100 protein-coding genes (2 of these 100 only partly in view) are annotated in these 115,343 nt (G+C 49.3%); 53 read left to right on the top strand and 47 right to left on the bottom strand.

The features are described from left to right. Nucleotides 1-241 carry the beginning of an alpha/beta hydrolase gene (locus D0B88_RS17440; RefSeq protein WP_151058742.1) on the bottom strand. Its footprint begins 428 nt before the window's first position, so the window shows 241 of its 669 coding nt (coding positions 1-241); the start codon lies at nt 239-241; its stop codon lies off the left edge, out of view. Nucleotides 242-384: 143 nt separating this feature from the next. Between D0B88_RS17440 and D0B88_RS17445 the strand changes: the two genes are divergently transcribed. Together D0B88_RS17445 and D0B88_RS17450 are read left to right on the top strand one after the other, a co-directional pair. Further along, entirely contained in the window at nt 385-891 is a 507-nt protein-coding gene (locus D0B88_RS17445) for a YhcB family protein (protein WP_007643206.1), read from the top strand. Nucleotides 892-1,030: 139 nt separating this feature from the next. Further along, entirely contained in the window at nt 1,031-2,152 is a 1,122-nt protein-coding gene (locus D0B88_RS17450) for a trypsin-like peptidase domain-containing protein (RefSeq protein WP_151058744.1), read from the top strand. A 58-nt stretch (nt 2,153-2,210) separates the two neighbouring features. On the opposite strand, the gene hisD is transcribed toward D0B88_RS17450, so the two are convergent. From hisD to D0B88_RS17475, 5 genes are all read right to left on the bottom strand, one after another. Next, a complete protein-coding gene (gene hisD, locus D0B88_RS17455; RefSeq protein WP_151058746.1) occupies nt 2,211-3,518 on the bottom strand; it encodes a histidinol dehydrogenase in 1,308 nt (435 codons plus the stop codon). A gap of 114 nt (nt 3,519-3,632) precedes the next feature. Next, a complete protein-coding gene (gene hisG, locus D0B88_RS17460) occupies nt 3,633-4,268 on the bottom strand; it encodes an ATP phosphoribosyltransferase (protein WP_151058748.1) in 636 nt (211 codons plus the stop codon). Between the two features lie 13 nt (nt 4,269-4,281). Continuing rightward, a complete protein-coding gene (murA, locus tag D0B88_RS17465; protein ID WP_007643210.1) occupies nt 4,282-5,547 on the bottom strand; it encodes a UDP-N-acetylglucosamine 1-carboxyvinyltransferase in 1,266 nt (421 codons plus the stop codon). Nucleotides 5,548-5,650: 103 nt separating this feature from the next. After that, nucleotides 5,651-5,896, bottom strand: coding sequence for a BolA family protein (locus tag D0B88_RS17470; protein WP_151058750.1), 246 nt, complete (start codon nt 5,894-5,896; stop codon nt 5,651-5,653). Nucleotides 5,897-6,103: 207 nt separating this feature from the next. Continuing rightward, the gene (locus D0B88_RS17475; RefSeq protein WP_007643212.1) at nt 6,104-6,763 is read right to left on the bottom strand and encodes a phospholipid-binding protein MlaC; all 660 of its coding nucleotides are present in this window, start codon (nt 6,761-6,763) and stop codon (nt 6,104-6,106) included. A gap of 273 nt (nt 6,764-7,036) precedes the next feature. Here D0B88_RS17475 and D0B88_RS17480 point away from each other — a divergent pair, with 273 nt between their 5' ends. The 11 genes from D0B88_RS17480 (at nt 7,037) to yjgA (ending at nt 15,038) form a co-directional block, all read left to right on the top strand. After that, entirely contained in the window at nt 7,037-8,008 is a 972-nt protein-coding gene (locus tag D0B88_RS17480; RefSeq protein ID WP_007643215.1) for a KpsF/GutQ family sugar-phosphate isomerase, read from the top strand. 31 nt (nt 8,009-8,039) lie between these two features. Beyond that, the gene (locus D0B88_RS17485) at nt 8,040-8,579 is read left to right on the top strand and encodes an HAD family hydrolase (RefSeq protein WP_007643216.1); all 540 of its coding nucleotides are present in this window, start codon (nt 8,040-8,042) and stop codon (nt 8,577-8,579) included. A gap of 3 nt (nt 8,580-8,582) precedes the next feature. Beyond that, nucleotides 8,583-9,194 carry an LPS export ABC transporter periplasmic protein LptC gene (gene lptC / locus D0B88_RS17490; RefSeq protein WP_151058752.1) on the top strand — a complete coding sequence of 204 codons (612 nt, stop codon included), beginning with the start codon at nt 8,583-8,585 and terminating at the stop codon, nt 9,192-9,194. Then, nucleotides 9,181-9,738, top strand: a complete 558-nt coding sequence (lptA, locus tag D0B88_RS17495) for a lipopolysaccharide transport periplasmic protein LptA (protein ID WP_007643218.1) — start codon at nt 9,181-9,183, stop codon at nt 9,736-9,738. Before lptC ends, lptA begins: the two co-directional genes overlap by 14 nt. Nucleotides 9,739-9,743: 5 nt before the next feature. Further along, entirely contained in the window at nt 9,744-10,469 is a 726-nt protein-coding gene (gene lptB / locus D0B88_RS17500; protein WP_151058754.1) for an LPS export ABC transporter ATP-binding protein, read from the top strand. A gap of 167 nt (nt 10,470-10,636) precedes the next feature. Further along, nucleotides 10,637-12,289 (top strand): RNA polymerase factor sigma-54, encoded by a 1,653-nt coding sequence (locus D0B88_RS17505; RefSeq protein ID WP_151058756.1) that lies wholly within the window; start codon nt 10,637-10,639, stop codon nt 12,287-12,289. 104 nt (nt 12,290-12,393) lie between these two features. Further along, nucleotides 12,394-12,684, top strand: coding sequence for a ribosome hibernation-promoting factor, HPF/YfiA family (hpf, locus tag D0B88_RS17510; protein ID WP_007643222.1), 291 nt, complete (start codon nt 12,394-12,396; stop codon nt 12,682-12,684). Between the two features lie 76 nt (nt 12,685-12,760). Then, nucleotides 12,761-13,210: a PTS IIA-like nitrogen regulatory protein PtsN gene (ptsN, locus tag D0B88_RS17515; RefSeq protein WP_007643223.1), complete on the top strand. Its 450-nt coding sequence runs from the start codon at nt 12,761-12,763 to the stop codon at nt 13,208-13,210. 12 nt (nt 13,211-13,222) lie between these two features. Further along, the gene (rapZ, locus tag D0B88_RS17520) at nt 13,223-14,092 is read left to right on the top strand and encodes an RNase adapter RapZ (RefSeq protein ID WP_040392346.1); all 870 of its coding nucleotides are present in this window, start codon (nt 13,223-13,225) and stop codon (nt 14,090-14,092) included. 3 nt (nt 14,093-14,095) lie between these two features. Beyond that, on the top strand, nt 14,096-14,368 hold the full coding sequence (locus D0B88_RS17525) for an HPr family phosphocarrier protein (RefSeq protein ID WP_007643225.1): 273 nt from the start codon (nt 14,096-14,098) through the stop codon (nt 14,366-14,368). 151 nt (nt 14,369-14,519) lie between these two features. Beyond that, a complete protein-coding gene (gene yjgA / locus D0B88_RS17530; RefSeq protein WP_151058758.1) occupies nt 14,520-15,038 on the top strand; it encodes a ribosome biogenesis factor YjgA in 519 nt (172 codons plus the stop codon). Between the two features lie 65 nt (nt 15,039-15,103). Here the strand turns inward: yjgA and motB are convergent, their stop codons facing one another. Both motB and motA read right to left on the bottom strand, forming a co-directional pair. After that, nucleotides 15,104-16,075, bottom strand: a complete 972-nt coding sequence (gene motB / locus D0B88_RS17535; RefSeq protein WP_151058760.1) for a flagellar motor protein MotB — start codon at nt 16,073-16,075, stop codon at nt 15,104-15,106. A 12-nt stretch (nt 16,076-16,087) separates the two neighbouring features. Continuing rightward, a complete protein-coding gene (motA, locus tag D0B88_RS17540; protein WP_040392543.1) occupies nt 16,088-16,945 on the bottom strand; it encodes a flagellar motor stator protein MotA in 858 nt (285 codons plus the stop codon). Between the two features lie 239 nt (nt 16,946-17,184). Here motA and D0B88_RS17545 point away from each other — a divergent pair, with 239 nt between their 5' ends. Continuing rightward, the gene (locus D0B88_RS17545; RefSeq protein ID WP_007643234.1) at nt 17,185-17,499 is read left to right on the top strand and encodes a DUF1244 domain-containing protein; all 315 of its coding nucleotides are present in this window, start codon (nt 17,185-17,187) and stop codon (nt 17,497-17,499) included. 90 nt (nt 17,500-17,589) lie between these two features. On the opposite strand, the gene D0B88_RS17550 is transcribed toward D0B88_RS17545, so the two are convergent. After that, the gene (locus tag D0B88_RS17550; RefSeq protein ID WP_151058762.1) at nt 17,590-18,429 is read right to left on the bottom strand and encodes a GTP-binding protein; all 840 of its coding nucleotides are present in this window, start codon (nt 18,427-18,429) and stop codon (nt 17,590-17,592) included. Between the two features lie 256 nt (nt 18,430-18,685). Between D0B88_RS17550 and D0B88_RS17555 the strand changes: the two genes are divergently transcribed. Beyond that, nucleotides 18,686-19,738, top strand: coding sequence for a LacI family DNA-binding transcriptional regulator (locus D0B88_RS17555; protein WP_151058764.1), 1,053 nt, complete (start codon nt 18,686-18,688; stop codon nt 19,736-19,738). A 90-nt stretch (nt 19,739-19,828) separates the two neighbouring features. On the opposite strand, the gene nagB is transcribed toward D0B88_RS17555, so the two are convergent. The 9 genes from nagB to D0B88_RS17600 form a co-directional block, all read right to left on the bottom strand. Next, complete coding sequence (nagB, locus tag D0B88_RS17560; protein ID WP_151058766.1) at nt 19,829-20,632, bottom strand: glucosamine-6-phosphate deaminase; 804 nt, start codon at nt 20,630-20,632, stop codon at nt 19,829-19,831. 158 nt (nt 20,633-20,790) lie between these two features. Further along, nucleotides 20,791-21,948 carry an N-acetylglucosamine-6-phosphate deacetylase gene (gene nagA, locus D0B88_RS17565; protein WP_151058768.1) on the bottom strand — a complete coding sequence of 386 codons (1,158 nt, stop codon included), beginning with the start codon at nt 21,946-21,948 and terminating at the stop codon, nt 20,791-20,793. Between the two features lie 47 nt (nt 21,949-21,995). Next, a complete protein-coding gene (locus D0B88_RS17570; RefSeq protein WP_151058770.1) occupies nt 21,996-23,084 on the bottom strand; it encodes an acyltransferase family protein in 1,089 nt (362 codons plus the stop codon). A gap of 51 nt (nt 23,085-23,135) precedes the next feature. Next, a complete protein-coding gene (gene nagP / locus D0B88_RS17575) occupies nt 23,136-24,428 on the bottom strand; it encodes an N-acetylglucosamine MFS transporter NagP (protein WP_225318439.1) in 1,293 nt (430 codons plus the stop codon). A 126-nt stretch (nt 24,429-24,554) separates the two neighbouring features. Further along, complete coding sequence (nagK, locus tag D0B88_RS17580; RefSeq protein WP_151058772.1) at nt 24,555-25,463, bottom strand: N-acetylglucosamine kinase; 909 nt, start codon at nt 25,461-25,463, stop codon at nt 24,555-24,557. 460 nt (nt 25,464-25,923) lie between these two features. Then, nucleotides 25,924-26,613: a DUF6445 family protein gene (locus tag D0B88_RS17585; RefSeq protein WP_151058774.1), complete on the bottom strand. Its 690-nt coding sequence runs from the start codon at nt 26,611-26,613 to the stop codon at nt 25,924-25,926. Between the two features lie 91 nt (nt 26,614-26,704). Then, the gene (locus D0B88_RS17590; protein ID WP_151058776.1) at nt 26,705-28,234 is read right to left on the bottom strand and encodes a tryptophan halogenase family protein; all 1,530 of its coding nucleotides are present in this window, start codon (nt 28,232-28,234) and stop codon (nt 26,705-26,707) included. Between the two features lie 78 nt (nt 28,235-28,312). Next, entirely contained in the window at nt 28,313-31,018 is a 2,706-nt protein-coding gene (locus D0B88_RS17595; RefSeq protein WP_151058778.1) for a TonB-dependent receptor, read from the bottom strand. A gap of 363 nt (nt 31,019-31,381) precedes the next feature. Beyond that, on the bottom strand, nt 31,382-32,233 hold the full coding sequence (locus D0B88_RS17600) for a DUF3014 domain-containing protein (protein ID WP_225318441.1): 852 nt from the start codon (nt 32,231-32,233) through the stop codon (nt 31,382-31,384). Between the two features lie 181 nt (nt 32,234-32,414). On the opposite strand from D0B88_RS17600, the gene D0B88_RS17605 reads away from it, so the two are divergent. The 4 genes from D0B88_RS17605 to D0B88_RS17620 all read left to right on the top strand — a co-directional run bounded on the left by D0B88_RS17605 (nt 32,415) and on the right by D0B88_RS17620 (nt 37,258). Further along, a complete protein-coding gene (locus D0B88_RS17605; protein WP_151058782.1) occupies nt 32,415-34,748 on the top strand; it encodes a fatty acid cis/trans isomerase in 2,334 nt (777 codons plus the stop codon). A gap of 123 nt (nt 34,749-34,871) precedes the next feature. Continuing rightward, the gene (locus tag D0B88_RS17610) at nt 34,872-35,171 is read left to right on the top strand and encodes a FeoA family protein (RefSeq protein WP_007643273.1); all 300 of its coding nucleotides are present in this window, start codon (nt 34,872-34,874) and stop codon (nt 35,169-35,171) included. 23 nt (nt 35,172-35,194) lie between these two features. Next, on the top strand, nt 35,195-37,051 hold the full coding sequence (locus D0B88_RS17615; RefSeq protein WP_007643275.1) for a ferrous iron transporter B: 1,857 nt from the start codon (nt 35,195-35,197) through the stop codon (nt 37,049-37,051). A 21-nt stretch (nt 37,052-37,072) separates the two neighbouring features. After that, nucleotides 37,073-37,258, top strand: a complete 186-nt coding sequence (locus D0B88_RS17620; RefSeq protein ID WP_007643276.1) for a FeoB-associated Cys-rich membrane protein — start codon at nt 37,073-37,075, stop codon at nt 37,256-37,258. A gap of 103 nt (nt 37,259-37,361) precedes the next feature. Here the strand turns inward: D0B88_RS17620 and D0B88_RS17625 are convergent, their stop codons facing one another. After that, nucleotides 37,362-38,279, bottom strand: a complete 918-nt coding sequence (locus D0B88_RS17625; protein ID WP_225318442.1) for a hypothetical protein — start codon at nt 38,277-38,279, stop codon at nt 37,362-37,364. A gap of 105 nt (nt 38,280-38,384) precedes the next feature. Between D0B88_RS17625 and D0B88_RS17630 the strand changes: the two genes are divergently transcribed. From D0B88_RS17630 to eptB, 4 genes are all read left to right on the top strand, one after another. After that, on the top strand, nt 38,385-39,479 hold the full coding sequence (locus D0B88_RS17630) for an AI-2E family transporter (protein ID WP_007643278.1): 1,095 nt from the start codon (nt 38,385-38,387) through the stop codon (nt 39,477-39,479). Nucleotides 39,480-39,555: 76 nt separating this feature from the next. Next, on the top strand, nt 39,556-40,176 hold the full coding sequence (locus tag D0B88_RS17635; protein ID WP_151058784.1) for an FKBP-type peptidyl-prolyl cis-trans isomerase: 621 nt from the start codon (nt 39,556-39,558) through the stop codon (nt 40,174-40,176). A gap of 251 nt (nt 40,177-40,427) precedes the next feature. Continuing rightward, nucleotides 40,428-41,345, top strand: coding sequence for a recombination-associated protein RdgC (gene rdgC / locus D0B88_RS17640; RefSeq protein WP_151058786.1), 918 nt, complete (start codon nt 40,428-40,430; stop codon nt 41,343-41,345). A 114-nt stretch (nt 41,346-41,459) separates the two neighbouring features. Then, nucleotides 41,460-43,157: a kdo(2)-lipid A phosphoethanolamine 7''-transferase gene (gene eptB / locus D0B88_RS17645; protein WP_151058788.1), complete on the top strand. Its 1,698-nt coding sequence runs from the start codon at nt 41,460-41,462 to the stop codon at nt 43,155-43,157. Here the strand turns inward: eptB and dauA are convergent. After that, nucleotides 43,113-44,840: a C4-dicarboxylic acid transporter DauA gene (gene dauA, locus D0B88_RS17650; RefSeq protein WP_151058790.1), complete on the bottom strand. Its 1,728-nt coding sequence runs from the start codon at nt 44,838-44,840 to the stop codon at nt 43,113-43,115. The two genes, eptB and dauA, sit on opposite strands and share 45 nt — an antisense overlap. A 264-nt stretch (nt 44,841-45,104) precedes the next feature. On the opposite strand from dauA, the gene kdpF reads away from it, so the two are divergent. The 8 genes from kdpF (at nt 45,105) to D0B88_RS17690 (ending at nt 54,488) form a co-directional block, all read left to right on the top strand. Beyond that, a complete protein-coding gene (gene kdpF, locus D0B88_RS19300) occupies nt 45,105-45,197 on the top strand; it encodes a K(+)-transporting ATPase subunit F (protein ID WP_081489706.1) in 93 nt (30 codons plus the stop codon). 3 nt (nt 45,198-45,200) lie between these two features. Next, nucleotides 45,201-46,940, top strand: coding sequence for a potassium-transporting ATPase subunit KdpA (gene kdpA / locus D0B88_RS17660; RefSeq protein WP_151058793.1), 1,740 nt, complete (start codon nt 45,201-45,203; stop codon nt 46,938-46,940). After that, a complete protein-coding gene (gene kdpB, locus D0B88_RS17665; protein WP_151058795.1) occupies nt 46,937-49,021 on the top strand; it encodes a potassium-transporting ATPase subunit KdpB in 2,085 nt (694 codons plus the stop codon). The genes kdpA and kdpB overlap by 4 nt, the downstream gene beginning before the upstream one ends. 51 nt (nt 49,022-49,072) lie before the next feature. Next, the gene (gene kdpC / locus D0B88_RS17670; protein ID WP_151058797.1) at nt 49,073-49,660 is read left to right on the top strand and encodes a potassium-transporting ATPase subunit KdpC; all 588 of its coding nucleotides are present in this window, start codon (nt 49,073-49,075) and stop codon (nt 49,658-49,660) included. A 19-nt stretch (nt 49,661-49,679) separates the two neighbouring features. Continuing rightward, nucleotides 49,680-52,340, top strand: a complete 2,661-nt coding sequence (locus tag D0B88_RS17675) for a sensor histidine kinase KdpD (RefSeq protein ID WP_151058799.1) — start codon at nt 49,680-49,682, stop codon at nt 52,338-52,340. 30 nt (nt 52,341-52,370) lie between these two features. Next, nucleotides 52,371-53,057: a response regulator gene (locus D0B88_RS17680; RefSeq protein ID WP_151058801.1), complete on the top strand. Its 687-nt coding sequence runs from the start codon at nt 52,371-52,373 to the stop codon at nt 53,055-53,057. Between the two features lie 69 nt (nt 53,058-53,126). After that, nucleotides 53,127-54,161: an FAD:protein FMN transferase gene (locus D0B88_RS17685; protein WP_225318443.1), complete on the top strand. Its 1,035-nt coding sequence runs from the start codon at nt 53,127-53,129 to the stop codon at nt 54,159-54,161. A 21-nt stretch (nt 54,162-54,182) separates the two neighbouring features. Next, nucleotides 54,183-54,488, top strand: a complete 306-nt coding sequence (locus D0B88_RS17690) for a DUF2007 domain-containing protein (RefSeq protein ID WP_007643305.1) — start codon at nt 54,183-54,185, stop codon at nt 54,486-54,488. A gap of 18 nt (nt 54,489-54,506) precedes the next feature. On the opposite strand, the gene D0B88_RS17695 is transcribed toward D0B88_RS17690, so the two are convergent. Next, entirely contained in the window at nt 54,507-55,454 is a 948-nt protein-coding gene (locus tag D0B88_RS17695) for a LysR family transcriptional regulator (protein ID WP_151058805.1), read from the bottom strand. Nucleotides 55,455-55,578: 124 nt separating this feature from the next. Here D0B88_RS17695 and D0B88_RS17700 point away from each other — a divergent pair, with 124 nt between their 5' ends. From D0B88_RS17700 to D0B88_RS17720, 5 genes are all read left to right on the top strand, one after another. After that, a complete protein-coding gene (locus D0B88_RS17700; protein WP_007643310.1) occupies nt 55,579-56,514 on the top strand; it encodes a sodium-dependent bicarbonate transport family permease in 936 nt (311 codons plus the stop codon). Between the two features lie 249 nt (nt 56,515-56,763). After that, on the top strand, nt 56,764-57,255 hold the full coding sequence (gene purE / locus D0B88_RS17705) for a 5-(carboxyamino)imidazole ribonucleotide mutase (RefSeq protein ID WP_007643312.1): 492 nt from the start codon (nt 56,764-56,766) through the stop codon (nt 57,253-57,255). Between the two features lie 78 nt (nt 57,256-57,333). Further along, on the top strand, nt 57,334-58,410 hold the full coding sequence (gene purK, locus D0B88_RS17710) for a 5-(carboxyamino)imidazole ribonucleotide synthase (protein ID WP_007643315.1): 1,077 nt from the start codon (nt 57,334-57,336) through the stop codon (nt 58,408-58,410). A 265-nt stretch (nt 58,411-58,675) separates the two neighbouring features. Further along, the gene (locus D0B88_RS17715; protein ID WP_225318444.1) at nt 58,676-59,053 is read left to right on the top strand and encodes a hypothetical protein; all 378 of its coding nucleotides are present in this window, start codon (nt 58,676-58,678) and stop codon (nt 59,051-59,053) included. A gap of 129 nt (nt 59,054-59,182) precedes the next feature. Further along, the gene (locus tag D0B88_RS17720) at nt 59,183-60,688 is read left to right on the top strand and encodes a methyl-accepting chemotaxis protein (protein ID WP_151058807.1); all 1,506 of its coding nucleotides are present in this window, start codon (nt 59,183-59,185) and stop codon (nt 60,686-60,688) included. Nucleotides 60,689-60,745: 57 nt separating this feature from the next. Here the strand turns inward: D0B88_RS17720 and D0B88_RS17725 are convergent, their stop codons facing one another. The 13 genes from D0B88_RS17725 to ppc form a co-directional block, all read right to left on the bottom strand. Beyond that, a complete protein-coding gene (locus D0B88_RS17725; RefSeq protein WP_007643326.1) occupies nt 60,746-62,473 on the bottom strand; it encodes a phosphate ABC transporter substrate-binding/OmpA family protein in 1,728 nt (575 codons plus the stop codon). 149 nt (nt 62,474-62,622) lie between these two features. Beyond that, on the bottom strand, nt 62,623-63,846 hold the full coding sequence (locus D0B88_RS17730) for an EAL domain-containing protein (protein WP_151058809.1): 1,224 nt from the start codon (nt 63,844-63,846) through the stop codon (nt 62,623-62,625). Continuing rightward, on the bottom strand, nt 63,843-64,886 hold the full coding sequence (locus D0B88_RS17735; RefSeq protein ID WP_007643330.1) for a chemotaxis response regulator protein-glutamate methylesterase: 1,044 nt from the start codon (nt 64,884-64,886) through the stop codon (nt 63,843-63,845). The genes D0B88_RS17730 and D0B88_RS17735 overlap by 4 nt, the downstream gene beginning before the upstream one ends. A gap of 95 nt (nt 64,887-64,981) precedes the next feature. After that, the gene (locus D0B88_RS17740; RefSeq protein WP_151058811.1) at nt 64,982-65,482 is read right to left on the bottom strand and encodes a chemotaxis protein CheD; all 501 of its coding nucleotides are present in this window, start codon (nt 65,480-65,482) and stop codon (nt 64,982-64,984) included. Nucleotides 65,483-65,486: 4 nt separating this feature from the next. Next, nucleotides 65,487-66,308 (bottom strand): protein-glutamate O-methyltransferase CheR, encoded by an 822-nt coding sequence (locus D0B88_RS17745; protein ID WP_151058813.1) that lies wholly within the window; start codon nt 66,306-66,308, stop codon nt 65,487-65,489. Between the two features lie 18 nt (nt 66,309-66,326). Further along, on the bottom strand, nt 66,327-67,961 hold the full coding sequence (locus tag D0B88_RS17750) for a methyl-accepting chemotaxis protein (protein WP_255477817.1): 1,635 nt from the start codon (nt 67,959-67,961) through the stop codon (nt 66,327-66,329). A 90-nt stretch (nt 67,962-68,051) separates the two neighbouring features. Beyond that, a complete protein-coding gene (locus D0B88_RS17755) occupies nt 68,052-69,710 on the bottom strand; it encodes a methyl-accepting chemotaxis protein (RefSeq protein WP_007643338.1) in 1,659 nt (552 codons plus the stop codon). A gap of 26 nt (nt 69,711-69,736) precedes the next feature. Next, nucleotides 69,737-70,246 (bottom strand): chemotaxis protein CheW, encoded by a 510-nt coding sequence (locus tag D0B88_RS17760; RefSeq protein WP_007643340.1) that lies wholly within the window; start codon nt 70,244-70,246, stop codon nt 69,737-69,739. A 2-nt stretch (nt 70,247-70,248) separates the two neighbouring features. Then, nucleotides 70,249-72,450, bottom strand: coding sequence for a chemotaxis protein CheA (locus D0B88_RS17765; RefSeq protein WP_007643342.1), 2,202 nt, complete (start codon nt 72,448-72,450; stop codon nt 70,249-70,251). Between the two features lie 11 nt (nt 72,451-72,461). Further along, nucleotides 72,462-72,767, bottom strand: coding sequence for a lipid asymmetry maintenance protein MlaB (locus D0B88_RS17770; protein WP_151058817.1), 306 nt, complete (start codon nt 72,765-72,767; stop codon nt 72,462-72,464). Between the two features lie 182 nt (nt 72,768-72,949). Further along, entirely contained in the window at nt 72,950-73,312 is a 363-nt protein-coding gene (locus D0B88_RS17775; RefSeq protein ID WP_007643347.1) for a response regulator, read from the bottom strand. Between the two features lie 10 nt (nt 73,313-73,322). Further along, nucleotides 73,323-74,567, bottom strand: a complete 1,245-nt coding sequence (locus D0B88_RS19250; RefSeq protein WP_007643349.1) for a methyl-accepting chemotaxis protein — start codon at nt 74,565-74,567, stop codon at nt 73,323-73,325. Between the two features lie 346 nt (nt 74,568-74,913). Beyond that, nucleotides 74,914-77,529: a phosphoenolpyruvate carboxylase gene (gene ppc / locus D0B88_RS17785; protein WP_151058819.1), complete on the bottom strand. Its 2,616-nt coding sequence runs from the start codon at nt 77,527-77,529 to the stop codon at nt 74,914-74,916. A gap of 721 nt (nt 77,530-78,250) precedes the next feature. Here ppc and D0B88_RS17790 point away from each other — a divergent pair. From D0B88_RS17790 to D0B88_RS17805, 4 genes are read left to right on the top strand one after another with little or no spacing between them, the layout of a single operon-like run. Continuing rightward, the gene (locus D0B88_RS17790) at nt 78,251-80,224 is read left to right on the top strand and encodes a TonB-dependent siderophore receptor (RefSeq protein ID WP_151058821.1); all 1,974 of its coding nucleotides are present in this window, start codon (nt 78,251-78,253) and stop codon (nt 80,222-80,224) included. Continuing rightward, nucleotides 80,212-80,775: a YfiR family protein gene (locus tag D0B88_RS17795; RefSeq protein ID WP_007643357.1), complete on the top strand. Its 564-nt coding sequence runs from the start codon at nt 80,212-80,214 to the stop codon at nt 80,773-80,775. Before D0B88_RS17790 ends, D0B88_RS17795 begins: the two co-directional genes overlap by 13 nt. A gap of 7 nt (nt 80,776-80,782) precedes the next feature. Continuing rightward, nucleotides 80,783-82,714 carry an ATP-binding protein gene (locus D0B88_RS17800; RefSeq protein ID WP_151058823.1) on the top strand — a complete coding sequence of 644 codons (1,932 nt, stop codon included), beginning with the start codon at nt 80,783-80,785 and terminating at the stop codon, nt 82,712-82,714. After that, entirely contained in the window at nt 82,692-83,123 is a 432-nt protein-coding gene (locus D0B88_RS17805) for a response regulator (RefSeq protein WP_007643360.1), read from the top strand. The genes D0B88_RS17800 and D0B88_RS17805 overlap by 23 nt, the downstream gene beginning before the upstream one ends. 162 nt (nt 83,124-83,285) lie before the next feature. Here D0B88_RS17805 and D0B88_RS17810 read toward each other — a convergent pair whose 3' ends face one another. Then, a complete protein-coding gene (locus tag D0B88_RS17810) occupies nt 83,286-84,173 on the bottom strand; it encodes a LytTR family DNA-binding domain-containing protein (RefSeq protein WP_151058825.1) in 888 nt (295 codons plus the stop codon). 180 nt (nt 84,174-84,353) lie between these two features. Here D0B88_RS17810 and D0B88_RS17815 point away from each other — a divergent pair, with 180 nt between their 5' ends. Beyond that, nucleotides 84,354-85,559, top strand: coding sequence for an acyltransferase family protein (locus tag D0B88_RS17815; RefSeq protein ID WP_151058827.1), 1,206 nt, complete (start codon nt 84,354-84,356; stop codon nt 85,557-85,559). Between the two features lie 43 nt (nt 85,560-85,602). Here the strand turns inward: D0B88_RS17815 and soxR are convergent, their stop codons facing one another. After that, nucleotides 85,603-86,067, bottom strand: coding sequence for a redox-sensitive transcriptional activator SoxR (gene soxR / locus D0B88_RS17820; protein ID WP_151058829.1), 465 nt, complete (start codon nt 86,065-86,067; stop codon nt 85,603-85,605). A 109-nt stretch (nt 86,068-86,176) separates the two neighbouring features. Between soxR and D0B88_RS17825 the strand changes: the two genes are divergently transcribed. Beyond that, a complete protein-coding gene (locus D0B88_RS17825) occupies nt 86,177-86,656 on the top strand; it encodes an ester cyclase (protein WP_151058831.1) in 480 nt (159 codons plus the stop codon). On the opposite strand, the gene D0B88_RS17830 is transcribed toward D0B88_RS17825, so the two are convergent. Beyond that, entirely contained in the window at nt 86,614-87,708 is a 1,095-nt protein-coding gene (locus D0B88_RS17830; protein WP_151058833.1) for an ADP-ribosylglycohydrolase family protein, read from the bottom strand. The two genes, D0B88_RS17825 and D0B88_RS17830, sit on opposite strands and share 43 nt — an antisense overlap. Nucleotides 87,709-87,721: 13 nt before the next feature. Further along, the gene (locus tag D0B88_RS17835; protein WP_191966465.1) at nt 87,722-88,198 is read right to left on the bottom strand and encodes a DUF3429 domain-containing protein; all 477 of its coding nucleotides are present in this window, start codon (nt 88,196-88,198) and stop codon (nt 87,722-87,724) included. 380 nt (nt 88,199-88,578) lie between these two features. Between D0B88_RS17835 and D0B88_RS17840 the strand changes: the two genes are divergently transcribed. Next, entirely contained in the window at nt 88,579-88,983 is a 405-nt protein-coding gene (locus D0B88_RS17840; protein ID WP_151058837.1) for an NIPSNAP family protein, read from the top strand. Between the two features lie 31 nt (nt 88,984-89,014). Here the strand turns inward: D0B88_RS17840 and D0B88_RS17845 are convergent, their stop codons facing one another. The 5 genes from D0B88_RS17845 to D0B88_RS17865 all read right to left on the bottom strand — a co-directional run bounded on the left by D0B88_RS17845 (nt 89,015) and on the right by D0B88_RS17865 (nt 97,120). Next, entirely contained in the window at nt 89,015-89,617 is a 603-nt protein-coding gene (locus D0B88_RS17845) for a PEP-CTERM sorting domain-containing protein (RefSeq protein ID WP_151058839.1), read from the bottom strand. A gap of 109 nt (nt 89,618-89,726) precedes the next feature. Then, complete coding sequence (locus D0B88_RS19305) at nt 89,727-90,143, bottom strand: GFA family protein (protein ID WP_151058841.1); 417 nt, start codon at nt 90,141-90,143, stop codon at nt 89,727-89,729. A gap of 41 nt (nt 90,144-90,184) precedes the next feature. Further along, a complete protein-coding gene (locus D0B88_RS17855; protein ID WP_151058843.1) occupies nt 90,185-90,691 on the bottom strand; it encodes a DUF1905 domain-containing protein in 507 nt (168 codons plus the stop codon). A gap of 195 nt (nt 90,692-90,886) precedes the next feature. Then, on the bottom strand, nt 90,887-95,119 hold the full coding sequence (locus D0B88_RS17860) for a bifunctional nitrate reductase/sulfite reductase flavoprotein subunit alpha (protein ID WP_151058845.1): 4,233 nt from the start codon (nt 95,117-95,119) through the stop codon (nt 90,887-90,889). A 324-nt stretch (nt 95,120-95,443) separates the two neighbouring features. After that, on the bottom strand, nt 95,444-97,120 hold the full coding sequence (locus D0B88_RS17865) for a methyl-accepting chemotaxis protein (RefSeq protein ID WP_225318445.1): 1,677 nt from the start codon (nt 97,118-97,120) through the stop codon (nt 95,444-95,446). Between the two features lie 181 nt (nt 97,121-97,301). Here D0B88_RS17865 and D0B88_RS17870 point away from each other — a divergent pair, with 181 nt between their 5' ends. Together D0B88_RS17870 and D0B88_RS17875 are read left to right on the top strand one after the other, a co-directional pair. Next, on the top strand, nt 97,302-99,143 hold the full coding sequence (locus D0B88_RS17870; RefSeq protein WP_225318446.1) for a hypothetical protein: 1,842 nt from the start codon (nt 97,302-97,304) through the stop codon (nt 99,141-99,143). A 358-nt stretch (nt 99,144-99,501) separates the two neighbouring features. Continuing rightward, complete coding sequence (locus D0B88_RS17875) at nt 99,502-101,607, top strand: EAL domain-containing protein (RefSeq protein WP_151058849.1); 2,106 nt, start codon at nt 99,502-99,504, stop codon at nt 101,605-101,607. 102 nt (nt 101,608-101,709) lie between these two features. Here D0B88_RS17875 and serB read toward each other — a convergent pair whose 3' ends face one another. Then, complete coding sequence (serB, locus tag D0B88_RS17880) at nt 101,710-102,939, bottom strand: phosphoserine phosphatase SerB (protein ID WP_007643391.1); 1,230 nt, start codon at nt 102,937-102,939, stop codon at nt 101,710-101,712. Between the two features lie 286 nt (nt 102,940-103,225). Here serB and D0B88_RS17885 point away from each other — a divergent pair, with 286 nt between their 5' ends. Both D0B88_RS17885 and D0B88_RS17890 read left to right on the top strand, forming a co-directional pair. Further along, nucleotides 103,226-104,368 carry a hypothetical protein gene (locus D0B88_RS17885; RefSeq protein WP_151058851.1) on the top strand — a complete coding sequence of 381 codons (1,143 nt, stop codon included), beginning with the start codon at nt 103,226-103,228 and terminating at the stop codon, nt 104,366-104,368. Nucleotides 104,369-104,474: 106 nt separating this feature from the next. Further along, nucleotides 104,475-106,250, top strand: coding sequence for a lysophospholipid acyltransferase family protein (locus tag D0B88_RS17890; protein ID WP_151058853.1), 1,776 nt, complete (start codon nt 104,475-104,477; stop codon nt 106,248-106,250). Here the strand turns inward: D0B88_RS17890 and D0B88_RS17895 are convergent. The 3 genes from D0B88_RS17895 to D0B88_RS17905 all read right to left on the bottom strand — a co-directional run bounded on the left by D0B88_RS17895 (nt 106,202) and on the right by D0B88_RS17905 (nt 109,194). Then, the gene (locus D0B88_RS17895; protein ID WP_225318447.1) at nt 106,202-107,113 is read right to left on the bottom strand and encodes a hypothetical protein; all 912 of its coding nucleotides are present in this window, start codon (nt 107,111-107,113) and stop codon (nt 106,202-106,204) included. The genes D0B88_RS17890 and D0B88_RS17895 overlap by 49 nt on opposite strands. Nucleotides 107,114-107,240: 127 nt before the next feature. Beyond that, entirely contained in the window at nt 107,241-108,122 is an 882-nt protein-coding gene (locus tag D0B88_RS17900) for an amino acid ABC transporter substrate-binding protein (protein WP_151058855.1), read from the bottom strand. Between the two features lie 169 nt (nt 108,123-108,291). Then, on the bottom strand, nt 108,292-109,194 hold the full coding sequence (locus D0B88_RS17905; protein ID WP_151058858.1) for a transporter substrate-binding domain-containing protein: 903 nt from the start codon (nt 109,192-109,194) through the stop codon (nt 108,292-108,294). A 132-nt stretch (nt 109,195-109,326) separates the two neighbouring features. Between D0B88_RS17905 and mpl the strand changes: the two genes are divergently transcribed. From mpl to D0B88_RS17935, 6 genes are all read left to right on the top strand, one after another. Next, nucleotides 109,327-110,766: a UDP-N-acetylmuramate:L-alanyl-gamma-D-glutamyl-meso-diaminopimelate ligase gene (gene mpl / locus D0B88_RS17910; protein ID WP_007643407.1), complete on the top strand. Its 1,440-nt coding sequence runs from the start codon at nt 109,327-109,329 to the stop codon at nt 110,764-110,766. 156 nt (nt 110,767-110,922) lie between these two features. Next, entirely contained in the window at nt 110,923-111,507 is a 585-nt protein-coding gene (locus D0B88_RS17915; RefSeq protein WP_050977064.1) for a hypothetical protein, read from the top strand. Next, on the top strand, nt 111,507-112,013 hold the full coding sequence (locus D0B88_RS17920) for a DUF2269 family protein (RefSeq protein ID WP_007643411.1): 507 nt from the start codon (nt 111,507-111,509) through the stop codon (nt 112,011-112,013). The genes D0B88_RS17915 and D0B88_RS17920 overlap by 1 nt, the downstream gene beginning before the upstream one ends. 199 nt (nt 112,014-112,212) lie before the next feature. After that, nucleotides 112,213-112,851, top strand: coding sequence for an RpiB/LacA/LacB family sugar-phosphate isomerase (locus D0B88_RS17925; protein WP_151058860.1), 639 nt, complete (start codon nt 112,213-112,215; stop codon nt 112,849-112,851). A gap of 100 nt (nt 112,852-112,951) precedes the next feature. Then, nucleotides 112,952-113,572: a flavin prenyltransferase UbiX gene (locus D0B88_RS17930; protein WP_151058862.1), complete on the top strand. Its 621-nt coding sequence runs from the start codon at nt 112,952-112,954 to the stop codon at nt 113,570-113,572. Nucleotides 113,573-113,810: 238 nt separating this feature from the next. Continuing rightward, on the top strand, nt 113,811-115,343 hold the 5' portion of the coding sequence (locus D0B88_RS17935; protein WP_191966466.1) for a PAS domain-containing sensor histidine kinase. It continues 357 nt past the right edge of the window; the window shows 1,533 of its 1,890 coding nt (coding positions 1-1,533); the start codon lies at nt 113,811-113,813; the stop codon falls past the right edge of the window.

Consider the following 115,343-nt stretch of genomic DNA (forward strand, 5'->3'; position numbering starts at 1 on the left):
CCACACCGCGAAAGTTGAAGCGCACCGCATGAACCCCTAAATCGCGGTAGACACGCATTAGTGTTGTTACCACTTTATTATCCATAGTGCCGCCATGCAGTGGGTGTGGATGGCATATGATCGCCACTGCTTGGCGCGCCGCAAATACACCCCCGTCATCAGCAGCGTGGATCATCACCTCCAGATGACCACAAGGTCCGGGAATCAAAAGCGCCTGCTCTTTGGCAAAAGGAAAAGTCATGCAATACCTCTAAATTCAGTGCGAGTTCGCACATGGGCAATAATTTTTGCCCATTTTAATGAGAAAATGGACTTATAATAGATTTATTGGTGCTTCTGACAGCATATTGTCAGAGCGACGCCCTTGTTCAGTAGGAGATAGCTGTGTATTCACTTAGTACCCTTATCATCAGTGGCTTGGTTTGCCTGCTCGCCGGTGGTGGCCTTACCGCCCTAATTATGTATACGTTTCGCGCCCAGTTATTGGGGCACAATCTTGAGCAGCGCCTACATCACGCTGAAACCACACTACAAGCTTATCAACGCGACGTTGCCGAACACTTTGCACAAACATCGCAATTGGTAAACAACCTGACTCAATCCTATCGTGAAGTGCACGAACACCTTGCCAGCGGTGCGCTAAAGCTGGCAACACCCGCTATAAGTCGCCAGATACTGGATTCCGCCAATAGTGGGTTGGGCGGCAACACTAAATCCTACATCAGTGGGCAGCATATTGAACCGCCCCGCGACTGGGCTCCCAAAGCACCAGGCACCAAAGGCACACTTAGCGAAGACTACGATTTGCGCGATGACCCAGTAGATAGTTCTCGCTTGCCAACAGAGTCCGCAGATGATTACGACTTTGACGGCAAAGCGAATCGATACTAAAAATTAATATCTGCATCTAACGGATTATTTAATGCATAGCTCCCCATTGAGTTCACACACAGGATGTCGAACAAAAGTAAAACCCCGCATCTAGCGGGGTTTTTGTTGGCCTGACAAATACCGCTCGACGGAGACACCCTTGATTCTATTAAAGCGCTTGCTGCAGTTTATAAGCTGGCCGATTACCGCAGGCGTTATTATTGCGTTACTTGCTCTTCTCTTATTTCCCCAACTACGTGGCAACAACGCACCAAAACCTGATGAACAAAAACACACTCTAGGCGTAGTTTCCTATGCAGATGCAGTCAGTCGCGCCGCCCCTGCTGTAGTGAATGTTTATACCGAAAAGCGAGTTGTACAACGCTATCAAAATCTTTATAACAACCCGCTTTACCGCCAACTTTACGACAAATCCAATACCCCACAGCAAGAACGTATGCAAAACACCTTGGGGTCAGGCGTAATTGTCGATGCCCAGGGTCACATACTCACCAACAAACATGTGGTTAATGGTGCCGATAAAATTTTTGTATTGCTTTACGATGGGCGCGGCGCCTCTGCAGAACTAATTGGCACAGACCCACAAAATGACTTGGCCGTATTAAAAATAACCACAGAAAACCTAACCCCTATCACCATTGGTGATTCCAACAATACCCGCGTGGGCGATGTCGTACTCGCGATTGGCAATCCGTTCGGTGTTGGACAAAGTGTTAGTCAAGGTATAGTCAGCGCTACTGGCCGCTGGAATCTTGGCATCAACAGTGCTGAAAACTTCATTCAAACAGATGCAGCAATTAATCCAGGTAACTCCGGCGGCGCACTGATTGATGCTTACGGCAACTTAGTAGGCATAAACACGGCGATGTTGGATGAAACCGGCGCCTCCGTTGGAATAAGCTTTGCGGTTCCTGCCGAGAAAGCAATGAATTCACTGCGCCAAATTGTCGAGTATGGTGAGGTGCGTCGCGGCTGGCTGGGGTTAGCAATTAACTCATTAACCAACGACCAGATCAAAGAAATGGGCGTAAATGGTTTGGTTGTGACAGAAATCGAAAGCAAAAGCCCCGCTGAAGATGCAGGTTTTCAAAAAGGCGACATCATTACACATATTGATGGAGTAGCTTTGATAGATGCGCCGTCTCTCATCAATTCAATCCGCAATATTCAACCTAATGCTGAAATTACCTTCAGGGTAGTTCGCAATGGCGAATCACAAGAGTTAAAGGCGATTGCAGGATTTCCGCCCACCAAAACCTGATAAAAATAAAAATGGGCACTTAAGTGCCCATTTTTATTTCATCGCTATCAACAAATAATTAATCGACAATCCGGTATTCCGCCGAGCGCGCATGCGCTTCCAGATATTCACTGCGCGCCAGTACTGATGCTGTCTTCGATAACACTGATGCACCCGCTGCCGAACACATAATAATTGAGCTGCGCTTTTGGAAATCGTACACCCCCAGCGGCGATGAAAAACGCGCAGTACCCGACGTGGGCAATACGTGGTTGGGGCCAGCGCAATAATCACCGAGTGCTTCCGGAGTAAAACGCCCCATAAAAATGGCACCAGCGTGACGCACCTGCGGCAACAACGATTCTGGATCAGCAACCGACAACTCCAAATGTTCCGGTGCAATGCGATTACTCACCGCAATGGCTTGCTCCATATCGGCAACTTTAATTAATGCGCCGCGATTTTTTAATGACACACTCGCAATCGTTTCGCGCGCCAGCGTTGGCAATAAACGTTTGAGCGACGCCTCCACTTTATTTAAATAATCGGCATCCGGGCACAGCAAAATTGATTGCGCCTGCTCGTCATGTTCCGCCTGACTAAATAAATCCATCGCGATCCAATCCGGATCGGTCAGGCCGTCGCACACCACTAAAATTTCTGAAGGGCCGGCGATCATATCAATAGCCACCTGACCAAATACTGCTCGCTTGGCGGTAGCTACATAAATATTGCCGGGGCCGACAATTTTATCGACCTTGGCAATAGTTTCTGTGCCATAAGCCAGTGCCGCAACCGCTTGCGCGCCACCAATAGTAATGACGCGATCTACACCGGCGATTGCCGCCGCTGCCAATACCATCGGGCTTATGTCGCCATCGGGCGCAGGTACCACCATGGTTAATTCATCAACGCCAGCAACTTTCGCTGGAATAGCATTCATCAATACCGATGAGGGGTAAGACGCTTTGCCGCCGGGCACATATAAGCCCACACGCTCCATCGCTGAAATTTGTTGGCCGAGCACAGTGCCGTCGGCTTCAGTGTAGCGCCAGGAACTTTGCAACTGATGCTGGTGATAGTTGCGAATACGCTCAGCCGCAATTTCCAATGCGACGCGCTGCTCGGCACTGATTTGAGTCAGCGCATGCTGCAACTGCGCGGGAGTAACCACAAAATCATTAATGCTCTGCGCCGAGCGGCGATCAAACTTATTAGTGAATTCCACTACCGCTACATCACCACGGATTTTTACCTGCTGCAAAATATCATCGACCACTGCTGCAACACGGGTATCGCTTACCGATTCCCACGCGAGCAGCTGATCCAAACGCTGATTAAAATCGCTTTGGCTTGCATCCAAACGGGTGATGATAGATTCAGACATGGAATTCTCTTTTAAAAAAACCAATAACAATGTGAACTAAAAAAATAATAGGTTGATCATGCAGCCTATCCATTACAAATACCCATTGGCATTTGCAATGGACGGTATAGAAAACTAATCGACCGCTACGGCGGTAGCGATATGATCGATAATGGTTTGGATTTGTACGTGTTTCATTTTCATTGACGCTTTATTCACAATCAAACGTGAACTGATGTCTGCAATAAATTCACGCGGCTCCAAACCATTGGCGCGCAAGGTATTGCCGGTATCGACAATATCCACAATCTCATCAGCCAGATTCATAATCGGTGCCAATTCCATCGCACCGTAAAGCTTGATGATGTCCGTCTGGCGACCTTGTGAGGCGTAATATTGTTTGGCGATATTGACGTACTTGGTGGCAACACGGATCCGACCCGCAGGCAGTGATTCGCCCTTCACCCCGGCAGTCATCAATTTGCAGCGTGCGATATTTAAATCAAGCGGCTCATACAGGCCTTCAGCGCCGTTTTCCATCAAGGTATCTTTACCCGAGATACCCATATCCGCCGCGCCAAATTGCACATAGGTGGGCACATCGGCGCCGCGCAATAACAGCAACCGCACATTGGCCTGGGTGGTATCGAACACCAGTTTGCGGCTTTTTTCCATATCTTCGAGCGGCTCAATACCTGCTGCAGCGAGCAGCGGTAAAGTCTCTTCCAGAATGCGCCCTTTAGTGAGCGCAATAGTCAGGGTTTGGCTCATGGCATCCACCTTCTTACGAACCTTTAACACGGCGCACACTGGCGCCAATGTTTTGGAATTTTTGTTCAATCGCCTCGTAACCGCGATCGATATGGTAGATGCGGTCAATCAATGTTTCGCCATCAGCAACCAGACCGGCAATCACCAAACTCGCCGAGGCGCGCAGGTCCGATGCCATTACCGGCGCCGCTTTCAAACGCTCCACACCGGTCACAATGGCAGTGTTGTGTTCGAGCTCGATATGCGCGCCCATACGGTTCAATTCGGCCACCTGCACCAAACGGTTTTCAAAAATCGTTTCAGTGATATGGCTGACCCCTTCAGCGACCGCATTCATCGCCATAAATTGCGATTGCATATCGGTGGGAAACGCCGGGTAAGGGGCGGTTTTCAAACTGACGGCTTTAGGGCGCTTGCCGTGCATATCCAGTGTGATCCAATCCTCGCCTACGGCGATATCGGCCCCCGCTTCCTGTAATTTTAAAATCACCGCTTCGAGAATATCGGCGCGGGTATGGGTCAATTTGATGTTGCCGCGTGTTGCTGCAGCAGCCACCAAATAAGTGCCGGTTTCGATGCGGTCAGGCATGACACTGTATTCACAGCCATTCAATTTTTCGACGCCGTAAACGGTCAAGGTCGATGTGCCTATCCCTTCAATTTTTGCGCCCATGGCGACCAGCATATTAGCCAGGTCGACAATTTCCGGTTCGCGCGCGGCGTTTTCCAGTACGGTTTTGCCCTCAGCCAACACGGCGGCCATCAGCAGGTTTTCAGTGCCGCCCACGGTGACCATATCCATCAGGAAATGACAGCCCTTCAAACGGCCGTTGGAGCGAGCGCGAATATAACCACCGTCAATTTCGATGCTGGCCCCCATAGCCTCCAAGCCGCGCAAATGGATATCCACCGGGCGCGAACCAATTGCGCAGCCGCCAGGGAAGGACACATTAGCCTCGCCGTAGCGTGCAAGCAGCGGCCCGAGCACCAGAATCGAGGCACGCATGGTTTTTACCAGCTCGTAGGAGGCGGTATAGGAGTTGATAGTATTAGGATCGACAATTACCACATGCTCGCCCTGAATCTCGATAGTCAGGCCAAGGGTGCGCAGTAGCTGCACCATGGTGGTCATGTCTTTTAAGTGTGGAACATTGGTCAGGCGCACCTCGCCATCGGCCAATATAGATGCCGCCAAAAGCGGCAAACCGGCATTTTTAGAGCCTGAAATACGAATTTCACCAGAGAGCGGCCCGCCGCCCGAAATCAAAAACTTATCCATTGCCAACCTGAAATTAAAAGAAGATGCACCGAGGAAAAAAGCGGAATAGCCGACTAATAATCGCTATAGCCACCGAAATGAGCGAACAAGACTGCAGCCGGAATTACTGCTGGGCCTGCCACTGCTCGGGGGTAAATGCCTTGATATAGTCCACCGCATGGATACTGCGATCGGCAAACTGGGAACTGAGTGTAGACAATACCAACTGCTGTTTTTTAACAGGAGTCAGGCCAGCAAAAGCCGGGCTGACAATCACCAAACCTATATGATCGCCCTGCACCTCTACGGATTTCACATCACACTCAGGGATTTGGCTTTCAATCAGGGCTTTAATTTGTTCGGCTTGCATAATATTTTCCGATAATGGCTGGTTCGCACCCGGCAGTCACAGGCAGTGAACAGCCTTGGGCGAACATAATCTAGCGATAAGTAAATAAGGCGCGGAGTTTACCGGAATGTCGCCCATATCGCACTTAAAAATCCGCCCCCTGAAATGCAAAACCCCCAGCCGGGGCTGAGGGTTGAGGATAAAAAGATACTGAGGTCAGATCACAAATCACGCATCCACGAGCCAGTTGGCAATCACCTGATCAATATCACCACTATGCTTCTTCAGGCCGGCCTTAAACTGACCGCTAAATGACTGCCCAAGATTTACCCCATTGAGAACCACATTGATGAGCTTCCACTCGCCAGACTTGCCCTGCACCATAGTGTAATCAAGCTTGTGACTAGTGCCTTCAGCCATTACTTCTTGCTTTACTACAACGCGCTTGGCGTTTTTGGGATCGGTCACCACACCCGCGAGTGTAACCTTGCTATCTGCATAGCCGAGAATGCCTTTAGCCAGAGATTTCACCATGCCATCTTTAAACACTTTCAGGAACTGCGTCCGTTGCGCGGGAGTGGCCTTGCTGTAGGTGGACTTGCCCATCACTGAAGCAGCAATGAAAGGGAAGTTAACCACTTCATCAAGTACCTTTTCTACCTGCTTGAAATAGATATCGTCTGCGGTTTTAGCCGCATTTTTTTCCTTAACCAAACCGAAGAGTTCCTGTGCAACCGACTCAACAATAACTTTCGGTTCTTGATTCGCGTCAGCTGCTTGGGCAACTGTATGGACGCCGAATAATAAAAACGTGCTTAGAACAGCACCGGATATTTTGGTAAGCAGATATTTCATGGTAAAACCTTCCATTAAGTCAGATGAATTCATTCAAGTTGGCCCTGAGCCAGACTAAGGTGACCGAAACTCGGACAGCGCTAGTTCCTTATGGTGCCATTCTTTTTAAGGACATTGTGGGTGTGGCGATTTATTGAACCAAAGGGGAGGTTAACTTAACCTGAAGGCGCAGCGAGCAGGTTTGCGCGGCGGACTATAGCATTTTGATCTGCCGCTCGATAACCGCTAAAGCGGAAAAAACATCGCAGCCCCTCGCCTTGGCGAACATGACCGCTATAATGCCCTCCCGCTTTTTGGAATAGTCACATGGCCAGTTTTGATTATCTTAGCTCTGCACTACGCACTATCCGCCTTGAAGCAGAAGCCGTTAACGCATTAAGTGAGCGCATCGATGCCAACTTCACCCGTGCGTGCGCGTTGATAATGGCCTGTAGCGGCAGAGTTATAGTGACCGGAATGGGTAAATCCGGTCATATTGGCAAAAAAATCGCAGCCACACTGGCAAGCACAGGCACCCCTGCCTTTTTTGTTCATCCCGGCGAGGCAAGTCACGGTGATCTGGGCATGATCACCAAAAGCGACATAGTGCTGGCCATTTCCTATTCCGGCACATCCAGCGAAATTGTTACCCTGTTGCCACTATTAAAACGCGCGGGAATCAAAATTATCAGCATGACCGCCAATGCCCAATCCACATTGGGCGAAGTCGCTGAAGTGAACCTCGACATCAGTGTAGTTCACGAGGCCTGCCCACTCGATTTAGCCCCCACCTCCAGCACCACTGCCACATTGGTAATGGGCGATGCTCTCGCCATTGCACTGCTGGAAGCACGCGGTTTTACCGCGGAAGATTTTGCCTTCTCTCACCCCGGTGGCGCGCTGGGACGCAAACTACTGCTGCGCCTCTCAGATGTCATGCATACCGGCGGTGATATACCGCGCGTCTCCCCTGAAACACCGCTACTTGATGCATTAATGGTGATGTCAGAAAAAGGCTTTGGCATGACAACCGTCATGAATAGCGATAATGAACTACTTGGTATATTTACCGATGGCGATTTACGCCGCAGTATTGATCGCGGTGTAGATGTGCGCAGCGCTAAAACATACGAGTTAATGAACACCACCCCCAAAATTCTGCGCGAGAACATGCTCGCTGCTGAAGCATTAGCGGTAATGGAAGAAGCAAAAATAAACGTACTACTGGTCAGCAACGAACAAAAACAGCTTGTCGGTGTCGTAAAAATCAATGACTTGTTGCGCGCAGGCATCATCTAACCTGCAATTGCAGCACCATCAGGAACAGAGCATGAACTCAGAATTACGCGAGCGCGCCATACAGATCAAACTTTTATTGTTAGATGTGGATGGCGTACTTACCGACGGCCGCCTCTACTTCAGCAATAGCGGCGAAGAATTTAAATCATTCAGCACATTGGACGGACAAGGGATCAAAGCCCTGCAGAAAACCGGCGTTAAAGTAGGGATTATTACTGGACGAACCAGCAACCTGGTTGCCAAACGCGCCAACGATTTGGGAATCGAGATTTTAGTACAAGGCCGCGAAGACAAGTGGAATGCACTACAGGAAATACTCCAGCATCACAGCTTTGCCTTGCATGAAATTGCCTTTATGGGTGATGACTGGCCGGATCTTACCGTTATGACACGGGTCGGCCTTGCCTTCACTGTGGCCAATGCCCATTTCAGTGTTGCCCAACGCGCGCACTGGCAAAGCAGCGAACGCGGTGGTGAAGGTGCGGTGCGCGCAGCTTGTGATCTTATAATGCAAGCACAAAATACCTTTGATACCGCCTTAAATACCTACCTCACTGGAAGCACTCACTAAATTATGGCCCTATTACAGCGCATCCAGCGATTACACCAGCATATTCCGGGGCCCTGGCTAGTCGCCTTTGCCTTGGTGGTGGTGTTTTTTGCCTTTTCACTCAGGCACAAAGACGACATTCAACCTGGCCAATATGAGTCCAGCGGTTTTCCCCAGTACTACATGAAATCCGTGGAGACACGCGAATACAGTCCAGAGGGAACACTTCGCTATCAACTAACGACACCACAAGTAACCCATTATCAAATCAGCGCAGACGGCCCTTCGGAGCGCGATTACACATTCTTTGAACAACCCTCCATGGCTTTTTACGACAAAGACGCTACTGCGCCCTGGCTAGTTAATGCGCGCGAAGGCAAAAGCCAACTCAATGGTGAATTCATCAGGCTGCAGGATGATGTCGTGATTCAACAGCAAACCAACTCCAATGGTGTTGTACGTATCACCACCAGCCTACTGGACCTATTCCCAAAGACACAATTCGCGCGCACCGACAAAGCTGTTAAGATGCGCAGCGCAAAAGGCCAGATGTCGGCCCAAGGCATGGAAGCAGACTTCGCCAATAGTCAGCTTCAGTTAAAGTCCCAAGTTAAGGCCGCTTATGAACCGCGCTAAATCACTGCTTAAAATACTTCCCCTGCTCGCGGGCTTATGCTGTTCGGTGACAGCTTGGGCGTTACCAAGCGACAAAAATGAAACTATCCGCGGCTCCGCTGACAACCTGACCGTTGATCAAAAAAACGGGGTGGCAACTTACACAGGCTCGGTTGAGATCCGCCAAGGCTCACTCATTATCAATGCCGACTCAATCATCATCCACACCAACAATGAAGGTGGCGTGGAAAAAATGATCGCCACTGGCAGCCCTGCGAAATTCCAGCAACAGCCGGAAGCAGAACAAGGGGTAGTCACCGCATCCGCCAAACAAATTACCTACACCCCCAACAACGAGCATTTACTACTCATTGAAGATGCTTCCGTTGAGCAAAATGGTGCCGTCATGAGTGGCCCACATATCGATTACGATCTGGTCAAAGAAGTGATGAAGGCAGAAGGCAACAACACTGGCGAAGGACAACGAATAGAGATAGTCATTCCCCCTAAATCCGCGAAACCAGAAGACCTACAGGCCCCCTCATCCACAGCCAATAGCAACTGATTCCTATGCCTAGTTTGCACGCGCGACACCTCGCCAAGAGCTACAAAAAACGTAAAGTGGTTATCGATGTCTCTATCACAGTAGAGAGCGGCCATATTGTTGGGCTCCTGGGCCCTAATGGCGCCGGAAAAACCACCTGTTTTTATATGATCGCCGGTTTAGTACCGGCAGATAATGGCAGCGTATTAATTGATGATCGCGATATCACCCAACTGCCAATTCATGGACGCGCACGTGCCGGTATTGGTTATTTGCCACAAGAAGCATCCATTTTCCGCAAACTTACCGTCGCCGATAACATTATGGCGATCCTTGAGACTCGCAAAGACCTGGATCGGGAAGCACGCGCAGAAAAACTGGAAGCACTGCTGAACGAATTTCACATCACCCATATTCGCGACAGCCTTGGCATGGCACTCTCAGGTGGTGAGCGGCGCCGGGTAGAAATCGCCCGCGCACTGGCGACAGACCCTAAATTTATCCTGCTCGATGAACCCTTTGCGGGTGTTGACCCGATTTCGGTTAACGACATCAAAGAAATAGTCCGTCACCTCAAAGATCGCGGGATTGGCGTTCTTATTACCGACCACAATGTACGCGAGACCTTGGACATCTGCGAGACGGCCTATATCGTAAGCGAAGGGCACATTATTGCCGAAGGTGATGCCGATACAGTGTTGAGTAACAGCAAAGTCCGCGAAGTCTATCTGGGCGAACACTTTCGCCTGTGAGTTCAACAAACGCCTTAACCACCCGACAAACAACTTGACAAGTAATATTATTTGGCTACTAGGCATAAAGCTTGCTTAAGTATGTTGCTTGAAGCGCAAACCCTGACTAAACTCCACCTAACAGATGTTTTCCATCCCGCGTTAAATAAGGGTTTGTTGCTACAACAATGAAACAATCTCTCCAGCTTAAACTCGGCCAACAGCTGACAATGACTCCCCAACTGCAACAGGCGATACGTCTTTTGCAGCTCTCCACGCTGGATCTTCAACAGGAAATCCAGGAGGCACTCGAATCCAATCCCATGCTGGAAGTTGAGGAAGGTTTTGACTCAGCAACTACCAGCAGCGATTATGAAGGCAGTGCGGACGATAAGATTGATTACACCCGCCAACAGGAAATTGCTGCAGAATCCGGCACCGACAATAGCGCCGACTTCAGTGCCAGCGACAATTTCTCGTCATCAACCGCTGATAACTTCAACGAACCTGGCTACGGCGAATCTGAAAGTTTTGGCGAGGGCGAAAGCTTTAGCGATGGGGAATCCTTTGGTGATAGCGATGTCTATGGTGAAGGCGATAGTTTCAGCGCCGACAGCGGTGACTGGAGCGACTCGATTCCCAGCGATTTACCGGTAGATACCAGCTGGGACGATGTTTACCAAACCTCATCAACCGGCAGCTCCAGCAACTACGATAATGAAGACAATGATTTTGAAAGTCGTCGCGCTGTTACCGACTCACTCTATGATCATTTGATGTGGCAACTCAATTTAACGCCCATGTCAGATCGCGACCGGGTGTTAGCGATGGCAATTATCGACGCGGTTGAACCCAGCGGCATGCTGTCTATTACCATCGAAGAAATATTCGAAGGAATGCGTGGCGATTTTGAAGAGCTGGAACTGGATGAAGTTGTTGCAGTTCAACACCGGCTGCAGCAGTTTGATCCCTGCGGTGTGTGCAGCCAAAACTTATCTGAATGTTTATTGGTGCAGTTACAACAGTTTGACCCCAAAACACCCTTTTTGGATTCGGCAAAATTAATCGCCAAACTTTACTTGCCTATATTGGGTAGTCGCGACTACCGTCAGTTAATGCGCCGCACCAAACTGAAAGAGGCCGAGTTGAGCCAGGCCATCACCCTGATCCAAAGCCTAAACCCTCGCCCAGGCGATATTATTGCCAGTGGTGACACGGAATATGTAGTACCGGATGTGTTCGTTGAAAAGCGCGATGGCCGCTGGATTGTTGAATTAAACCCGGAAATTGCACCGCGCCTGCGTATCAATTCCAATTATGCCTCCATGGTAAAGCGCGCGGACTCGAGCAGCGACAACACATTTCTCAAGGATAATTTGCAAGAAGCCCGCTGGTTCCTGAAAAGTTTACAGAGCCGCAATGAGACTCTGCTTAAAGTAGCCAGTTGTATTGTGGAAAAACAACGCGGGTTTCTCGATTACGGCCCCGAAGCCATGAAGCCGCTGGTGCTGCACGATATCGCTGAAATTGTTGAGATGCATGAATCCACTATTTCGCGGGTAACCACCCAGAAATATATGCACACACCGCAGGGTATCTTCGAACTGAAATACTTTTTCTCCAGCCATGTTAGTACCGATAGCGGCGGCGAGTGCTCTTCAACAGCGATTCGCGCAATTATTAAAAAGTTGGTGAGTGCGGAAAACCCCAAAAAACCGTTGAGCGATAGCAAAATCACCGACCTGCTCGCGGAACAGGGAATTCAGGTAGCGCGTCGTACCATTGCAAAATATCGCGAGTCGCTGAATATTCCACCCTCTAATGAGCGGAAAACCATTTAATTATCATTAACCGGTTATAAATACGAAATTCGGAAGAAAATCACGGACGAGCTGTTAGGTTGTGCTGATCACAACCATTTTGTTTCTATCGAGAGGAAGTATCTATGCAAATAAATATCAGTGGTCATCATTTGGAAGTTACCGATTCGCTGAAAGACTATGTCAGCAGCAAAATTGAGCGCCTGAGCCACCACCACGATCGCATTACCAGTACTCACGTCATCCTCTCCGTCGATAAGTTGATTCAAAAAGCAGAAGCAACCATCCATGTCAGCGGCAAAGATTTGTTTGCGGATGCCACTCACGAAGATCTGTACGCAGCAATTGATTCATTGGCCGATAAGCTGGACCGCCAATTAATCAAGCACAAAGAAAAGATGCGTAGTCATCGCTAACCCACCCTGGAGGCAGCGAGATCATCTCCGCTCACTGCCTCAACAATTGAGAGATTCCTGGTAATCACCTCCTACCATGCAAATTCAAAATCTTATTAGCCCCGGCCGAACCTTGTGTGCCGTTGAAGGCGGCAGCAAAAAACGTGCTCTGGAACTACTGGCCAACGCCATCGCACAGGATGTTCCTGGCATTGATGCCGATGAGTTATTTCGCCGTTTGATTGGTCGCGAGCGACTTGGCTCAACCGGTATAGGACACGGCATTGCCATTCCGCATTGCAGGGTTGAAAACTGCAGCGGCACGATCGGTGCACTCCTGACATTGGCTGACCCGATTGACTTTGATGCCATAGATTCCCAGCCTGTGGACATTCTCTTCGCCATGTTAGTGCCCGAAGATGCTCATGATGAGCATCTACAAACACTGGCCGCTCTGGCTGGGGCGCTGAATAATGCTGACTATCGCCAGCGTTTGCGTGCTGCCGATAGCGATGCCGCACTTTATCAGGTCGCTATAGCGCCTTAGCAGGTCAATACCATGCACCTCGTGATTGTAAGCGGGCTTTCAGGCTCAGGAAAAAGTACCGCCCTGCATGTCCTTGAAGATGTAGGCTTTAACTGCATCGACAATCTACCAGTCAGCCTGCTACCCGCGCTGGTTGCACAAATACAAATTCATAAAGATGACCAACAGCGTTTTGCAATCGGCATTGATGTGCGCAACGCCTGGCAGGATCTGAATATATTCCCGCAGATGATAAGTACACTGAAAGAAGCGCACCTGCCATTTCAAACCCTGTTTCTGGATTCTCAACCTGCCGTACTTATCCAACGTTTTAGCGAAACCAGGCGCAAGCATCCGCTGTCGGATAAACACACCAGCCTTGAGGAATCCATCGCCGCAGAGCAGCAGCTGCTTGAACCTATTCGCGATTGTGCCGATCAGGTCATAGATACCAGTCATTTAAATTTGCACGAATTGCGCGACTTGGTAAAAGAACGTGTTGTAGGCCGCAGCGAATCGACGATGGCGATTTTGTTTGAATCCTTTGGCTTCAAACATGGTATTCCGGTAAACGCCGATCTGGTATTTGACGCACGTTGCCTTCCCAACCCCCACTGGAAACCTAACCTGCGCCCGCTTACTGGCAAAGATCAGGATGTAATCGAATTTTTGGAGGAACAGATTACCGTCAAAGAGATGTACGACGACATCGAGCACTATTTGGCACGCTGGCTGCCGCGCTATCAGGCGAACAATCGTAGTTACATCACCATTGCAGTGGGATGTACGGGTGGCCAGCATAGGTCTGTTTACCTGGCAGAAAAGCTACAACGCTATTTTGACCAGAGTTTTAGTGATGTTCAGGTTCGACATCGCGATATCAATAAACACAAAAAACATTAAATCATGGCAATTGAAACTCTCGACATCATTAATAAACGCGGACTGCATGCACGCGCTGCCGCGAAACTTGCCACCTTAGCCAACCAGTTTCAGGCTAATGTGCAAGCGCGGGTGAGTGACGGCGTATGGGCCGATGCCAAAAGTGTTATGTCATTAATGCTTCTTGCCGCCAGCTGTGGCAGCCGCCTGGAAGTGAGCACAGAAGGTGATGATGCCGAGGCGGCAATGACTGCCATCCGTGCACTCATTGCTGATCGCTTTGAAGAAGGCGAATAAATACTCTATTGTTAATCTAAAGCGGTTGTTACTACCGCTTGAGTGCACTAAGCTGCGCGACCTTTTACACCGTTTCCCTTGTTATCGGCAATCGATTGGCAGATAAATCTGCACACCAGCCGCTACTCACCCGATCAATACAGATATTTTTATGGTTTATAACTACGACGACATCAATCCCGATGACTACATCCTCAGCAAATCGCAAGTGAAACGCGATATGCATGCACTGCAAGCGCTGGGTGAAAGTCTCATTGATATGAACGAAAAGCAGCTCGCCAGTATTCCCCTGAGCGACACAATGCTGGATGCAATTTACATTGCGCGCAAACTCCCCCCTAAAGAAGCACGTCGTCGCCAGATTCAATACATTGGCCGTTTGATGCGCGAGGGCAATCACGAGGAGATCAAAGCAGCGGTTGATAAAATGCAAAACCGCAGCGATCAATACGTGCATCGCCAACACCAGATCGAACGCTACCGAGACTTGCTGATTGAAGGTGACAAACAGATATTCCAGACACTGGTAACATCCTGCCCAGGTCTTGATGTACAACATTTACGCCAACTGGTTCGCGCTGCGCAAAAGGAGCGAGAGGAGAACAAACCGCCAGCCAATGCACGCAAACTGTTCGGTTTCATTCGCGATCAACTCGCTGCACAAGACTGAGACTGCCCATAATGAAAAAGCCCGGACATGATCCGGGCTTTTTCATTATGGCAATTGGAATTACATCAGGGCGCATTGGCCGCATCAATCGCGTCATTCACCTCTGTTGGCGACAAAATCTTAGGGCCGGCTGGCGGTGGTGTTGTGAAGGTATCACTGCTGTTGATCAGCTTGCTGCTGTCTATACCTGCCCCGCTACCCAAAGCATCGGCCACCGCTTTTTTCAGCACAATAATGGCGATGCGGCGGTTAATGGGTTCATTCGGGCGATCCACCAGAAAGGGAGCGGCTGAGCCCATACCCTGAACGGTGGCTACTTTTTCTTCTGGATAAGATCCCTGCAACAACGCGCGGCGCGCGGCATTGGCGCGATCAGCAGATAACTCCCAATTAGTGTAGGTAGCTCCAACACCGTAAGGTGTTGAATCTGTATGGCCAGTGATGCTGATTTTGTTTTGCACTTTATTGAGGATAGGTGCAAGGGCGTTCAACACATCCACCGAATAAGGTTTGAGGTTGGCACTTCCCACATCGAACATCGGCCGCTGATCCTTATCGACGATCTGGATGCGTAAACCCAACGCGGTAAAATCGATGAGGATCTGATCCTTAATTTGTTGGAACACCGAATCGAGCGCGTTAATCTCCGTCTCCAGTTGTTTTTTTAGCTCTTCCAGCTGCTCATTTTCAATGCGCTCCATTTCCTTTTTAAGCTGCTCTTCATTCACATCCTGCGCGGGAGCCTCTTGGGCTTCAGTAGGGGTAGAAGGTTGCACGGGCTGGTCCAAGCTGATCAAACCAGGGTTAGCACCGCCCTCGCCCACCACATAGGGGCTACCCGGATCCACAAAATAACCAGAAATGGCCTTTTTTTCCTCTGGTGTAGTACTACCCAATAGCCACATCAACAAAAAAAACGCCATCATCGCCGTCATAAAGTCGGCGAGCGCAACCTTCCATGAACCACCATGATGACCATGGCCATGGCCCTTTTTCTTTTTGATGATGATGGGTTGCTGAGCTGAATTCTTTTCCATAAAAAATCGACCTTACTTCTTGCTGGCGCGATATTGCTCTTCCAGCTCTTTAAAGCTGGGGCGAACACTGTGGAAAAGAACCTTACGACCAAACTCGACCGCGACCTGCGGTGGTACTCCGTTCATGGAAGCAACCAGTACCGCTTTTACACATTCGTAGGAACGGCTCTCGTCGCGTACCTTGCCCTGTAAATAACTCGCAAATGGTGCGATGAAACCGTAGGCAAACAAAATACCGAGCAATGTCCCCACCAGAGCCGCCGCTACAGCAGCGCCAATTTCCGCTGGTGGCCCACCAATTTTACCCATAGTAATAATTACCCCGAGCACGGCCGCGACAATCCCAAAACCGGGCAAACCATCTGCCGCATTCTGAATGGCACCAGGCACTACAGAGGCTTCCTGATGATGACCATCAAGCTCCTGCTCCATGAGTGACTCCAGTTCATGGGGCGCCATATTGCCTGCCACCATAATGCGCAGGTAATCGCAGATGAATTCAACGATATGGTGATCTTTCAAAATAGAAGGGTAATTAGCAAAAATAGGACTGGAGTCGGGCTCTTCGATATCACCCTCAATGGCCATCAAACCTTCACGTCGAGTTTTGTTGAGGATGTCATAGAGCAGCGTCAGCAGCTCCAGGTAAAACACCTTGTTGAATTTGGAGGGCGTCATCAATGAGCCGCCGGATTTGATAACCCCCATAGTCACCGACAGCGGATTACCAATAATCATTGCCCCGAAAGATGCTCCGCAGATAATCAATACCTCGATGGGCGACATCAGCGCCATTGGGTTACCGCCATGGACAACAAAGCCACCGATAACACAACCGAGGACAACAATAATGCCCAAAATGATATTCACGCAAAAACCCCCAATCCAAAAACAGGTTTGCCCCGAAGAGATAAGCAACCCGTGAAATAACAAAACAATTCAGGCGACAAGCTTAACAGTACCGTTTGAGTATAGGCAGCTTGAATTGAGGATCAAGACAAGAACAGGATTTAATCCATAACAGACGACGGCAACACAGCAATTACCCCTGATTCAGATAAAGCATCGTAGAATATCGGCACCGTTTTAATTTACTCGAGTATCAACCTATGAAAATTGAAGATCTCAGCCCCGCCATGCGGGAAAAATTGGAAGCCGCCGCCTTTCGTCGCTTGGTTGCACACTTGGATAGTCGCAAAGATGCGCAAAATATCGACTTGATGAACCTCGCCGGGTTTTGCCGCAATTGCTTAAGCAAATGGTATGTAGCCGCCGGAGCAGAACAACAGCTTGAACTCGATTATGAAGATGCGCGCACACACATTTATGGTATGCCCTACAGTGAATGGAAAACACAATTTCAAACGGAAGCTTCGCCGGAACAACAGGCAAAATTTGCGCAGGAAATGAACAAAAAAGATTAGCCAACACAAATATCGAGACAATAAAAAGCCGTTGCAACTGCAACGGCTTTTAGCAGACCCCATAAGCAGTGGGGCGATTAATTGCAGGGATTATTTCAATTGATACGCTGTCACCGTATTTTTGAAAAAATTGGGCACAAACAGCTGCTGGGTATTGGGGTCGTAACCGATGTCCGCCGTATTGATTTTTTGTTCGCGTGAATCGATCAACAATTCAAGACGACCATCGCTGTGAACGTAATACACCAAGCCCACCCAGCAAGACACAATAAACTCACCGCGCTCAATCATTTCTATACCGTCAATTCCTGACTCAAACCCTTTGGCAATCACCGCACGATTTTTGTCTGCATCAACCAATATTAACTCTTGGCCAGCGCCTACCACCAGGGTAGAACCTAAGGCTTTCAGGCCATTGGCGCTGCTGACCTTATCCAAATAGAGTTCGATTTTACCATCCAGATAGCGGTGGACTTTATTCGTGCGCGTGTCAGATACAAACACCACACCGGAAGAATTTACCGTCACATCATTTAAAAAAACTGAATCGGCAACAGGAATTTTTTTGATAACTTTCTGTTTTTTGATATCAATAATGACCAGTTCGGTAATATCGGCCACATAGAGGTAATTCTCGTGCAGCGCCATACCTTTGGGCGCGTTGAGCCCGCTAATCCAGTTTTTATCGATTACTTTGCCATCGGTGGCTAATTTTGTGATGCCACCTTTGCCGTCAGCCACATTACCCTGCCCGTCAATCAATGCTACAAACAGGTAGGGCGCCTTTTTGTCGGCCACATAAAGCACTGACTCGGGCGTGGGTAAATCGATCGTTTGCCACAGTGATTCCAATTGTTTGGCAGCCTGAGCCTGAGCGCCAGCAAATAACAAACTAAATGATAAAACGATGAGCGTAGAGAATTTTTTCATGGATAAACCTCATTATGGTTATGGGTCAACACGAACACGCGCAGCAATAACACTTGTGCAACAGTCGGCGCATCCACATCTGTTTGCGCGTTCATGGTGCCACTGCTGATATACAGATCCAAAATGTTTTACATATCCTTGCGTGGCCTCACTGATTTACCGGGCTAATCAGTGGTGTCACAGCCAGTGAAATGATTGCGCTCTGCCAGCCTAAGCTCTAACCTAGCACTTTACTGATCAACTGAAACCTACCACTATGAAAACCAGTGTCGATAAACACGCACCCAAGTCCAAAGCCACGATTAAAGATGTCGCCAAACTGGCTGGCGTCTCGTTTAAAACCGTATCGCGCGTCATTAATAAAGAGGGTACGGTTGGGCAAGAGCTGCAGGAAAAAGTGATGCAGGCGGTCAAGGCGCTGAACTACCAACCGAATCTATCTGCGCGGTTACTGCGTGGGGCGGCCTCTTCCATCGGTTTTATTTACGACAACCCCAACAGCAACTACGTGATCGATATGCAAAAAGGCATATTGGGCGAATGTCGCCGTCAGGGTTATGAGTTGGTGATTCACCCCTGCGATTCCAAAGCCGACGACATTATCGATGAAGTGTTGAACATGGTAGATCGCAGTCAAGTAGGCGGCTTGGTACTCACACCACCCATGTCGGAAATGCCTGAGGTACTCTCTGCACTGGGCAAACGTAAAATCCCATTTGTGCGCATTCTGTCCGGCTCACAGCCGCCCGATAAAAAAGGCCCCTGTATTTTTATCGACGACCGCACAGCAGCTTACAAAATTACCCAATACCTGATCGACCTTGGTCACAAATCTATCGCCTTTTTAGGTGGTGAAGAAACCCATAAATCCAGTATTGAACGCTTGGAAGGCTACAAAGCCGCACTCAAAGCCAACAAAATTACACTCGATAAAAAATTAATTATCCCCGGTGAATATTCGTTTGAATCAGGGGTAAAACGCACTCGCCAACTATTGGCATCCAACTTAAAACCTACAGCTGTATTTGCCTGTAACGACGAAATAGCCGCGGGCACTTTATTTGCCGCGCGGATTCAAGGCGTGGAAGTTCCACAGCAACTTTCTATTGTCGGCTTTGAAGACAGCCCCTTCTCGCGTCAAGCCTGGCCCAACCTCACCACTGCACAGCAACCCAATACCACGATTGCTGAACGGGCGACCGGGCTGTTAATTGACACAATTCGCGCGCACCGCGATGTGGAGAGTGAAGGTTTTTATCCGCAGTTAATTGTGCGTGACTCCACCTGCCCAGCCCCGACTAAACGCTAGTTCAATAACTCAGATACCAATCAATAAAAAGGCCGACTTGTTGCAAGTCGGCCTTTTTAGTTTTTAGCGATACTCTAACGGAAGTGTGAATCAACGAAGTTTCAATTGCTCCAATCTTTCCAATAATTTTTGATTTTCTATTTCGATATGTTTGTAAAAATCCACATCCGACAGCTGCGAAGCAGCCGCTTCATCAATTACTAACACCACCTGTTGATGCAACTGTAAGGCCGATGCCGGGCAAGCGGCGGTTAATGGCCCTTCGACTGTTGCTTTAATTGCCTCAGCTTTATTTTCACCCGTGGCGAGTAGCACCACTTTTTTTGATTCGAGAATTGTACCTATACCCATGGTGATGGATAGATGGGGCTGGTATTCGTCTGCGCCAAAAAAACGGGCGTTGTCTTCGATAGTCGCGCGCGTTAAGGTTTTTACTCGCGTGCGAGACATAAGTGACGAAGATGGCTCATTAAAACCAATATGCCCGTTGCGACCAATGCCGAGTAATTGAATATCAATACCACCTTTGTGTTTAATGGCCGCTTCATAAATTTCGCAAGCGTTAAACGGATCTTGCGCATCACCCGGCGGAACATGAGTTTGCGCCTTGTCGATATCAACATGATCAAACAACTGTTGATTCATAAAATAGCGATAACTTTGCGGATGGCTTGATGGCAAGCCAAGGTATTCATCCAGATTAAAACTGCTCACACGTCTAAATGAAACCTGAGCATTTTTATAAGCAGCAATCAACTCTTTATAGAGTGCAACCGGCGTGGAACCCGTCGCCAAACCCAAAACTGAATCAGGTTTTTGATTAATTTGTTGGATAAAAATATCTGCACCATAACGCGCAACAGCGGCAGCATCTTTTAAAATTACAACTTTCATCGAACACTCCAGTGAGTGGCATTAACTAAAAATTTAGCACTAAGGTCAGGCAGCGGATTTTGTTGGCAGACTGTCGGAGACAGGGATGTCGACGACAAACCTACATGGATGTATTCACGGCGTGTCTGCCAACAAAATCTGCTGCCTGACCGGTCTAACTACAGGTGTACCTGCAGATCACCCGCTACCCAGGTATGGGTTACACGATAATCATCAGTAAAATGAACCAGATCCGCGCGATAACCGTTAGCGATACGCCCCAAATAATCATCCACCTGCATAAATTGCGCAGGGTAAAGCGAGGCCATGCGCAGGCTCTCCGCCAACTCCACACCAACCCAGGTAGTGTTCAGACGCACCGCATCTATCATCCCAATCGCACTACCCGCCAAACGCCCTTCCGCATTTACCAGGCAACCATCTTTTTCATAAATAGTTTCGCCATAAATTTGAAACGATTTTTCCGGCGAGCCGACAGTCGACATAGCGTCCGTCACTAAATACATTTTGCCTTTGGGTTTTGCAGAGTAAGCAATGCGCGCAGAAGCCGCATGCACGTGATAGGTATCAATAATAATTCCGCACCAACTGTTAGCGTCCTCAAGTGCAGCCCCCACGACTCCGGGTTCACGACCAGTAGTCGGGCGCATCGCGTTATACAAATGCGTAAATCCGGAAAGCCCCTCTTTAAGAGCACACACTACCGATTCGTAATGCGCATCCGTATGACCCGCACAGATAACTACACCGGCCGACGTTAATTGTTTAATTTGACCGGGCGCCGCATGCTCGGGCGCCAGCGTGAGCATCACTTTAAAATCGTGCTGACCTTTTACCGAGGCCACCAACCAATCAATATCCGCCTGCTCCATTGCGCGAATGTAGCGCTCGTTGTGCGCACCGCGACGTGCCATATCAAAAAACGGCCCTTCCACATGCACGCCAAGAACACCTTTCATACCAGCAGCAACCGCATCCGCCACCGCTTTTACACCGGCCTGATGCACCTCACGGGTATCGCTAATCAAGGTTGGCAGTAATGACGTAGTGCCTGTTGGGCGATGACCATCGAGAATGGTTTGAATGGCACTGACACTGGTATCGTTAGTAAAAAATGCCCCGCCGCCGCCATTCACTTGCAGGTCGATAAAACCGGGCGCCAGCACACCACCCGCCAGCAGTGTTTGCGGAATGGATGAATCCAGTTGCGCACGTGGTAGCAGCGCGTCAATTTTTTCGCCCGCGAGTACCAGCGCGTAGTCATCCAGAAATTCTTCGCCGGTAAAAATGCGTGCACCGACCAAAGCTTGTTTCATAAAAACACCTGTGAAACGGTTTAACGCCTAAAGTAAAAAGACGTTTTTTAGAGGCTAATAATAATATTGCGCTTATGCAGCACCCAAGCCACACACCACAGAATCAATACCATCAGCAGCGCAAACAATAATGAGGCCAAATAGGGATCAGCAAAAGTGCAGAAGACCGCATAAAGTGCCGCATAAGCCGATTCACCACCCACTGGAATTAAATACAAGGTTGTAGCCAACAAACCCGACAGCACATAAATAAATAAGGGGTTTTTGCCAATAATTTCAAAAAAATGATAAACCGGTTTAACCACGCTTGCCGCCGCAGATTGTTCAAGTTTAACCAGCAATAACAACAGCAGGATGGCAACCCCGCAGGTCAATACCACAAAAGAACTGGTCCAGAGTGATTTATTAATCGGGAACAACAAATTCCACACCAGCGCCAAACCAATCAATAACAGTGCTGCAACAAATAATTGGCTTAACGCTTTCGCTTTATCCTCGCTCGCCAGCAATACCCGCGTCGCTTCAAAGCCAATAATCACATTTACAATGGAGGGAAAAGTGCTGAGGATGCCTTCAGGATCAAAGGCTAGCCCCTTGCCTTGCCACAAATGATTTGCACCCAATACTGCCAAATCAAATTGACGCACCAGGTTATGTTCAAGGCTGTAAGGGTCAGCAGCGACATTTAGCAAACCCCAATAGCCAAGCAATAAGATCGCACTCATCACTACCCGACCGGTAAAACCAAAATACAAAATAATAAATGCCGCAAAACCGTAGGCAATCGCAATGCGCTGCAACACCCCCATCACCCGCCAATTTTCAATGTTGTTGGTAAACGGATAAGCCGAGAGCAAAACACCAATCACAAATAACAGCACCACACGGCGCAGAATTTTTTGTGCTTGTGCCGCAGGCGCCAGCTGACGTAAACCACGCATAGCGAAATACATGGAGGAGCCAACGATAAACATAAAGAAGGGAAAAACAAAATCGGTAGCTGTGGCGCCATGCCAATCAGCGTGCAATAAAGGGCCGTAAACAAAACTCCACGAACCCGGTGTGTTGACCAGAATCATCAACGCGAGGGTCAAACCACGCATTACATCCAAAGCCTGAAAACGTTGTTTGACCACCGGATACCTCGCAGATGATAAAAATAGTTCCAAAAAATAACTCGCGATGAATTATTTCCAGCTGCGCAGTTTGTATCCTTTTGCTGCGTAATAAAGAATGAATAAATAACAGGGTGTCATTACGATGTATGCAGTCTGACGATCCACAATAGTGGACGCCGCACCTAAAATAACCGGCACTACCGCACCACCGGCGATTGCCATAATTAATAGCGCCGAACCAGTTGCAGTGTATTTACCCAGACCGCTCAGCGCCAAAGGCCAAATAGCTGGCCATACAATGGCATTGGCAAGCCCCAGCAGCGCAATACACAAAATAGTATTGGGAATAGCGGGCATACCCAGGAATGAAAAAAGCGATGAAATAGAAGTGGATTCGTTGCTACCAAACACAATTGCCAAACTGATAAATACCCCCAACACAGCGGAGACCAACAGCATATTTTGTTGGGAAATTACCCGCGGAATTAACACTATGCCAAGAATGTAACCAAACACCATACAGGCCATAGTGATAGAGGTGAGGATAGAAAAATTGGTATAGCCAATACTGCGCCCATAGGAGCCAATGGTATCGCCTGCGATCACCTCCACGCCCACATACAAGAACAGCGCGACAACACCCAACACTAAATTCGGAAATTGAAACACTTCGCGCAGCGGCAGCTTTTCTTCTTTACTTTTTTCCAAATCCAATTCTGGCAGCGACGAAATTCTTACCAAAAAGGCAACAATACCAATCACTAACGCCATGTAGATATAGGGTAATACAAGGTTATTCGCGAGCTGTTCGATTTCTTCGGGGCTTGGTGTTTTTGATGCGGTGCCACTCATGCCACCAAGAATCAAAGCGGTAAATACCAAGGGCGCCACAATGCCTGCCGATTTATTCAAGATCCCCATAATACTGATACGGCGAGCAGCAGACTCCTCCGGCCCCATTTTTACGACATAGGGATTAACGGCAGTTTGCACTAACGTTTGGCCCGCCCCCATCATAAATTGCGCAACTAAAAACAACAGAAACCAATGGGATTTTGCAGCGGGAATGTATAACAGCGCGGCAGATGCCATCACCGCTAAACCAATGGCCATCCCATTTTTATAACCGACTTTGCGAATCACCCAGGATGAGGGCAAAGCAAAAACCGTTACTGCAATGTAAAACGAAAATAAAATAAATGATGCTTGAAAAGGCGTCAGGGTTAGTACCAACTCCAGGTACGGCATCAGAGAACCGTTGAGCCAGGTTACAAAGCCAAAAATAAAAAACAAACCGGCAATCATCGCCAAGGGAATTAAGTTGGATGACTGCTTGGGTACCGCCATAGTTTCGACTGACATAGTAAGTAACCTGCGCTAGTGGGTTTACATTGGGTTCTTATGTTTTTAGGTAAGGCTATTGGTACTGACCGAATTCATTGTTTCGTAGTTTTTATGAGCCCCCGTGTTTGCGGGCAAGACAAAAATCTATTTGCTAGAGATTTCCTGAACATTAAATTGCTGCTTGGCAAAATAGACAGCGCCGAATTCTGGTTGATACAACGCAGGCGAAAGGTTGTCCGCCATGTCTATGTCCATCCAGGGAATAAGGCGCGGCGCCAAACCACCAATAATCGACATACGACCAGGCTGGGTTGCCCATAGGCGACGAGCTACAGCGCTCATATAAGCAGCGCCTTCTTTTACAATACTCATTGCAACTTCATCGCCCGCATCTGCAGCATCCACCACAAAAATGGCAAATTTGGCGTAATCACCTTGTTTGGCACCAAACATTTTGTCCACGATCATCACACCCTCAGCCTGCAAAAAACTACTAATGCTGTGGCTCAAAATAGTGGCCGGGCCAAGGTTGTCGTAATCGAGCAGCACGGCTTTAATCGCTTCCAATCCCATCCAGGCACCGCTGCCTTTATCGCCGATTGGAAAACCGTGACCGCCTAAAAACAACGACGCATTATTAACGTAGGAATAACCACAAGAACCGGTGCCCGCAATCATCACCGCTCCTTCATCACTGTTGTGAGCACCAAGGCAGGCGATATGCAAATCGGTAGTGAGAAACATTTTTTTGAAGGGATGCTGCCAATCGCTCATCACTTCATAGAGACTGGGAACATTTACACCCGCAAGACCCGCGCCCGCAATCAACTGCCCCATCACAGCAGGTGGTAAACCGGCATCGATAAGAGCCAGTTCGGCGGCAGTGCGAATAGAATCTTTAGCTTGCTGTACACCATGGAAAGGGTTAGCCGGGCCGCCAACGCCAGTGCCTAGCACTTGTAAATCAGCGGTCATGATACTGGCACGACACTTGGTGCCGCCGCCGTCAATCCCGATGTACAAGGTCTGCTCGCCAAGCGGCATTTTCACCATGATCTACCTCTTTATTTTTAAATATAAACTTTGGCTCTTAAAGAGCCGCGCAACCATGCCAAACGCTATTAAAGTCTGACAGTGGAATGGTCGCATATTTCCATATCCGGCTGCGACAAAGGTGGTTATTTAAATCAAATCCGGATTCAAAAAAGGTTAGCGCCCTTTCGGGCACTAACCACAAGACCACTACTACAGCTCTAGAGAACTCATGCCCGCTGACACCACACAGGATATGGAGAGCTACCCTGCCCGGCTTTCATCATCGGACAGGATTAGATTACGCCTTTCAGACAACGTTGTCAAAGAATATTTATCGATTCATTATTAATCTGGAAAATATTTATTTGCACAGAGAAAATTCGCACCAAAAAGTGACGGAACCACAAGCGCACTACAACAAAAATACAAAGGCGCCCCCCCTAGTACATAGCCGAAAGTTATTTTGCGGCGCTATAAATTATTCATTAAAACTAAAAAAAACATTCGCTGTCAGGCGATTGTTGCGCGGATCAGTCCCCAAGCTGAGCTCCGACAGGATATTGGCCGAATGCAGTAAACAGCCGCGATAAATTACCAAGCGATTAAACCGTGCGGAGATAAAACCAATCTTGGTAAAGGTTTCATCTGTATCAGAAAAATAGCGCTTGGTACGGCGCCGGCTATTTAATTCATCATAACAAGTATCCAAATAATGATCGCAGCGCTCGGGCGTAATCGTTTCATAACCGGTGGCATTGTGGCGATAAAACCCGGTGCCGCCATGGAACTCATCGCACAGGTACAACAGAGTGGCAAAAAAATGGGGATTGCTCGCATCAAAATGTGGGATGGTTTGCAAGGGGCCAAGTGCCGCTTCGGGTACCGTCATCATGCACATAGCCTCTTGTAGCATGGTAATTTTTGCCGAGGCTGCAATCGCAAATTCTTCGCGTAGCACATTGCCAACCGTCGCCGTTAATACACGGCCATAATCCGCCGGTGCAGCGGTGCGCACACCTGGATAACCTTTGCGCTGGGCAGCGGCAGCATAGGGAGTAAAGGTAGATTGCACGGCGGCATCAACCATCTGCACAGGGTCAGGTAAAAAATCATCAACACAGATAACTTTATTCTGCTCATTACCTACCGTCAGTATTTGAATATTCAACTTGGCACCCCAACTCAAAGTAACAATTCAACGCAGTAATTCAACGTAAGAAATCAACACAATAACTCAATACCCAACTATTTTTTACTATTTAGCGCTGCTGCGACACCAGCGCTTTTTTTAATTCTGTCAACCATACCCGATGGGATAATAAACTCGTGGCGGAGTGCTTGGATTTTTTTTGCACTTCATTTATCAGCCCAGCCGATTTTTCCGCTTCCGCCACACCTAACCGCCCGGGGCGGGTGGGATAGCCCATGCCGTAGAGTACAAATAAATAGTTTTCCAAACCAAAAATATCAAACGCACTGAAAAAATCGCTGCGTTTGGGCGGCGCTAATTTCCATAGGGCCAGCCTCTCCTGTAACAGAGGAGAAAGACTAAGCTTTTCAGTATTCTCTATCCAAAAATCTGAATCGCGCCGATCAGAAATAAAATAGTGGAGCTGGACAAAATCCATTACCCGCTCCCACGTATAACTAACTACTTTATTGCAATAATCTGCGAGTAACGGAATGTCATCCTGATACTGTGGAAAACTGCGCGCCAATAACTGCGCGGCAAAATCCGTAACAAGAATAGAGGTAGCTTCCAATGGTTCAACAAAACCTTGCGCCAACCCGAGTGCAACACAATTTTTTTGCCAGAAAGATTCTCGGTAACCAATTTTCATAGGTACACGGCGCAGATTCGCCTGCTGCAAATCGCGCCCAACATAAGCAGAGAACTGTTGGACGGCTTCATCCTCGCTCATAAAGTTAGAACCATAGACAAAACCAATACCGCGCCGGTTGGTAAGTGGTATATCCCAAATCCAACCAGCTTTGTGCGCCGTGGCCAAGGTGTAGGGCAGAATCTCGTCCGTATCCGCTGTCGGCTCCTGCAGCGCCAAGGCGGTATCGGTCAGGATTTGAGAGGATTTATCCAAAAAGGAAACGCCAAGTGTTTCACCAATTAAGAGTGCAGCAAAACCACTGCAATCGATATAAAAATCAAATTCCTCAGTGGTGCCGGACTCATAAGTCAAGGCTCTAATACTGCCATCGTCATGCAGCAATACTTGCGCAATGGTTTCAATACAATGTTTTACAGCAAATTTTCCGCGGGCATTTTTTGCCAACAAATCCGAAAATTTTGCTGCATTAAAATGGTAGGCATAGTCCACTGCTCCCACGTAAGGAGGTGATGAAATTTGTTTGGGTGAGCGATTTTGCTCTGCTATGGTATAAATTTCTGATAAACGGGAAAAATCACAAATCGATTTATTGTGTAGCCAGTAGTTGGTGACATCGAACCCCAAAGGAAAAGGCGAACTGAAAGGGTGATAGTAAAAATTATTGGTACCGGATTTTTTGGCATCCATCCACTGCGCAAACTTAATGCCCTGCTTGAACGTGGCATCGCAACTGGTGAGCAGATCTATTTCGCTAATACCGAACTTTTTCAGTGTGGCTTTTATTTGCGGAACCGTACCCTCGCCCACACCAATCACGGGAATGTCTTTGGATTCTATTAATGTAATTTGAATTTCAGGATCGCGACTGAGCTCCACACCGAGATGATTTGCCGCCATCCAACCGGCAGTGCCACCACCCACAATTGCTATGCGTTTTATTTTCATCGCAAACCCACCTGTTTGACACGTTATAAACAAAAAAAGCCCAGCAAAATGCCGGGCTTTTTTTTCGTTACTCAGCTATTAGTATTTATAGCTTAAACCCAGCATGTAGGTAGCTTCACCTTCAAATGACCACGCAGGGAAACCTTCCAGCAATGGCGCCTTCATACCATATTCTGCAGTGTAGGCTTCGGCTGCACCGTACTGGATATCGTCTTCTTTCAGTACGTTGGTCGCTTCAAGAGACAAACTCAAACTATCGGTAATGTTCCAACCAAAACTCAAATCCAATGAACCGTAGTCATCATGCATGCGGTTACCGTAATAACCAGTTTCACGAATCATGTACTCGGAACGCCAGTTGTAGGCCGCACGCGCAGAGTAAACATCATTTTCCCAGTAACCCACCAGGTTCAAACTGTCGTTTGAAGATTCGGTAAACACACCGATACGGTCCGCATAACTTTCAGCCGGCGCATTGCCGTTGGTATAGGTGTAGTTCAGAACAACACCAAAACCGTTGTCGAATGCGTGGTTCAATTGCAACTCGATACCATCAATCTCGCCGCCACCGGAGTTTTTCAGGGTGTTGACTTCCCAATTATCCATACCAGTATCAGGGCTTACCAAACCGATTGATTGATTGATTTGAATTTCATTAGTAACAAAGTTGTTCACTGATTTCACAAAATAAGCAGCAGAGAACATGTTTCCATCGCCGTAGTAGTATTCGATACCTACGTCAGCTTGTGAGGCCTTCATGGGTTTCAGACCCACATTACCAATGGTTAAGCGCTCGTTACCTTGCACGGTATCCTGATAACCAGCTTGGGTAGCAGCGGTGAACATATCGTTGTAGTTCGCGCGGCTAATGGCTTGCGATGCAGTGGTACGCAATACCAAATCATCCGTCAAATCAAAAGATACGTTCAAGCTTGGCAATACATCATCATACTTTTCAGTCGTTGACGACAAACTGTTGCTGTAGAAAGCATTTTGCGCCAAGTCGCCCGCTGCTAACGGCGTGCCGTCAATTGCGTATGACTTGCCAGTCACTTCAGTGCTTACATAACGAAGACCAAAGTTACCTTTTACGCCATCCGCTTCAAAGGTGAACATACCGTAGAGCGCATCGTTTTGTTCATTCAGCGCAGCATAACCGGAGCGCTCTTGTTTCCAGCCAGTTACATCAGCCAGAGTTGCGTCGATCATTGCACTCAGCACGGGTTTTGGTGCTTTGAAACCATGAGAACCCACTTCGAAGGTGCCACTGTAGAATTGTGAAGTGGGGCGCTGAGTTTGAGTGCCAATTACCGCTTGATCAGACGACTTCTCTACATCGTGATCAGTAGTGCGGATACCGGTTTTGAATGATTTGATCGCGCCCAGATCCAGATCAAATTCAACATCGATCTGACCATAGACTTCTTCATCCGAGTTCGGACCTCTTTTTACCGCCCAGGATTCTGCAGCCGATTGCGCGCGGTAGTTGTCCAGCGTCATATTCAAATCAGACGTGGCGTTGATTTTAATTTGCTTGCCAGTGGCATCAACACTGCCCGCCCACAACGCCATGTTGTAATCACCCAAGCTGGCAAAGTGAGAGAAGTTGGTAGTAATGTTAGTACCACCTTCCGCTTTAGTGCCGCCTACGCGACCAGTTACTGTGTAATTATCACCTTCATATTTCACATCAAAGTCGTAGGTGTCAGATGACATCTCAGCAACACGACCCCAGGTTTGGTTGAAGGTTTCAGTGCCCAGTGCGCCACTCGCCCAACCCGCAGTCAAGTTACCGCGAATAGGTTGCTTGACAGTGCTTTTCACACACAGACCTGCAGCATTGGTTTGCTCACACACGTAGTTGGTATTGCCGGCTGATTTATCCAAGCCAGTAAACAAATAAGTACTGGTATTGGTGTTGTTGGCTTTCAAATCCAACGACAGAACATGTAAACCAAAACTCAAGTTGTCAGTGGGTGCCGCTTGCAAGGTCAAATCCAATGCGCTGCGCTCACGCTCCTGAATAAAGGTGGTTGGTGATACATCATCCCACCAGCGGTAATCTGACTCGGTGCCGCGACGAACGTAATCAAAATCTTCTGCGGCAGCAGCAACCAATACACCAAAGGTTTCGGAATCATTTTTCCAGCTGTACAAGCCAGACAATTCGGGAGAAACATCATCACTGATAGTACCGGTACGCGCTTTCGCACCTACGTGTACAGTGTTGGCTTCCATATCAAGTGGTTTGCGGGTTTTTACAATAACAGTACCGCCGATACCACCTTCATTTAAGTCAGCTTGTGAGGACTTATAAACTTCCATGCCGCCGATTAATTGTGAGGGCAACAAGGAGTAGTTGAAACTGCGATCAATCGCCTGTTGGTCATACCAGCCGGTTGATGCAACATTTTGACCATTCAATTGGGTCAATGTCATTTGGGGCGCGGCACCACGAATCGATACCGAAGCGCCTTGACCAAACGCGCGACCTACAGTCACACCGGGAACGCGGCCCAGAGATTCGCCTACGTCAGAATCGGGGAACTTACCCACATCTTCTGCCGATACTGCATCAACCACTGCAGTTGAGTTGCGCTTGATATCCACGGCATTTTTCAACGCGCCGCGAATACCGGTCACCATTACTTCTTCTACCTGATCAGCAGAGTCTTGTGCAAAAGCGACACTTGGAACCCCCATCATCGCAACGGCTGCAACAGAACCGAGCATGATTGCACTTTTGTTGGCTAGCTTGATCGCGTCACTTAACTTATTACGCATGGTTAATCTCCCGAGATTGGTACTTTTATGTGTATTGATAACGATTAAACCTTTTCGAAAATCGCCGCCCCAAGACAACGTTGTCGATGAATTAACACTATCCAGACCGGACAACGTTGTCAACAACTTTGTAAATACGCGTAAACGAAAGTAAATCAATGGCTGCTGTGGAGTTTTAGAAGAAATCTATTACAAATCAAATGATTAGATTATTTATGTGCCAAACACCGCAAAAAAATTATTTTTGTTGTTACCGAAAAAACATTACGAAAATACACACATGAATTTCCAGGCATAAAAAAAGCCGCAAAAAAGCGGCTTTTTTCAGGCTTTAACGCCCGCCTACTTACGCACAACAATAACTCACTGGGTGATAAGGCGTGCACGCAATTGGCGCAAACTTGCCTTCACGCTGCGCGCATTTTCGGGGCCCATGCGCAGCATTAATTTGTGGGTTTGTGGTAATTGTTCCAGTGCCGGGTCAGCGTATTGATAAAACACTTTTGGACGAACTAACAATAAGTCGCCTTGATGATCTGGCGCCGCCAAGATGTTATCAATCGCTGCAATCAGCACGCTGTGGAAATTCGGTTTTTTCAAACCTAATTCGCGAAAGGCTTCTTCGAGTAAAGGATAAAAACGACGGTACACGGCAATCGCTGCATCGCTATCAATTAACGCCAAGGTAGTGACATAGGTTTCATAACGCTGGTAATTGTTGGTGGATACGCGCTCCTGCTCAACCGCTTCGCCTTCAATCATCACGGTAAAACTATCCACAATAAATGGTGGCGGTGGTGATATGACCGGGCGGTATTCGTGAATGACTTTACCCTCGGAAAGATTGTTCACAGCCAATACAAATTTACGAATCAATTCCTGCGGCACCAGTAATTCAATGAGCCCTTCGCCACGCAATTGCATTAACGCCGCCAATACACTGCTGTCACTCTCGCCGAGTGCTGGTAGCGGCTCAACTTCAATTACTTGGGCCGGTGGTTGATATTCTTCGATGGGCGCCTGTTCCGCCGGAACGCTACTGGCAGTAACAGCCGTTGGGGTGGTAGCGCCAGGCGTTACCTGCGTAGGGGTAATTGCAGGGCCATCATCGCGCAGGAACATAAAGGCAAGGCCCAGCGCAATCAAGGCAATGACTACGGTAACAATCATGGCAGTAGACGAAGATTTGGGACGGGGCTGGTAATCATCACTCATGGCAAACCCTTTTGTTGGTGACTTGTTGGTAATGGTGGATAACACGAATTAATGGGCGATTATGGCGTAATACCTATAGGCCTGACAGCCTCCTTGATGCAGGGTTCCCAACTTTTACTGACAACCGCTAGACTGACGGCTATTTCTGGCCTGTTCAGCGTTGAAGATTTTAAGGATTTCTATGAGTCGCCTTGCTCTTTTTGCTCTTTTTTTAACCCTGTTAGGCTGTGTCAGTATCGGGGGTTCCCAGTGGGATCAACGCTACGGCAAAGCCGTTCCGCGTGAGCTTTCCTCCGACCCACAACTGGCGACTCACACTTATTATGGCGATACCAAAACCATCATCGAACAGCGCTGCGTGGTGTGCCACGGTTGTTACGACTCGCCCTGCCAACTCAAACTTGAATCCTATGAAGGACTATTGCGCGGCGCCAACCCCGCCAAAGTTTATGATGGTACTCGCCTGCTGGGCGCCAGCCTGACCCGCTTGTTTGAGGATGCCCAGTCCACGGCTGAGTGGCGCAGCAAAGGTTTTCACCCGGTAATCAACGAGCGCGGCAACAGCGCAAGCGCCAATATCGATGCAAGTGTGACGGCCCAGCTGCTGCAGTTAAAACAAGACAATCCACTGCCAGAAGATGCCCTGCTCTCGGATGCGTTCAATCTGGACATTAATAGCCCCCAGTACTGCGCCAGCATTGAAAACCTGTATAGCTATACCGCCAAGAACCCATTATTGGGTATGCCCTATGGCCTGCCGGGGCTGAATGAACAAGAGCATAAGGTCACCATGGAGTGGCTTAAACAGGGAGCGGCGATGGGCAAAGCACCAGTGCTCCCGGAAAAAATTTACACTGAAGTCGCACGCTGGGAAGCCTTTTTAAATGGCAACACACTCAAAGCACAGTTGATCAACCGCTACATTTATGAACACCTGTTTTTGGCGCAGATCGATTTTGCCGCCGCGCCCGGTGTGTATTTCCGCCTGGTGCGCTCCAGCACGCCACCGGGCGAACCTATAAGCCGTATCAGCACCGCACGCCCATTTGATGACCCGGGCGTGAGCCGGGTTTACTACCGCCTCTGGCAAGATCCCTCCAGTGTCGTCGCCAAAAACCATATGCCCTATCGCCTGGACGCGGCGCGAGCGCAGCAATGGCAAGAACTGTTTTATACCCCCGCCTATCCAGTCAGCCACCTGCCTGACTACAACAGTGCAACAGCCTCCAACCCATTCATCACCTTTGCACAACTGCCAATTAATGCGCGCTATCGTTTTATGCTCAATGAAGCGCAGTTCACTATTATGAATTTCATCAAAGGCCCGGTGTGCCGCGGGCAGGTGGCACTCAATGTGATTCAGGATCACTTCTGGGTATTTTTCTATTCACCCGAATCACAAGCCACCGATGAGGATGCACGTTTTCTGGCGGAAAATAGCAAACACCTGCAATTGCCAGCGGGTGCGGGTAATACCCTGTTGCCGCTCACTAACTGGATTAAGTATTCAGAGCTGCAAAAAGAGTATCTGGCGGCTAAAGCCAATTTTGTGAAAGAAAAAATCGCCGCTAATGGCGGGCTGGAAATGCACAGTATTTGGGATGGCGATAAAGGCAATAATAACAACGCCGCGCTCACCATTTTTCGCCACGCCGACAGCGCCAGTGTGCACAAAGGCATGATTGGCCAATCGCCCAAAACTGCCTGGGTGATTGGCTACCCGCTGCTGGAGCGGATTCACTATTTATTGGTGGCGGGTTTTGATGTGTACGGCAATGTCTCCCATCAACTGTTGAGCCGGCTCTACATGGATTTTTTGCGCATTGAAGGCGAGATGAATTTTGTTGAATTATTGCCTCGGGAGACGCAGCAAACCACTTTGCAGTATTGGTATCGCGATGCGGAAGCAAACCTGCAAACCTATATTGATCTCTACTTGAAGCAGGTAGATATCACCAATAAGATTCACTACCAGAGCGACGCCCATCAGGAAGAGCTCTACCTCAAGTTGAAACGACATCTGGGCAAAGCGGGCCAGTCGCCGCATAACCTCAACACCGCCAAATTGCCAGCGCACAAACTGGCGCTCTATCAGGAGTTGCAAAATACCAGCGGTAAGGCCATCAGTTTTTTGCCGCAAACCACACTCATCGAATTGCGCGGTGTGGGCTTATTTAGCCTGATTCACAACAGTGCTTACTCTAATTTATCGTCACTCTTTGGCGAGGACAAACGGCGTATTCCCGGCGAAGACAACCTCACCCTTGCACGCGGGGTAATCGGCGCCTACCCCAACAGTTTTATGCGCATAGAACCTCATGAATTGGACGAGTTTATCGCCCAGCTGCAGCAATTGGGCTCGGAGCAGGACTACCGCAACTTCAAGGCTCGTTTTGGAATCCGGCGCACTCACCCCGACTTCTGGGCATTTAGCGATAGGGTTCATCAACTCTATAAAATCGCTGCACCGGAAGAAGCCGCATTGCTGGACTACAATCGGCTGGAAAATCGTTAATAAAAGTTTCACAAAGAAATGTTAACGATTTGCGCAAAAACGGCACCGTAAATTGCGGCACAGGGGTAAATGAAGTATTCTTTCTAATAATCAATCTCATTTACATTCAAGACGACATTATCTATGAATACTGCTGTGCTTGCTGACTCCCTCTCCCCCGTGCTGCGCCTTGATCAATGTCGCAAAGGCGCGACCGTGCGGGTGACGACCCTGATTGAACAACCGCTGTTTGGTGCGCAAGACGAACGCGTCAGCCTGCGTTTGAAAGAACTGGGGTTTTTACCCGGCGCATTGCTCAAAGTGATCGGCTTTGGCTTGATGGGCTCAGACCCCATGGCAGTGCAAGTCAACGGTACCAAATTCGCGTTGCGTCGCGCTGAAGCCGCCAAAATCTGTGTGGAACCTGCATCCACTCACCCCTAATCAGGCCTCTATCAGGTAGCTCTATGTCCTCCCCTATTCGCTTTGCGCTGATTGGCAACCCCAATTGCGGCAAAACCTCGCTGTTTAATCGCTTGACCGGCGCCCGCGCCAAAGTGGCCAACTACCCCGGCGTTACCGTTGAGCGCCGCTCGGGCATAGTGACCGGTTTAACGAAACCCGCCGAATTGCTCGACTTACCCGGCACCTACAGCCTATTTGTGACATCGCCCGATGAGCAAGTAGCCCGCGATGTGATTCTGGGCAAACTGGCCGGTGAACGCCGCCCGGATTTACTTATCGCTGTCGTCGACGCCTGCAACCTGCGCCTGGGCTTACGGTTGGTGATGGAGCTGAAAACCCTCAATCGCCCGATGGTGCTGGCACTCAACCAAATGGATGAAGCCAAACGTCGCGGCATCAGTATTGATACAGCAGCGCTCTCGCACGCGATTGGTATGCCTATTATCGAAACCGTCGCGGTGAATAGCCAGGGTGTGAACGAGTTGCGCGCACTCTTGGATGGCTATGCACAACAGCCACCACTGGCCGCTGGCGAGCAGAGTTTGACCCTGAGCGACCGTCAGGAATCGGTAGAAGCGCTCTATGCCGAAATCGAGAGTTTGATACGCCAATACGTCATCGCCCCCGCGCACCTGCCGCGCTGGCAAGATCGTCTGGATGCCTTGGTAATGCACCCGCTGCTCGGTTTAGTGGTGCTATTCAGTATTTTGTTGGTGATCTTCCAAGCGGTATTTGCCTGGGCATCACCGGCGGTGGATTTAATTGATGCGGGTTTTAGTGGGCTTGGAGAGTTAGTCGGCACGCTATTGCCCGACGGCATTCTGAAAGACTTTATCGTAGAGGGATTGATTGCCGGCGTGGGCGGTGTGCTGGTATTCCTGCCGCAAATTATCATCCTGTTCTTTTTTATCCTGGTACTCGAAGACACTGGCTACCTCACCCGCGCCGCGTTCTTGCTGGATCGCCCCATGCGCGGGCTGGGCTTGTCCGGCCGCTCGTTTATCCCACTGCTGTCGAGCTTCGCCTGCGCTGTTCCCGGCATTATGGCGACACGCACTATCTCCGACCCACGCGAGCGGTTTATCACCATCATGGTCGCGCCACTCATGACTTGCTCGGCGCGCCTCCCGGTGTATGCGCTAATTATTGCGGCGTTTATTCCCGAACAAACCGTGTGGGGCTTTTTTAACCTGCAGGGTTTAACCCTCTTTGCCCTCTATTTCGCCGGTGTCGCCAGCGCCGCACTGATCGCCTGGATCATGCGCCGCCGCAGTGGCCGCGAAGAATTTCCACTGCTGCTCGAGTTGCCCACCTACCGCTGGCCCATGGCCTATCACCTGTTGATGGGTTTGCGTGAACGCGCGTGGATTTTTATCCGCCGTGTGGGCACCATTATTCTCGCCCTCTCGATTGTGCTCTGGTTTTTAGCGACATTCCCCGGCGCCCCGGAAAACGCCACTATGCCTGCTATCGACTACAGCTTCGCCGGTCAACTCGGCCACTTTATGCAGCCGCTGTTTGCCCCACTGGGTTTTAATTGGCAGATGTGTATTGCACTCATCCCCGCCATGGGCGCACGCGAAGTTGCCGTAAGTGCGTTAGCAACGGTTTATGCTGTAGGTGAAGAATCGATTGATGTTGCACTTGGCTCTGCACTCGCTGCAAGCTGGTCACTGCCGGTGGCCTACGCCTACCTCGCCTGGTTTGTGTATGCACCACAATGCATATCCACCATCGCCGTGGTAAAACGCGAAACCAACTCCGCCAAAGCGACGACTTTTTTCACCGTTTATTTATTTGCATTAGCTTACTTTGCCGCCTGGGCGACCTACCAAATCGCCAGCGCAATTGTGGGTTAATCAACGAAGGGGGGAATAACTATGTGGCAAGACATTCCGTGGCAAGAACTGATTGTTGGTATTTGTGTTCTGGCGGCGGTGATTTTTTTAGTGCGCCGCTGGCTGTTCCCCTCCGCCAAAAAATCCGCCGCCTGCGGTGGATGTGGCGGGTGCGATAAAACCAGCGACGCCAGCTGCAGCAATCCCACCGAAAAAACACAACATTGAACGTAGGGGCGCGATTTATCGCGCCCTTTGATGTGCCCTCCCCCATATCCCACCTCGATCCTGAATCAATCCAACGTGGGCGCAATCATTCAAAAGGTAAAATCTAATAACCTCCTCCCGTCTCCCCATACCAATACCGCGGCTGATTAATCGGCATGGATTTGGGCAGGGAGGGATTGCTGAGCAGCAGCGGTTTGCGATTCACCAGATAAGGCAGGCCATTTTTGATGCGAGGATGGGACTTGAAAAACTGCTCGAATTCGCCGTTATCGATTAAGCGTTCAAAACCGGATTCCATCCGTTTGGCTAATTCTTCGTTATCTTTATTCACAAAAAAATACATGGCCGCGGGGTAAGACAAATACCAATTCGGCGCAACCACCAGATCGTACCGCTGCAAAAAGGCAGTTTCATTAGCAATTTCGGTGACGCCGCGCGGAAAATAATCAAAGCGTTTAGCCGCCAGCATTTTGTACAACTGCTCCTTACCTACCCCTTCAGTAACCGGCAATCCATTCGCTTTTAGCACAGCCGTATCCGGCCAGTTTGCGCCCTGTCCTGCGACCAGTTGTTGTAGATCCTGCAGCGAGGTTATTTGTTTGAAGCGCGCTTCGTCCTGACGGCGAATCACCATCAACCGCGCGCCAATTAAGCCTTTGAATAATGGAATACGAATGGGACGTAGCAGGGTTTCCCGGTGATTGGAGGTGACTGTCCACAGCAGGTTATTGGTGCTTTCGGTATTGCTTAATTCAATAAGCCAGCGCCACTGGGTGAATTGGCGATCGGAAAATCGCAGTTCAATGAGCTCATTGGGGGCTTTGCTTGCGGCAAGAATCAGGCGCAGCAGGTTGACGTAGTAGTCATCCTCACGCTCCGGGGTGACAGCTTCCACATTCACCACATAAATGCTGGGGGTAGTTTCGGCAGGTGTAACAGCGACCTGTGCCCGGGCACAATTTGCGAGAACAAACACGGCCGTAAAGATGTGCCAGCGCAAGTGCCACATAGACTGATCCACAGAAGTCACCTTGCTTGAGATTAGCACAGGGAAAGGGATGACACCGCCGGAGTTGCTGCCGTATAGTCGCGCATCACCAGCAGGGCTACTTACGGAATTCGCACCATGCAACAAAAACTGGAAACTCGCACTTTTTTGCTCTTTCTGCTCATCGTCTCTGTGGGCTTCTTACTCGTTTTGAAACCTTTCTTTGGCACCATTTTTTGGGCTTGTGCGATTACGGTAATTTTTTATCCGATGCAGACGCGGCTGATCAAATATTTCAATGGCCGCCCCAATACCAGCGCATTACTCACATTATTTGCCTGCATTTTGGTTGTGGTATTGCCGGTCACCATCCTGATTAGCTCGGTGGTTGCCGAGGGTTCGGCTTACTACAAGAAGCTGGAATCGGGAGAGGTAGACCCGGCGCGCTATCTCGATCAGGTACGCACAGCCTTCCCCGCCGTGCAAGCAACCCTGGATCGCGTTGGAATCGATTTTGCCAAGGTCAAAGAAGGCGCGTTGAGCGTGACCATGAGCGGCGGCAAATGGTTGGCACAAAATGCGTTAAGCATCGGCCAAAACACTTTTAAGCTACTGCTGAATATCTGCCTGATGTTGTACCTGACGTTCTTCCTGCTGCGCGATGGTAATTACCTGTTGGAATTATTAATCCGCGCCTTGCCACTGGGCGATTCCCGCGAACGCTTGTTGTTTTCCAAGTTTGGTGAAGTCACTCGGGCAACCATCAAAGGCAATATGGTAATCGCGCTGATTCAAGGTTCACTCGGCGGCCTGATTTTCTGGGCGCTGGGTATTCCCGGCGCGCTCTTGTGGGGTGTGGTAATGGCGGTGCTGTCGCTGATTCCCGCGGTGGGGCCAGCGATTGTTTGGGTGCCGGTTTCAATCTATCTGTTTGCCAGCGGTGAGAATGTCAAAGCAATCATTTTGATTGCTTTTGGTGCGGGAGTAATCGGCTTGGTTGATAACATTCTGCGCCCGATTTTGGTGGGGCGCGATACCAAGCTGCCTGACTATATCGTGTTGCTCTCCACCCTCGGCGGCTTGGCGCTATTTGGCATTAACGGCTTCGTGATTGGGCCGGTGATAGCGGCCTTATTTATCGCCTTTTGGGGAATTTTTATGCGCGATGTAAACGTGCCCGATGCCCCACCGGTCGCACTGGAGAGTCAAAAGCCGGAGGAATCCGCTGAGTGATCTGCTAGACTGCGCGGCCTTTTTACCTTGACTCCACCTCAAGTGGAGCCATAAATCCCTAAGATGAGATTTGATTATGTCTAACCAATTCAAGAGCGTTGAAGAACTCGTGAGCTACGGCATTGGCCGTCAAATGGGCGATCAATTGGCCAGCAACCCGTTTGATGGTGTATCACCTGAAGCAGTAGCCCAAGGCGTTGTGGATGCATTGAAGGATGTTGCAATGCCTTACAGCAATGAAAAGATGCAAGCCGCCTTTGAAGAGATTAACAACCGTATGCAAGCCAAAGCGGCTGAACAGCACAAGGCGTTGGCAGGTGCTGGCGAAGCTTTCTTGGCAGAAAACGCCAAAAAGACGGGCATTACTGTGACTGCATCTGGTTTGCAATATGAAGTAATTACACAAGGCTCCGGTGCAGTTCCAACCGCGACTTCTAAAGTAAAAACCCATTACCACGGCACTTTGATCGACGGTACTGTGTTTGACAGCTCCGTGAATCGCGGTCAGCCAATCGATTTTCCGGTGAACGGTGTTATTGCCGGTTGGACCGAAGCATTGCAATTGATGCCAGTCGGCTCCAAATGGCGTTTGTATGTTCCGCATAACCTCGCCTACGGTGAGCGCGGTGCAGGTGCCAGTATTGCGCCTTTCTCAACGCTGATTTTTGATGTTGAGTTGATTGATATTGTTGGTTAATTAATTCGTACCAACGTCGAGCTCCAGCAGGAGTTGCGGAGGTGTTTCCGAGACACGCCGTAAATCCTTCCCTGGAGGCTCGCCGTCGACAGCCGCATTTGTTCCATACAAATTGCGGCACTTCCCACATCCGTGTGGGTCGTCCATGTCTCCGACGGTCTCAGAAACACCTCCGCAACTCCTGCTTCATCAGCTTCGATAAGCTTTACAAGCACCCCATTATTCACTGTTAATTTGTTAACGGATTTTCCATGTGGTTTAAAAATTTACGTTTGTATCGTCTCACCGAACAGTGGACTATTTCCGCTGAAGAATTAAATGAAAAGCTTGCCGAATTTTGTTTTAACCCCTGCGGCAACCTGGACCCAATGCGCTATGGTTTTGAACCACCGCTGGGGCGTCACGGCAGTGAGTTTGTACACGTGACTAACGGTTACGTGATGATTTGCGCTAAGAAGCAGGAAAAAATTCTGCCCGGTGGCGTGATCAAAGAACAGCTGGAGGAAAAGGTACAAGCGATTAAAGACGCCGAATCGCGCCCGGTTGGTCGCAAAGAGCGCGACACGTTAAAAGACGAAATTATTTTTTCGCTGCTACCGCGCGCCTTTACCCGTTCGTCGCTGGATTACGCCTATATCGCGCCGCAGGAAGGGCTGATTGTGGTGAATTCTTCATCTGCAAAACGCGCGGAAGATTTGCTTAGCAAATTGCGCGAAGCACTGGGCAGTTTGCGCTGTTTACCTATCGCACCCAAAAATATTCCCACCCAGGTCATGACCCATTGGTTGCGTGAGAGCGAAGCACCGCACCAGTTTGAATTGGGTGAAGAGGTTGAACTACAAGCCGCAAAAGATGGCCGCGTAGTCCGCTGTAAAAAACAGGATTTAACCGCAAGCGAAATCCGCAATCATTTGGAAAGCGGAATGCACGTAAGCAAAATCGCGCTGGTGTGGAAAGAATCCATCAGCTGCATTATCGATGATCAAGTCGCAGTGAAGCGCTTGAAGTTTGAAGATGTGATTAGCGACAAAGCCAACGAACGTAACCCGGAAAGCAAAGCGGAGCAATTTGATGCCGACTTCGCGATTATGGCGATGGAGTTAAAAAACTTTATCTCCGCGTTGCTGGCAGCCTTTGGTGGTGAAGCTGATTCAATGTTAGATAATTAGTACCTGACTGAATTAGTGAGCCCCCATTAATGGTTTGCAAAGTCATATAGCAATTAAACATCATTACAAGTCGAGGGGAAGATCAGGCACTTCCCTATTTACTGGATAATAATAATGACCTTTTTCCCCCATTTCAGTCAGCATCAGGTAACGATAGCACTGAGTGTTTACATTGGGCTAATACTCAATAGCCCGGTTCTTATTCGCAATTGTGCAGGAGGCTGGCTTCAGACAAGCTCTGCGCTTTTATCTGCCCTAGCATTATTTTCGCTGTGTTATTTACTTGTCCGTTTTTTCAGCTTATTCGGGCAGACTGGTTATAAATTTTTTTCAAGCTTTACCTTGCTTGTATCTGCTGCAGCAAGTTACTACATGACATTTTTCAATGTGGTGATTGGCTACGGTGCCATTGTTTCCACGCTAACATTCGATACTGACTTAAACAGTGAAGTGGTAGGTTACACATTTTTCCTGTGGCTTGTGCTCACGGGATTAGCTCCCTGTGTGTGGCTGTGGTTTACCAAATTAACCAATACCACCTACAGCAACATGGGAATTAAATCTATTGCCAAAAGTTGTTTACCCATACTAGGCGCACTAGTGGCATTTAATGTCAGCATCAAAACCATTATTGCCATCACAGAAGATCACGCACGTAAAAACAATCAATATACGGCCAGCACTGGCGGCATTATTGCTCACTCTTATTTACCGACCAACTGGATCGCCAGCCTCAGTATTTACCTACATCAACTCGGCAAAGAAAGCACCAGCAATCAAAAGTTGTATGACCCAAGCAAACACTTCACCTATCAAGCAACACCCGCACTTGATGATTTATTTGTGGTATTTGTGATTGGTGAAACCACGCGCTGGGATCATATGGGGCTATTTGGTTACGAGCGCAGCACAACTCCGCTGCTCGCACAAGAACCCAACCTGATTGCAATGCGTGGCACCTCATGCGACACAGCAACAAAACTTTCACTACGCTGCATGTTTGTACGCGAAAATGGTACTGAAGACGATGCCCAACGCACGCTCAAAGAGCGCAATGTATTTGCCGTGCTGCGTAAATTAGGGTTTACCTCAGAATTATTTGCCATGCAAAGCGAAGCCTGGTTTTATTCAAGCCTGGATGCTAATCGCTACGAAATCCGTGAAGTAGTTGCGGCGGAATATGCTTACAGCAAACATCCTATTGATGACATGTTATTAGTAGCTCAAATGGAGCGATCCATTAGCAAGCACCTACAGGGAAAACACCTAATCATATTGCACACAAAAGGATCTCATCACCTTTATAGCCAGCGTCATACGCGAGACTTTGCAAACTTCACACCGGAATGTATGGACATAGATGATAGTTGCACCAAACAGCAATTGATCAACTCATTTGATAACTCTGTGCTGTACGTTGATTACATGCTGAAAAATGTATTCGATAAATTGCGCAATAAAAATGCACTAGTGTTTTATGTTCCAGATCACGGCGAATCTATCGAGGAAAACCAACACTTCCACGCCACCCCCAAAGAGATGGCGCCCCCCGAACAATTTCGCGTTCCTTTTATTGTTTGGGCATCGGATAAGTTTATTGCACAACCGCAACATCAAGTGCTATTTTCCAATCTGAAAAAGCGTGAAGAAAATAATTTCAATCCACATCATGAACAAATTTTCGATAGCCTGCTCGGCTGCATGGGCTACTCGTCGCCCGACGGTGGTATCAACACGCAAAATAACTGGTGCGGCGACAACCCAAAATCAATGGCCTTCGACAACCACTCTTCTGGCCTCAGCCAGCGTTAAATAAAAACGCAGCACGCCTTTTATCGGTTTGATATTGGCGTGCGCCAGTGTACTCAGTGGCTGTTTGGGAATATCAGTCAGAATTAATTCGGTATTATTTTTTTCGCATTTGGCGATCAGTTTATTCAACGCCGACAAGCCACCCGCATCCAGTAGCGATACTTCTTTTAACGAGAGGATAATATGTTGCTGTTCGGTGCAGAGCGTTGAAAGCTCTCCAAAAACGCGATCAGCGGCGGCAAAAAATAATGGCCCGCTAATACTGAACGCCCGCCAGTTTTCCGGTAGTTGTTTACCATCAATTCGTCCATCACCTGTCACATCATCCACATGGGTCATGGCCGCAATTTCTTTCATAAACAGCAGCGCCGCTAACACAATACCGGCAGTAATCGCGATCACCATATCGAACAATACCGTTAACGCAAAACAGGTGATAAAAACCCAAACATCACCGCGCGGTGCGGTTTTAATTAAGTGCACCGCTTTATGCGCTTCACTCATTCCCCAAGCCACCATCACCAACAGCGCCGCCATGGCAGGCATTGGTAAATAAGCGAGCAGCGGCGCGAGCGCAACCAACCCCAGTAAGACCACTAACGCATGGATCATGCCCGCCACTGGCGATTCCGCGCCCGCCTTAATACTCGCTGCCGAACGCGCAAGTGCAGCAGTGGCGGTAATGCCACCGAAAAATGGTGTGATGATATTGGCAATACCCTGCCCCAATAATTCGCTATTGGCACTGTGGCGTTTGCCGCTCATGCCATCCAACACTACCGCACACAATAAGGATTCAATCGCGCCGAGCATGGCAATCGCAAAGGCAGCGGCGAGTAAATCCTGCACCACGCGCAAATTCCATTGAATCGATTCGCCATTTGCACCGGCCTGCAGCCAGGGCCATTCAAATTGCGGCAGCTGCGGTGGAATACCCAAACCGGTGCTACCGTCGGCCAGCGTATAAGAAAAACGCGAGCCAATTGTGTCCACATCAAAGCCGGATTGATTCAACACTACAGCGACCAGAGTGCCGACAATCAGCGCGGGCAAATGCGGTGGCACAGGCAACTTTAATAACGGCCACAACAGCATGATGGCGAGCGTCGCGGCAGCGACAACAAAACTCGGCCAATAAAAATCCGGCAAGCTTTGTATTAACAACCAGAGCTTTTCCAAATAGTGTTCGGGCATATCGGGCAATTGCAAACCAAAAAAATCTTTTATTTGCAAGGTCGCAATCACCACCGCAATACCGGCGGTAAAACCAAGCGTTACCGCTTCAGGAATATATTCAATCAAACGCCCCAAGCGCAGCAGTGCCATCACCACCAAAATTCCACCAGCCATCACACTGGCCACCAGCAAGCCACCCAAACCATATTTTTGCGCGATGGGATAAAGGATCACGACAAACGCCGCCGTAGGGCCAGAAATACTAAACCGCGAGCCGCCCAGCAGCGGAATTAAAAACCCGGCGATGATGGCGGTATACAAACCGTATTGCGGCGGCACACCGCTGGCGATGGCGAGTGCCATCGCCAGTGGAATCGCAATAATGCCAACGGTGATGCCCGCTAATAAATCGCGGGTGAAGCGCGGCGCACCATAATGTTCAGTGATGCACGCCTCGCGCAAGGCGTGGCCAAGTCGCAGGGAAAACAAATGGGCGCGATGGGGCATGGGAATCCTTTTTCAAAATCTTGATGCGGATTTTTGTCGTCGAATGGCAACCGTGGTTGGTGGCAAATTACTTTGCAAAACTAACGCCAGAATCCACGTTCGCTATTTTTAATTACTCATCCAGTATGGACACTCATCACTGTCAGCATAGCTGATGCAATGGATAAACCGACTTTACAACTTCTTTACGCCCCTCGCTTCTTCCCCACTCGATTCTTTACGCGCGTTTTCCCTAACCTGATCTCCTCGTTAACAGATGAGGTTATGCCCGTGAATACGTTGCTGTTGTTGATTGTTATAGCGCTCTCCATCTACTTGTGTGTGGCCATGGTCGCACCTGAAAAATTTCAGGAGTAAGCCATGCTGGAAATTACGCTGATTGTTGTTGCCAGCTTGATGCTGGCGTGGCCGCTGGGGATTTATATGGCGGGAATTTTCTCTGCGCAGCCTCACGCCAGCGACCGGTTTTTTTTACCTATCGAGAAAACGCTTTATCGCCTTTTAGGGATTAATGCGGCGCGCGGCATGAATTGGAAAACCTACGGCAGTGCGTTTCTGCTGAGCAATTTTTTGCTGTTTATCGCCGCTTTTTTGTTGTTTTTATTTCAGCATCGCCTGCCGTTAAATCCTGATGGTATAGGTCCACTAAGCTGGGATCTGGCGTTGCACACCGCCGTATCCTTTATCACCAATACCAATCAGCAACATTATTCAGGGCAAGCGCAGCTGAGTTATTTCTCGCAATCGGTGGCGATTGTGACCCTGCAATTTGTGACTCCGGCGATGGGTTTGGCAATTTGCCTTGCGGTATTGCGGGGGCTGCTTGGGGGAAACAATAAAGACACTGCCGCTGAAGGCGAAGAGCGGGATCTGGGCAATTATTATGTGGATGTGACCCGCGCCGTGGTGCGCGTATTAGTTCCCGCTGCCTCTATTCTCGCGCTCTTGCTGACGTGGCAAGGTGTGCCGAGTAGCTATGAGGGTGCGGCGACAATCACCACACTTGAATCAGGCACCACGCTCGAGTCAGCCAGTGTTGAACAGACAATCCCGCGCGGGCCAGTCGCAGCGATGGTGGCGATCAAACAACTCGGCACCAATGGCGGCGGCTGGTTCGGGCCTAACAGTACCAATCCACTGGAAAACCCCACGCCGCTAAGCAATGCGCTGGAAACCATGGCGCTGGTGCTTATCCCCATGGCGGTGGTGTTTATGGCGGGCTATCTGCTGCGCAGCCGTCGTTTTACTTTGATGTCTTTGGCGGCGATGGGAATACTCAGTATCGCCTGCATCAGCGCCAGCGTTTACAGCGAGCGCCAACCCAATGCGGCCTTTAGCGGACTCAGCGCAACTGATGTGAACATGGAAGGTAAAGAGGTTCGCTTTGGCGCCGATGCCTCCGCACTCTGGGCGACACTTACCACCCAAACCTCCAACGGTTCGGTGAATGCGATGCACGATTCACTCAACCCGATTGCAGGTTTAGTGACGCGCGCGGGCATGCTAATCAACGCCATCTGGGGCGGAATTGGCTGCGGCTTTGTGAATTTTATGGTGTATGTGTGGATCACTGTATTCCTAGCCGGTTTGATGATCGGGCGCACGCCGGAAATCTTCGGGCGCAAGCTGGAGACACCGGAAATTCGTCTGCTCGGCGTGCTGATTGTGTTGCCCAGTTTGTGCATTCTTGGGCTAACCGCCATCACGCTGGCAATCCCGTCTATCACCGGCACCAGCAACCCGGGTTTTCACGGTATCTCCCAAGTGATTTACGAATACGTCTCCGCCTTTGCCAATAACGGTTCGGGGTTTGAAGGGTTGAGCGATAACACACCCTGGTGGAATTTGAGCACCAGTTTGTGCCTGGCATTGGGTCGCTACTTGCCGCTGTTTATCCCGCTGATGATTGCCGGATATCTCGCGCGCAAACGTGTCGCGCCGGAATCCAGCGCCAGTTTGAATATCGGCAGCACCACCTTTTGCCTGACGCTGGTGACGGTGATTCTGCTACTCAACTTCCTCTCCTTCCTGCCCTCCATGGTGCTTGGCCCGATTGGCGAAGCACTGCAACTGGCTCAACATTCAGGGGCTGCCAAATGAAGAATTCGACTATCAAAAAATCCCAAAAAACAGCGCCTGCGCTCGACCAAAGCCAACTCGCCTCCGCTTGCTGGATCGCCGTAAAAAAACTCAATCCACGCAGCGCCAGTAAAAATCCGGTGATGTTTGTGGTGCTGATCGGCACCCTTTTAAGCGCCGGTATCACCTTGCAACGATTATTCGCCGGTGCCAGTTTTGGTTTTGAACTGACTTGCGCATTGATCCTGCTATTTACCATCTGGTTTGCCAATCTCGCCGAGGCGATTGCGGAAGCGCGCGGACGCGGGCAAGCCACCAGCCTGCGTTCAGCACGCCGCGATCTGATGGCCGAGCGGTTAGATAATCATGGGCGTATCACTAAAACCATTCCCGCCACCGAACTGCGCAAGGGCGATAAAGTACTGGTAAGCGCGGGTAACTATGTACCTGCCGATGGCGAGATTATCGAGGGCGTGGCCAGCATTAATGAATCAGCCGTGACCGGTGAATCGGCACCGGTATTGCGCGAAGCCGGTACCGATCACTCGGGCGTTATCGGCGGTACCAAAGTGTTGAGCGGCGAGATAGTCGTGGCCATCACCACCGAACCGGGCGAGAGTTTTCTTGACCGCATGATCGGTTTGGTGGAAGGCGCCAAACGCCAGAAAACCCCCAACGAATTGGCGCTCACCGTTTTGCTTGCGGCGCTGACGTTGGTGTTCTTAATCGCCGTGGCCAGCCTGCCCGCTATGGCCGGTTTTATGGGCGTGAATCTGGATAACACCATGCTCATCGCGTTGCTGGTTTGCCTGATTCCCACCACCATCGGCGGGCTTCTACCTGCAATTGGTATCGCCGGAATGAACCGGGCGCTGGCCGCCAATATAGTCGCCAAATCCGGTAAGGCCGTGGAAGTCGCGGGCGATATAGACACACTCATGCTCGACAAAACCGGCACCATCACCTTTGGCGATCGCCAAGCCACGCGCTTTTTGCCGGTGGCGGGAACCAGCGAACAAGACTTGCTGGAAGCCGCCGTTTACAGCTCGCTGCAAGACCCAACGCCCGAAGGCAAATCCATCCTCAAGCTGGCCGAAAATCGCGGGTTTCAGTTACCCAGCTTGCCAAGCGATGCGGTCTTTTCACCCTTCTCCGCCGAAACCCGCCTGTCGGGTTTAAGTCTGCCCGCAAGTGATGGCCAAACCGAAGGTGAGCAGGGCAAGAGTGCGCGCGAATTTGTCAAAGGCGCGGGCACAGCGGTAAGCCGCTGGGCAGAGGGTTACGATCTGTTTGTACCGGGCAGTTTGCAGGGTCTCATTAATCAGGTCGCGCAAACTGGCGGTACGCCGCTGGTGGTCGCGAGCAACACCGCCATCCTCGGTGTAGTGGCCTTGAGCGATGTGATCAAACCCGGTATCGCTGAACGTTTTGCCCGGTTGCGCGCACTGGGTGTACGCACAATTATGGTCACCGGCGATAACCCTATCACCGCGGGTGCAATAGCCGCCGAAGCCGGAGTAGATGACTTTATCGCTGAGGCAAAACCGGAAGACAAACTCGCGTTGATCCGCGCCGAGCAAGCCAAAGGCCGACTGGTCGCGATGGTAGGCGACGGCACTAACGACGCTCCTGCACTCGCGCAAGCGGATGTTGGCCTCGCGATGAACTCCGGTACTCAAGCCGCGCGTGAAGCGGGCAATATGGTGGATTTGGATTCTGACCCGGCCAAATTGCTCGCAGTGGTAGAAGTAGGCAAACAATTGCTGATGACGCGCGGCGCACTCACCACCTTTTCACTCGCCAACGATGTAGCAAAATATTTTGCGATAGTGCCCGCGATTTTTATCGCCGCGATTCCCAGTATCGGCGCACTGAATTTTATGCAGTTGCACAGCCCGCAAAGTGCCGTGCTCGCCGCGCTAATTTTTAACGCGCTGATTATTCCGGCACTCATTCCACTCGCGCTAAAAGGCGTCAACCTGCGGGCGATTAGCGCGGAAAAATTACTGCGCAACAATATGCTGGTGTACGGTTTAGGCGGTGTCGTCTTACCGTTTATTGCGATCAAATTATTGGATGTGATGCTGACGCCGTTAATGTAAGGCGCCGTTGATGTAATTGCACCACAGCCCTTTATGCCATTGAGGTTTACGATGAATTTTTCACTCAGTTTTTCCCAACAATTTTTTATCGGCTTGCGTTTTTGTTTGCTGATGTTAGCGCTGTGCGGAATCCTGTATTCCACCAGCATCACCACACTCGGCGAGCTGTTGTTTCCCTATCAAGCCAAGGGCAGCTTACTCGAACACAAGGGCGAGACACGCGGCTCAGTATTGATTGCCCAGAATTTTAGCGGCGCGGGTTATTTTCATGGCCGCCCCAGCGCTGCCAACAATGATCCAACAGCGACTGGCGGAAGCAATCTCGCACCGAGCAACCCGGTACTGCGCGAGCGCGCATTGGCCGATAGCAGCGCGATTCAAGCGCGCGAGCAGATTAGTGCTGCGCACATCCCGGTAGACTTAATCAGCGCCTCCGGCTCCGGGGTTGATCCACACATCTCCCCTGCTGCTGCAGAAATACAAATCGCGCGGGTTGCGCGAGCGCGAGGTATCAGCGAAGCAGAGGTTGCGCAATTAATCGCGAACAATACCGAACAAAAACAATGGGGAATTTTCGGACAAGCGCGTGTTAATGTGCTTTTATTAAATCTCGGGCTAGATCAACTTGCCCCGCGCTAATCAGTAGATAACATTTGCCATGAACGATGAACAAACACAGCGTCACCAACAAGCCGATGCGCTGCTCAAAACAGTGCAGCAGCAAGGCGGTGGGCAGTTAAAAATATTTTTAGGCGCGGCGCCCGGCGTAGGTAAAACCTGCGCCATGCTCAATGCAGCGAAAGAATTACAGCAGCAGGGCACAGCAGTGTGTGTGGGCTTGGTGGAGACGCACGGGCGCGCCGAAACCGAAGCCTTATTGCAAGGCTGTACCCTATTGCCGCGCAAAACCATTCACTACCAAAATCAACAACTCACGGAATTTGATGTGGATGCCGCGCTCGCGCTACGGCCAAAAATTATTCTGGTAGATGAACTCGCGCACACCAATGTGCCCGGCAGCCGCCACAAGCGTCGCTATCAAGATATTGCCGAATTACTTAAAGCGGGAATCAATGTTTACACCACACTCAATGTGCAGCACATCGAAAGCTTAAATGATCTAGTGCTGCAAATTACCGGCGTACGCGTGCAAGAAACGGTGCCCGATTCGTTTATTGATCAAGCTCATGAAATTGTCTTTATCGATTTACCTCCGCAAAACCTGATCGAGCGGTTGCAACAGGGAAAAGTCTATGTTGCAGAATACGCACGCTCCGCGCTGGAAGGTTTTTTTTCACCAGCCAATTTAACCGCACTGCGCGAATTGGCGATGAAAATTGTTATCGAGCACGTGGATGACTCGCTCAAAACCAGGCTCGATTCACGCGGTGAACAACAACATCTCGTTATTAACGACAAGTTGTTGGTATTAATTTCCAACCGCAGCGCGCATGAGTATTTAATTCGCATCGGGCGTCGCCTTGCAGAAAAACGCGGCATGAATTGGTTGGTGGTATGGGTGGACACTGGCCAGGTGCAACTACAGCAAGACAAAGCGCGCTTGCAATCGGCCATGACACTGGCGCAGGAACTCGGTGCACGCACAGAAATACTGCGCGGCCCCAGCACCTGGCAAACCATTATTCCGTTTATTCGTGAAGAGCGCATCAACACTGTTCTGGTAGGCTCAGGCACACGCAAATGGCGCTGGCGAAAACCACTTTATCAGCGTTTGATTAACAGTGGTTTGGGGCTGGAGGTGAGTGTCTACCGCGACCCGGATCAGCACAGCCGCGTTAATCATTTTATTCAACCTGCAGAAAAATTCTTGCCGAGTGCGCGCGGTTATTTACTCAGTATTCTTGGTGTCGCAGTCGCCACCCTAGTGGCAGTTTTAGCAAAAAGCTGGCTACACCCGGACAATCTGGTATTAATTTATGTAGTCGCCGTGATTATCAGCGGTCTGCGATTTGGCGCCGCTCCGGCAGTTGCATCGGCAGTTGTTTCTTTTTTAAGTTTTAATTTTTTCCTCACTGAACCCTTACACACACTGACAGTGCACAATCAAGACGATATCACGCGGTTAGTATTTTTAGTCGTGATTGGTTTGGTCTGTGGCCCCGCCGCCTCACGTATTCGCCGCCAATTTTTATTACTCGCCGAATCCAATCGCTACTCGGAGTCCCTGCAACGGCTCGCCGAACAATTTGCTGTTGCCGACGACCAAAGCGCGCTATGGCAAGCATTGACGAAAGAACTCAACAGTTCGCTGCTGGCAGAAACCTGCATCGTGCAATTTAATAAAGATAATACTTTCTATACGTTTCCAACGCGCAGCGAAAAATTCACCGAACTGGATATGGCCGCCATTGAATGGACACGCAAACAAGCAGCGGCCTCCGGGCGTTTTAGCGACACACTAAGTAAATCCAGCTGGAGCTGTTTTCCTATCGCTAAAAATAATAAAACTGTCGCCGCAATATTGGTACGTTTGCACAATGAAAAAACCAGTCTCTCCGCTTATGATCTGGATATCATCAACGCCATGACCCAACAGGCGGCCAACGCATGGCAACGCATCTACCTCACCAAAGATTTGGAGTCTGCGCGGGTAAAAGCAGAAATCGAACAGCTGCGTTCAGCACTGCTCTCGTCCGTTTCGCATGATTTGCGCTCACCGCTTTCAGCCATGATTGGCGCTGCCGACAGCTTGCGGTTATTAGATCAACAGCTCAGCATCGAAGACCGCAGTGAATTAATCGATACGATTTTGCAAGAGAGTCGCCGCCTTGACCGCTATATCCAAAACCTGTTGGATATGACTCGCCTCGGCCACGGCACCTTAAAAATTGAGCGCGACTGGGTTTCCGCCAGTGATATTATCGGCAGCGCCCTCACCCGCTTAAAACGTTACAGCCCGGAAGCCTTGATTGAATTTCGCGTGAATGGCACTGCACCGCTGCTCTATGCACATGCAGCCTTAATCGAACAAGCTGTGTTTAATATTCTGGAGAATGCCGCAAAATTTACTCCGCCCGGCGAAAAAATCACTGTCACACTCGAACAAATTAATGATATCTGTACCATTAACATTGAAGATAAGGGGCCTGGAATTCCTGAAGATCTGCGCGAGAAAATTTTTGATATGTTTTATGTAGTATCCGATGGTGACCACAAGAAAAATAATACCGGCATGGGCTTGGCTATTTGCAAAGGTATGATCGCCGCCCACGGTGGCAGCGTAACGGCACTGGAAGGTTCACAAAAAACCGGCACGCGCTTTTTGGTAGAAATTCCGCTACCATTGAACCAGAAATAAACTGCCTATGAAAAAGCACGAGCATTTGTGATGAGCGCAAAAATTCTGGTCATCGACGATGAAAATCAAATCCGGCGCATGTTGCGTATCGCACTAAAGAGCGAAGGTTACGACATTAGCGAGGCAGAAAATGGTGAACAGGGTCTCGCCTGTATTGTTCGCCAGCAACCGGATTTAGTCGTGCTAGATTTAGGCCTGCCCGATATGGACGGGCAAACACTGCTGCGCGAATTACGCAGCTGGTCGGCAGTGCCGGTAATTGTGCTCTCGGTGCGCAACAGTGACAAAGAAAAAGTGCAACTGCTCGACGCAGGCGCGCAAGACTATGTGACCAAACCTTTTAGCATTGAAGAGTTTCTCGCCCGTGTCCGCGCTAACCTACGCGACCATATTAAGCAGCAGAGCGCACAAATTCTAGACGACGGTTATTTGCATATCGATTTAGGCAAACGCCTCGTCAAAACTGACAACAACCCCGTCGACCTCACCCCCAAAGAATATGCAGTGCTCTCCAAACTCGCCAAAGTGCCCAATTGCGTAATTACTCAAACCCAGTTATTACAGGAAATTTGGGGGCCAACGCATCAGGAAGATTCCCATTATTTGCGTATAATAGTCAGCCACTTGCGGCAGAAACTGGGAGAAGACCCAGCCGAACCCAAGTACCTCAAAACTGAAGCTGGTGTTGGCTACCGTTTACTCTTTGCTCCGCGATAAATTGCACCGCGATAAATCGTACAGCGCAAAACCGAAACGTTAGTCACACCCACTACCGGATTTATGACTATGCGTTTTATCCCCCAGCTCGCACTGCTTGCGACCAGTTTTTTTATCATCAGCTGCAGCCCTAAACCCGAAATGAGCAAAATTGAAGGTTTTGCACAGGGCACAACCTACAACCTTACCTTTGAATTACCCACCGACAGCAATCTGCCGGTGGAGAAAATTGAAACTGCCATCAGCGAAGAACTGGCGCGCATGGATAAGGTATTGTCTAACTACCGCGATGATTCGGTGATTGAACAATTTAACGCGCAAAAAACTACCGAGGCCCAAACCGTGGATGCCGAATTGGTGGAGCTTGTTGAAATCGCACGCACTGTGCATCGCGCCAGCAATGGCTGTTACGATCTCACCATCAAACCGCTGTTTGATTTATGGGGTTTTAAAAATGATGTATTCACACCGCCGAGTGAAGATGCATTAGGTGTGGCGCTCGCCAGCATCGGTTTGGATAATTTGGAAACCGTCAACACTACACAGCTGCGCAAACAACTTCCCAATTTGCGTATCGATGTTTCTTCCATCGGTCAGGGTTATGCAGTTGAACGCATGGTAAAAATTCTGGAGCAATTTGGCGTACAAAATTATCTGGTGGAAATCGGTGGCGAATTAAAAATTCAAGGTAAAAAAACCGACGACGAAGCATGGCGTATTGCACTGGAAAAACCCCTGCCCAATGAGCGCAAAATGCATAAAATTGTGAGCTTCGATTCCGGCGAACCCATGTCACTGATCAGCTCGGGAACCTATCGTCACTTTTTTGATGACAATGGCAAACGCTACAGCCATATTCTGGATGCGCGCAGTGGCAAACCCGTTGAACACAACACGGTGTCTGTCACCATTCTCCACCCTGATGCCACACTGGGCGACGCCTGGTCTACTGCATTTTCCTGTCTGGGTAGCCGCGAAGGTTTAAAAGTGGCCAATGCACAAAATCTCGCGGTATTGTTTATCGATCAGGAAGGCGACCAGCTGATTGAAACCGAATCGGATGCTCTGAAAACAATGAGTGGAATTAGTTTTAAAAACCCTTAATAGCCAACAGGATTCTTCAGCATGAAACTCGTCTACACCCACGAAAACCGTTTTCTAGTTGGTAATGCGCAGAACATTCTCGAACAAGCCGGAATTCGTGTGGTGTGGAAAAATGAATTTTCCTCGGGCGCTATTGGCGAAATATCGCCCTTTGATACCTGGCCGGAACTGTGGGTGGTGGACGATACCAACTACGAACAAGCTATCGATATTCTGTCCAATGCGTTTAACACGCCCACTGCACCGGAATGGCAATGTGCACAATGCAATGAACAAAACGACGCTGCTTTTGAGACCTGTTGGAATTGCCAAACGGAGAAAATATAACAGCTGACCAAAGCATTATTACTCCCCAGAGGTTAACCCCACCATATCAGGGCCGATATATTTCTCCTCCACCCATTCACGCAAATGCGCACTCATAAATTCAATAAAATTATGGGCGGTAACTGGTAAGCGGCGATCGCCGTGTTGCACCAAATACCAGTGACTGTGCAGCGGAAAATTGTGCAGTTTAATTTGCGCCACGCGCGCTTGTGATTGCGCCAAGGTATGCTCGGACAATACTGCCAAACCCAAACCATTTTCCACACTCATTCGAATCACTTCATTGCTTTCAATTTGCATGGTGTTGTGTAACTGGAAATTCTGTTCACGCAAAAAATTTTCAAACACCATACGCGTTGCACTACCCGGCTCGCGCATTAAAAAACGTTCATCAACTAACTCTGCAAAATCTACGTCATCCCTTTGCGCTGCCCAATGATGAATGGGGGCAATCAATACCAGCGGGTTGCGTAAAAAACGGCGACTGACAACATGATCACCCGTAGGTGGATGACTGAATAAATACAAATCATCCAATTGATTTTCAAAGCGCTGCAATACACTACCGCGATTGCCAATATTAAACGTCACATCCACCGCCGGATATTGCTGCGCATAGGGGCTGAGCAAACGCGGCAATACATACTGCGCGGTAGTCACCACCCCAATACTGAAATAGCCTTTATTGCCGCGCGCAGCATCCGTTAAAAATCCATCAAAATCCTCAAAGCGCGTCAATGCATCCAGTGCCGCGTGGTACAGCTCATTGCCAACAAAGGTGGGTTTATAACGGCCATCGCACTGCTCCAATAGTGGTTCGCCCACGGCTTCGCTCAAGCGTTTGATTTGCAACGAAACCGTAGGCTGGGTGAGGTGCAATTGCTGCGCCGCTTGCGAGATGGAACCGCTGCGCACCACCGCGACATAGACCTGCAACAGGCGAAAGGTGAGATGGCGAATATTCATAAACACGCCCTTGGTTTAAATAACTATAGATAATCGTAAATATATATAAGTATAAACATTAATTATCGTCAATTAATCAACTTGGCGACAATAGCGTCACTGTCATCACGCTGTGGAGCGAACCATGCCCGATATCGTCATTATGTTTTTCCTGCTCGGTGTACTTGCCGGCCTCGCCAAGTCCGACCTTAAAGTACCCAAGGCGGCTTACGACACCTTGAGCATCCTGCTGATGCTGACCCTTGGCCTTAAAGGCGGGCTGGCGCTGCATGGCCAGGTAAGCTGGCACTTACTGCCAGAAGTGATTACGGTGATTTTGCTGGGTATCGCCATCCCCCTGCTGCTCTACCCCCTACTGCGTAAATTCATTTTGCTTAACGCTGCCAATAGCGCCAGCATCGCCGCCCACTACGGCTCTGCCAGTGCGGGGACTTTTGCGGTGGCACTGGCGTTTGCCGAAGCCAACAACCTCAGCATCGCCCCACAAACCACGTTGTACTTGGTGCTGTTGGAATTACCCGCGATTGTGGTGGCGATCCTGTTATACAAAAAAGCCACCGGTAGCACCGGCGGCATGAAAGGCATTTGGCATGAAGCGCTCACCAGTCGCGGCGTAGTCTTGCTCACCGGCGGGGTGATTATTGGTTACCTCTACGGCCCCGATGCAAGTAAAGATATTGCGCCATTATTTCTCGGCGCCTTCAAAGCCTTGCTCGCGCTATTTTTGTTAGAGATGGGCGTGTGTGCATCGCAACATTTAAATCCCTTCCCAAAACAACACTGGCGCTTAATCAGCTTCGCGCTTATCGCCCCCTTTGGTTTGGCCGTAATAGGTATTGCCGCTGGTATAGCGTTAGGCTTACCCGAAGGCAGCACACTAATCCTCGCTGCACTCACCGCCAGCGCCTCTTACATCGCCGCACCCGCTGCAATTCAAGCGGCGATTAAAGAAGCCGATGTGGGGCTCGCGATATTTGCGGCGCTGGGTGTGACCTTTCCGTTGAATGTGTTAGTGGGGATTCCGGTGTATTTTGAGATGATGCAGTGGTTGGCGATTTAAAAATACCGCACCGCATCCGCCCTTGTTGCTTGGCATCACTTGCGGTTGAGGTTTCCATTAGAGATCCTCACACTGATCGCTTTAATTAATTTAATCATTTTGATCGCCTTAGTCATGTGTTTATCTAGCAGTCAATATCAGGCAAAGAATGATGTCGGCATCACACCCGCATCGTGCTAATATGCGCGCCTTTTTTCCGTTTCCGGCTCATTTTTTGAGCGAATATTCATTCAGATTCAGGCAATAGCTATGGCAAGAAAAGTCGCGGTGATTATGGGCTCCAAGAGTGATTGGGCCACTATGCAGGCTGCAGTGGAAATACTGGAGCAAATGGGCGTTGAATATCACACTGAAGTGGTGTCGGCGCATCGCACGCCGCAAAAACTGACTGAGTTTGCTGAACACGCGGTGGAGCAAGGCTACGCCGTGATTATCGCCGGTGCCGGTGGCGCGGCGCATTTGCCAGGTATGGTGGCAGCGCATACGCGCCTGCCAGTGCTGGGTGTGCCGGTGCAGAGCAAAGCGCTAAGCGGTGTGGATAGCCTGTATTCCATCGTACAAATGCCCAAAGGCGTGGCGGTGGGCACCTTGGCGATTGGTGTGGCAGGCGCGTTTAACGCCGGTTTGCTGGCCTGCCAGATTCTGGCGGTGACTGACCCAGCACTGGCCATCAAGATCGAACAATTCCGCCATGACCAGACTCAAGCAGTGCTGGACAATCCCGATCCAAGAGATCAATAAAAGGCAAGAGACCAACAATCAATTGGTGATGTTCGGTAGTTTCTTTTTGCAATCCGTAAGCGTGTTTTGAGGTTAGGCATGAGTCAACGAATTTGGGTTTTAGGTGCAGGCCAATTGGGTGCGATGCTCAAACACGCCGGCATGCCATTGGCGCTGGACGTGTGCCCGGTGGATATCAATGAAAGCAGTGCTCCCGCCCTGGCGGCCGATGACCTGGTCACCGCCGAGCGCGAGCAATGGCCGGAAACCCTCGTGACCCATGCCCTCGCCCAACACCCGCGTTTTATCAACCAAAACGTATTTGGCCGTTTGGCTGATCGCAAAACCCAGAAAGAACTGATCGATTCACTGGGTATAGCCACCGCTCCCTGGCGCAATGTGGCTAACGACATCACCGCTAACGAATTGCGCGATCAGCTGGGCGAACGTGTGCTGCTGAAACGTCGCACCGGCGGTTACGATGGTCGCGGCCAACATTGGCTGCGCACCGATGAAGACGAAGTGCCCGAGGATTGGCAGGGCGAAGCTATCGCCGAACAGGCCATCAACTTTGATGAAGAAGTGTCGCTGGTGGGTGTGCGCAATGCGGCAGGCGACTGTGTGTTTTATCCACTCACCTTGAACCTGCATTTAAGCGGCATCCTCTATGCCTCTGTTGCACCACTGGCGCGTTTGCAACCGTTGCAAACACAGGCGGAGGAAATGCTGGGCAAGATTTTGAACGCCCTCGATTACGTGGGTGTGATGGCGATGGAAACCTTCCGTGTGGGCGATCAGTTGCTTATTAATGAACTGGCGCCACGCGTACACAATTCCGGCCACTGGACCCAAGCGGGCGCGAGTATCAGCCAATTTGAATATCACCTGCGCGCGGTTGCCGGCATGGCGACACCGGCGCCACAAGTAGTCGGCCAGAATGTGATGATCAACCTCATAGGCACCGACTACAATCCAGCCTGGCGCGACCTGCCCTGTGCGCGCACCTACTGGTACGGCAAAGAGGTGCGCCCCGGTCGCAAGGTGGGCCATATCAATATAGTGAGTAACAACATCACCGAGGTGCGCGAAACATTGGTACTGCTGGGTGATTTACTACCGGAACACCACTACCGCGATGCAATCGACTGGAGCCTAAAGTCAATAGAAGCACTTTAACAAAAAGCCGGACTTGCTCCGGCTTTTTGTTAGGTTTGGTTAATGTTTGCACCTTGTCAGCGCTGGAGTGTGATAGTTTTTGCAGTGTTTTCTGTTCGTATCCAGCTGTTTCTACCTAGCGAACACTATTCCTACTCCAAAAAGCCTCGATAATGCTCTGAAACACCTGCAAGCAACGTATGTAGTGTTATGCATATCTCAATTTACTTAACGCTAAAAAGCACAAACTGTTTTACAACTTAACCAATACCAGGAGTTATTTAGCTTGACGGATCTCGATCTAAAAATTACACACCATGAGCAATACATTCACGTGAATGTGCGCGGCATGGGCAATTATGAAAATGCCCTGTTTATGTGGCAGAGCGTGGTGGATGCCTGTGAGCATCACCAATGTTTTAAAGTGCTCGGAGAGCAATATTTATTTGATTCGGTTTCCACCGCTGAAGCCTTTGATCACCCCGCACTGTTTAAAAAAGTAGGCATTAGTAAAAAATACACATTTGCCTGGGTGGACAACAATCCACGCACCCGCGAAACCACACAATTTGTCCGCGATGTTCTCGCCAACCGCTCCATTGGTTATGGTCGTTTGTTTACCGATGTGGAAGCTGCCAAACGCTGGCTGCTGGAACAAAACTAAATTCTCTAGCGTTCGCCACACACACCATTCCACTGCCGCAATACAAGACTCCCCGAGTGCCCTTCTTTGACAAAGGCACTCGCGCTAACTAGGGTTAACACCAACCGGTGCGCAATAAGGGAGCCTCTAATGTTCAAAACAATAAACGTAGCACTGCGATTAAGCTTATTAGCCAGCACCTTAATTGTCTTAATGACCATCATTGGTTATCTAGGCATTAAAGGTATGGGCGCTGCCTATGATGGTATGCGCAGTGTTTACCTTGATCGGGTAATTCCGTTAAAAAATCTTAAACTCATTGCTGATATGTATGCGGTAAATATCGTGGATGTTGCGCACAAAGTGCGCAACGGCGGGATGAACTGGCAACGCGGTAGCGAGAGTGTTCAGCAGGCGCAGACCGTTATTCGCGAGCAATGGCAAGCATATCTCGCCACCGAGTTGGTGACAGCAGAAACACAATTGGTAAGTGAACTGACGCCGCTCTTAGGCGAAGCAGACAGAACCACTGCAACACTATTGGAAATATTTGCTGCGCAAGATGCAACCCGTCTCGATCAGTTTGTGCTACACAAACTCTACCCTAGCATTGAACCCGTCTCCGAGCGTTTCAACCAATTAGTGGATGTGCAACTCAGTGTTGCTGCACAAGCCTATGAAACCACCAAAAATAATTATGAAAAAACTTTTCTGTTTAATATCGGGCTAATTCTTTTCAGCATCGTCATCAGTATTATTCTCGGGTTATTGATTACCCGCAGCTTGATTCAACAATTGGGCGGCGAACCTGATTACACCGCTGCCATTATTGATCGCATCGCACAGGGAGATCTGTCGGTCGATGTGAAACTAAAACCGCGCGACGAGCACAGCATTCTGTTTGCCGTCTGGCAAATGGTGAATAAATTATCGAGCATTATTGGCGATGTACGCTCCACCGCCGATTCGCTCTCCTCCGCGTCTGAAGAGCTGAGTGCAACAGCGCAATCACTCAGCCAGGCATCCACCGAGCAAGCGGCCAGCATTGAGGAGACCAGCGCTTCTATGGAGGAAATAAGTGCATCCATTGAGCAAAACAGTCACAACGCCAAAGTCACTGATAGCATTGCCAGCAATAGCGCCAAAGAAGCGCAACAAGGTGGCTCGGCGGTAATTAATACCGTAAGTGCCATGCGCGAAATTGCGCAAAAAATTAGTGTGATTGATGACATCGCCTACCAGACCAATTTGCTGGCGTTAAATGCGGCGATTGAAGCGGGGCGTGCCGGTGAACATGGGCGCGGTTTTGCAGTAGTAGCAAGTGAGGTGCGCAAACTCGCCGCACGCAGTCAAACCGCAGCCAAAGAAATTGGCGAATTAGCAGGTCACTCGGTAGATCTGGCGGAAAGCGCGGGGCAATTGCTCGATCAGATAGTGCCCGCGATTCAAAAAACAGCAGATCTGGTGCAAGAAATCTCTGCAGCCAGCACTGAGCAAAATCTGGGGGCGGGTCAGATTACCCAGGCAATTACGCAAATCAGTATTGCTACCCAACAAAACTCGTCCTCTGCCGAAGAGCTTTATTCCACCGCGGAAGAACTTACGGGACAAGCACTACAGCTGCAACAAATGATGGCATTTTTTAAAATTAAATAATCAAGTTTCCCCTAACCGCTCTCTGTAAAAAGAGAGGTTAGGAGGGATTTGCTCCCCCTACAAAATCCACACTTCCACCCGGCGATTCATGCGCCTTCCCTCTTCCGTTTTACTGCTTGCCAGCGGCGCCTCATCGCCCATACCGCGCGCCACCAGTGGATAAATCCCACGCGCAATCAATTGCTGCTCCACCACCTTGGCGCGGCGTAACGACAATTCGCGATTCTCTTCACTCGCGCCCTCGTCATCAGTAAAACCAAACAACTGTACGCGCTTGGGGGAATTAGCTTCCATGTATTTTACTAGCCGCTGTAAATCGCTGATGGACTTGGTATCCAACTCATCACTGCCATCTTTAAAACGAAAGTTGATTGATAATCTCTGCGAGCGATTGGTGAGCTGACGCATTTCTTCGGGGTAAAAATTATTATTAAAGGGTTGACCGGTTTTAATATTCTGCGAAACCAGACCTATATCCTCTACGATACTCTGCCCGCGCTCTGTTGCACTGAAACGAACAAACTCTTCCGCTTCACTGTTGGTGCTCTTTTGCGGTAAATAAAAATACAGGCGGCGCGCGAGAGGATAATCCTCAGTGCTGACGGTGAAATGGGTTGGTACTATCGCCTTGGAACTTTTGGTGGAAGAGATTGCCAATAATTTTGCGCGACGCACATAAGGTAAACCGATAAACCCTATAGCCCCTTCATCTTTTGCCACCGCGTCTGACAGCTCGGTACTGGATTCAAAGCGCTTGGCCGTTAACGAAATGCTCGCACTGGATGGTTCCAGTACCATGCTTTTAAACGAATCCCAAGTGCCGGAATTTTCATCGCGAGCGTAAAGGTTAATAGGGCGATCAGCACCGCCCAAGGCTGACCAATTAGTAATTTCACCGGAAAATATTTTCACCAATTGCGGGATGGACAAACTACCCAGTGAATTACTGCTATTCACAATTATTGCTAAACCATCCAAACCAATAATATGTTCCGCGCCAGGCTCGGTAAGATCGCCTTGTTTGCTGAGCAATAATTCGCGCTCCTGCTCTTTTACCCGCCGCGATGACATGCCTAATTCCGCTTGGCCGCTAAGCAAATCAGCAAATGCAGTGCTGGAGCCATGCGCATGAATTTCTACAAATTCAACGCGCCCGTTAATTTCGGCACTAACAGCTTTTTCCACCGGTGTTTTGCCCTGCTCTGTTTTAATATTGGTGCCGCCACGGGCCATTAAATAGGACTCTACCAACCGCGGCGCCAACTTTTCGCCCACCGTATTGGAACCATGAACGCGAAATAGTGGAGTGGTTGCCCGCGTGAGCACTCCATTAGCCGTCGCAGCAGTTTGTGTTAAAGAGCTGGCGGGTTTGATGCGGGTTTCACTAATCGCCTGAATCACAAATACTTCGCCGGCATCCAGCGGTAAAAATGAGCGCAGTAAATAACCGCCCAGAACCAACAGGAGTGAACAGGTAATTGCCGTCAGGCGTGTGAGACGAATACCTTTTTTGGTTTTTTTGGCAGGTTTGAATTGTTCACCAGTATGGGAGGCGGAGGTGATGGAATCCTCCAGTTGGCGCACTTCCCACACCAGCGAGGTGAGTTCATCGTCGTTTGCGGTGAGCGCCTTTTCCAGCAACTCACTGCGGTACTCTTCATCCTTTAATACCATATTGAGCGGAATATGCATTTTTAAATGCACTTCACACAGCCGCTTCAAATTCCATAATTTATCGACCAGAGCGACGTTGTAATGAATATGTTTATGGGATTTGGGGGACATGGCGCTTCTCTAACAATTACGGAAGCGCGCACTATAGAAATGTCAGATGACAATTAGATGACAATCCAAATAACAATTCAATTGGCAATCTGCATGAAAGTCCAAATGAAAGCACAGTTGAAACTCCGCAGGAATTCAACGCCGGTTTATTATTTTGACTCGTGTTGACGGCGCAATTGTGTCAAACCGGTTTTAATCCAGCTGAGCAAATCGTCGGCATAGAGCGGTTTGGAAAAATAAAAACCCTGTACTAAATCCACACCAAGTTCGACAATAATTTGAAAATCCTCTTGTGTTTCTACCCCCTCTGCCACAGTCGTGAGGTTGAGGTTTTTGGCCAGTTCCACGGTGCTGGAAAAAATGGTTTTCTGCTGTGGTCGCGCCGCAGCACGATGCACCAAGGAGCGATCAATTTTTAATTCTGTCGCCGGTACCCGCGATAATTGTTGGGCGTTGGCAAAGCCGGTACCGTAATCATCAATCGCGATATGGAAACCTTTCAAGCGCAGCCGTGCGAGAGTGCGAATTGCACTGGCTAATTCCCCCAGCAATGCATTCTCGGTGATTTCAAAAGTCACTTCATTAAACGGCACTTCGTATTCATCGGCCATGGCGCAGAGCCAATCCACAATATCGATATCTGCTAGCGACAAGGGTGATAAATTAAATGCGAGATTAAACCGCAAACCATATTGCTGCCAGGTGCGTTTATGTTTAAACGCCTGCTCCAATAAATTGCGGGTCAGCGGGTCAATTAACCCATGGCGTTCCGCGAGCGGAATAAATACCCCCGGCGAGATCATGCCTTTTGTTGGGTGACGCCAGCGCGCCAGCGCCTCTACACCGCGCAACAACAAGCCCTGCACCGTTAATTTGGGCTGAAACGCCAAAGTCATTTCACCGTTGGTTAGAGCCGCACTCAATTCAACAGCTGTCACTTCTTGTTCGACATGATGCACTTGTTGCTGCGCCAGTTTCGCGTCGTGAATAAAGCGCAACAGGCTGCACTCCAGAGCATCGGGTAACAGCGGTTTTTGAAAAGTGCCCAATACATGCAAGCCATCGGCTTCCGCCATGGTACCAACACTGGAAATTAAAATCGGATCTTTGGCACTGAGAATAATCACACTGGTCGTCAATTTTTTTTGCGCGATGGAGCGAATTAATTCCACACCATCCATCACCGGCATTTCCAAATCAACCAGCACCACATCGATCTTGCGGGCCTCCAACGCTTGCAGTGCATCTACACCATTGGTGGCGCCATGCAAATCAGTAACACCCAAATCACGGCATAAATCCTGTGCGTACTGACGCTGCGTAATGCTGTCGTCAGTAACCAACACACTCAATTCCTGAATAGTGGATTTCACACTCTACCTCCCAACACTGCAGGAATTTGTGCGAGCGACATAACCTCTTTCGCTGCCCCAAGATTAATCGCCTCTTTAGGCATTCCGAATACGACGCAGGAAGCTTCATCCTGTGCGATTGTACGGCAGCCCGCCTGCCGCATTTCCAGTAACCCGCGCGCACCGTCATCCCCCATACCGGTGAGAATAATGCCCATGGCATTGCGCCCCGCTGCGCGTGCTGCCGAGCGAAATAATACATCCACGGAAGGACAATGGCGGTTCACACTCGGGCCGCGAAATACTTTTGCAATATATTGGGCGCCGGAGCGCTGCACTTCCAAATGGTGACCTCCAGGCGCGATAAGCACACGTCCGGGAATTAAGCGATCTCCGGACTCTGCCTCTTTAATATCTACCTCGCATAAACCGTCCAGCCGTTTGGCAAAAGCGGCGGTGAATTTTTCCGGCATGTGTTGCACCACGGCAATACCGGGGCAAGTGCGGGGAATTTTGGCAAGAATTTGTTCCAGCGCCTGAGTGCCGCCGGTGGAAGTACCTATGACAATAATACTGTCAGTAGTGGCAGTCATCGCCACCAAATCCACCGCTGGAGAAGCAGCCAGGGGTTTGGACGGTGCACTGCTTCCGCGCCGCGCCACATGGGCTCCCGCGGCACCACGCACGGTTTGCCAGAGTAGATTTTTAGCATCCAGCAAAAAATCTTTCACGCCCAGTTGCGGTTTGGTAATGATGTCAATGGCACCCGCAGAGAGCGCCTGCAAGGACAGCTCCGCACCTTTTTCAGCAAGCGAGGAACAGATAATGACGGGTGTTGGCTGCTCACTCATAATGCGCCGCAAGAACGTCAGGCCATCCATGCGTGGCATTTCTATATCGAGCACAATCACATCGGGCCATTTTTTTTGCATTTGCTGCTGTGCAAAAATCGGATCTGACGCGGTGGCATAGACATTAATATCCGGCGCCTCATTGAGCACTGCCGTCAATACCTGACGCACCACAGCCGAATCATCGACGACCAACACATCAATAGTCATAGCAAGTTAGTATTCCACAGCAGTGAGAAGGCAAGCCGAAACGCATCATTTGATTGCTCACTAAGTATTGTCGATAGCGACCTGATTACAAGATTTCAGCCGTTATTCATTTCGTAGTGTTTTACATGAATTTCGCCCGTTGCGATTACCAGGGTTAGCGAGCGGGATATAGCACCACCTACATCCACCCTGTAAGGTTGTAAACGTTCTTTAACCAGCCATTGACGCGCGTAGGCAATATTGTCAAAACCAATCGAGGTGGTGCCGCTGTAGGAAAACATATCGCCGCCACCAAATACCGCAATATGAAATTCCTTTAGCTCCCCATAGCGCAACATCGCGGCTTTCATCGCCCCCAGAGCGTTATCGGCATAGCGCCCATCCGAAAGGGCGCGCAGTTGGTTGTCAGGGATGATGCGGTCATAGGGTGATGCAGGCAATAAATAATGGCAGAGCCCACCAATTTTTAATTCCGGGTGCCAGGCGGTAAGAGCCACGCAGGAACCCAACAAGGTGTGCAAGCGCGCATAGTCCGCGCCAAAATACCACTCCCCCGGATGGATCGAATACAACTCCTGGCTCTGCGGAATAGTCATAGGCTCACCGCGCCGACAAACGATAAATAGCGGGTTTTACCGGTATAAAACGCGAGCTGATTCCATGCAAGCTTTCAGAGTGCCCCACAAATAAAATCCCATTGGGTTTTAAGGTGGATGCAATACGCTCCAATATTTTGGTTTTATTTTCATTCTCAAAATAGATCAACACGTTGCGCAGGAATACCAAATCAAACTGGCCCAAATCCGGAAAATCTTCATGTAGGTTCAGCGTGAAAAATTGCACTGACTGACGCAGCTCCGCGTTCACCCGTGTATTCCCCTCCTGTGAGCCAACGCCTTTGCGGCAGAAACGGCGTAAATAGTCGGGGGGGATATTTTTAATACGCATCTCGGGGTAAATACCCACTTTTGCCTGCTCAATCACTTTGCGGTTCACATCCGAACAGAGCAACTCCCAAGTAGTCGGGCAGCGATCAGTAAGCAGCATAGCAATACTATAAGGCTCTTCTCCCGTGGACGCCGCCGCGCTCCAGACACGAAAATTACTGCCGGCTTTTACACCCGGTAAAATGTCATCGCGCAAATAATCAAAATGTTTCTGTTCGCGAAAAAAATAAGTCTCGTTGGTAGTAATCAATTCAAGGGCGAGATTCAACTCACCCTTGCCCTGCGGGCTTTGGATATAACGATAATATTCATCAAAACCTTTGATGTCACAGGCAATCAAGCGTTTCCACAGGCGATTACTTAACAGTGCTTTTTTTTGCGGCGGCAAAAAAATTCCCAATTTGTTTTCAATCAACTGCTGAAACAATTGAAATTCGCGATCAGTCGGAATCACACTCGACATATCAGTTGTCATAACACAGCACTCAGGCAATTAGGTGTAGCGAACAAAATCCTTATCAAGTTCATCATCACTTAGTGTTTTATTCGGTGCGGACTTGCGTGGTTTTACTGCTGGTTGGCTGGGTGCCGGCTGCGGGCGAAAATGGCGCTGGCTATTTCTATGGTTATCCGCATTACTCAAGGTGAAATAGCTAACCGATTCTTGCAGGCGCATAGCTTGTGAACTGAGTTCCTCCGAGGTTGAACTTAATTCCTCAGCCGCCGCCGCATTTTGCTGCATGGTTTGGCTGACTTGCCCAATCGCCGCATTAATTTGATTGACACCCGCCGATTGTTCAGTGGATGCCGCTGCAATTTCCTGCACCAGATCTGCGGTTTTGCGAATACTCGGCACCATATCTTGCAAGAGCTTACCGGCAGTATCGGCTTTATTAACCGTTTCGCCCGCGAGTGAGCCAATCTCCTGCGCCGCCACCTGACTGCGCTCCGCCAATTTACGTACTTCCGACGCAACTACCGCAAAACCGCGCCCATGTTCACCGGCACGCCCCGCTTCAATCGCCGCATTGAGCGCCAACAAATTCGTTTGATAAGCGATGTCATCAATCACACTGATCCGCTCTGCAATTTTGCGCATTGCATCAACAGTACTGGACACTGCTGCACCGCCCGTTGCAGCATCCGCCGCTGCCTTTTGTGCCATGCCATCGGTCACACTGGCATTTTCATTATTTTGGATAATAGACGCTGACATTTCCTCCATAGAGGCAGAGGTTTCTTCCACACTGGCTGCTTGCACTGAAGCGCCTTTTGCCAAAGATTGTGCGGTTGCATTCACCTCTTCCGAGGCGGAGGCCAATGCATCGGCCGAGCTGCGCACTTCACTCAATACTTGTGACAAGGTGTTGGACATTTCACGAATCGCCGCGAGCATACTGGTGCTATCGCCTGGTTTAACATTGATTTGTTGGGTGAGATCGCCACTGGAAATACGTGCAACAACTGCAGCCGCGTAGTGTGGCTCACCGCCGAGCTGACGCAACAAACTGCGTGTAATAAAAAAGCCAATCAGTGCAATTGCTACCAAAGTGATGACGGCAATAACAATCGAAAACACTCGCGCATCACCCATAGTTTCCAAAGCAGTATTTTTAGCACTTTTCGCAATTTCTTGATTGTGTAACGCCTGGTTATCCACTGCAACGGAGGCAGCCAGAGCATCGTCTTTAGCAACCTCTACCAAATCGCGTGCGAGATCAAACTGATTGTTTTTTGATGCTGCTAAAATTGGTGGAATGTGCGTCAAATAAATATCAAAACGTTTTATCCCCTCAGCAAGTAATTCACGATCTTTATCATCTGAAATTGCAGATTCATAATCCTTAAAACCTGCCTTCACTGCCGCAATCGCTTTATTGATATCCTCTTCCAACTTGGGGATCTCAGCTGGTTTGGTATTCAGGATAAAACGATTTAAACGGATTCTTACCCGATAAACATTGTTCTGGATATTCGCTAGCAGAATCAAACTCGGCACAACGTTTTCATTGGTATAGTTAGTTTGATTAAATACCGAATTCATCTGCACCTGGGATGAGCCTGCGAGGATAATAATACCCAGCAACGCAGTGGCAACCAGCAGCAACATTTTTTTGGCGACGGTCATTTTTGACTCCATTAAGTCCATTAATTACAACACTGTAAATTTGCTATTTCAGCCGTTTAAATTGGCTATTTACCTGAAACTTCTATTGGTTTAATTAAAGCGTACAAAATTTTTATCTACATCATCCGCCCCTGCAGCAAGATTTTTTTTATTCCGGCCAGAGTTGTTACCGCTACGCACTGGTATTTCAACCCGTGCTGCGCGCGTGTTGGCGTCGGCATGTAACTTGAAATAAGTCATGGATTCCTGCAATCGAATAGCTTGGGAACTCATTTCTTCCGACGTTGAACTCAACTCCTCTGAGGCCGCTGCGTTTTGTTGCAAGGTTTGACTCACCTGCCCTATAGCACCGTTGATTTGTGCAACACCGGTGTTTTGCTCAGCAGAGGCAGCGGCAATTTCCTGCACCAAGTCAGCGGTTTTGCGAATCGCTGGCACCATTTGATTCAGCATAGTGCCCGCGTTTTCCGCACGTTTTACGGTATCCAACGCCAGTGCACCAATCTCTTGTGCGGCAACCTGACTACGCTCCGCGAGTTTGCGCACTTCCGATGCGACTACCGCAAAACCGCGCCCGTGCTCACCGGCGCGTCCCGCTTCAATCGCTGCGTTCAAGGCCAACAAATTCGTTTGGTAAGCAATGTCGTCAATCACGCCGATGCGCTCTGCAATTTTTTGCATTGCCTGCACAGTATTCATTACTGCTTCGCCGCCCGATGCCGCATCGCGCGCGGCACTTTGCGCCATACCGTCGGTAATTTTTGCGTTTTCCGTATTTTGTGCGATGGACGCCGACATTTGCTCCATGGACGCCGAGGTTTCTTCCACACTCGCCGCCTGCACCGAGGCGCCTTTCGCGAGGGATTGCGCCGTCGCATTAACCTCTTCAGAGGCAGAGGAAAGTGCGTCCGCCGAACTGCGAACTTCGCTAATAATCTCTGCCAATTGTTTGCGCATATTTGCGACACTGGCCAGCAGGGATGTTTGGTCGCCCGGCTTTAAGGTTATATCCAAATCCAAATAACCTTCGGCAACTTGCGACACAATGCCAGCGGTATAGGCAGGCTCACCACCCAAGGTGCGGAACATATCGCGAAAAATAAAGGTCATCACTGCAATAATAATTACTGACGCAAGCACGCAAATGAGCGCGAGCAAATTGACGGTCGCGCGGTAAACCTCTCCGGTTTTTTGATCTGACTCAACGAGGTACTTGGAAAAGCCCGCCGAGGTCGCCGCCGATAACTCCTCCATTTGACGGCTGGTTTCACGATCCATACCACTCACTAATTTATCTACCACTTTTCCAGCTTCAGCATTTTCCTGATCAAATTTCTCCAGAGCAGCGCGATAATTTTTTCCCAACTGGCTGTGCTCAAGCACCAGCGCTTCTGCACTTTCCGTCGACACACCCTCTTCTTTTTGCAGCGCAATTGCGGTTTTAAGCTGTTCCTGCACCACCGTTTCTGCTTTGGCAAAACCATCCACATAGCGCATAAACTGATCGGGATTGTTGCCGCGAATTAAAATATTTTTCCATTCCTGTACCTGGGTTTTAAAACTGATAGCCGCCGCTTCAATTGCCGCTAAAATATCCGCGCGCCGCTGCACATGCACCGCCGTCTCATCCACAATTGCATTGAACTGCCGCAACTGCATATAAGCAGAGAGGCCCAAGGTGCTCAGACCGAGTACGATGAGGGCGCTGAGCAGTAAAATTTTAAATTTCAAGCTGAGATTGTTTAGCATATTAATCGCCTTAAATAGCAATGAACTTACTGCAGCTGCGCCTCAACCAAATGCGCCAGCTCACGAATGGAAAGCGCACTATTTGCATCCAGCAGCACAATAAATTCATCGTCACGTTTGGCGATTCCCTGAATAAAATCAGCACGAATATTGGCACCAAATGATGGGGCGTCCTCGATGTTTTCGTCGTCCATTTCAATCACTTCACTGACCGCATCGGCCAGCAAACCCAGCACATGGTTCTGGTCATTATTTTCCAGCTCCACCACAATAATGCAGGTGCGTTTTTGCACTTCAATCGGTTTGCGGCCCAAACGCACCGCCAAATCAATTACCGGCACCACTTCACCGCGCAGATTAATTACACCGCGCAAAAAATTGGGCATAAGTGGCACTTCGGTAATACCGCTGTATTCAATAATTTCCCGGGTTTGCGATAACTCCAAACCGTAGTGTTCATGGCCAATATTGAAGGTGAGATATTGTTTAATCACTTCCGGCGCCTGATTTTTTTTTGCTTTACCTGGCTGATTCATAGCTATTGCTCCTGCGCGGTTAGAGGAAGCGCGCTAGTACGTAAATGTTCCCGATTAATGGCGTAGCTGATGAGTTGTTGAATATCCAAAATCAGCGCCACGGCGCCAGTTCCCAACAGACTCGAACCACCAATACCTTTTAATGCTTGAAAGATGGGCCCCATGGGTTTCACCACAGTTTGAATTTCACCGTGCAGCTCATCCACAACTATGCCTGCACGTTTTTCACCAAACTGCACCACTACAATTTTTTCGCGCTCTGCACCTGAACCTTGCAGTGAAAATATTTCGCGCAAGCGAATATAAGGCACTTGTTCTCCGCGCAGGTTTACGCAGTTTTGGCCATGGGAGTGATTGAGTGAATTTAAATCCACACATTCGAGAATGGCGTTTTGCGGCACAATAAAATCGATGGTGCCCGCCACCACATGGAAGCCATCAATAATTGCAAGCGTAAGCGGTAGGCGAATATTCAGGCTGGTGCCAACGCCCATTTCACTTTCAATTTCAACGCCACCTTGCAGCTCTTCAATGTTGCGCTTCACCACATCCATCCCCACACCGCGACCGGAAAGATTGGTCACTTGTTCGGCTGTGGATAAGCCGGGATGAAAAATTAATTGAAACAATTCCTGGCGACTTAAATGAACGCTTTCATCCAGAATGCCGTTGGCGATTGCTTTTTTGCGAATTTTTTCCACATCCAATCCACCACCATCATCGTGAATACCAATCACGATATGACCCGCATCGTGGCAAGCGGTGAGTTTAATAGTGCCTTGCGCCGGTTTACCGCGCGCTTCACGCACCGCAATGGATTCAATACCGTGATCCATGGCGTTGCGCACAATGTGCATGAGTGGATCATTCAGTTTTTCCACCATGGAGCGATCCAATTCGGTTTCCGCGCCCTCAATTTCCAATTCAATTTCTTTGTTCAAGGACTTGGCGGTATCGCGCACTACGCGTTTAAATTTTTGGAAAGTATCACCTACCGGTACCATACGCAGGGTTAATGCCGCATCGCGAATGGCTTCAGTAAAATTACCCATGGAGGTGACAGCCTCCACCAATGTGGGGTTGCCCATTTTGGAGGCAAGTAAATCAATACGTTGGCGATTAATGACCAATTCGCCAATTAAATTAATCAGCGTATCCAGTCGTTCGGCGTCCACCCGAATAAAACGATTTTCCGGGTTGGTTTTTCGCTCGCTATTTTTCTTTTGTTTATCCAGTGCGGCACTGACAATTTCCGGCGCTACAGCCTCACCTTCAATCAGAATATCGCCGAGCATGCTCACAGCACTTTGGCTTTTGGCTTGCTGCTTTTGCATGGTCAATGCAGCGTCCAATTCCTGATAACTGATGGCGTGGCTTTTCACCAGAATTTCGCCCAAACGTTTGCTATCTTCCGGCAGGGATTTAATTAAATTTACGTAGGCATCAATGTTGCTGCGCGGCGGAATAATGGTTAGTTCGGAGTCATCGCGCACAAACATAAATGCGTCTTCAATTTGTTGCTGACTTGCAGAACTCATTAACGCGATTTCAAAACCGAGGTAGAGTTGTTCGGGATCATAATGTTCGTAATCCGGCAAGTGATCGGTAATGGTAGTGATGTGGGTAATATCACCGAGGCTGGCGAGAAAACGCATAATGGACAATGGGTCCATGCCGTTGCGCAATAAATCCGGCCCAAAGCGCACCGATATATGCCAGCACTCCCGCTCGCTTTCACTCACTAGCGATTTAATATAATCCGCTTGCATGGCCGGTGTTGGGTCCGCCAGCGCTACACCCTTAACTGCTGTTTCATCCTCCAGCCAGGGTTGTAGCGAGCTTAATAGCGCCTGACCTTTAGCCAGGCACTCTTCATCATTACTGTGATCATGCATCGCATGTTCAATAAGCACCGCAATATGGTCGCGACATGGCAGCAGTATGCTGAGCAAATCACCGGTAACCAGAATTTTATTGTCGCGCGCGCGATCCAACACATTTTCTACTATGTGGGTAAAAGCCACTATGTCATTCAACCCAAACAAACCCGCCGAACCTTTGATGGTATGTGCCGCGCGAAATATTTCGTTGATCGTTTCCGGATCAGTATCGCCCTCGTCCAGGCGCAGCAACGCTGCCTCCATGGAATTGAGTAAATCCTCTGCTTCGGCAAAAAAAGTTTGTAAAGCCGCATCGAGATTCATAACAACTCCACTCAGGACTCAAGGGAAAAATGGGATGTGAGATCGAGCTTGGTTAATACCGCATCGACCATTTCATTGCTCTTTACGATAAATACCGTTTTATCCAGCTTTGCAAAAAAAACCTTGGCAAATAATAAGAGCTGTACACCTGCCGTATCTATTTCACTGACGCTGTGCAAGTCGAACGCAATTTTATCGGTCAGGCGCTCATGGTCAGCAAAGAGCTCTTCTTTGCTTTCAGTGACGTGATAAATAGTGAGGTCGCCCTCAAATGAAAGCGTAGTGGTGTCCTTAGTTTTTTTGCGTGTAATTTTCATCGTTATAATCCATCAAGGGTACATCGAATATATGCTCAACCAAGAAACTTCTGAATGATTCGCCATTCCTGCAAAAGCAGTGATCCAAGGTATAGATTGTTATGGATACCCGCGTTCGCGGACATGACGATAAATATATTTTCCAGAACTATCCCAAATCATTCACACACAAATGACTACCGTTAAATCAACATAGAAACCGCTTGTAGCATTTGCTCCGGACGGAAAGGTTTTACTATCCAGGCTTTGGCTCCCGCCGCTTGGCCTTCGCGTTTTTTTTCGTCGGCACCTTCGGTGGTGAGCATAATCACCGGTGTAAATTTATAGGCCGGCTTTTGTTTCATCTCTTTTACAAAAGTGATGCCATCCATATTGGGCATATTCACATCGGAGATCACCAGATTAATTTTTTGTCCATCGAGTTTATTCAGCGCATCCTTACCATCACTGGCCTCCACTACAGTGTAACCAGCCCCACGCAACGCAATCCCCACTACCTGACGCACACTGGCAGAATCATCAACCACTAAAATAACTTTGGACATTCACGGCTCCCTAAAAAAACGTAATTTCAGAATTGTTTGGACTTTTGGAATGACCGGCACCGCGATGCACATCAACCTGCTCCAAGGTGGTGTAGGTTTTTTGTACCGCGCGCAACCAGTCATTGATATCTATAGGCGCAACGGTTTCACCGTGGCGAATGCGCGTTTCCTGCTCAGAAATAGCGCCCACCAATTTCTCCATATCATCGGTCACGTGACTGAGAATTTGGCTAACACGATCTTGAAATTGCAAATTGACCAGCACCTCTTCCACACTGGCCTGCACGGCAGAACTTTCATGTTCCAATGTCTGCGCCGAGTGCATAATGCTTTCACTCGACTGTTGGAATTGTTCAAGCACTTGAGTGATTGACGCCTCTGATTTACTCAGGCGGGAGTTATCCTCCGCCGCGTATTCGGTGGTGCGTTCCAGTGTGGTTTGCAATACCGAATTAACCTGCTCAATGCGGCGCCCGATACGTGCACCGGTTTCACCCGAGCGCGTGGAGAGCGTGCGCACTTCATCCGCAACTACCGCAAAACCGCGCCCGTATTCACCGGCACGCGCTGCTTCAATCGCCGCATTCAATGCCAACAAATTAGTTTGTGAGGCGATGCCCGCCACATCGGCACTCATGCCGCTAAGCTCTACGGTAATTTTGGATAGCCCGGAAATTTCACCCAGCAATTCATCGCGCTGATTAATAGCCTGGCGCAAGGTTTGGGTAATTTCGTTCAATTCAGCATTGGCAAAATGGATAACGCCCCCCAGACCTTTTTCACCACTCATGCTGTTCGCGGTGCTGGCAGAACTGGCCACTGCCGCCTGTAGCCGCTGATGAATATCAGAAAAACGCGTAACCAGCTCCGTAATGCTCGACTCTAATTGGTGGCGAGCCAAATCGGTTTGACGCTGCCAGAGCGGCAGCACTTCTTTGATTAGCTGCTGATAATTTTCCAATAATGGTTTGTAGTGTTGCGCGGTACCCAGCATGGCATTGGCCTGCTCCAAATCCGCGGTTAATTGACTCGCCTGTGCGGATAACTGATTAGCACTGTAAAAACCCACTGCCGCCGCTACCGCAATGGCCACCAGCGCAAGAAGCTTTAGCCAGCCGGCCGCACCAAAAAAAACCAGCAGTAACGCCACCAGAACTACCAACGCCAAGCTCGCCAATAAGGGCAGGCGCGATTGAACGGGGGATGAATGTGAGTAAGCACCAGAGTTGGCACCATAGGATTGGTTATTGCGCATCAGATGTGTCCGTCAATGTGAAGAGCGAATGCGACTTTAGGCAATAGTTATTGCCGCACTAACAACAGTCGGGTAGGTGTTTAAGGTATAGACCTCGTTCATTGAGGTGTCAAAAGCGTTGCTTGAGTGGAATTACTCTGGACAAGGCTTCTGAAATCAGCCAGTTGTATAACCAAGGCGACACAAGAGAGCGAAAAATTAATCGGTAAATTAATCAGAACGTTAAGCGAGAAATTACCAGGCATAAAAAAACGCCCAACTCTCACAGAGAATTGGGCGTTTGATTGGCGATTAAGGCAGGTCGACTTAAAACAGCTAACCCCTTAGTGGATTAACCTGGACAGCATCAACCCGTATTGCGCATACCGGCGGCAATACCGGCCATGGTCACTTTGAGCGCGCGTTCGAGGTCGGGGCTAATGGTCTCACTGCTGCGGTAACGCTTGAGCAACTCAGCTTGTAAATAGTTGAGCGGATCAACGTAGGGCTTACGCACTTCCAGCGACTGACGCAACATGGGTTCATCGGCAAGCAGTACATCTTGCTTCTTCATTTTGTTGATCAGGGTTTCCAAGGCTTTTAAATCGCCACGCAGCTCTTCACCCAAACCGCGATATTCAACCGGCACCAATTGCTGTTCGTAATAGGTGCAGATTGGGCCATCGGCTTTACCAATTACCATTTCCAGCAAGTCGAGGAAACTGGAAAAAAACGGCCAGTTGCTGATCATGTCTTCCAGCAATTGCGGATCATTTTGCAGTGCATATTCAAATGCCTGACGGGTACCCAACCAGGCAGGCAAGTTCAAACGCACTTGCGTCCAGGCAAATACCCAGGGGATCGCACGCAGGCTTTCTACGCCACCGGTGGATTTACGTTTGGCCGGGCGGCTGCCCAGCGCCAGCAAACTCAATTCCTGTTCGGGAGTGAGGTTGCGGAAGTAAGGCACAAAATCCTTATGGCCACGCACTACTGCGCGATAAGCCTCAAGGCTGGACTTGCCCATGCGCTCGATCAGGTCGCGCCATTCTTGCTTGGGCGCAGCGTTGGGCGACATAGTGGCACGCAAGGTTGCGGTCACGTAGGACGACAAGCTGCTGAAAGCAACACGCGGCAAGCCAAACTTGTAGCGGATCATCTCGCCCTGCTCAGTGACACGGATACGACCTTTTACTGAGCCGGGAGGTTGCGATGCCATCGCTTTCTCTACCGGGCCGCCACCGCGACCAACGGTACCGCCACGACCATGGAACAGCACCAGCGATACCGCGAATTTGTCGGCAAGGGCAACCAGCTTTTCCTGTGCTTTGTATTGCGCCCAGGTAGCGGCAAGCTTGCCCGCATCTTTGGCGGAATCGGAATAGCCGATCATTACGGTTTGCTGTTGCGCTGAATACTGTTGATACCACTCCAGATTCCACAAACGTTCCATCACAATCGGCGCGCGATCCAGGTCATCCAAGGTCTCAAACAGTGGCACAACAGGCATATTCCAGGTCATGCCAGACTCTTTCAACAAGAGTGCTACGGCAAGCACGTCAGACGGCTGCTGCGCCATGGAAATTACATAATGGGAGAGGATTTCACGGGGTTCTTGCGCCACCACACGGCAGGTCGCGAGAACTTCAGCGGTGTCATCGCTCATTGGCCACGCAGCGGGCATCAATGGACGCTTGCTGGTTAGGGCTTCCAACAGGAAAGCTTGACGCTCCTCCTCTGACCAGGCGCGATAGTCGCCCAGCTCCAAATACTGCACCAGCTCATCAATCGCCTGCACATGGCGGTCGCCGTCCTGACGCACATCCAGCGGCACCAGGTTGATGCCAAAACAATGCACGCGGCGAATGGTATCAACTAGCGGGCCGTTAGCAATATGCGGCAAGCCCACTTCATTTAAGGAGCGGAAGCAGAGCATCAAGGGCGCGAGCAAATCTTCACGGCTGGTGATCAAATCGGCGGGCGCTTCTACCGAGCGGCCTTGCAGACGAGCTTCAGCCCACTCCAGCGTAGCCTGGATGCGCTGGCGCAAATCGTACATCGCATCGCGATAAGGAGTAGCGGTATCAGGGTAGATTGCGCGCAGCTCATCGCTCGCCTCACTCATACTCAAGTCGCCACCCAGACTGTAAATGTCGCGTGAATAAAGTTCAGCCGCCATCCAGCGGCCCAGCAACAATACTTCGCGGGTGATTTTGTGGGTTACATTGGGGTTGCCGTCGCGGTCGCCGCCCATCCATGAATAGAATTTGATGGGGCGAATATCTACCGGTAAATGACCGCCTAAATGACGCTGGGTCAGGCGATCGAGGTGGCGGATAAAATCCGGCACGGCTTGCCACAGGCTGTTTTCGATAACGGCAAAGCCCCATTTGGCTTCGTCCACCGCGGTTGGGCGGGTGGTGCGGATTTCATCGGTGGCCCAAATCTCTTCCACCAAACGATGCAGGCGGCCACGCAATTTGTCTTGTTCAAATACCAGCAAGCTGGGGTTCTGGCGATCCGCCAGGGTGTCCACAATCTGGTCATACTTGCGGATCAGAGTGCGGCGCGTCACTTCAGTAGGGTGCGCAGTGAGTACCAACTCGATACGCAGCTTATTAATAAGCTCGGTGAGGGCGTCTTTGCCTTGCGCAGCCGCCAACTCAATGATCAATGCCTGCAGTTTGTCTTCCGCCTCGGCTTCGGCGCTGGAGAAGTATTCCTGATCGGCGATATTAGCCAAGTTCAGAAACTGGTTAAACGCGCGCACGATGGGCAGGATGCTCTGGTCATCCAGGCTGCTCAACATGGCAACCAGCGGCGCAGAATCGCCATTTTCGGCTTTGTTAATTGCCTTACCTAACTTGCGAATTCCTTCAACTTTGGAAAACAGCTCTTCACCCTCGTGGGCGTGAATCGTTTCACCCAATAGCTCCCCTAGCAGGCGCACGTTTTCGCGCAGGGTTTCAGGTAGTTTTAACATGAGCACTTCTCCAACAATCGATAAGAGGAAGATAAACAGAGAATCAAACAGTGACGGGATTAACCATCGCCGGTCAGATTGTCAGCCAATGGGCGCAGCAAAAGGTATGAAAGCTGCGAAATCTGTGCCTAATTATAAAAAGACGCAGGGCTAAACACCGCGTGCCACAACGGCGGCCGCGCAGATTACAAAGACACCCTCATGGATGCAATAGCCAGCTGAAAAACGATTAGGGATGCGCTTAAAAAATGCGCATTATTTACGCGCAATCTGCCGCAAAAAACGCTAGGGGGACAGCAACCAAGCCTGAAGACCGGGCACACCCTGCCCCACAACGGATCACCCTTTCAATGAGGCAGCGGCAATACTGGTCAACTTGCCTGAATCCCAAGCCTAATGCCACAAAAAACACGCCGGCAGAGTACAAAATATCCACAACGAAGTATCCACAGAAGCTGTGAATAACTCTGTGTATAGCTCTTTAGCAAAAACCCCCGACCACTATATTTATTGGCTCCGGCCAGAAAGCTCAATAGATGAGCACCATCAAAACAGATGTATACCCGTCAACAAATGAAGCAACTGATAGTAAAAAGGAGCGCGGATCACCCGTAGCTGGACTATTCTGATTCTTCCACAGCAGGAATAGTGGATACCAAGCCACCACCATCTTTAAATAGTACCCCTACTCTGTAGGAGAGCCTTAAAAGGAGTGAGCGCTATGCAAAGACCTGCGTTATTACAGCACCCCGGTTTGATCACCGCATGGAGCATGCTTCTTCTTAGCCAGTCCGCTCTCGCCAACGTAGATTACTTCGACCTCACCCCCGAACAGCTTTTGAGTGCTGAAGTGCTCAGCGTGTCCAAAAAGGCAGAATCCATCGCCACTGCCCCCGCTGCGGTTTATATCGTCACCAGTGAAGACATCCAGCGCTCTGGCGTTACCACCATCCCCGATGCGCTGCGAATGGTTCCCGGTATGCAGGTTGCGCGCGTGGACTCCAACAGCTGGGCCATCAGCATTCGAGGTTTCAATACGGTTTTTGCAAACAAACTGCTGGTGCTGATTGATGGCCGGACGGTCTATAACCCGGTGTTTGGCGGTGTCTTCTGGGAAACCCATGATTTGATGCTGGAGGATATTGAGCGGATTGAAGTGATTCGTGGTCCGGGGGGCACACTCTGGGGCGCAAACGCGGTGAATGGCGTGATCAATATTCGCACCAAACACACGCGCAATACCCAAGGCACTGTAGTCAGTGCGCTCTACGGCGACGAAGAGCAAGGCACCCTGAATGTTCGCCAGGGTGGAACCTTTGGCGATGCCGGAACATATCGGGTTTATGCCAAAGGATTTCAACGCGATGCCTCCCACAACCCTATGGGTGGCGACACCTATGATGAATGGGAGGGTTTCCGCACCGGGTTCCGCGCGGACTGGGGCGATGAATTTACCGTGCAGGGCGATGCCTACCGCACCAACGCTGAACAACTCCGCCGCCATTTTTCGTTTATTGCCCCTTTTGACCCCATAGAAGAACAAACCATTGTTTATGAGGGCGTCAACCTTCTCGGGCGCTGGACGGATAGCCGCGCAGATGGATCGCAATTCAGTATCCAAAGTTATGTGGATTGGGCGCAGCGCGATGAGCCAATTAATTTCATCGATAACCGAATTATTTATGACCTGGAGGCGCAATATAATTTTGCGCCACTGGGTGCACATGAAGTGACTACCGGCGCAGGATTCCGCTTCCTCGCGGACGATCAGGAAGGCGATAACAACACCGCATTTTCGCCACAGAAACGTCGCAACAACCTTTATAGCGCGTTCATCCAGGACAAAATTACCCTAGCGCCCGACGCCTGGTTTTTAACGCTGGGGTCAAAGTTTGAACATAACGAATTTTCAGGCTACGAAACACAGCCAAACATCCGCTTGCAATGGCACGCGAGCCAAACCCAAACCGTCTGGTCATCAATATCGCGCGCCGTACGCACCCCAACCCCGCTCGAAACTGACCTAACCAGCACACTGTTAAAAACGGCGACGGTAAGGGCGGCTTTTGTCCCCAATGATGATTTCAAATCAGAAAAATTAACCGCCTATGAGCTGGGGTATCGCCAGCAACTTACATCGCTTTTGTCGATGGATCTTGCCGTTTTTTATAACGACTACGATTACTTGCAAACGGTAAGTATTCTGGCCCCTGTCCCGGTAATCAACGGCATTGATCCTCCGCATTTACTTGTTCCGGTCAAATTTACCAATGATATGACAGGAAAAACTGACGGTTTTGAAGCGGTGCTTAACTGGTCGGCAAATGAGGATTTAAAAATAGCCGTCAACTACAGTTTCCTTCACATCAACCTTGATGCACTGCTTCCCACACAAGAAGGCGGTGAAAGCCTTTACCCCAGACACCAGGCGGGTACAAAAATATTCTGGAATATTAACGATGATTGGACGCTGGATACCTCAGCCACTTATGTCGATAAATTACCGGCGGGCAATGTCGATAGCTATATACGCCTGGACATCAACCTGGGTGGGTACATCAGCAAAAACCTGCGCTTTAATCTGGTCGGACAAAACCTCACCGCCAGCCATCACCGCGAATTCGGCGCAGCAACCGATCTCAATGCCGGGGAGATTGAGCGCAGTATTTTTGGAAAGTTGACATGGCAATTTTAACGCTGGGCAAAAAAATGGGAGCGGTAATCAGTACAGGAATAATTCTGTGCTTGCTTCCATTTTTTGTCTGCGCCGAAGAAAAAACCCTGCAATTATATGAACACAAAATCAAGGCCGGGCTGGTTTATAACCTGCTCAAATACACTACATGGTCAAAAGAATCACCCGCGCAAACAAGCGGGAAATTACAAATATGCCTGTTTGGGGAGGACCCTTTTGACGGCTACCTTTCCCCCCTTAAAGGGCGCACTGCGCAACAGGCACTCATTTCAATAACCCACATCAATAAAGTGGAAAACACCACCGGGTGCAGCGTGGTTATTATTCATCGCGATCAGGAAAAAAATCTCTCTGCATTGCTGCAATTTCTGCAGAATAAAAACGTGCTCACCATTAGTGATATCGCGCAATTCGCGCAGCGCGGCGGCATGGTCGAGATGAGCAAAGAAGACGAAAAAATTAATTTGTATATCAATAAAAACGCGGTAAATCACGCAGGGCTCAATATTCAGGAGCCTATGCTTAAACTAGCAAAAATAGTTGCCAGTTAAAAAATTCATGAAAAAACCGACGCCTAGTATTCGCACCATACTCTTATTAATTGTAGGAGCTCTCAACATCCTCATAGCGGTGCTGGTGGGCAATGGTGTGTATGAATCATGGGAAAACTATAAACAAGCACAGCGCCTCAAATTGGGTGCAAGTGTTATTGATGCGCTCTATGGCGCCACCAAAAGTTGGTCGTTAGAGCGCGCCTCATCCCTCTCCATTCTCCATGCCCCACCCGAATCGACGGAATCCATGCATCAGGATTTACTGAAAAATCGCCTGGAAGCTGATAAGGCACTGGAGCTTGCCCTCACCAATTTAGCCACCAGCAACTTCAGCGCGGCCATTAATACAGAAACAATTAATGAACATTATCAACAATTACTGCAACAGCGAACCGCTATAGACCAGGCACTTACACTACCCATTGCGCAACGCGACCCGCTGATTGCCAGGCAATATTTTGACCTTAGTACAGCGCTTATTACTGCCACACAAAATTTTATCCTTGTGTATTCCCGCACTTACCAACGAATCGACGCCACCATCGGCCAGCAAATGACCTTTAAATATTTTGTCTGGGAGCTGGCAGAACACTCAGGTGAGGAGTATGCAATCATCGGCCAAATGATTGCTGAAAATAAAAAGCCCACGCCGGAACAACAGAAAAAACTCGTGTCACTGCGCGGCAATATCGAATATGGCTGGGAAATATTGCGGAAATTCGCCAAAAATAATGAGCTTGCAGAACAACTCCTCCCCTTAATGGAAGAGGCATACACCCATTACTTTTTTACGTTTGATCAAATCAACGATCTGTTTTATTCCGGCTCTTCACTATCGGCTGATACGGCATACCCAATTAGCGCCGAAATGTGGCTAGGCATGTCTGCCCAGGCAGTTGAATCACTCTTGCTCTTGCAAGATAAAATTTTAACGGAAACCCAATTGCGGGTTGATCGTATTGAAGACAAGGCCAAGCAAGAAATTATGCTAAGCACCATCATATTTTTATTTGCATTGATATTAAGTTTGTATTGCTGGAGCATTATTGTATTCCGCATTGCACGCCCGGTGAATGCGATGGTGAATGCACTCTACACGGCAACCAAAGACAACACTTTCGAAGCGCCTAAAATTCGTCACCACAATGACGAAATTGGCAAGTTAGCAAAAGTATTGGAGGTGTTTCAAAGTAATACCCACAAAATACAACAGTCCAACGAGGCACTTGAGCGTTTTGCTTATATTGCTGCTCATGATTTAAAAACACCACTCAGGGCGGTGGATACTATTTCGCAATGGTTGGAAGAAGACCTGGAAGATTTACTGCCAGAAAAAAGTAAACAACACCTGGACGAACTACGCAGGCGCGTCAAATTTATGGATAAACTACTCGATGACACGCTGGAATATGCGCGTATAGATGCAACAATGGAATCGAAGCCCACCGAAATAATTAGCGGCCAACAACTTATCGATGAGATCACTACACTGTTAAATCCTCCTGCGGGTTTTAACATAAACATTGCCGAGCAATTAGCGCAAATCAATCTAAAAAAATTTCCCCTGCAGCAAATTCTATACAACCTGATTAACAACGCGATTAAACACCACGACAAGGAATGTGGCACTGTCGACATACATATTGAGGAAAATGCATCAGGATACATTTTTTCAGTGCGTGACGATGGGCCGGGTATTGACCCGCGCTACCATCACAAAATATTTGAGATGTTCCAAACCTTGCAGCCACGCGATAAAAGTAAAGGTCGGGGCATGGGGCTGGCAATTGTCAGAAAGATTATTGCAACCACCGGGGGAGCTATTACAATTGAATCAGATATTGGAAAAGGGGCAATATTTCGTTTTACATGGCCCAAGTTAGAACCGGAAAATACAGGAGACGCTTGTGCTAATGCTCGGAGACGATATGCGTGAAGTGGTGAACATTCTCATAGTAGAAGATGACGAGGTAGATGTTGAATCACTCAAACGTTTGTTTGATAAAAAAGGCATCAAAAACCCTGTGTATCGCGCTGCCAATGGCGTAGAAGCCCTTGAAATTATGCGCGGCGAAAATAACAGGAGCAAAGTCCCCAAACCCTACGTTGTATTGCTGGACATTAATATGCCGCTGATGAATGGCATAGAAATGCTAAAAGAAATGCGCAATGACGAACAACTAAAAGACAGCATTGTTTTTATTTTAACCACCTCACCCCGCGATGAAGACAAAAGCATCAGTTATCAATTAAATGTTGCCGGATATTTTCTTAAACAAGACATTAAAGAGCTGGTGAATTTGCTCAGCCTTTACTGGCAACTCAATGAATTTCCTGAAGGCTAAAGCAACAATTCACACAAAGTTGCACAACAGCCGAGCCCCCCCGGCCTTATCCACAGAAGCTGTGAATAACTCTGTGCATGACCCTTTGGTAATGGAGTGCAGGGCCGATTATTACTGGCGTCGCACAGAGTGTTCAATTCCTGCACGCTGCAATTTCACTGTTCAGGAAAGGCTCAACATGGCCTTAAAGCGTTCGCGGTAACGGCGCGACAGGGTGAGTTTTTGGTCATTGCGCAAGCGAATTTCATAATCACCCGTATCCAACGCTGTTATTTCCTGCACCTGCTCCAGGTTGATAATGGTGGAGCGATGAATGCGCGCAAAGTTGGGAGGCAAGAGCTTTTCCAACTTATCCATGGTGATGCGCATAGGGTACACACTGCCTTTGATATGCAAATTGGCGTAGTTGCCAGAGGCTTCAACCCATTCAATAGCAGCGGTTTGAACCAGAAACTCACGCCCCAGCTTTTTAATTAACAACCGCTCGGGGGGCGACGCGGGTTCATTTGTCTCGCTCTCTGCACTATCGGCCAGGTAACTCGCCTCGCCCTGCAAGCGCCGGGCTATAAACCGGTAGCCCGCAATCACCAGTGCCAGGGTCAAATAGGCTTGGGCATCCTTGCGGTACTCATAAAAAAACTCCACTGGCCAATCGCCAAAGTCATAGTGCGCCCCCATCAGGCGGTACCACAGTTGGCGAATCGCCACCATGCCAGTGACATGCACAAACGAAAAAGGCAGAGTCGCCAACAGGTGCGCAAGCAAACCCAGTTTTAGCCCCAACCGACTGATCCAGCGATCATTCAACCAAAGCCCTATCGGAATCAGTAACAGCAGCACAAGGCAGCTGGATATCTCCCAACAAAACGGCTCCCAAGTAGGAATAGTCCCGCCATTGCGGCGCACTTCCATCAAGGTTGTTGTCGCCAGCACCAGCACGTTAAGCCCAAACCACGCCGCCAGCAGCACAGCCCCCCAGGTCCATTGGTGAGCTAAAAAATGCCGGATTAACAAGGGCTGCTGGTGTGGTAGCGGGTGGCTCTGGTTCATAGTGGTCACAGTTATTGGTGGTGCGCGGACTATCGGGTAGCGCAAGCGACATGCCAAGCCCAGCCCGTCACAACGGGCGTCCGCTGGTCACATTTTGTTGTAGAACAATCACTTAACAACCCTGCAAGGCATTGCGTTTACCTAGCATAGCGCTTTCATCTTCTCGCGGGGAACCCGGTCATGACACAAGCACAAACCTTTTCACCATCAGCGGTAGCCCCGCTCCAGCCGGAATTTCACCGGCACAGACTGGTTGAGCTGGACTGGCTCAGGGTACTGGTGTTTGGTTTATTGATTCTGTATCACACCGGCATGCTTTACGCCGAAGGTTGGGACTGGCACTACAAAAGTACCTACACCAGCAGCTTGCTCACCAACATTATGCTCTGGTCAAACCAGTGGCGCATGTCACTGCTGTTTTTAATCAGCGGTGCAGCGATCTCTTTTTTAATCGCCAGGCAACCTGCGGGGCAATTTATTCGCGGGCGCATACCCCTACTTTTACTGCCGCTGCTGTTTGGCATGTTGGTGGTAGTGGTGCCGCAAGTTTATGTGGAGGCGCACAGCAAAGGCCTGATCAACAGCCCGAATTATTGGCATTTTTGGTACCTCTACCTGGATCAAACCAGCGCCGAATTTGCGCCACATAAAACCCTGGGACAGCTGCACCTCACCTGGAACCACCTGTGGTTTCTACCCTACATTCTCGCCTATAGCCTTATTTTCTGGGCGATTTACCCGCTGCTGAATTCCCGCGTTTGTGCACCGGTTTGGCAATGGTTGAGTAAAACCCTATCGATCCGCGTGGTGATTCTTGCCCCCATCGCCTTGTTTTACCTTATTGGCTGGTGGCTCTACGACAAATACCCAACCACCCATAATTTTGTGCAGGACTGGTATAACCATGCGCGTTCGTTTTTATGTTTTGCGATGGGTTTTGCTCTAGTACGCCTGCCGCTGTTATGGAATCAATTGGCGTCGCTGCGCTGGTATTTATTACCCGGCGCATTATTAACCTACGCCTACGCATTATTTGCCTTTAACGGCGGTTCGCTGGGTGATAGTGACCTGGCCGATGAAATCAATGGCGTTATCTGGTCCGCCAATGGTTGGTTGTGGATAGTGGCAATCATCGCCTGGGCGCAATATTGGTTCAAGTTTAGCAATCCATTACTGAAATATTTAAACCGCGGCGTTTATTGTTTTTATATTTTGCACCAGACGCTGATTATTGTTATCGCCTATTTTGTCGTGCCACATAAATTGGGGAGTGTGTTAGAGCCACTACTAATTATCTGCGCCGTTGCAGTGAGTTGTGTGGTTTTATTTGAGTTGATTAAGCGATTGCCAATCATTCGAGTGTTATTCGGAATCCAGCACCGCTAAATCGCGCTGACCACGGCAGCATAGCCTTTCCCGGTGGCCACACTTATTCCAAGGGTCGCTCAAGAATACGCGGCCCAGCCCCCTGCTCGGCCAGCACATCATCCGGGTTGCGCAAAGGGCAATCATGCAGCGATAAACATCCGCAGCCGATGCAGCTATTTAATTCATCGCGCAAGCGCTGTAGTTTTTGGATGCGCTCATCCAGATTTTCTCGCCATTTTGCGGCAGCAGCACCCCATTGGGTTTTCCCCAGCTTGGCATCTGGTTGATATCGCCCCAGCACCGCTTCTATTTCACCGAGCGGAATACCGACACGCTGTGCGACTTTAATAATCGCGATATAACGTAAAACACCGGGTGTATATCGCCGCTGATTACCTGCATTGCGAACACTGACAATCAAGCCTTTTGCTTCGTAAAAATGCACAGTCGACACCGCAATACCACTGCGCGCAGCCACCTCCCCCACACTTAGCTCGCGCACCGGTGTTGATCTAGTTTTTGCCATGACTATTGACCTAAAGTTAACTTGAGGTTTTATAGTTGCACGCACGTCAGCTTATGACAAGTACCGCAGGCATTAATTAGCCCAAGCTCAACTCGAGGTTTTTATTAGTATGTTGAATCAACACGAAAAACAGCACCCCAGTGCACTATTAATAACGCATTTCCTCGCCACGCTTTTTCAATCTAAGATTACACCCATCACCAAAACAGAACTACTTGCCCAAACCTTGGCAGAAGAGTTGAGGTGCGAGGGGTTTCCTGAATTTAATCCACAGAACCGGATTGAATTCAGCGGTTTTTTAAATTACTTGTTGGATGTATTCCAGCAACCGGATGTCAAAATAGAACTGCTCCTCACTGACAACACCAAAGTGCTGATCCATTTCCAAATACAGGGTAATCATCACGAAGAATTTATGGGGCTTGCACCAGCCAACGGCTTGCTACTATTCAACACCAACATTCTTTTTAAATTACAAAACAATCGTATCAGCGAAATTGTGATGGGCGATAAAAAAGTCACGCTCACAACCAACAAGGGTGCGATCTATAAATTCACGGGTTTCAATAACGCCTCTACTTCAGCGTGAATATCCGCTGCGTTTTGTAATTGCACAAACCAATCCTGCAGGCCATCGCCGCTTGCCAAGCCGAGTATCACACCCAGCACCGCACCCCGGTGGCAATTATCGCCACCGAGATTGGCATTGGCGATAAGTGCCTGCCGTGGATCATCACAATATTTCCATGCGAGATAGAGCAGGCTCGGCCAGGAGTCCTCTATGTAACAGGCGCGCGAAAACTTTCCGCCAACGACCTGATTATCATCCGCATATTTTTGTACCAATAACGGCACATCAATAGCCGCTGACTGTTTAGCCGTAGCAGCTATAAATTGGCGCGCATCACCTTCGGTGCGAAATAACAGCGCCTCAATCAGAGCGACATAAGCATCGCAAATTTTTGCCAGGTTATCGTCGGGATGCGTTAAGAATAAATGCATACGGCAAAGCCTTTGCACGCGCTCAAGGGAGCGATCAAACAACAGTTCCGCGATTGCCAGCGGTGCTATGCCAACCAAACCACCTACCGAAGCAGTATCGTGAGTTTTTGCCGCTGCCTTTTCCGGTGGCAAGCCTTTGGCAAGGTTGGCAAAAAATCCACGGTGATAAGATTCCGCATAGGTATCCGGGTGCTGCGGAATACCTGCCGTCATAAACTGAATGTAATCTTGCAAAAAATGAGCGGCATAATAGCGCCCATTATTATTTGCCATAGCCCGCATCAGTACCCGCATACAATGCAAGTTCAAGGTATTGTCGCCCGCGCGCATGGCGCGGTGATAATGCTGGTTAGCAATACCCCAATACTGGCGTTTGTCTTTTAAAATAATATCACCCACCACCTGCGGCCCATTATTCGCTTGTTGCACACCACGGCCACCGGCAGTGGTTGAATGCAAATTCATAATCGACGAGGGGTGAAACCTGGGTGCCGCTTCAAATTGTTGAATACCACCGGGGAATGCAGCATAAATATCAAATGGGTTGTAAAACCAATGTACGGGCATGGCCAGGGCATCAGCGATAAAACTATTGCACAGCGCGGCGCGCGCACGCATTTGTGGGGAGTCATTGGTCATTTATTTTTCCTGATTAACTAAGCCGGAGCGCCGCTAATAGCAGCGCTGGCACTGCACCGAGCGTAAGCACGACTCGCAACTGCCAAAACCATTGAGCAATTAACTGGGTGCGCCACAAAAAAATAAAATCCAATAACCATTGCAGCAACAACAAAGAGGCTATGGCTATCAAAGCGATTGCAGGATCAAGCAGTAATAAAAACCACGCCAACAAACAGGGCACCAAGCTCCAACCAAACAAAAAACTTCGCGCTATGCCACCAAGCGAATCTTGCGAAGCCGTCAACGCAATACCCCACCAAATCGCGCCCACAAAGGTGAGAATCAGCGCTGCGTAATTGACCAGGTAAGTCGACGCAGAAACAACCTGCTCCCCGCTTTCCCAAAGCTCCGCCAAAGCCAAGCCCCAAAAAGGTAGTAATCCAAGTAAACCGCCAATGACGGCCAGCTTATTGGCGTTGGGTTTATTAAAAGAATGTTGTGTGTTCACCGCCCCACCTGATAACCGGCCTGAGATGGTTCTTTATTCGGCAAACAGAAGCATTAAGATCATGGCGATAGGCAATACGCCTAAACCGCAGAAGGGATGTGTTGGTAACGCGCGGCACCAGCAATCACTATTTAATTGAGCAGACGCTAGTGTTTAATTTTAAATTCACACAGAAAAATGACAGAGATTTTCCCTTGGTGCTTTCATTTCGGTGATTTCGTCAAGAAAAGTAAAAACGTGTTGTAATCTGTGTATCGGTACGCCTGAGCCCCCAGGTATGTTGATAGTATGTTTTCACCGGCTCGGGGCAATTTCAGGGCCAGCTTTTTTGAACACCATTATGCTGAGTTTTCCCTTTCAACACACAGGCCACAATTCCTATGAAAAAAATAATCTTTACCTTGATCACCTTATTCAGTTTTTTTGCGCTTACACCCGCTCTCGCAGCCGACGAATCTCCAGTATTTGAGTTGCGTGTTTACACTACACATCCAGGTAAAATGCCGGATCTGCTGGCACGCTTTAAAAATCACACCACCAAACTTTTTGAGCGCCACGGCATGGTAAATGTCGGCTATTGGTTGCCGGTCGAGCAAAAAGGCGGTGACAAACTTCATTATATTTTGAAATACAAAAACCGTGCTGCAGCAGAAGCGGCGTGGAAGGCATTTGCTGCCGATCCAGAATGGATCAAAGTTCAAAAAGAAAGCGAAGCCAATGGCCCTATAGTTGCCGGGGTTGAATCCACTTTCTTAGTATCTACCGATTTTTCAAAAATCCAGTAATGGAAATGTATAGAGTGCGCTTAATGCGCACTCATTTAATTGAGCTGTACCTGTTTAAAATAAAAATGATATTCAGACGACGAATTGCCATACTCAACAAGCCAATCAGAAACAAAATCAATACCTCAGGCTCTGGCACTTCAGTTGCGTAGTGAAACACCAGATCATCCAGATAAGGAGTTGTTTGGCTTGCAACATGAACGTAGGAAATACCAAATTCGGCCTGAAGTGTGATTTTCTGGTTAGGCATGTAGGGAGTGCTATTTTCAGCGCCCACTCCCCATACCCCACCTTCGGTGGAAAGTATTTCAAGAAAATTATTTGGACCCGTAGCTAAAACACTATTTTTTAATTCATCTAAGTTATTCAAAACAAAACTGACATAAACTGGCAGTTCACCTACAAATGAAAAGCTAAAACCGGGGCCAGTGATACTATTTTCTGATGGCCAGCTTGCTAAATAAGCATTATCGAAAATAACACCTTTGTTTGCATATTGATCGGTTAATTGCATTACCTGATCTGGATAATCCCGCTCCAAATCGTCAAAATCAATAACAACTGCCTGACTACAAGCACTGGCGAATAAACAGAAAATAAAAACGAAATATAAAACGATTTTTTTGTTACACATTTTAAAATCCTCCCTTTTTACCAATTGAAAGACGCTGATCTACTCCATCGCTCACATAAGCAGCTTCGAAATAGAAACTCAAGGCCTTTAGGCGACACCCCAAAAAACTTCACAAGTGTCTGGTCTCTGCCGGGCAAGATTCATAATCGTCGTTGCGACCATCTTGATACTGAACTGGAGCGGCAGCGACGTCCTGTTCTGCATTATCCAGACAGGTAAGGTAGACGGCGTGAAACTCTCCACCAAAATCCGCTAACCAGCCTCTGGAGAATGGCCTGACACCGCAATGCTTGCAAAAGAAGTGGTGAAGTATGGGGGAAGACTCTATTGGGGATGTCCACTGGTAGTCCGACAAACTTTCAGAGCCTTGCAACAGACGGAAAGCGTCGCCCTTGGCAAAGGCTTTCCAAAATCGCGTTTTACTGCAGAAGGAACAATTGCAACGACTTGTACCCGCAGACAAATCAAGGTCGCATTCAAACTGGAGTGCACCACAGTGACAACTGCCTTTGTATGTTTTCAGCATTTTTTAATTTTCTCCGCGTTAAATTCCAAAGCACGACCAAACTATTCATTCCAGGATCTCGCCAAAAACCGTCCTTTACCACCTGCTAATACATGTATTGCCAATTGCGTATTTCGGCTTTGCGCTTCAATTGATTTCAATCGAGTCATGTAGCGTAAGATTTCCTTTTGAAGGCTCGGAATAAGTTCATCCCAGCCTTGCTGGGCAAGTTGATTTTGCGCTAAAGCCTCACTAAACCAAGTAGGCATTGGATGAACGGGCCCCGGTTTATAATCTGCGTCAAATTGCAGCTTTACGTCCACAACACTTCCAACCTTGGTATTGGATGCTTTGAGTACTTCACCACTCAAATATAAATAAAAACTTCCATCACCAGCAGGCATAATATTGATACGCCACGGTGGCTCCGGTTTACTGTTTACCTGCACCAGTACGGGAAGGGGCTTACGCCAATTTTCTTTTAGTTGTGCAGCCAGTGTTGCACTGACCAGCACATAAGGATTGATTCCACGCTTTTTGATCGTGGAGGTAAAACAAATACTATCCATAGCGCATTCATCTCGCTGGGTGAAAGAGCATGAGAAGTTTTGGGCGTAGCAATAAGCTTAACGAGAGTACCCTGCCCATAAAATAGCAAATTTATATGCACCAAGAATAGTGCGATATTTGAGCAAAAAAAAATCCCCCGCCAACATTCACTGACGAGGGATTTTTTAATAACCAAAGAAGTTACTAGCTATGTGTTAATACACATCGCGCAAATAGCGTTTATCCATATTTAATTTGCGGATGTAGTTAACGGTTTCGGCCTCATCAAATTTTCCGTATTGCTGGATGATGTCGCGCAGGGCCTGGTCTACGTCTTTTGCCATGCGGCTGGCGTCGCCGCAGACACAGAAGTAAGCACCCTGCTCTAACCATTCCCACAATTCGGCGCCGCGTTCGAGCATGCGGTCTTGCACATAGATTTTTTGTGTTTGATCGCGCGAGAAGGCGAGACTTAATTCATTCAGCACACCGTCTTTTTGGAATTGTTGGATTTCATCCTGATAATAAAAATCGCTGGCGGCGTGTTGCTCACCGAAGAACAACCAATTTTTACCCGCATCACCGCGTGCCTGGCGCTCTTGTAAAAATCCACGGAAGGGAGCAACACCGGTGCCGGGGCCGACCATGATCAACGGTGTATCACCATTTTCCGGCACATGGAAATGTTTGCTGGGTTGTACGAAGATGGGAACATCAACGCCTTCGGCACGATCCGCTAAAAATGTTGATGCAACACCTTTGCGAATTTTTTTGCTGTCGCGGAAACGACTATAGCGCACCGCCGAAACCGTAAGGTCAATTCGGGTTGGTTGCGCTTTTGAACTTGAGGCGATGGAATATAAACGCGGTTGCATGCGTTTTAGTAGCGGTAAAAATTCATCCACACCCGCGCGAATGGGGAACTCTTGCAAAATATCCGCAAGTTGACGACCGTAAAGCCATTCTTGTAATTCAGCTTTGTGTTCTGCGTCGAGTAACTTTTTTAATTCGCTGCTATTGCTGCGCTGCGCAATAAAATTCAGCGCCTCCAAACTGGGGCGGCAAATTTCATAATTTTCCAGCAGCGCTTGATGCAGCGGTTTTTCGTGGGTGTCCACCACCACAGGCGCTTCTGCATTAAAGTTCAGCGCTTGCTCAAGCTCAAAGACATAGTCAGGGCAATTTTTTGGCCAAACACCCAGCGCATCACCCGCTTCATAAGTAATGCCTGAATCGCCCAAATCAAAACCAAATTGGCGAACATCCTTACCGGAACCTTCGCGATTTAAACGTTGATTGAGAACCAGGCGCGAAGCATAGGGATTGGCTTTGCTATAAGCAGCCGATAAAGAAGGCACGGTGGATGCTGGATGGGTAGTTGCAGTCATGGATGGTAATGAATTCGCCGCAGATGCTGTGATAACAGAAGTTAGGGGTGCTAATTGCTCGCTGAGCTTAGCAAACCATTCTGCTGCTGGCGACTCAAAATCGCTATCGCAATCCACCCGCTCTACCAATGCGCTAGCACCCAATGCCTGCAAACGCGCAAATAATTTTTTTCCATGACCACAGAATTGGTCGTAATTGGAATCACCCAACGCCAACAAGGCAAATTGCACAGCACTTAAATCCGGTGCGGTATCGCTGGTTAACTGACCCCAGAAATCGCCGCCGTTATCAGGCGCATCGCCATCGCCAAAGGTGCTGGTAACGAATACCACAACTTTATTCTTTGCTAGTTTCTCTACCGAATAATCATTCATGGATTGGAGATTAACCGCCCAACCCTGCACCGATAATTGCTGCGCGAATTTTTCGGCGAGCGCTTCTGCATTACCGGTTTGTGATGCCCAAAGCAGCACCAATTCCGGTTTGGCTTGCGCAGGTGCAACCACCCCCATGGCGGCAACACCTGCAGGCAACACACGGCTAAACATTCCAGCGAGCAAACCATTTACCCAGGTGCGATGCGGCGGTGCGATGGGCGCATCAGCAGGTAGCGCAGGCACGGCGGAAATCGCCTTGGCACTGGCTTGCAGGCCGCTCACATAACCGCCCAAATAAATCAGCTCAGCATCGGAAAATTCGGGTGCTACGGCTTCCACTACACCGATTTTGCTAGCGAAGGTTTTAATCAAGGTCATGCTGGTTTCCTCGCTCACTGCAGCAAAGGCCATGGGCATTTCATAGTCGTACTCATGGTTATTGGCGTTTTGTGCGGAGTCGTCGGTGGAATCGCTTGCTTCGGCAAACACTTCTACGCGTTTTAATGCGACCGCAGCCACTTTTAATTCTGGCTGCTGGGAAATTGCATCGATTTTATCGCTGGTCACCGCATTGATGCAGAGGTTATCGCCGTAAACATCGTTCCAGTGAATCGGTGCAAAACAGCAACCGGGTTGTACCCGATCAGTCACCACTGCAGGCAAAATGGCGTAGCCGCGACGCGAGCGGATTTCCACTTTGTCTTTGTTTTTAATGCCCAACTCGGTTGCATCCTGCGGATTAATTTCCACAAACGTGCCGGGGTTTAATTTATTGAGCGTGGCGATTTTTCCGGTTTTGGTAAGCGTGTGCCATTGGTGTTGCACACGGCCAGTATTCAGAATAATGGGGAATTCAGCACTCGGCATTTCTGCCGCATCCACATGGGGGCGCGCGTGAAAAATTGCTTTGCCGGAATCAGTCGCAAATTGAATAAAGGGTTTGCTGCCGTCCTCCGCGATTTTAAGCGGTTGATTGATGCCGGTATTTAAATAACGAATAGGATTGCGCGTAGAAGTTTCATCGGCGCAGGGCCATTGCAGCGGCGCTTCGCGCAAACGCGTGTAATTTACGCCGCGCAAATCGTAACCGGTTTTTGGGTTGTAACTTTGTTTGATTTCTTCAAATACTTCGGCGGCAGAATTAAAACTGAATCCCTCACTAAAACCCATTTCGCAGGCAACGCGCGCAATAATTTCCCAATCAGCCATGGCTTCGCCGGGTGGGTTCACCGCTTCTTGCATAAGCGTGATATTGCGCTCGGAGTTGATCATCACCCCTTCCGCTTCTGCCCATAAAGCACCGGGCAATAAAATATCGGCGTAGCGATTGGTTTCGGTATCAAGGAACGCATCCTGCGCGATAACCAGCTCCGCTTTTTGCAAACCTTCAATCACAATTTTGCGGTTGGGCACAGACGCTACCGGATTGGTGCAAATTACCCAGCAGGCTTTTACTTCACCGGCAGCCATTCGCTCAAATAAATCGACGGTGCCTTTGCCGAGTTTGGTGCTGATGCTGCCTGGTTCAACGCCCCACATTTGCTCGATAAATTCACGATCTTTTTCCACTAATAATGTGCGCTGCCCTGGCAGACCCGGGCCCATATAACCCATCTCGCGACCACCCATGGCATTGGGTTGGCCGGTAAGCGAAAAAGGGCCGCTACCCAAACGACAAATTTTTCCTGTCGCTAAATGCAAATTGCAAATTGCGTTGGTATTCCAGGTGCCGTGGGTGCTTTGGTTTAAGCCCATAGTCCAGCAGGTCATAAACTCGGGCGCATTGCCGATCATGTCGGCCGTTTTAATTAATTGTTCAACAGAAAGACCGGTAATTTCACTCACATTTTCGGGTGTGTAATCCGCTAAAAATTCCGGAAAACTTTCCCAGCCTTGCGTGTACTGCGCAATAAATTCTGCATCGGTTTTGCCATTTTTGTGCAACAAAAATAACAGGCCGTTTAACAATGCGAGATCTGTACCGGGTTTGATCGGCAAATACAGATCCGCTTTGTCTGCAGTTGTAGTGCGGCGCGGATCAACCACAATTAATTTTGCACCGGCTTTGACGCGATCCATCATGCGCAAATACAAAATCGGGTGGCAGTCCGCCATGTTCGCGCCTATCACCAAAAACAAATCGCTGTGATCAAAATCCTGATAGGAACCGGGTGGCGCATCGGAGCCGAGGGAGAGTTTGTAACCCGCGCCCGCGCTCGCCATACACAGGCGCGAGTTGGACTCGATATTGTTGGTGCGCAAAAAACCCTTAGCGAGTTTGTTGGCGAGGTACTGGGATTCAATCGACATCTGCCCCGACACATAAAAGCTGATGGCATCGGGGCCGTGAGTATCCAGAATCTCGCGCAGGCGTTTGGCGGTAGTACTGATCGCCTGCGCCATGGAGGTTTTTACTGGGTCGCGGTTGCGTTCACTGCGCACAAAGGCGGATTCCATCCGGCCGGAGTTGGTGAGCGCCTGGGCGCTGGTCTGACCTTTGGTACACAAGCGGCCAAAATTGGCAGGATGGTTTTTATCGCCACTGACTTTGGTGATTTTTTTACCGTCGGTTTCCAGCACCATGCCGCAACCAACGCCGCAGTAGGGGCATACCGAACGCACGGATTTGTTTTCGTTTTTCGTCTCGGTTTTGCTATCGATTTTAACAATGGATTCAGACATAGGTTTGCAACTCCTCATTAAGAGGGGTTTAGCAAGCGCTATGCCAGTGGCTGATAAGGTGTGGCGCTTTAGGTAATTTCGTGCAAACGAATCCCAAAAAAACGCTCAACAGACTGATTTTTATAGCATTTTTAAATACATCAACCCCACCCACTCACTGCGGCAAGCAAGAGGGAACTGGGGTATCGACTATTTTTTGCATCATCTAAATGCATATTTTTGGGGTTCGGGCACCGGTTTGTTATTGAATGGTGCACCGAGCAGATAGATGTCTCATAAACAGGAAAGAGCGTCACTCACTTTACGCACCAAAAGTGATCAAAATTAGGTCTTAAACTGCCCTACCAACTGCTGCAGCTCCGTACCAACACTCGCCAATTCATTGCCTGACTGCTGGGAGCGGGCAGCGTAGCGACTGGCGGATTCTGTGGCATCAGCAATGGCGTGCATGTTGCGGTTGATAGACTCAATCACCTGGGTCTGCTCCTCGGCGGCGGTGGCGATTTGCAAACCGCGCTGACTAATAGTGCTAACCTGTTGATCAATAGCGCCGAGCGCATCCGATGTTGCACACACCATTTGCACCGAGACATCACCCTTCACCAAACTGCGTTTGATTGAATCGCTCGCTGCCGTGGTACTGGCTTGCAGGCGTTGGATCATCTGTTGGATTTCTTCGGTAGAGGCTTGGGTGCGGGCTGCCAAAGCGCGTACTTCGTCGGCCACCACCGCAAAACCGCGCCCCTGTTCGCCAGCACGCGCCGCTTCGATAGAGGCATTGAGTGCGAGCAAGTTGGTCTGCTCGGCGATGCCGCGAATCACATCCGACACAGCGCCAATGCCGTTTACTTCTTTCTGCAGCTGCTGCAAACCATCGGTATTGAGTTTGACTTCCGACGACAGCGCCTGAATGTTATCGATAGATTTGGCCGCCGTTGTTTGCGCATCTTTGGTGGTGGATTCCGCTACATTGGCTGCCGTTGCTGCGTCCTGGGTACTGCGCGCCACTTCTACCGCCGACGCTGCCATCTCATTAATAGCGCTGGCGACTTGCAGGGTTTGTTCGCGCTGGTTATCCAGGGTTTGGTGGGTAGCGCGGGTGTCTTGCGATACCTGCTGGCCGATGCTGGCAACCTGCAAGGTGAGCTGCTGGATGCGTTGGATCATGCCGTGGATGGAATCGACAAAGCTGTTAAAGGCACTGATTACCGCGCCGATTTCGTCGTCGCTGGTACGGGTTAAACGGCGGGTTAAATCGCCACCGCCGCGCGCAATATCTTCAAGGCTGCGCACCAAACCATTGAGTGGTGCCAGAGTTTTATTGGCGATATACACCGCAAGCAGCGCTATCGCCCCGAGCAATACCAACGCTGCCGCAAACACCCACATCAGGGTCGCGGTAATATGCTCATCGGCCACGGCGCGCGCCGAAGCGACAGCTTCATCAATATTGTCGATGTAAAAACCGGTGCCCAGCATCAGGTTCCATTTATCGAGCCAAATGGCATAGCTTAATTTTGGGTAGGCGGTATCGCCCTGCCCCAAACGCGGGAAGTGATAGGTCACAAAGCCACCGCCTGCCTGCCCTTGTTTGACCAACTCGTTGATCAGGAACACACCATTAACGTCTTTGTAGTCGCGAAAGCTGTCGCCAATACGTGCGCTGTCGCTACCGGAAAATACCCGCACTGAATTGCCGTCGTAGCCAAAGTAATAGCCATCCTTACCGTATTTAAGCTGCTTCAGCAGGGCGATGGCCTGATCTTTTTGCGCGGAGTCGCCCGCGGGAGCGGCATCGTATAAGGGCTTAACGAGGGAGCTGGCGATATCCAGCGAATTGCGCAGTTCGTTTTTATGCGCGCTGAGCAGGGTGTCGCGCAATATGTCCATATCTCTATCAACTACGCCTTGCATGCGCGAACTAACTAACACCAAGAGCACGATAAGAATAGCGATACCGGGCAGTAGCCCAAGCAAAATCAATTTGAGTTTCATTGACATGGAACCCATTCCCCACCTCCGATTCTTGTTATTGTCAGGGCAGATGTAGCCATCCGCCATATGGTTATTTCGACCAATTGTAACCAGTTTGGCTTGAACAGCCAGCAATTCAGACTAAAAGATCTAAAATCGTCTATATTCAATTACATAGTTATAACCGATGACCCGTAATGGCACTGCGATGACCCAGGAAACAGAGATTCACTTACTGCTTAAAAAACTGGCCGTGCCAACACAGGATCTGGCGCAGTTGAGTTTTTGTCGCGGCGCCAAAGAGGCTCAGGTAAAAGAATGGCTGCAAACCTTGCCGCTCACACAAGTACAGCAAGTCAGCGCCCAGCTCTATCAAGCCGTGCATGAAATCAGCCGCGCGGAGATGAACAGCGAGCAGCGCCTGGCGATTCTGGAGCTCCTGCGGATTCCGGTACACCACACCCTCAATGGCCTCGCACGCAAGTACCTGAACCAACCGCTGATTCTGCCAGAGGCGGCGCTGAAAACGGCCACTATTGCCCAAGCGATCCAGAAGCATTTTCTCAACGGCTACCTGATATTGGTGCGCCAACTGTGCCAAAAACCCGGCCTCAAAAAAGAAGCCCATGACCTGCAAGCACTGGTGATTGCTCGCGCGCTAACGGCGCTTGGCTTGTTGGTATTGCGCTCCTACCAACTTTATTTACCCATCGCCAGCCAGGTGTGGAGTGAAGTTCATGCGCTCTACCAAATCGCCTGCGCGCTGGGTGTTGCGCAAGTTCCGGTCGATGACCGCCTGCCGCACCAACACGATGTAAAAACCATCCATAACCAGTATTTACGTGTGTTGTTGCTTGCCTCGGCACGCCCTAACCAACTGCGTCAGGACGAGATTGAAAATACCTACAACCTGCTGGAAACCTTGGCCGCCAGCGCGGAACTGGACGATTACGACCCCAAGGGTAAAGAAAACCTGTTTGTGGTACTGACCAACAGTAACCGCTCACCTTTTTATAAATCCCACTGGCGCCCTGCCACCGCTGCAGAAACAACGACGGCACTGGAACTGCGCACCCATCAACTAGTTACCAAACTGGATGAACTCGCCAAAAATACTGGCGAGAGCAATTGCGATCACAAGCCGGTCGCACTCAGCGCGGCGCTGGTTAAACATTTGGAGCAGGCCTGGAGCCATTTGGCACTGCGCAGCTTTGAGCGGCAGGATGTAAATGCCGAGATCGAAGTCACTGTGGGGCTGAGTAACATCCATTTTCACCTCGCGGACGAACAAGCATTCAATGTGTTCTTAAATCGCAGCAGCGGAGTCGCGGTGGCTCCGGAGAAAGGCGACATCTTCCAAAAACGCGGCGTTCAGCTTAAAAAAAATACCCCCCAGAATAACGATGACCCCTGGGGCGATGCATTTGATGTGCGCGGCACTCCGCTGGAGGGGAAAGCCTTATCCACCTTTAATATTGAGAAAAAACTGCTGGAGCGGGAACAAGTGGACTATCAGGGGCTGCACCCGATTTACAAGGTACCGCTGGTGGATCGCAGCCTGGGTGGTTACGGCCTGGAATGGCGCAGTGAAATTCCGGTGCAGGTGCGTGCAGGTGAATTGCTCGGGCTACGTGAGTATGGGCGCAACAAATGGGCGATTGGGGTGGTGCGCTGGGCGCATCAAATCAAGGGCGCTACCCAGCTGGGCATTCAAATACTGGCGCCCCAAGCCGTGCCGGTGGCTATCGCGATAGTCCACAAAACCGGTGCCCTCTCTGAATACTTGCGCGCACTGCAGATCCCTGAGTTGCGCGCGGTTAATCAACCAGCCAGCGTGATTACCAATGCGGTTTCCTTCCACGAATACAACAAGGCGCGGCTCTATAGCCAACCGGCACCGGGGAATCAAACAGCGGGAGATAAATCGATCCAGCTGACCCAGCGGTTATTTGCCACGGGCGCCTTTAGCCAATTTGCCTTCCGCGAATTGATGAGCACCAGCGGCGAACCCACCAGCGCCAAAGACGATTTTAATTCCGTATGGGAATAAAGGCCTAACAGGGTTGGCGGGTGAAACCAGCTGTAATGCGCTGTAGTTGTTGCAACCCGGGGCACAGTGCATCATCCACCCCATATAACCAAAAGGCTCGACCAGATCCCATAAACCGATGATGAAGTTGAGCAAGTTCCTGATTTCAGTAATATAGCCACCCAAGTAGCGCCGGTCGACGCAAGCAATTCGCGACACAAGGTAGAGTTTTTCGACTTATCGGCACAAATTGGTCACATCACTCAAAAAATGCACTGCCGCACAGCGGAAAACGGCTGGATCCGGCGCGTATTAACTAAAACGCGCTATAGTCAGATTCAGGCCGCCCCGTCAGTTCGACAGACAATAGAATGGACATATGACTAGTAACGATACGATTCGATTGCTGATTCTGAACAACCAGCGTTCAGAGGCAGAGCGCCTGATAAGTATGCTGCATGCATCCGGTCACCCCTGCCGCGCACAACACGTGGAAAGCGAAGAGGCATTGGTAAAATTGCTGCAAGAGCAGAGCTGGGATCTGCTTATCGGCAATATGAACAGCACCGCTCCTACTCCCGCGATTGCCATCAAACAAATCCGCCGCCTTAACAAAGACGTACCGGTAATTCTGCAATATGAAGCAGACGAGGATGAAAGCCCATTTGCAGTCGTAGAAGGCCTGCGTTTGGGCGCTGCGGATGTTATCGACCTGGATGACGACCAACATCTGTTGCTGGTCATTGATCGCGAGTTGCAAAACCGCGAACAGCGCCAGGCACGCCGCAATACTGACCGCCGTTTTCGCGAAGCCGAGCGCCGCAGCCAGCAATTGTTAGATAGCTCGCGCGATGCCATTGCCTTTATTCAGGATGGCCTCTACCTCTACGCCAATGAATCCTTTGCCGAACTTTTTGGCTATGAAGACAAAGACGAAATCGAAGCCATGCCGATTATGGATATGGTGGCCAAAGCCGATCAGGCGCGGCTTAAAACCTTCCTCAAAGATTTTGTCTTCAAAGGCGATGATGCGGAATCCAGCAGCGTTGGTTTCACTGGCTTAAAAGAAGATGGCAGCGAAACCCATATTGATTTGGAAGTGTCGCTAGTCACCTATGACGAAGAGCCATGCATTCAGTTTTTGGCACGCGCGGCATCCGCACACATCGCCCACAGCAACAACGAAGAACTGGAAGCGCAGCTCAAACAAATCAAATGGCAGGATGTGGTTACCGGCACTTACAACCGCCAATACCTACTCAACCACCTTGAACACATCATTGATAACGTGGATGAAAAACAGCATTCCTGCCTGTTTTATATCGAACTGGATGAATTCAGCGAACGCATCAAAAACAGTTTTGGTGTAGCCGGGGCAGACTTGGCGCTGGTGGACATTGCCACCCTGCTGCGCGGTAAGGCCCACACCAGTGACACTATCGCCCGTCTGGGCGATTCCACGTTTGCCATCATCACCCACAACCTCAAAGCGGATGCGGCGGTGAATCGCGCCCAACAGCTGTGTAAAGACATCGAAGGTCATATTATCGAGATCGACCATAAAACCCTGCAGGTGACCTGCAGCATTGGTATCTCCTTAATTAATGAAACCACCACCAGCACCAACACGGTGATTGAACAAGCGCGACAGGCGATGGAGAAAGTCAGGGCTAACAAGGGCAATGGCGCCATGTTGTTTGAGCCCGACTCACCCAAGGGTGAGATCAAGATCGACATCAACGCCACGCTGCAACAAGCTTTGGCCAATGACCGTTTCCGCCTATTGTTCCAACCCATCATCAGCCTGCGCGGTTCCGACGAGGAATATTACGAAGTTTATCTGCGTATGATTGATGAAAGTGGTGCGGAAATTTCGCCAAATATCTTTTTTGAGGCGGCATCCAACATCAGTGCCTGTACCAAGATAGATCGCTGGGTGATTTTGGAATCTATCAAAATGCTGTCGCAGCATCGCGCCAAGGGCAATAAAACCAAACTTATCGTCAATATCAGCCGCCAGTCGCTGTGCGATGAATCACTGCTACCCTGGCTCGCCGTTGCCTTCAAAGCTGCCAAGCTATCGCCCGATGCGGTGGTATTCCAGGCGCAGGAAATTGATGTCACCAATCACTTGAATGCCGCCAAGAATTTTGCTGATGGGATTAAGAAATTAAATACACAATTCTCCATCAGCAATTTTGGCTGCTCACTGAATCCGTTTAATGCACTTACCCATGTAGCAGCAGGCATGATTAAAGTGGACGGCTCGTTTACCAGTGACATTCAAAACAACAATGAAAGCCCCGAAACCCTGATTCAGCTAATTGAAAAGTTAAACGAAGAAAGCAAAATTACGCTGGTGCCCTTTGTGGAAAATGCCAGTGTGCTCTCCACCTTGTGGCAAGCGGGCGCGCACTATATTCAAGGGCATTATTTGCAGGAGCCGAGTTCGGGCATGAATTACGATTTTAATATGGAGTCGTAAACTCTTTCTGTTCATCTCCCTTGCTAATCCCCTAGCCCCTTTTTTCAAAGGGAGGGGGGAATTTAGCTACTCCCTTTAACAAAGGGAGGTTTGGAGGGATTCTTAAAGCAGTCTGTCGCGCTCGCGAAAACCGAGCAAATACAAAATAGCATCCAGTCCCAAATTGGAAATATTGTGCTCCGCCGAGGCTTTCACCAGCGGTTTTGCGCGGAAAGCGACACCCAAGCCAGCAACACTCAGCATCGGCAAATCGTTCGCACCATCGCCAACGGCAATGACTTGCTCCAGGGCTATGCCTTCTTGCTTGGCCAGCATGGCGAGTAATTCGGCTTTGCGCTGACCATCCACCACTATGCCTTTTACTTCACCGGTGACTTTACCGTCGACTATATCCAGCTCGTTGGCGTAGACATAATCGATACCCAATTTGTTTTGCAGATAGCGGCCAAAATAATTAAATCCACCCGACAAAATAGCAGTTTTGTAACCCAGTTTTTTCAATGACGAGATCAGTTTTTCCGCGCCTTCGTTCAAGCGCAACTCGGCGGCAATACCCGCCAGCACCGATTCGTCCAAACCTTTGAGCAAGGCCATGCGACGGGCAAAACTCTGCTTGAAATCCAGCTCACCGCGCATTGCCGCTTCAGTGATCTCGGCCACTTGCTCACCCACACCAGCGGCCTTGGCCAACTCATCAATCACCTCTGCATCAATCAGCGTCGAGTCCATATCAAAACAGACCAAGCGGCGATTGCGACGATAAACGGTATCGCGCTGGAACGCGACATCCACATTCAATTGCGCCGAGAGATCCATAAAGTCCGCGCGCAAGGCGGCCATATCCGCCGGAGTTCCGCGCACAGAAAATTCAACACAAGCGCTGCCTTGTGCCAAATCCTCAGCCTTTAACTCCGCCAATGAAACACGGCCAGAGAGACGGCTGATCATGTCGATATTCAACCCATGTTTAGAGGTCACCGCCGTCAACTCGGCAATCATGGTGGCATCAATCTGACGCGCCAATAGAGTGACTATGTGGCGGGTTTTACCCTGCTGCTCCGCCCAATGCTCGTAACTTTCGGGGCTGATGGTTTGGAAGCGGACTTGAATATCCTTGGCCGTGGCAGCCTGTTGAATCGCCGCCAATAATTGGGTGCGAGCATCAGCGGAAATGCGCAGCTCCACCAAAATGCCAAGCGCCAGGGTATCGTGAATAACCGCTTGGCCTATGTCCAATACGCGCGCGCCGACGTGGGTAAGCACTTGGGTTAACGCGTGGGTGACACCGGGTTTGTCTTGACCCGATGCATTAATTAAGAGAATTTCGTTCACAATGCCTCACTACAATAGGAGCCAGACAGCATCTGGCCGGGGCGCCGGGATAAAGCGCGCATTCTAGCGGAATTACTCGCAGCTCACAGCAGCTTCTGTGCAGCCTGCTGCGTTCATCAAGACATTGGGCAGATTTCGCCAAGGTGGGGCAACTTAGGCTAGAATGCGATTCTGCACGACAGAGAGCGACAAGATACTTGCAACTATTCGTCAATTCGCCACTCTTATTTGACTGACCCTGGCAGGACCCGGGGTTAAACCTTGAACACACGGACTTAACCATAAAATGGCTTTCATAAATACCTACAAAACCTATCCACAACTCACCCTCTGCAGCCTGTTGCTTATAGCGCTGGGGCTATTGGGTGCCTGGTCTTACCACAGCAACGGCGAACACAATCAGCGCGAGCAAATTGGCCTTTATGGTCAGGTGCTGGCGAACAGTGCGGCGCGCCAAGCGGTCAACGCTACATTGCAGCAGGATCTGGTCAGCCTGCAGGCAATTTTGCTGGAAGTGGGCCAATATCCGAATGTTATCGGCGCGACCATTCACAATGTGGAAAATAAACTGCTGGTGCAAAGCGGCTTTAAACCCAATCAGGTAATTAACGGGCGGCGCTACGATTTCTCGGCGCCCATTGCACTGCACAATAATGTCGCCGGCTATTTGGAAGTCTCGCTGGATGTGCCCCGTCACACCGAACGTGATTACCGTTTTTATCTGTTATGGATGGCCGGTGTTTGTATTTCCCTGTTAATCATTTGGTGGTCGATTCAACGCCAGTGGTGGGCACAGTTAAAAGACAAGCTGCCCAGCACCAGCGAGATAGTCACGGCGGTGGTGGAAAAAATGCCCACCATCGAAGACATTCCCGAGCCAGAGCCGGAAGCCCCCAAACAAGTGTCCGTGCGCTTGAGTTTGGACATCACCAACATGAGCAAACTCTACCAACAGCTCAACAGCGAAAGTTTCGCGAGCGTGCTGCGCCGTTTTGAAAAGCAATTGCAAGGCGTGTTGAATTTGTACGATGGCCAGCGCCAGATGCTCTCGGGCGAAACACTCATTATCGATTTCACCGGTGAAGCCTTTTACGAGTGCAGTTTTCGCGCCGTCTGCGCTGCGCAATTGCTGAGCAACCTCGCGGGCAAAAACCCCAGCCCGCGTTTGCATTTGGCTGCCGCTGTACATGAATTATCAGCGCCAGTGAGTTCCCATAAATCACTGCTGAAAGATTTTGTGGTGCAACACAACAACTATTTAAAACCCGATAAGGGCGAAATTCTAATAAGCCAGCGCTTGATTGATGCCGACCTGCAAGAGCATTTGGACATCATCAGCGACAGCGGCAAATTGGTTGGCTTAAAAGCACCCTATGCGTCATTGCTTGCCAAACAGGAAGAGCAGCTGACCCAAGCAGCCGCACAATAAACCCTGCTCAATCATAACAGTCACAGATTTGTCATGATTTCATCACCTAAGTGTCACAGCACAGTCATAACCTCAGAGCAACAGTCCTGCTCAGGTTATGACTATCATGCTGAATATCGAACAATCCATTACCAATAAATTCCCCGGTTTTACCCAACAAGCGCCCATAGTGCGCAACTCCACCCTCAATATATTGCGCAAGCTCACCCATGAGCGTGAGATCAACGCGTTTTTGCGCGAGCATCAGGGCAATCGCGGTATCGATTTTATCGACCGCATTTTTGACTATTTTAACTTCAGTTACAGCGTCTCCCAGCGCGAGCGTAATAATATTCCTGCGCAGGGGCGCGTGGTGATTATTGCCAACCACCCTATTGGTTCGCTCGATGGTTTAGCGCTGGTACGTTTGGTAAGCGAAGTGCGCAAGGATGTAAAAATTATTGCCAACGATATGCTCATGACCTTTGAGCCACTACACGATTTATTACTGCCGCTCGATAATATGACGCGCGCGGCGTACAAGCAGAGTTATAAAAATATCCTGCAGGCACTGAACGACGAGCAAGCAGTTATTATCTTCCCCGCGGGCGAAGTCTCCCGCGCGAGCCCAAAAGGGATTCGCGATGGAAAATGGCAGGCGGGCTTTCTGCATTTTGCGCGCAAAACCCAGGCGCCCATTTTGCCGATTTTTGTTTCAGCGAAAAACTCACTGCTGTTTTACAGCGCCTCAATGATTTTCAAACCGCTCGCCACCGCGCTGCTCGCGCACGAAATGTTTAACAAACAATCGGCGGAAATTAAATTCCGTATTGGTGAGGTGATTCCCTACCAATCACTGGAATCCGATCAGCTGGCCGACAAGGCACTGATCAAACGTCTTAAAAAACATCTCTATAAAATTGGCAAAGGCAAAAACAAAAATAATCAGCCAACGCCATTTATTACCGAAAAAACCATCGCCCACCCGGAAGACCGCGCCGCGTTAAAAAAGGAATTCAAAAACGCCCAATTAATTGGCAGCACCCGCGACAATCACCAGATTTTTTTATGCGACTACAAACAGCATCCCGTGGTGTTGCGCGAAGTGGGCCGCTTGCGCGAACAAACCTTCCGCTTGGTAGGTGAAGGCACTGGTAGCCGCCGCGATTTGGACAAATACGATCACTACTATCGCCACCTGGTATTGTGGGATGAAGAAAAACTGTGCATCGCGGGCGCTTACCGCTTGGGTGAAGCCCATAAATTAATGCTGAAAAAAGGCGCTGAAGCACTCTACACCAACGAGCTATTTGACTTTCATCCAGCGCTTACGCCCTACCTGGAACAAGGGCTGGAATTAGGCCGCAGTTTTGTGCACCCGGATTACTGGGGCAAAGCCAGTTTGGATTATTTATGGCAGGGTTTAGGCGCTTATTTAAATCATACCCCCGAAGTTCGCTATGTATTTGGCCCGGTGAGCATGAGCGCGCACTACCCCAAACCATTGCGCGATTTATTGGTGTTTTATTACGAGCGCTACTATCAAAAATATGCCGATGAGAAAAGTGAAACACTGGCAGAAGGTAAACACCCACACCATATCGATGAAGATGCCTTAATCGATTTGCAACAGCGTTTTGCCAGCCTTAATGCTGAGCAAGGTTTTGCGGTATTGCAGGAAGCGTTTAATCAAGCGGACTGTAAAATTCCAGTATTGTTTAAACAATATGCCGCACTTTACGACGAAGGCGGCTACCACCTGCTAGCGTTCAGTGTTGACTCAGAATTTGGCAATTGTGTAGATGGTTTATTTATTGGTGACCTGCAATTTATGAAAGCCGCCAAACGCGCCCGCTATTTAGGCACTACCAATTCAACCGCTGCCGAAAAGTCTGAAGGTTGAAACCAGTAACGCGGATTGGTGTGATCGGTATCAGGGGAAAGTTGTGGGTTGGGAATGTTAATTATATAGCGTGGTGAATCCTTTTTATTCAACGGAAAAACATGCGCTGTAAGTGGATGATTTGTCATGAACTCAATCATCTCGCCACTATCAATTATTTTTTCCAAACCATCCTCAATCCACTTGGCCAAGTACTCGTTATCGTGTTTGACAAAAAAATAAACGGCAAAGGGGTAATGCAGCACTAAGGTTTTCTGTAGCTGTAAGTCTGGATAAATATCACTACGCTGACTTAGCTCTGCCTGTGCCTCAAAATAACCACGCGAAAAAAAGTCGCAGCGTTTGGCGACCACTTGTTGAAACAGCCCTTCAAATAACGCAACCTCTGTCACACGCAAGGACGCGGCGCGCATAATGTGAACATCAGGCCAATTTATGCCCTGACAGCCGAGATATTTTTTTAGCTGTTCATATTCAACAATAGCATCAAACTTTTCCTGATTATCACGATGAATGATAAACCGGCGATAACCCAACAACCCACGATCCAGCGGGATACGAATGGCCCGAAGTTGACGTTCACGCTCAAGGCTAGTCCCCATCCAGTAGACATCCACCAAACCGCCACGATTTAGTTCAGAGATGGCTCGCTCCTGCTCCATCAAGGTAGTTTCCCGCAATTCGGGCACGGCGCGCCCGGCAGCGCCATTAATCAAGGTCATGTGTAAAAGCTGCACGTAATAATCCCGTGCTATATCCATATTTGGCTGCTGGCGAGGTATTTTTATCACGGACAACTCAGCCGCCGCCAGATTGACGGCAACCGCTAGCAGTAAAATGCCCAACCCGGCGCTCGCCCTCATGCCCTTCCCCACACCACTAACCTGGATTAATTAAATCGATGGTTGTCATAAAATCCCAATACTATTTTTAAGTATAGGCTAGCCCGGCAATATCCAAATGATCCACGCGAAAGCACTGTGTCAATGGCTACTCAAAATCACTGGGCTGAAACCAGTAACGCGAATTGGAGTAGTTTGTATCGACAGGTAAAAAAGAATTGGGGATGTGAATGGTATGTCGGGGCGCGAGGGTTTTATTGAGCGGAAAAACATGGCTGGTGAGCGGATGGTTTTTCATATAAGCGAGAAATTCACCTTTCTCGATCATTTTCTCCAAGCCCTGCTCAATCCAGCGCGCTAATTCTTCGTTGTCGCGCCCCACAAAAAAGTACACGGCAAAGGGATAATGCAATACCAGGGTTTTGTGCTCAATTAATTCAGGGTAGGAGTTTTTGCGCTGGGTTAATTCGGGTAAGGCTTCGTAATAACCACGAGGAAAATAATCGCAGCGTTTGGCTACCACTTGTTGATACAGCCCTTCCAACACCGCCACCTCAGTCACGCGCAAGGCAGCGGCGCGCATAATATCCACATCCGGCCAATCCAGCCCCTGACAAGCGAGCAGGCGTTTTAAATCCGCACCACTTTTCACGGCGTCAAATTCCCGATGGCGATCAGCGCGAATGATAAAACGGCGATAACCAATTAAACCGCGATCCACCGGGATACGAATTGCACGCAGTTTTTGTTCGCGCTCAGTGCTGGTGCCCATCCAGTAGACATCAATACTGGCTCCGCGATTTAATTCATAAATCGCACGTCCCTGCTCCATAACGCTGGTCTCGCGCAATTCCGGAATGTCACGCCCGGCAGCGCCGTTAACAAGCGCGAGACGTAATAACTGGGTGTAATAGTCCTGTGCTACCTGCGAGTCGGGTTGTGGTTTAGGGATATTTAACACCGACGGCAAGGCTAATGCGGGTAGCGCAAGCAGCAGCAAAAGTGCCAGACCAAAGCGCTGAACCGTCATTAGCCACTCCCTATAAACAAACATGCCATGATTAACGTTTAACCAGTATAGGCCAGCGCCCTCAGTGCGCTAGGCAATCTTAAATCACACAGTACAAACATCACTGTTTTTTATAAAATCAGGCTCAACCAAACGCGCGCTACACAAGCAGGCGCGGTTATTGTTTAGGTTATTGCGCCTTGGCAGAGGGAATAAAATCGGCGGGTTGAAACCAATAACGCGCGTCGAACTGATCGGCACTATCGGGCAAACTGTCGTTGGGAATATGGATGATGCGCCGCTCGGCGAGGCGCGCCAATGGAAAAGCGCGGCGGGTATGCGGGTGCTGTTGTATATGCGCAAGCAATTCACCATCGTCAATCATTTGCTCCAAACCTTCCTGCACCCAGGCCGCCAATGCGTGATTATCCTGACGCACAAAAAAGTAGACTGCAAAAGGGTAATGTAAAATCAGTGGTTCGTAGGCAACCAACTCGGGAAATTCACCCGCCCGCTTGTTCATTTCAATGCGAATTTCATGAAACCCGCGCGGAAAATAATCACAGCGCCCGGCAGCAATTTGTTTAAATAAATTTTCGTAACCAGTACTGGTTTTTACTTTCAAATCGGCAGCGCGCAGAATGCCGGTGTCCGGCCAATGAGTACCCTGACAAGCGGTAAATTTTTGCAGCTCGGCAAGGCTGTGCACCTGTTCAAATTCAGCCACACGCTTGCGGTGTACCACAAATTGGCGATAGCCCATCAACCCGCGCTCCAGTGGAATCGGGATAGCTCGCAGCGCCGCATTGCGATTTTTATCCGTCCCCATCCAATAAATATCGATTGTGCGGCCGCGCATTAATTCTTGTACCGCACGATCCTGTTCCATATCCATCGTCGGCAACAATGCCGGTACAGGCCGCCCTTTCGCGGCTTTGGTCAAGGCTTTGTGTAGCAGTTCGGTGTAATAGCCATAGGAGGTATCCAAATCCGACCTGGGCTTGGGAATACGCAATTCCGCCGTGCTGGCAACCGCGAGCCCACACCAAAGCCACAAGCAGCTGGCAACAATAAAAAACGCGCGTAATTTCATACTCTTATTATCACTGTTGTATGAACATTGATCGGCGCAACTGCTCGCCCATGCGAGAGTTGCAATCACAGGAAAAGTATAGGTTAATCCCCACCAATATCCTGTCCCTTTCTCCAACAAACAGAGCTTGTTATGCATATTCATATTCTCGGCATTTGCGGTACCTTTATGGGCAGCCTCGCCCAACTGGCCAAAGCGCTTGGCCACCGTGTTACCGGCAGCGACGCCAATGTTTACCCGCCAATGAGCACCCAACTGGAACAAGCGGGCATAGAACTGATTCAGGGTTTTGACCCGATGTATTTGCAGCCACCGCATATGGCGCAGGCGCCGGATCTGGTGATTATCGGCAATGCCATGAGCCGCGGTAATGCCAGCGTGGAGTATGTACTCAACCAAGGCATAGCCTACACCTCCGGCCCGCAGTGGCTGCGCGATCATGTATTGCAAGGCAAATGGGTGATGGCGGTTGCAGGCACCCACGGCAAAACCACCACCTCGTCGATGCTCGCGTGGATTTTGGAGTACGCCGGTATGGAGCCAGGTTATTTAATTGGTGGCGTCACCAAGAATTTTCCTACCTCAGCACGTTTGGGCAATACACCGTTTTTTGTAGTGGAAGCCGATGAATACGACAGCGCTTTTTTTGACAAGCGCTCCAAGTTTGTTCACTACAATGCACGCACGGTGATTTTAAATAACCTCGAATTTGACCACGCCGATATCTTCCCCGATCTCGCCGCGATCCAAAAACAATTCCACCATTTGATACGCACGGTTCCCAGCAATGGTTTAATTATTTCCCCCAGCAATGACAAAGCCCTCGCCGAAGTAATCCAACAAGGCTGTTGGACACCGCAGCAACAATTTGCAGTCATCAATGAAAACTCGAACGATGAAAGTTCACCGGTAGAAAACAAAGCGGAATGGCAAGCCCCTACTCCTGAATGGCAAGCCAAACTGTTAGCAGCGGACGGCTCCTCATTTGCCGTGCTGCACAACGGCGAAGAAGTGGCGCAAGTGAATTGGGAACAAACCGGTATTCACAATGTGAATAACGGTTTAGCTGCAATCATCGCCGCGCGCCATGTAGGTGTAACACCGGAACACGGCGCAAAAGCATTGGAACAATTTGCCGGTGTAAAACGCCGCATGGAAATTCTTGCGGACGTTCACAGCATAAAAGTCTACGACGACTTCGCCCACCACCCGACCGCGATTAAAACCACACTCGCCGGTTTACGCGCAAAAGTCGGCGACCAAAAAATTATTGCCATCATCGAACCCCGCTCCAACACCATGCGTATGGGTGTACACAAAAACGCCCTCAACCAAAGCGTTACCGACGCCGACGATGTTCTTTGGTATCAACCCGCCAATGTCGATTGGGCAATGGACGAAGTAGTCAACAAAAGCCCCGTGCCCGCAAAACTCTTGCGCGATTTGGATGAATTAATTCACTGCGCCATTTCGCTGAGCGAACCAGACACTCATATTGTAATTATGAGTAATGGCGGGTTTGGGGGAGTGCATCAAAAATTAATTGATCATTTAACTAAGCACGCGTTGTGATTAGATGACAACAATAGAGTGGGTGAAGCGAAAGTGATATCCGCCAATAATTCATATGCGACACTCTGAAAAATGACTCACAAAAAGAAAACTGTTTATCTGGGCACAATAATCGTCACCATCCTAACCCTAGCCTGCTTCCAAATGGCTTTTGTAATGACTGACGGGCTAGCTGCCTCCGGCAATAGCATCGCCGAACGCCACGAGTTTATTCAAAACAACCTAGGCATTTGGCAGTTGGGCTGGCTTAATTGGATGCTGGCGGCACTAGGATTATTAACTTTTTGCTGCCTGTTATTGCCGTACATACCTTCGTCTGAGTGGCGATTATTGGGTATTTTGCTGGTAGCACTGGGTATAGCACCCGATTTAAGTGCAGAGATTATTTTTGCTTTTATTATTCCCTACAGCCATCAAATCGATCCCTCGCTAGCGACTATGCAAATGCTGGAAACGCTAGCAATGCAATTGACCGGAACACTTGGCAATGGGCTTTATAACATTGGTGGATTTTTGCTAAATGCACTTTTGCTCAGCAACAAAAAGCTTCCGCGCAAGCTGGTGCTTATTGGTTTACCTGGATGGTGTTTTGGTTTTGGTTTGAGCATCGCTTGTGCAACCTACTCGATGGAAACTGCAAAGTTTTTTACAGCAGCAGGTATGGTGTGGAGCACAGTGTGGATGTTCGCCATTACGCTGATTGTATTTCGCAAATCAGACAATTATCGGCTTGAACACTAATGACCACAATTGAATGGTTTTTTGCACTCAAGCTGATACATATTGGTTCACTAATATTCTGGCTTGGCCCGAGCTTGGGTGGTTGGTTGATGTTATTAGCCAACCGTAAACAACTTGGTGAGCACTCACCGGCAACACACTTGGCTTATACAATTTTTATCCGTTTATTAATTATTGAACACATTGCATTTTTTGTATTGTTGGGTACTGGCATTGCAATGGCTTCGCTTGTTTACACTTTGCAAATTCCATGGTTGCAATGGAAGTTATTAATTATTTTTACGCTCATTCTTCCGCTTGAAATAGCAGACATATGGTATGGCAACATCAAACTACCGCAGATTTTTTCACACTTGAATGAATCGGGTTACGATACCAAACACGCCCGTACACTCCATATTTATCATGCCTATATAACTCGCATTGCTATCGTGATTATTCCGGTCAGTGTATTGGCAATAATGTGGCTGGTGATTGCTAAACCGCATGCGATAAACCTGTGGTGAAAATTGTGGGTATAATTGAACTCCACCCGCACTGCGAAGCGACACCATCGCACTAAGCCACAAAAAGCACCCTGTCCCTTCAATTACCACCCTTCCCTCTATATCATTAACACCTCAGCAAAACATCGGTCATTACCAGCAAACAGTGCCAAAGAGCCTGTCAAAAAACCTTTTTTCCACTTTTGAGAGAGCTTCAACCATGAAAATTGCATTAATGAACGAATTTAGTCAGGCCGCGAAGAACGCGATTGTGTTGCAGCAGCTGGAATCAGTCGCTGCCGAGCAACAACACAGCGTTTATAACGTGGGCATGAGCGATGACAATGATCATTACCTGACCTATATCCACCTCGGCATCATGGCGAGCTTGCTGTTGAACTCCAAAGCGGTGGATTTTGTGGTGAGCGGCTGCGGTACTGGCCAAGGCGCGATGATGTCGCTGAACGCGCACCCAGGTGTATTCTGCGGTTACTGCATAGAGCCAACCGATGCCTACCTGTTTGCGCAAGTGAACAACGGCAATGCGCTGGCGCTGCCTTTTGCCAAGGGTTTTGGTTGGGGTGCTGAATTGAACATTCGCACTATTTTTGAGAAGGCCTTTACCGGCGTGCGCGGCCAAGGTTACCCCGCTGAGCGCCGCGAGTCGCAAGTGCGCAATGCCGGTATCCTCACCAGCGTAAAAACCGCTACCGCCAAAGGTTATCTGGACGGCCTGCGTGCTATCGACCCGGAACTGGTAAAAACAGCAGTGACCGGCGAGCGCTTTCAGGCGTGTTTCTTTGAAAACTGCCAGGACGATAGCATCCGCGCCTTTGTGAAGGACGTATTGGGAAAATAAATTCCTCCCCAACCCTCCCTTTTTCAAAGGGAGGGAGCTAATTTCCCCTTTGTAAAAGGGATTTGCTCCGCACCGATTCACCCACTCTGAGGCAGACCGAATGACTCAAGTACTAACGCCACGCACTATTACCCTCGCGATTACCGGCGCTTCCGGCGCGCAGTATGGCCTGCGTTTATTGCAGTGTTTATTAGCCGCTGATTGCAAAGTGTATTTGATGATCTCCAGTGCCGCCGAAGTGGTGATCCGCACTGAAACCGATTTGGATTTACCACGGGATTTGGAAGACCAGCAGGCGATGCTCTGTTCACTTTACGGCGCCGATGAAGACCAGCTACAACTACTCGCCAAAGACGATTGGTTTGCAGCCGTGGCATCGGGTTCCAGCTCGCCGGCCTCGATGGTCATTTGCCCCGCCAGTGGCGGCACCCTCTCTGCCATCGCCCACGGTGCCAGCAATAATTTGATTGAACGCGCGGCCGATGTTGCCCTGAAAGAGCGTCGCAAATTAATTGTGGTGCCGCGCGAGACACCCTACTCTGAAATCCATTTGGAGAATATGCTCAAGCTGACCCAAATGGGCGTGATTGTATTGCCCGCCAGCCCCGGCTTTTACATGCAACCGCAGTCGGTAGAAGAGCTGGTGGATTTTATTGTGGCTCGCATTTTGGATCAGCTCGGCGTCGCTCAGGATCTAATGCCGCGCTGGGGCGAGGATTAACCCGTCTGCAGATCTGCCCTTAACCCAGCTCATTCCCGGGCTGGCAGCTACACAAACCCGCTTCCCCCACCCTTATTTGCCCACCACTGGCAACACCCTCGATTTAACCTAGACTTAAGCCAACACTCTGTAAAAATCGAGAGTACCAATGCCCTTTGCGGAATCACTGCCTTGCATACTATTTACCTTTACTGCGGAAAATAGCGGTAAATGCACCATCTGTTTTTGCAACAACAATTTGGCAGACATTTTTGGTATTACCGCAGAATCGCTCATTGCCGACAGTGAGTTCCCCTTTAGAAATGTTGACCTGGAATGCCGCCCCGATATTTACACCCACTTAAATCAGTTGATGTATGGCGAGCGCACATTTATAGACCTGAGCTTCACCATTAGCCGCCCCGAAAAAAAACATTGGTTTTTGCTGCAGGCATCAGCACAAAAAGGCTCACCCAAACATACTTACGAAGGCCGTATTTTTGAAATTACCGAGCAGTATGCGCGCCAACAACAGGTGCTGACCTCGGCCAATTATTTTATGCACCTGCTCGACCAACTGCCCGATCGTTTTTATTATAAAGATGCGCAGTCGCGTTACCTCGGTGGCAACCGCGCCTGGCGCGAACAACACCACATTGAAAATATGGCCGATTGGGTCGGCAAAAGCGATTTGGACTCCCCGCGTTTTACACCGGAGTTAGCGCAAAAAATATTTCGCGAAGAGCAAACAATGTTGCAAAGCGGCATAGCACTACGCACCCGCGAAAAAGTCGAAAATGCCGACGGCAGCATACAATATTCCGACTCAATCAAAACGCCGGTGTATGACAACCACAATCAACTAGTAGGGTTGGTGGGGCTAACACGAGACATCACCCAACTGGTGGAAACCGAACAGGCACTAGCGCACGCAAAAGAGCAAGCCGAGGAAGCAGCAAAAGCCAAAAGTGCATTTTTAGCAGTGATGAGCCATGAAATTCGCACCCCCATGAACGGCGTGATTGGCTGCGCATCACTTCTGGCCGACACTCAACTCACTGAAGAGCAGCGTCAACTGGTGCGCACTATTCAATCCTGCGGCGAAGGTTTGTTGGTAATTATTAATGACATTCTCGATTACTCCAAAATAGAAGCAGGGCAAATCCAACTGGAAATGCGCCCTTTTCCTCTGCGGGAATTAATTGAAGATACACTCGAACTTTTCAAAAAAAGTGCACAAAACAAAAATCTGGGATTACAGTATGTTTTGGCTGATGATGTACCGCTGCATGTAGAGGGAGACTCGGCGCGCATTCGCCAAGTACTGATTAATTTAATTGGCAATGCTATAAAATTTACCGACACAGGTGCAGTCACACTCACCATTAAGCTGCAAGAAAAACAGCACAACAAACACCGCTGTACCTTACTGTTTAAAGTCCAGGATACCGGCATAGGAATACCAGCGGCATTACAAGGCAACCTGTTTCAAGTATTTACCCAAGCCGATAACTCGATTACACGAAAATATGGCGGTACAGGTCTAGGTTTAGCGATTTCCAAAAAAATTATCCAACAAATGGGCGGAACCATTTGGTTGGATAGCACGCCCGGGTTAGGCACCAGCTTTTTCTTTACCGCCCGTTTTATCTATCACGAAAAAGCTTACGAACCCTCTACAAAAATTTCACCAACATCAAATTCCTTGCTGTCGACAACAGATGAAAACACCAACCTGCCTCTGGAAATAAAACCGCGCAATACACGCGTGCTGGTGGTAGAAGATAATAGT

This window comes from Cellvibrio sp. KY-YJ-3 (genome assembly GCF_008806955.1).
GTDB lineage: Bacteria > Pseudomonadota > Gammaproteobacteria > Pseudomonadales > Cellvibrionaceae > Cellvibrio.

Coding starts and splice junctions, on each gene's coding strand:
- dauA (WP_151058790.1), bottom strand. CDS start 44,840: ATGCCCCATCGCGCCCATTTGTTTTCCCTGCGACTTGGCCACGCCTTG.
- ppc (WP_151058819.1), bottom strand. CDS start 77,529: ATGTTAAAACTACCTGAAACCCTGCGCGAAAACGTGCGCCTGCTAGGG.
- D0B88_RS17745 (WP_151058813.1), bottom strand. CDS start 66,308: ATGACAACTGATATGTCGAGTGTGATTCCGACTGATCGCGAATTTCAA.
- D0B88_RS17760 (WP_007643340.1), bottom strand. CDS start 70,246: ATGAATCAGCCAGGTAAAGCAAAAAAAAATCAGGCGCCGGAAGTGATT.
- D0B88_RS17920 (WP_007643411.1), top strand. CDS start 111,507: ATGACCACAATTGAATGGTTTTTTGCACTCAAGCTGATACATATTGGT.
- D0B88_RS17700 (WP_007643310.1), top strand. CDS start 55,579: ATGCCCGATATCGTCATTATGTTTTTCCTGCTCGGTGTACTTGCCGGC.
- D0B88_RS17480 (WP_007643215.1), top strand. CDS start 7,037: ATGGCCAGTTTTGATTATCTTAGCTCTGCACTACGCACTATCCGCCTT.
- D0B88_RS17600 (WP_225318441.1), bottom strand. CDS start 32,233: ATGAGTGATGATTACCAGCCCCGTCCCAAATCTTCGTCTACTGCCATG.
- rapZ (WP_040392346.1), top strand. CDS start 13,223: ATGCACCTCGTGATTGTAAGCGGGCTTTCAGGCTCAGGAAAAAGTACC.
- nagB (WP_151058766.1), bottom strand. CDS start 20,632: ATGAAAGTTGTAATTTTAAAAGATGCTGCCGCTGTTGCGCGTTATGGT.
- D0B88_RS17475 (WP_007643212.1), bottom strand. CDS start 6,763: ATGAATTCATCTGACTTAATGGAAGGTTTTACCATGAAATATCTGCTT.
- D0B88_RS17795 (WP_007643357.1), top strand. CDS start 80,212: ATGGCAATTTTAACGCTGGGCAAAAAAATGGGAGCGGTAATCAGTACA.
- D0B88_RS17675 (WP_151058799.1), top strand. CDS start 49,680: ATGAACGATGAACAAACACAGCGTCACCAACAAGCCGATGCGCTGCTC.
- D0B88_RS17735 (WP_007643330.1), bottom strand. CDS start 64,886: ATGACTATTGATGTGTTGGTCGTCGATGATTCGGCTGTGGTGCGTCAG.
- D0B88_RS17800 (WP_151058823.1), top strand. CDS start 80,783: ATGAAAAAACCGACGCCTAGTATTCGCACCATACTCTTATTAATTGTA.
- D0B88_RS17775 (WP_007643347.1), bottom strand. CDS start 73,312: ATGTCCAAAGTTATTTTAGTGGTTGATGATTCTGCCAGTGTGCGTCAG.
- D0B88_RS17590 (WP_151058776.1), bottom strand. CDS start 28,234: ATGAAAATAAAACGCATAGCAATTGTGGGTGGTGGCACTGCCGGTTGG.
- purE (WP_007643312.1), top strand. CDS start 56,764: ATGGCAAGAAAAGTCGCGGTGATTATGGGCTCCAAGAGTGATTGGGCC.
- D0B88_RS17765 (WP_007643342.1), bottom strand. CDS start 72,450: ATGAATCTCGATGCGGCTTTACAAACTTTTTTTGCCGAAGCAGAGGAT.
- D0B88_RS19250 (WP_007643349.1), bottom strand. CDS start 74,567: ATGCGCAATAACCAATCCTATGGTGCCAACTCTGGTGCTTACTCACAT.
- D0B88_RS17635 (WP_151058784.1), top strand. CDS start 39,556: ATGTCTAACCAATTCAAGAGCGTTGAAGAACTCGTGAGCTACGGCATT.
- hisG (WP_151058748.1), bottom strand. CDS start 4,268: ATGAGCCAAACCCTGACTATTGCGCTCACTAAAGGGCGCATTCTGGAA.
- nagK (WP_151058772.1), bottom strand. CDS start 25,463: ATGGTGAAAATGCCGCTTGGCGAGCAGACCTTGTACATCGGGATTGAC.
- D0B88_RS17615 (WP_007643275.1), top strand. CDS start 35,195: ATGTCCTCCCCTATTCGCTTTGCGCTGATTGGCAACCCCAATTGCGGC.
- motB (WP_151058760.1), bottom strand. CDS start 16,075: ATGGAAAAGAATTCAGCTCAGCAACCCATCATCATCAAAAAGAAAAAG.
- D0B88_RS17720 (WP_151058807.1), top strand. CDS start 59,183: ATGTTCAAAACAATAAACGTAGCACTGCGATTAAGCTTATTAGCCAGC.
- nagA (WP_151058768.1), bottom strand. CDS start 21,948: ATGAAACAAGCTTTGGTCGGTGCACGCATTTTTACCGGCGAAGAATTT.
- D0B88_RS17740 (WP_151058811.1), bottom strand. CDS start 65,482: ATGACTATTCCGCAGAGCCAGGAGTTGTATTCGATCCATCCGGGGGAG.
- D0B88_RS19305 (WP_151058841.1), bottom strand. CDS start 90,143: ATGCTGAAAACATACAAAGGCAGTTGTCACTGTGGTGCACTCCAGTTT.
- D0B88_RS17770 (WP_151058817.1), bottom strand. CDS start 72,767: ATGAAAATTACACGCAAAAAAACTAAGGACACCACTACGCTTTCATTT.
- ptsN (WP_007643223.1), top strand. CDS start 12,761: ATGCAAATTCAAAATCTTATTAGCCCCGGCCGAACCTTGTGTGCCGTT.
- D0B88_RS17680 (WP_151058801.1), top strand. CDS start 52,371: ATGAGCGCAAAAATTCTGGTCATCGACGATGAAAATCAAATCCGGCGC.
- D0B88_RS17505 (WP_151058756.1), top strand. CDS start 10,637: ATGAAACAATCTCTCCAGCTTAAACTCGGCCAACAGCTGACAATGACT.
- D0B88_RS17485 (WP_007643216.1), top strand. CDS start 8,040: ATGAACTCAGAATTACGCGAGCGCGCCATACAGATCAAACTTTTATTG.
- soxR (WP_151058829.1), bottom strand. CDS start 86,067: ATGGCAAAAACTAGATCAACACCGGTGCGCGAGCTAAGTGTGGGGGAG.
- D0B88_RS17900 (WP_151058855.1), bottom strand. CDS start 108,122: ATGACGGTTCAGCGCTTTGGTCTGGCACTTTTGCTGCTGCTTGCGCTA.
- D0B88_RS17825 (WP_151058831.1), top strand. CDS start 86,177: ATGTTGAATCAACACGAAAAACAGCACCCCAGTGCACTATTAATAACG.
- hpf (WP_007643222.1), top strand. CDS start 12,394: ATGCAAATAAATATCAGTGGTCATCATTTGGAAGTTACCGATTCGCTG.
- kdpB (WP_151058795.1), top strand. CDS start 46,937: ATGAAGAATTCGACTATCAAAAAATCCCAAAAAACAGCGCCTGCGCTC.
- mpl (WP_007643407.1), top strand. CDS start 109,327: ATGCATATTCATATTCTCGGCATTTGCGGTACCTTTATGGGCAGCCTC.
- D0B88_RS17725 (WP_007643326.1), bottom strand. CDS start 62,473: ATGTCCCCCAAATCCCATAAACATATTCATTACAACGTCGCTCTGGTC.
- D0B88_RS17805 (WP_007643360.1), top strand. CDS start 82,692: ATGCTCGGAGACGATATGCGTGAAGTGGTGAACATTCTCATAGTAGAA.
- lptC (WP_151058752.1), top strand. CDS start 8,583: ATGGCCCTATTACAGCGCATCCAGCGATTACACCAGCATATTCCGGGG.
- D0B88_RS17610 (WP_007643273.1), top strand. CDS start 34,872: ATGAATACTGCTGTGCTTGCTGACTCCCTCTCCCCCGTGCTGCGCCTT.
- kdpC (WP_151058797.1), top strand. CDS start 49,073: ATGAATTTTTCACTCAGTTTTTCCCAACAATTTTTTATCGGCTTGCGT.
- D0B88_RS17620 (WP_007643276.1), top strand. CDS start 37,073: ATGTGGCAAGACATTCCGTGGCAAGAACTGATTGTTGGTATTTGTGTT.
- D0B88_RS17525 (WP_007643225.1), top strand. CDS start 14,096: ATGGCAATTGAAACTCTCGACATCATTAATAAACGCGGACTGCATGCA.
- D0B88_RS17875 (WP_151058849.1), top strand. CDS start 99,502: ATGACTAGTAACGATACGATTCGATTGCTGATTCTGAACAACCAGCGT.
- D0B88_RS17755 (WP_007643338.1), bottom strand. CDS start 69,710: ATGCTAAACAATCTCAGCTTGAAATTTAAAATTTTACTGCTCAGCGCC.
- hisD (WP_151058746.1), bottom strand. CDS start 3,518: ATGTCTGAATCTATCATCACCCGTTTGGATGCAAGCCAAAGCGATTTT.
- D0B88_RS17750 (WP_255477817.1), bottom strand. CDS start 67,961: ATGACCGTCGCCAAAAAAATGTTGCTGCTGGTTGCCACTGCGTTGCTG.
- D0B88_RS17865 (WP_225318445.1), bottom strand. CDS start 97,120: ATGTCAATGAAACTCAAATTGATTTTGCTTGGGCTACTGCCCGGTATC.
- D0B88_RS17855 (WP_151058843.1), bottom strand. CDS start 90,691: ATGGATAGTATTTGTTTTACCTCCACGATCAAAAAGCGTGGAATCAAT.
- D0B88_RS17695 (WP_151058805.1), bottom strand. CDS start 55,454: ATGAATATTCGCCATCTCACCTTTCGCCTGTTGCAGGTCTATGTCGCG.
- D0B88_RS17555 (WP_151058764.1), top strand. CDS start 18,686: ATGAAAACCAGTGTCGATAAACACGCACCCAAGTCCAAAGCCACGATT.
- D0B88_RS17925 (WP_151058860.1), top strand. CDS start 112,213: ATGAAAATTGCATTAATGAACGAATTTAGTCAGGCCGCGAAGAACGCG.
- purK (WP_007643315.1), top strand. CDS start 57,334: ATGAGTCAACGAATTTGGGTTTTAGGTGCAGGCCAATTGGGTGCGATG.
- D0B88_RS17630 (WP_007643278.1), top strand. CDS start 38,385: ATGCAACAAAAACTGGAAACTCGCACTTTTTTGCTCTTTCTGCTCATC.
- D0B88_RS17860 (WP_151058845.1), bottom strand. CDS start 95,119: ATGTCTGAATCCATTGTTAAAATCGATAGCAAAACCGAGACGAAAAAC.
- D0B88_RS17930 (WP_151058862.1), top strand. CDS start 112,952: ATGACTCAAGTACTAACGCCACGCACTATTACCCTCGCGATTACCGGC.
- D0B88_RS17690 (WP_007643305.1), top strand. CDS start 54,183: ATGAAACTCGTCTACACCCACGAAAACCGTTTTCTAGTTGGTAATGCG.
- D0B88_RS17840 (WP_151058837.1), top strand. CDS start 88,579: ATGAAAAAAATAATCTTTACCTTGATCACCTTATTCAGTTTTTTTGCG.
- eptB (WP_151058788.1), top strand. CDS start 41,460: ATGACCTTTTTCCCCCATTTCAGTCAGCATCAGGTAACGATAGCACTG.
- D0B88_RS17595 (WP_151058778.1), bottom strand. CDS start 31,018: ATGCGTAATAAGTTAAGTGACGCGATCAAGCTAGCCAACAAAAGTGCA.
- D0B88_RS17895 (WP_225318447.1), bottom strand. CDS start 107,113: ATGAGGGCGAGCGCCGGGTTGGGCATTTTACTGCTAGCGGTTGCCGTC.
- D0B88_RS17885 (WP_151058851.1), top strand. CDS start 103,226: ATGGCTTTCATAAATACCTACAAAACCTATCCACAACTCACCCTCTGC.
- yjgA (WP_151058758.1), top strand. CDS start 14,520: ATGGTTTATAACTACGACGACATCAATCCCGATGACTACATCCTCAGC.
- D0B88_RS17605 (WP_151058782.1), top strand. CDS start 32,415: ATGAGTCGCCTTGCTCTTTTTGCTCTTTTTTTAACCCTGTTAGGCTGT.
- D0B88_RS17550 (WP_151058762.1), bottom strand. CDS start 18,429: ATGAAAAAATTCTCTACGCTCATCGTTTTATCATTTAGTTTGTTATTT.
- murA (WP_007643210.1), bottom strand. CDS start 5,547: ATGGATAAGTTTTTGATTTCGGGCGGCGGGCCGCTCTCTGGTGAAATT.
- lptA (WP_007643218.1), top strand. CDS start 9,181: ATGAACCGCGCTAAATCACTGCTTAAAATACTTCCCCTGCTCGCGGGC.
- D0B88_RS17890 (WP_151058853.1), top strand. CDS start 104,475: ATGCTGAATATCGAACAATCCATTACCAATAAATTCCCCGGTTTTACC.
- D0B88_RS17815 (WP_151058827.1), top strand. CDS start 84,354: ATGACACAAGCACAAACCTTTTCACCATCAGCGGTAGCCCCGCTCCAG.
- rdgC (WP_151058786.1), top strand. CDS start 40,428: ATGTGGTTTAAAAATTTACGTTTGTATCGTCTCACCGAACAGTGGACT.
- D0B88_RS17915 (WP_050977064.1), top strand. CDS start 110,923: ATGACTGACGGGCTAGCTGCCTCCGGCAATAGCATCGCCGAACGCCAC.
- D0B88_RS17470 (WP_151058750.1), bottom strand. CDS start 5,896: ATGCAAGCCGAACAAATTAAAGCCCTGATTGAAAGCCAAATCCCTGAG.
- D0B88_RS17685 (WP_225318443.1), top strand. CDS start 53,127: ATGCGTTTTATCCCCCAGCTCGCACTGCTTGCGACCAGTTTTTTTATC.
- D0B88_RS17870 (WP_225318446.1), top strand. CDS start 97,302: ATGACCCAGGAAACAGAGATTCACTTACTGCTTAAAAAACTGGCCGTG.
- D0B88_RS17810 (WP_151058825.1), bottom strand. CDS start 84,173: ATGAACCAGAGCCACCCGCTACCACACCAGCAGCCCTTGTTAATCCGG.
- D0B88_RS17545 (WP_007643234.1), top strand. CDS start 17,185: ATGAAAATTGAAGATCTCAGCCCCGCCATGCGGGAAAAATTGGAAGCC.
- D0B88_RS17905 (WP_151058858.1), bottom strand. CDS start 109,194: ATGAAATTACGCGCGTTTTTTATTGTTGCCAGCTGCTTGTGGCTTTGG.
- kdpA (WP_151058793.1), top strand. CDS start 45,201: ATGCTGGAAATTACGCTGATTGTTGTTGCCAGCTTGATGCTGGCGTGG.
- nagP (WP_225318439.1), bottom strand. CDS start 24,428: ATGTCAGTCGAAACTATGGCGGTACCCAAGCAGTCATCCAACTTAATT.
- lptB (WP_151058754.1), top strand. CDS start 9,744: ATGCCTAGTTTGCACGCGCGACACCTCGCCAAGAGCTACAAAAAACGT.
- D0B88_RS17845 (WP_151058839.1), bottom strand. CDS start 89,617: ATGTGTAACAAAAAAATCGTTTTATATTTCGTTTTTATTTTCTGTTTA.
- D0B88_RS17830 (WP_151058833.1), bottom strand. CDS start 87,708: ATGACCAATGACTCCCCACAAATGCGTGCGCGCGCCGCGCTGTGCAAT.
- D0B88_RS17790 (WP_151058821.1), top strand. CDS start 78,251: ATGCAAAGACCTGCGTTATTACAGCACCCCGGTTTGATCACCGCATGG.
- kdpF (WP_081489706.1), top strand. CDS start 45,105: ATGCCCGTGAATACGTTGCTGTTGTTGATTGTTATAGCGCTCTCCATC.